General features: G+C 42.3%; 99 protein-coding genes, 1 tRNA gene, 1 other RNA gene and 1 pseudogene (1 of these 102 running past the window's edge). 61 read left to right on the plus strand and 41 right to left on the minus strand.

Annotated elements, in window-relative coordinates:
• Window position 1 precedes the first annotated feature (1 nt).
• From L884_RS0116565 to L884_RS0116580, 4 genes are all read left to right on the plus strand, one after another.
• Window positions 2-93 (plus strand) — tRNA-Ser (locus L884_RS0116565).
• Between the two features lie 1,093 nt (window positions 94-1,186).
• Window positions 1,187-1,435, plus strand: coding sequence for an OadG family protein (locus L884_RS0116570; protein WP_028768542.1), 249 nt, complete (start codon window positions 1,187-1,189; stop codon window positions 1,433-1,435).
• A 17-nt stretch (window positions 1,436-1,452) separates the two neighbouring features.
• On the plus strand, window positions 1,453-3,264 hold the full coding sequence (oadA, locus tag L884_RS0116575) for a sodium-extruding oxaloacetate decarboxylase subunit alpha (RefSeq protein WP_028768543.1): 1,812 nt from the start codon (window positions 1,453-1,455) through the stop codon (window positions 3,262-3,264).
• 8 nt (window positions 3,265-3,272) lie between these two features.
• A complete protein-coding gene (locus tag L884_RS0116580; protein WP_028768544.1) occupies window positions 3,273-4,403 on the plus strand; it encodes a sodium ion-translocating decarboxylase subunit beta in 1,131 nt (376 codons plus the stop codon).
• Between the two features lie 108 nt (window positions 4,404-4,511).
• Here the strand turns inward: L884_RS0116580 and L884_RS0116585 are convergent, their stop codons facing one another.
• Both L884_RS0116585 and L884_RS0116590 read right to left on the minus strand, forming a co-directional pair.
• Window positions 4,512-4,700, minus strand: a complete 189-nt coding sequence (locus L884_RS0116585; RefSeq protein WP_028768545.1) for a membrane protein — start codon at window positions 4,698-4,700, stop codon at window positions 4,512-4,514.
• Between the two features lie 102 nt (window positions 4,701-4,802).
• Entirely contained in the window at window positions 4,803-6,056 is a 1,254-nt protein-coding gene (locus tag L884_RS0116590) for a dicarboxylate/amino acid:cation symporter (protein WP_028768546.1), read from the minus strand.
• A 476-nt stretch (window positions 6,057-6,532) separates the two neighbouring features.
• Between L884_RS0116590 and L884_RS0116595 the strand changes: the two genes are divergently transcribed.
• The 5 genes from L884_RS0116595 (at window position 6,533) to L884_RS0116615 (ending at window position 13,623) form a co-directional block, all read left to right on the plus strand.
• Window positions 6,533-9,370 (plus strand): M16 family metallopeptidase, encoded by a 2,838-nt coding sequence (locus tag L884_RS0116595; protein WP_028768547.1) that lies wholly within the window; start codon window positions 6,533-6,535, stop codon window positions 9,368-9,370.
• A gap of 178 nt (window positions 9,371-9,548) precedes the next feature.
• Window positions 9,549-11,114, plus strand: coding sequence for a glutamate--cysteine ligase (gene gshA, locus L884_RS0116600; protein ID WP_028768548.1), 1,566 nt, complete (start codon window positions 9,549-9,551; stop codon window positions 11,112-11,114).
• A 5-nt stretch (window positions 11,115-11,119) separates the two neighbouring features.
• Window positions 11,120-11,557 carry a hypothetical protein gene (locus L884_RS0116605; protein ID WP_028768549.1) on the plus strand — a complete coding sequence of 146 codons (438 nt, stop codon included), beginning with the start codon at window positions 11,120-11,122 and terminating at the stop codon, window positions 11,555-11,557.
• Between the two features lie 111 nt (window positions 11,558-11,668).
• A complete protein-coding gene (locus tag L884_RS0116610; RefSeq protein ID WP_028768550.1) occupies window positions 11,669-12,286 on the plus strand; it encodes a transglycosylase SLT domain-containing protein in 618 nt (205 codons plus the stop codon).
• 155 nt (window positions 12,287-12,441) lie between these two features.
• A complete protein-coding gene (locus tag L884_RS0116615) occupies window positions 12,442-13,623 on the plus strand; it encodes a methyl-accepting chemotaxis protein (protein ID WP_028768551.1) in 1,182 nt (393 codons plus the stop codon).
• Window positions 13,624-13,651: 28 nt separating this feature from the next.
• Here L884_RS0116615 and L884_RS0116620 read toward each other — a convergent pair whose 3' ends face one another.
• Window positions 13,652-14,923: a sensor domain-containing diguanylate cyclase gene (locus L884_RS0116620; protein WP_028768552.1), complete on the minus strand. Its 1,272-nt coding sequence runs from the start codon at window positions 14,921-14,923 to the stop codon at window positions 13,652-13,654.
• Window positions 14,924-15,364: 441 nt separating this feature from the next.
• Between L884_RS0116620 and purE the strand changes: the two genes are divergently transcribed.
• The 3 genes from purE (at window position 15,365) to L884_RS0116635 (ending at window position 17,238) form a co-directional block, all read left to right on the plus strand.
• Window positions 15,365-15,868, plus strand: a complete 504-nt coding sequence (purE, locus tag L884_RS0116625) for a 5-(carboxyamino)imidazole ribonucleotide mutase (protein WP_028768553.1) — start codon at window positions 15,365-15,367, stop codon at window positions 15,866-15,868.
• A 253-nt stretch (window positions 15,869-16,121) separates the two neighbouring features.
• A complete protein-coding gene (locus L884_RS0116630; protein WP_051435679.1) occupies window positions 16,122-16,676 on the plus strand; it encodes a sigma-70 family RNA polymerase sigma factor in 555 nt (184 codons plus the stop codon).
• On the plus strand, window positions 16,669-17,238 hold the full coding sequence (locus L884_RS0116635; protein ID WP_028768555.1) for a hypothetical protein: 570 nt from the start codon (window positions 16,669-16,671) through the stop codon (window positions 17,236-17,238). Before L884_RS0116630 ends, L884_RS0116635 begins: the two co-directional genes overlap by 8 nt.
• Window positions 17,239-17,303: 65 nt before the next feature.
• Here the strand turns inward: L884_RS0116635 and L884_RS0116640 are convergent, their stop codons facing one another.
• Window positions 17,304-17,720, minus strand: coding sequence for a hypothetical protein (locus L884_RS0116640; protein ID WP_051435663.1), 417 nt, complete (start codon window positions 17,718-17,720; stop codon window positions 17,304-17,306).
• 385 nt (window positions 17,721-18,105) lie between these two features.
• Between L884_RS0116640 and L884_RS0116645 the strand changes: the two genes are divergently transcribed.
• From L884_RS0116645 to L884_RS0116660, 4 genes are all read left to right on the plus strand, one after another.
• On the plus strand, window positions 18,106-21,384 hold the full coding sequence (locus L884_RS0116645; RefSeq protein WP_028768557.1) for a S41 family peptidase: 3,279 nt from the start codon (window positions 18,106-18,108) through the stop codon (window positions 21,382-21,384).
• Between the two features lie 307 nt (window positions 21,385-21,691).
• Window positions 21,692-22,822 (plus strand): HlyD family secretion protein, encoded by a 1,131-nt coding sequence (locus L884_RS0116650; protein ID WP_028768558.1) that lies wholly within the window; start codon window positions 21,692-21,694, stop codon window positions 22,820-22,822.
• Entirely contained in the window at window positions 22,812-23,867 is a 1,056-nt protein-coding gene (locus L884_RS0116655) for a DUF2955 domain-containing protein (protein ID WP_084221457.1), read from the plus strand. The genes L884_RS0116650 and L884_RS0116655 overlap by 11 nt, the downstream gene beginning before the upstream one ends.
• Window positions 23,868-24,119: 252 nt before the next feature.
• A complete protein-coding gene (locus L884_RS0116660) occupies window positions 24,120-24,704 on the plus strand; it encodes a lipid-binding SYLF domain-containing protein (RefSeq protein ID WP_028768560.1) in 585 nt (194 codons plus the stop codon).
• A gap of 72 nt (window positions 24,705-24,776) precedes the next feature.
• Here the strand turns inward: L884_RS0116660 and L884_RS0116665 are convergent, their stop codons facing one another.
• The 5 genes from L884_RS0116665 to L884_RS0116685 all read right to left on the minus strand — a co-directional run bounded on the left by L884_RS0116665 (window position 24,777) and on the right by L884_RS0116685 (window position 28,466).
• Window positions 24,777-25,229, minus strand: a complete 453-nt coding sequence (locus L884_RS0116665; protein ID WP_028768561.1) for an OsmC family protein — start codon at window positions 25,227-25,229, stop codon at window positions 24,777-24,779.
• A gap of 215 nt (window positions 25,230-25,444) precedes the next feature.
• Window positions 25,445-25,939, minus strand: a complete 495-nt coding sequence (locus tag L884_RS22270; RefSeq protein ID WP_037411111.1) for a hypothetical protein — start codon at window positions 25,937-25,939, stop codon at window positions 25,445-25,447.
• Window positions 25,940-26,177: 238 nt separating this feature from the next.
• Window positions 26,178-26,519 (minus strand): DUF3325 domain-containing protein, encoded by a 342-nt coding sequence (locus L884_RS0116675; RefSeq protein ID WP_028768562.1) that lies wholly within the window; start codon window positions 26,517-26,519, stop codon window positions 26,178-26,180.
• A 3-nt stretch (window positions 26,520-26,522) separates the two neighbouring features.
• The gene (locus L884_RS0116680) at window positions 26,523-28,163 is read right to left on the minus strand and encodes a PepSY-associated TM helix domain-containing protein (protein WP_028768563.1); all 1,641 of its coding nucleotides are present in this window, start codon (window positions 28,161-28,163) and stop codon (window positions 26,523-26,525) included.
• A gap of 3 nt (window positions 28,164-28,166) precedes the next feature.
• Window positions 28,167-28,466 carry a hypothetical protein gene (locus tag L884_RS0116685; RefSeq protein ID WP_051435664.1) on the minus strand — a complete coding sequence of 100 codons (300 nt, stop codon included), beginning with the start codon at window positions 28,464-28,466 and terminating at the stop codon, window positions 28,167-28,169.
• A 573-nt stretch (window positions 28,467-29,039) separates the two neighbouring features.
• Here L884_RS0116685 and hpf point away from each other — a divergent pair.
• Window positions 29,040-29,396 carry a ribosome hibernation-promoting factor, HPF/YfiA family gene (hpf, locus tag L884_RS0116690; protein ID WP_028768565.1) on the plus strand — a complete coding sequence of 119 codons (357 nt, stop codon included), beginning with the start codon at window positions 29,040-29,042 and terminating at the stop codon, window positions 29,394-29,396.
• Between the two features lie 87 nt (window positions 29,397-29,483).
• Here the strand turns inward: hpf and L884_RS0116695 are convergent, their stop codons facing one another.
• Both L884_RS0116695 and L884_RS0116700 read right to left on the minus strand, forming a co-directional pair.
• Window positions 29,484-31,415 (minus strand): monovalent cation:proton antiporter-2 (CPA2) family protein, encoded by a 1,932-nt coding sequence (locus tag L884_RS0116695; RefSeq protein WP_028768566.1) that lies wholly within the window; start codon window positions 31,413-31,415, stop codon window positions 29,484-29,486.
• The gene (locus L884_RS0116700; RefSeq protein ID WP_028768567.1) at window positions 31,415-32,035 is read right to left on the minus strand and encodes an NAD(P)H-dependent oxidoreductase; all 621 of its coding nucleotides are present in this window, start codon (window positions 32,033-32,035) and stop codon (window positions 31,415-31,417) included. Before L884_RS0116700 ends, L884_RS0116695 begins: the two co-directional genes overlap by 1 nt.
• 386 nt (window positions 32,036-32,421) lie before the next feature.
• Here L884_RS0116700 and L884_RS0116705 point away from each other — a divergent pair, with 386 nt between their 5' ends.
• From L884_RS0116705 to L884_RS0116725, 5 genes are all read left to right on the plus strand, one after another.
• Complete coding sequence (locus L884_RS0116705) at window positions 32,422-33,633, plus strand: NnrS family protein (RefSeq protein ID WP_028768568.1); 1,212 nt, start codon at window positions 32,422-32,424, stop codon at window positions 33,631-33,633.
• Between the two features lie 71 nt (window positions 33,634-33,704).
• Window positions 33,705-35,132 (plus strand): ammonia-forming cytochrome c nitrite reductase subunit c552, encoded by a 1,428-nt coding sequence (locus L884_RS0116710; protein ID WP_028768569.1) that lies wholly within the window; start codon window positions 33,705-33,707, stop codon window positions 35,130-35,132.
• Between the two features lie 269 nt (window positions 35,133-35,401).
• Entirely contained in the window at window positions 35,402-35,887 is a 486-nt protein-coding gene (locus tag L884_RS0116715) for a hypothetical protein (RefSeq protein WP_028768570.1), read from the plus strand.
• 1 nt (window position 35,888) lies between these two features.
• Window positions 35,889-36,974: an AraC family transcriptional regulator gene (locus L884_RS0116720; protein ID WP_245603154.1), complete on the plus strand. Its 1,086-nt coding sequence runs from the start codon at window positions 35,889-35,891 to the stop codon at window positions 36,972-36,974.
• Window positions 36,975-37,065: 91 nt separating this feature from the next.
• Window positions 37,066-39,162 (plus strand): alkyl/aryl-sulfatase, encoded by a 2,097-nt coding sequence (locus L884_RS0116725; protein WP_245603155.1) that lies wholly within the window; start codon window positions 37,066-37,068, stop codon window positions 39,160-39,162.
• Between the two features lie 516 nt (window positions 39,163-39,678).
• On the opposite strand, the gene L884_RS0116730 is transcribed toward L884_RS0116725, so the two are convergent.
• The 7 genes from L884_RS0116730 to L884_RS0116760 form a co-directional block, all read right to left on the minus strand.
• Window positions 39,679-40,338, minus strand: coding sequence for a CatB-related O-acetyltransferase (locus L884_RS0116730; protein WP_028768573.1), 660 nt, complete (start codon window positions 40,336-40,338; stop codon window positions 39,679-39,681).
• A 74-nt stretch (window positions 40,339-40,412) separates the two neighbouring features.
• Window positions 40,413-40,823: a DUF6896 domain-containing protein gene (locus tag L884_RS22275; RefSeq protein WP_051435666.1), complete on the minus strand. Its 411-nt coding sequence runs from the start codon at window positions 40,821-40,823 to the stop codon at window positions 40,413-40,415.
• Window positions 40,824-41,652: 829 nt separating this feature from the next.
• Window positions 41,653-43,890, minus strand: a complete 2,238-nt coding sequence (locus L884_RS0116740) for an acyl-CoA dehydrogenase (protein ID WP_028768574.1) — start codon at window positions 43,888-43,890, stop codon at window positions 41,653-41,655.
• A 327-nt stretch (window positions 43,891-44,217) separates the two neighbouring features.
• Window positions 44,218-45,348 (minus strand): ribosome small subunit-dependent GTPase A, encoded by a 1,131-nt coding sequence (rsgA, locus tag L884_RS0116745; protein ID WP_084221458.1) that lies wholly within the window; start codon window positions 45,346-45,348, stop codon window positions 44,218-44,220.
• Window positions 45,349-45,698: 350 nt separating this feature from the next.
• Window positions 45,699-46,343, minus strand: coding sequence for an HAD family hydrolase (locus tag L884_RS0116750; RefSeq protein ID WP_084221459.1), 645 nt, complete (start codon window positions 46,341-46,343; stop codon window positions 45,699-45,701).
• Window positions 46,344-46,354: 11 nt separating this feature from the next.
• Window positions 46,355-46,981, minus strand: a complete 627-nt coding sequence (locus L884_RS0116755; RefSeq protein ID WP_051435667.1) for a CIA30 family protein — start codon at window positions 46,979-46,981, stop codon at window positions 46,355-46,357.
• Window positions 46,982-47,099: 118 nt separating this feature from the next.
• On the minus strand, window positions 47,100-47,741 hold the full coding sequence (locus tag L884_RS0116760) for a hypothetical protein (protein ID WP_028768578.1): 642 nt from the start codon (window positions 47,739-47,741) through the stop codon (window positions 47,100-47,102).
• A gap of 150 nt (window positions 47,742-47,891) precedes the next feature.
• Between L884_RS0116760 and L884_RS0116765 the strand changes: the two genes are divergently transcribed.
• From L884_RS0116765 to L884_RS23095, 4 genes are all read left to right on the plus strand, one after another.
• A complete protein-coding gene (locus L884_RS0116765; protein WP_028768579.1) occupies window positions 47,892-48,251 on the plus strand; it encodes a lipoprotein in 360 nt (119 codons plus the stop codon).
• A gap of 62 nt (window positions 48,252-48,313) precedes the next feature.
• Window positions 48,314-49,621, plus strand: coding sequence for a serine hydrolase domain-containing protein (locus tag L884_RS0116770; RefSeq protein ID WP_028768580.1), 1,308 nt, complete (start codon window positions 48,314-48,316; stop codon window positions 49,619-49,621).
• 508 nt (window positions 49,622-50,129) lie between these two features.
• On the plus strand, window positions 50,130-50,834 hold the full coding sequence (locus L884_RS0116775) for a TonB-dependent receptor (protein WP_028768581.1): 705 nt from the start codon (window positions 50,130-50,132) through the stop codon (window positions 50,832-50,834).
• A 55-nt stretch (window positions 50,835-50,889) separates the two neighbouring features.
• Window positions 50,890-51,060, plus strand: coding sequence for a hypothetical protein (locus tag L884_RS23095; protein ID WP_156925712.1), 171 nt, complete (start codon window positions 50,890-50,892; stop codon window positions 51,058-51,060).
• 478 nt (window positions 51,061-51,538) lie between these two features.
• On the opposite strand, the gene L884_RS0116795 is transcribed toward L884_RS23095, so the two are convergent.
• Window positions 51,539-52,054: a hypothetical protein gene (locus L884_RS0116795; RefSeq protein ID WP_028768582.1), complete on the minus strand. Its 516-nt coding sequence runs from the start codon at window positions 52,052-52,054 to the stop codon at window positions 51,539-51,541.
• A gap of 14 nt (window positions 52,055-52,068) precedes the next feature.
• Entirely contained in the window at window positions 52,069-54,225 is a 2,157-nt protein-coding gene (locus L884_RS0116800) for an LruC domain-containing protein (RefSeq protein WP_028768583.1), read from the minus strand.
• A gap of 359 nt (window positions 54,226-54,584) precedes the next feature.
• On the opposite strand from L884_RS0116800, the gene L884_RS0116805 reads away from it, so the two are divergent.
• A complete protein-coding gene (locus L884_RS0116805) occupies window positions 54,585-55,400 on the plus strand; it encodes a hypothetical protein (RefSeq protein ID WP_028768584.1) in 816 nt (271 codons plus the stop codon).
• 22 nt (window positions 55,401-55,422) lie between these two features.
• Here L884_RS0116805 and L884_RS0116810 read toward each other — a convergent pair whose 3' ends face one another.
• On the minus strand, window positions 55,423-56,430 hold the full coding sequence (locus L884_RS0116810) for a lipid A deacylase LpxR family protein (protein ID WP_028768585.1): 1,008 nt from the start codon (window positions 56,428-56,430) through the stop codon (window positions 55,423-55,425).
• A gap of 462 nt (window positions 56,431-56,892) precedes the next feature.
• Between L884_RS0116810 and L884_RS0116815 the strand changes: the two genes are divergently transcribed.
• Window positions 56,893-58,407 (plus strand): EAL domain-containing protein, encoded by a 1,515-nt coding sequence (locus L884_RS0116815; RefSeq protein ID WP_156925713.1) that lies wholly within the window; start codon window positions 56,893-56,895, stop codon window positions 58,405-58,407.
• A 57-nt stretch (window positions 58,408-58,464) separates the two neighbouring features.
• Here L884_RS0116815 and L884_RS0116820 read toward each other — a convergent pair whose 3' ends face one another.
• Window positions 58,465-59,025 carry a CBS domain-containing protein gene (locus L884_RS0116820; protein ID WP_028768587.1) on the minus strand — a complete coding sequence of 187 codons (561 nt, stop codon included), beginning with the start codon at window positions 59,023-59,025 and terminating at the stop codon, window positions 58,465-58,467.
• Window positions 59,026-59,336: 311 nt separating this feature from the next.
• Here L884_RS0116820 and nfsA point away from each other — a divergent pair, with 311 nt between their 5' ends.
• From nfsA to L884_RS0116845, 5 genes are all read left to right on the plus strand, one after another.
• The gene (gene nfsA / locus L884_RS0116825) at window positions 59,337-60,059 is read left to right on the plus strand and encodes an oxygen-insensitive NADPH nitroreductase (protein WP_028768588.1); all 723 of its coding nucleotides are present in this window, start codon (window positions 59,337-59,339) and stop codon (window positions 60,057-60,059) included.
• 132 nt (window positions 60,060-60,191) lie between these two features.
• Entirely contained in the window at window positions 60,192-60,719 is a 528-nt protein-coding gene (locus L884_RS0116830; RefSeq protein WP_028768589.1) for a YbhB/YbcL family Raf kinase inhibitor-like protein, read from the plus strand.
• 17 nt (window positions 60,720-60,736) lie between these two features.
• A complete protein-coding gene (locus tag L884_RS0116835) occupies window positions 60,737-61,543 on the plus strand; it encodes a helix-turn-helix transcriptional regulator (RefSeq protein ID WP_028768590.1) in 807 nt (268 codons plus the stop codon).
• A 389-nt stretch (window positions 61,544-61,932) separates the two neighbouring features.
• On the plus strand, window positions 61,933-62,274 hold the full coding sequence (locus tag L884_RS0116840; protein WP_028768591.1) for a zinc ribbon domain-containing protein YjdM: 342 nt from the start codon (window positions 61,933-61,935) through the stop codon (window positions 62,272-62,274).
• Between the two features lie 521 nt (window positions 62,275-62,795).
• Window positions 62,796-64,136 carry a sensor domain-containing diguanylate cyclase gene (locus L884_RS0116845; protein ID WP_051435668.1) on the plus strand — a complete coding sequence of 447 codons (1,341 nt, stop codon included), beginning with the start codon at window positions 62,796-62,798 and terminating at the stop codon, window positions 64,134-64,136.
• Between the two features lie 695 nt (window positions 64,137-64,831).
• On the opposite strand, the gene ssrA is transcribed toward L884_RS0116845, so the two are convergent.
• Window positions 64,832-65,187: a transfer-messenger RNA gene (ssrA, locus tag L884_RS22915) on the minus strand.
• Between the two features lie 110 nt (window positions 65,188-65,297).
• On the minus strand, window positions 65,298-65,792 hold the full coding sequence (gene smpB / locus L884_RS0116850; protein ID WP_028768593.1) for an SsrA-binding protein SmpB: 495 nt from the start codon (window positions 65,790-65,792) through the stop codon (window positions 65,298-65,300).
• A gap of 194 nt (window positions 65,793-65,986) precedes the next feature.
• On the opposite strand from smpB, the gene L884_RS0116855 reads away from it, so the two are divergent.
• Window positions 65,987-66,418, plus strand: coding sequence for an SRPBCC family protein (locus L884_RS0116855; RefSeq protein ID WP_028768594.1), 432 nt, complete (start codon window positions 65,987-65,989; stop codon window positions 66,416-66,418).
• Window positions 66,415-66,747, plus strand: a complete 333-nt coding sequence (locus L884_RS0116860; RefSeq protein WP_028768595.1) for an RnfH family protein — start codon at window positions 66,415-66,417, stop codon at window positions 66,745-66,747. The genes L884_RS0116855 and L884_RS0116860 overlap by 4 nt, the downstream gene beginning before the upstream one ends.
• Window positions 66,748-66,811: 64 nt before the next feature.
• On the opposite strand, the gene L884_RS0116865 is transcribed toward L884_RS0116860, so the two are convergent.
• Window positions 66,812-67,306 (minus strand): outer membrane protein assembly factor BamE, encoded by a 495-nt coding sequence (locus tag L884_RS0116865; RefSeq protein ID WP_028768596.1) that lies wholly within the window; start codon window positions 67,304-67,306, stop codon window positions 66,812-66,814.
• 416 nt (window positions 67,307-67,722) lie between these two features.
• Between L884_RS0116865 and L884_RS0116870 the strand changes: the two genes are divergently transcribed.
• The 6 genes and pseudogenes from L884_RS0116870 to L884_RS22290 all read left to right on the plus strand — a co-directional run bounded on the left by L884_RS0116870 (window position 67,723) and on the right by L884_RS22290 (window position 74,088).
• Window positions 67,723-68,529 carry an SAM-dependent methyltransferase gene (locus L884_RS0116870; RefSeq protein WP_028768597.1) on the plus strand — a complete coding sequence of 269 codons (807 nt, stop codon included), beginning with the start codon at window positions 67,723-67,725 and terminating at the stop codon, window positions 68,527-68,529.
• 89 nt (window positions 68,530-68,618) lie between these two features.
• Entirely contained in the window at window positions 68,619-68,834 is a 216-nt protein-coding gene (locus tag L884_RS0116875) for a hypothetical protein (RefSeq protein ID WP_028768598.1), read from the plus strand.
• Window positions 68,835-69,020: 186 nt separating this feature from the next.
• Window positions 69,021-69,446, plus strand: a pseudogene (locus tag L884_RS22280) (SAM-dependent methyltransferase); the annotation flags it as partial.
• A gap of 89 nt (window positions 69,447-69,535) precedes the next feature.
• On the plus strand, window positions 69,536-69,748 hold the full coding sequence (locus L884_RS0116885) for a hypothetical protein (protein WP_028768599.1): 213 nt from the start codon (window positions 69,536-69,538) through the stop codon (window positions 69,746-69,748).
• A 5-nt stretch (window positions 69,749-69,753) separates the two neighbouring features.
• Window positions 69,754-71,535 carry a GGDEF domain-containing protein gene (locus L884_RS22285; RefSeq protein WP_084221460.1) on the plus strand — a complete coding sequence of 594 codons (1,782 nt, stop codon included), beginning with the start codon at window positions 69,754-69,756 and terminating at the stop codon, window positions 71,533-71,535.
• Between the two features lie 1,287 nt (window positions 71,536-72,822).
• Window positions 72,823-74,088 carry an aldolase/citrate lyase/malate synthase family protein gene (locus L884_RS22290; protein WP_051435670.1) on the plus strand — a complete coding sequence of 422 codons (1,266 nt, stop codon included), beginning with the start codon at window positions 72,823-72,825 and terminating at the stop codon, window positions 74,086-74,088.
• A 207-nt stretch (window positions 74,089-74,295) separates the two neighbouring features.
• Here L884_RS22290 and L884_RS0116905 read toward each other — a convergent pair whose 3' ends face one another.
• From L884_RS0116905 to L884_RS0116920, 4 genes are all read right to left on the minus strand, one after another.
• The gene (locus tag L884_RS0116905; protein ID WP_037411116.1) at window positions 74,296-74,793 is read right to left on the minus strand and encodes a nuclear transport factor 2 family protein; all 498 of its coding nucleotides are present in this window, start codon (window positions 74,791-74,793) and stop codon (window positions 74,296-74,298) included.
• Window positions 74,794-74,854: 61 nt separating this feature from the next.
• On the minus strand, window positions 74,855-75,679 hold the full coding sequence (locus L884_RS0116910; protein WP_028768601.1) for a M90 family metallopeptidase: 825 nt from the start codon (window positions 75,677-75,679) through the stop codon (window positions 74,855-74,857).
• Between the two features lie 219 nt (window positions 75,680-75,898).
• Entirely contained in the window at window positions 75,899-76,327 is a 429-nt protein-coding gene (locus tag L884_RS0116915; RefSeq protein ID WP_028768602.1) for a hypothetical protein, read from the minus strand.
• On the minus strand, window positions 76,287-77,030 hold the full coding sequence (locus tag L884_RS0116920; RefSeq protein ID WP_028768603.1) for a division plane positioning ATPase MipZ: 744 nt from the start codon (window positions 77,028-77,030) through the stop codon (window positions 76,287-76,289). Before L884_RS0116920 ends, L884_RS0116915 begins: the two co-directional genes overlap by 41 nt.
• A 554-nt stretch (window positions 77,031-77,584) precedes the next feature.
• Here L884_RS0116920 and L884_RS0116925 point away from each other — a divergent pair.
• The 3 genes from L884_RS0116925 (at window position 77,585) to L884_RS0116935 (ending at window position 78,889) form a co-directional block, all read left to right on the plus strand.
• Window positions 77,585-77,809: a DUF3820 family protein gene (locus L884_RS0116925; RefSeq protein WP_028768604.1), complete on the plus strand. Its 225-nt coding sequence runs from the start codon at window positions 77,585-77,587 to the stop codon at window positions 77,807-77,809.
• Window positions 77,810-77,978: 169 nt separating this feature from the next.
• The gene (locus tag L884_RS0116930; protein WP_028768605.1) at window positions 77,979-78,281 is read left to right on the plus strand and encodes a hypothetical protein; all 303 of its coding nucleotides are present in this window, start codon (window positions 77,979-77,981) and stop codon (window positions 78,279-78,281) included.
• A 113-nt stretch (window positions 78,282-78,394) separates the two neighbouring features.
• On the plus strand, window positions 78,395-78,889 hold the full coding sequence (locus L884_RS0116935) for a GNAT family N-acetyltransferase (RefSeq protein ID WP_028768606.1): 495 nt from the start codon (window positions 78,395-78,397) through the stop codon (window positions 78,887-78,889).
• A 39-nt stretch (window positions 78,890-78,928) separates the two neighbouring features.
• On the opposite strand, the gene L884_RS0116940 is transcribed toward L884_RS0116935, so the two are convergent.
• Window positions 78,929-80,695, minus strand: a complete 1,767-nt coding sequence (locus L884_RS0116940) for a bifunctional metallophosphatase/5'-nucleotidase (RefSeq protein ID WP_028768607.1) — start codon at window positions 80,693-80,695, stop codon at window positions 78,929-78,931.
• A gap of 148 nt (window positions 80,696-80,843) precedes the next feature.
• Window positions 80,844-81,917, minus strand: a complete 1,074-nt coding sequence (locus tag L884_RS0116945; RefSeq protein WP_028768608.1) for a CNNM domain-containing protein — start codon at window positions 81,915-81,917, stop codon at window positions 80,844-80,846.
• Window positions 81,918-82,074: 157 nt separating this feature from the next.
• Between L884_RS0116945 and rlmN the strand changes: the two genes are divergently transcribed.
• The 8 genes from rlmN to der all read left to right on the plus strand — a co-directional run bounded on the left by rlmN (window position 82,075) and on the right by der (window position 90,976).
• Window positions 82,075-83,196 (plus strand): dual-specificity RNA methyltransferase RlmN, encoded by a 1,122-nt coding sequence (rlmN, locus tag L884_RS0116950; RefSeq protein ID WP_028768609.1) that lies wholly within the window; start codon window positions 82,075-82,077, stop codon window positions 83,194-83,196.
• A 32-nt stretch (window positions 83,197-83,228) separates the two neighbouring features.
• The gene (gene pilW, locus L884_RS0116955) at window positions 83,229-84,017 is read left to right on the plus strand and encodes a type IV pilus biogenesis/stability protein PilW (protein WP_037411119.1); all 789 of its coding nucleotides are present in this window, start codon (window positions 83,229-83,231) and stop codon (window positions 84,015-84,017) included.
• The gene (locus tag L884_RS0116960; protein ID WP_028768611.1) at window positions 84,017-85,042 is read left to right on the plus strand and encodes a RodZ domain-containing protein; all 1,026 of its coding nucleotides are present in this window, start codon (window positions 84,017-84,019) and stop codon (window positions 85,040-85,042) included. The genes pilW and L884_RS0116960 overlap by 1 nt, the downstream gene beginning before the upstream one ends.
• 14 nt (window positions 85,043-85,056) lie before the next feature.
• Window positions 85,057-86,172 (plus strand): flavodoxin-dependent (E)-4-hydroxy-3-methylbut-2-enyl-diphosphate synthase, encoded by a 1,116-nt coding sequence (ispG, locus tag L884_RS0116965; RefSeq protein ID WP_028768612.1) that lies wholly within the window; start codon window positions 85,057-85,059, stop codon window positions 86,170-86,172.
• A 136-nt stretch (window positions 86,173-86,308) separates the two neighbouring features.
• On the plus strand, window positions 86,309-87,583 hold the full coding sequence (gene hisS, locus L884_RS0116970) for a histidine--tRNA ligase (RefSeq protein WP_028768613.1): 1,275 nt from the start codon (window positions 86,309-86,311) through the stop codon (window positions 87,581-87,583).
• A gap of 15 nt (window positions 87,584-87,598) precedes the next feature.
• Window positions 87,599-88,219: a YfgM family protein gene (locus tag L884_RS0116975; RefSeq protein ID WP_028768614.1), complete on the plus strand. Its 621-nt coding sequence runs from the start codon at window positions 87,599-87,601 to the stop codon at window positions 88,217-88,219.
• A gap of 11 nt (window positions 88,220-88,230) precedes the next feature.
• Window positions 88,231-89,418 (plus strand): outer membrane protein assembly factor BamB, encoded by a 1,188-nt coding sequence (gene bamB, locus L884_RS0116980; protein WP_028768615.1) that lies wholly within the window; start codon window positions 88,231-88,233, stop codon window positions 89,416-89,418.
• A gap of 85 nt (window positions 89,419-89,503) precedes the next feature.
• On the plus strand, window positions 89,504-90,976 hold the full coding sequence (gene der, locus L884_RS0116985) for a ribosome biogenesis GTPase Der (RefSeq protein ID WP_028768616.1): 1,473 nt from the start codon (window positions 89,504-89,506) through the stop codon (window positions 90,974-90,976).
• Window positions 90,977-91,161: 185 nt separating this feature from the next.
• Here der and L884_RS0116990 read toward each other — a convergent pair whose 3' ends face one another.
• From L884_RS0116990 to xseA, 4 genes are all read right to left on the minus strand, one after another.
• Window positions 91,162-92,064: a hypothetical protein gene (locus tag L884_RS0116990; RefSeq protein ID WP_028768617.1), complete on the minus strand. Its 903-nt coding sequence runs from the start codon at window positions 92,062-92,064 to the stop codon at window positions 91,162-91,164.
• Between the two features lie 2 nt (window positions 92,065-92,066).
• Entirely contained in the window at window positions 92,067-92,675 is a 609-nt protein-coding gene (locus tag L884_RS0116995) for a DUF998 domain-containing protein (RefSeq protein ID WP_028768618.1), read from the minus strand.
• Between the two features lie 157 nt (window positions 92,676-92,832).
• Window positions 92,833-93,552, minus strand: a complete 720-nt coding sequence (locus L884_RS0117000) for a hypothetical protein (RefSeq protein WP_028768619.1) — start codon at window positions 93,550-93,552, stop codon at window positions 92,833-92,835.
• A gap of 141 nt (window positions 93,553-93,693) precedes the next feature.
• The gene (xseA, locus tag L884_RS0117005; protein WP_028768620.1) at window positions 93,694-95,031 is read right to left on the minus strand and encodes an exodeoxyribonuclease VII large subunit; all 1,338 of its coding nucleotides are present in this window, start codon (window positions 95,029-95,031) and stop codon (window positions 93,694-93,696) included.
• A gap of 119 nt (window positions 95,032-95,150) precedes the next feature.
• On the opposite strand from xseA, the gene guaB reads away from it, so the two are divergent.
• The 3 genes from guaB to tadA all read left to right on the plus strand — a co-directional run bounded on the left by guaB (window position 95,151) and on the right by tadA (window position 98,956).
• Window positions 95,151-96,623 carry an IMP dehydrogenase gene (gene guaB / locus L884_RS0117010; RefSeq protein WP_028768621.1) on the plus strand — a complete coding sequence of 491 codons (1,473 nt, stop codon included), beginning with the start codon at window positions 95,151-95,153 and terminating at the stop codon, window positions 96,621-96,623.
• A 122-nt stretch (window positions 96,624-96,745) separates the two neighbouring features.
• Complete coding sequence (gene guaA, locus L884_RS0117015) at window positions 96,746-98,323, plus strand: glutamine-hydrolyzing GMP synthase (protein WP_028768622.1); 1,578 nt, start codon at window positions 96,746-96,748, stop codon at window positions 98,321-98,323.
• Between the two features lie 84 nt (window positions 98,324-98,407).
• Complete coding sequence (tadA, locus tag L884_RS22295) at window positions 98,408-98,956, plus strand: tRNA adenosine(34) deaminase TadA (protein WP_425423500.1); 549 nt, start codon at window positions 98,408-98,410, stop codon at window positions 98,954-98,956.
• Here the strand turns inward: tadA and L884_RS23100 are convergent.
• Window positions 98,946-99,083, minus strand: coding sequence for a hypothetical protein (locus tag L884_RS23100; RefSeq protein WP_156925714.1), 138 nt, complete (start codon window positions 99,081-99,083; stop codon window positions 98,946-98,948). The genes tadA and L884_RS23100 overlap by 11 nt on opposite strands.
• A gap of 130 nt (window positions 99,084-99,213) precedes the next feature.
• A complete protein-coding gene (mltF, locus tag L884_RS0117030) occupies window positions 99,214-100,689 on the minus strand; it encodes a membrane-bound lytic murein transglycosylase MltF (protein ID WP_028768623.1) in 1,476 nt (491 codons plus the stop codon).
• A 304-nt stretch (window positions 100,690-100,993) separates the two neighbouring features.
• On the opposite strand from mltF, the gene purL reads away from it, so the two are divergent.
• The 5 genes from purL (at window position 100,994) to L884_RS0117055 (ending at window position 110,423) form a co-directional block, all read left to right on the plus strand.
• Window positions 100,994-104,875: a phosphoribosylformylglycinamidine synthase gene (gene purL / locus L884_RS0117035; protein WP_028768624.1), complete on the plus strand. Its 3,882-nt coding sequence runs from the start codon at window positions 100,994-100,996 to the stop codon at window positions 104,873-104,875.
• Between the two features lie 1,218 nt (window positions 104,876-106,093).
• The gene (locus L884_RS0117040; protein WP_028768625.1) at window positions 106,094-107,650 is read left to right on the plus strand and encodes a cytochrome ubiquinol oxidase subunit I; all 1,557 of its coding nucleotides are present in this window, start codon (window positions 106,094-106,096) and stop codon (window positions 107,648-107,650) included.
• 15 nt (window positions 107,651-107,665) lie between these two features.
• Window positions 107,666-108,805, plus strand: coding sequence for a cytochrome d ubiquinol oxidase subunit II (gene cydB, locus L884_RS0117045; RefSeq protein WP_028768626.1), 1,140 nt, complete (start codon window positions 107,666-107,668; stop codon window positions 108,803-108,805).
• A gap of 15 nt (window positions 108,806-108,820) precedes the next feature.
• Window positions 108,821-108,937, plus strand: a complete 117-nt coding sequence (gene cydX, locus L884_RS22925; protein WP_028768627.1) for a cytochrome bd-I oxidase subunit CydX — start codon at window positions 108,821-108,823, stop codon at window positions 108,935-108,937.
• 232 nt (window positions 108,938-109,169) lie between these two features.
• Window positions 109,170-110,423, plus strand: a complete 1,254-nt coding sequence (locus L884_RS0117055) for a dicarboxylate/amino acid:cation symporter (RefSeq protein WP_028768628.1) — start codon at window positions 109,170-109,172, stop codon at window positions 110,421-110,423.
• Between the two features lie 205 nt (window positions 110,424-110,628).
• Here L884_RS0117055 and L884_RS0117060 read toward each other — a convergent pair whose 3' ends face one another.
• From L884_RS0117060 to L884_RS23465, 4 genes are all read right to left on the minus strand, one after another.
• Window positions 110,629-112,632 (minus strand): methyl-accepting chemotaxis protein, encoded by a 2,004-nt coding sequence (locus L884_RS0117060; protein ID WP_028768629.1) that lies wholly within the window; start codon window positions 112,630-112,632, stop codon window positions 110,629-110,631.
• A 293-nt stretch (window positions 112,633-112,925) separates the two neighbouring features.
• Complete coding sequence (locus L884_RS0117070; RefSeq protein WP_028768630.1) at window positions 112,926-113,840, minus strand: DMT family transporter; 915 nt, start codon at window positions 113,838-113,840, stop codon at window positions 112,926-112,928.
• Between the two features lie 61 nt (window positions 113,841-113,901).
• Window positions 113,902-114,654 (minus strand): DUF3865 domain-containing protein, encoded by a 753-nt coding sequence (locus L884_RS0117075; RefSeq protein WP_028768631.1) that lies wholly within the window; start codon window positions 114,652-114,654, stop codon window positions 113,902-113,904.
• Between the two features lie 29 nt (window positions 114,655-114,683).
• Window positions 114,684-114,962: a 2Fe-2S iron-sulfur cluster-binding protein gene (locus L884_RS23465; protein ID WP_051435671.1), complete on the minus strand. Its 279-nt coding sequence runs from the start codon at window positions 114,960-114,962 to the stop codon at window positions 114,684-114,686.
• Window positions 114,963-115,215: 253 nt separating this feature from the next.
• Here L884_RS23465 and L884_RS0117085 point away from each other — a divergent pair, with 253 nt between their 5' ends.
• On the plus strand, window positions 115,216-115,343 hold the 5' portion of the coding sequence (locus L884_RS0117085) for an HP1242/YdcH family protein (RefSeq protein WP_028768632.1). 118 nt of this gene lie beyond the right edge of the window; the window shows 128 of its 246 coding nt (coding positions 1-128); it begins with the start codon at window positions 115,216-115,218; the stop codon falls past the right edge of the window.

Below are 115,343 nucleotides of genomic sequence, written 5' to 3' on the forward strand. Positions count from 1 at the left end.
CGGAGAGGTGGCCGAGTGGCCGAAGGCGCTCCCCTGCTAAGGGAGTATGGGCTTTAACTCCCATCGAGGGTTCGAATCCCTCCTTCTCCGCCATTCATTCAAACAAATAAACCGCACTAGTTGCGGTTTTTTTGTATCTAAATTTTCCCTACCTTGATGGCAAATATCACTGTTTTGCTACTCTTTGACTTCACAAAAATACCAATCGCAATAAGAATTTGCTCTACTCATAGCGGTGTTGGGTAAACTAATTCAAGGCGAATAGCTGCTTATTCCCACATTAAAATCAATACAGAAGTAAGAAACGCAGCTTGCCCCTAGCCTCACAACGCATTTTACTCTGCAAGCCGTATGGTCTTATATGTTCCGAGCAAACATCAGACACTTGTTCCTGTACTCAATAGGGATTTAAGCGTATGAAACGCTCAAGCCAATGCAGATCTGATGCGACGAATGACGATATGGTTATAAGAGGAAGAGTTACGTCCGAGGATAACCACGCCTCAAAACCGCTAAATGCTAACCGAGTGAACAAATGTCTAACATCTCGAGCTTTGCTAGTGTTTGTAAGTTATATAGGTAAGTTAAGCTAAGCTTCCTACAACTAAATGCCATTAAGTTGGGTTAAAAGCCGTGGATACTTAGTTTATTTTGCTTGAACTTGGCTCGATTAGCCGCGTAACACTTGGTTACTTATGTAGTTAAAGCGTGTTAACTGTGTATCGTTATCTAATAGTAAACTTCGAGGGAACTATTCTCTCTTTTAAGCCTATCACTGTCACTAATCACCAAAATCCGCTTCAAAACACGTTTGCATAAATATTGTGTGAGCTATGTTGGCTTTTGCTGTTCTTAATCCTGAATTCATTTTCCTGTAAAAATGTAATTAGATTATAAAGAAAATCTTAGCTATCGAAAAATATTGAATATAATCGATTTTTAACCCTACTTTATTGTTGAATTATCATCTATATAGGCTTTGTGTTGTTTTTCATGGTATGACCAATTTACAAATGGCTCGCTATTTTGTTATAGATTAGTTATTGTTTTTTACTGTTGTTCATCATTTGAGCATAATGCGATAACTAATTCGAATTACGTAAAGTGCATAATTTGTGAATTAACGGTGAATACTTATTGCTAATTTGGGTGTGTTTTACAACAGGATGCCAACGAGAGGATTTAGATGGTTTCAATATCAGAGCAGTTATTTGACGCACTAGGGATCATGGTACTAGGCATGGCATTAGTATTTATTTTCCTAAGTTTTCTTATTTTAGCAATGAACTTAGTTGCTAAGAAGTTCGCGCCAAAACCACAAGCCGTCAAGTCAACACAGGTGGCACAACAAGAGGTTGTGAATAGCTCCGTGAGCCCATTAATGACTGCGGTTATCACCGCGGCAATTCATCAACACCGTAAAAAAGTATTATAAAAGTAGGGAGTATTAGTATGAGCAAGCCATTGGCTTTAACTGATGTAGTCTTAAGAGACGCACACCAATCCATTCTCGCTACTCGTTTGCGTACCGAAGATATGTTACCTATTGCACCTTTATTGGATAAGGTTGGCCTATGGTCAATCGAGTCTTGGGGAGGAGCTACATTTGATTCTTGTATTCGCTATTTAGGTGAAGATCCTTGGGAGCGTATTCGCGAACTTAAAAAAGTCATGCCGAATACCCCACAGCAAATGCTTTTGCGTGGTCAAAATCTATTAGGCTATCGTCACTATGCTGACGACTTAGTCCACCGTTTCGTTGAACGAGCTCATACAAACGGTGTTGATGTTTTCCGTGTATTCGACGCAATGAATGACGTACGCAATCTTGAGACTGCAGTTAAGTCTGTTATCGAAGTCGGTGGTCATGCTCAAGGTACCCTGTCTTATACAACAAGTCCGGTTCATAACTTGGATACTTGGGTAGATATGGCTAAGCGAATTGAGGACATGGGTTGTCATTCGCTTTGCATTAAAGATATGGCTGGCTTGCTAAAGCCGTTTGAAGCTTATGATTTAATCAGCCAAATAAAGTCCCAGACAGATCTTGTATTGTCATTACACTGCCACGCTACAACTGGCTTAAGCACAGCGACTTATCAAAAGGCGATTGAAGCGGGCATTGATGTACTTGATACAGCTATTTCATCAATGAGCCAAACTTATGGCCATAGTGCAACTGAAACCTTAGTTGCTATGGTGGAAGGTACGGAACGGGCAACTGGCTATGACATGGCGCTACTTGAAGAGATCGCTGCTTACTTTAGAGTCGTGCGTAAAAAGTATGCGGCTTTTGAGGGGGAGCTAAAGGGGATCGACTCACGTATTTTACATGCTCAAGTACCCGGTGGCATGTTGACCAACATGGAAAGTCAGTTAAAAGAGCAAGGTGCAGGCGATAAGCTCGATTTAGTTTTAGAAGAGATCCCGCGTGTACGTGAAGATTTAGGTTATTTGCCTTTGGTGACTCCAACTTCGCAGATCGTTGGTACGCAATCTGTCATTAACGTGCTAACAGGCGAACGATACAAGTCAATGACTAAGGAAACTGAAGGCGTATTAAGAGGCGAGTATGGTGCGACTCCTGCGCCAGTGAACGCTGAATTACAGCAACGAGTATTAGCTGGAGCAGAGGCTATTTCCTGCCGTCCTGCAGACTTGCTTGAGTCTGAACTTGAAAAGTTACGAGCTGAGTTACAGCAAAAAGCACAAGCTGATGGTATTGAGCTTGCTACAGAACTTGATGATGACGTATTAACTTATGCGTTATTTCCACAAATTGGACTCAAATTCTTAAGTAACCGTAATAATCCCGATGCATTTGAGCCAAAGCCTGAGGTGGCTGCTAAAGCACTAGAAGAGGCGAAAAAAGCGGAAGCGAAGGCGGCAAGTCTACAAGGACCTGAAACTTATACCGTTACAGTGCAAGGCCAAAGTTTTGTTGTTGAAGTTGCTGAGGGTGGTGATATTAGCCAAATTACACCTACCGAGAACGTAGTGCCATTTTCCGCTCCAGCTGCCGCTGCGCCAGTTGTTGATTTATCTGCAGTTAAGCATGAACAAAGTGCCCCGCTATCAGGCAATATCTTTAAAGTGCATGTATCGCCAGGTGATACGGTAAAACAGGGTGATGTAGTGATTATTCTCGAAGCGATGAAGATGGAGACTGAAGTCAGAGCCGAGGCTGATGGCGTGATCTCTAAAGTTTGGGTGAAAGAAGGTGACGCAGTAGCTGTGGGTAGCCAATTGTTGGCATTAGCTTAGGAGTCACCATGGAAGGATTAATTGCATTTTGGGCTGAATCAGGTATTGCTAACTTTGAAGGCGGCCAGCTGTTGATGATGGCTGTTGGCTGTATATTGTTGTACTTAGCCATTGCGAAAAAATTTGAACCATTATTACTTTTACCTATTGGCTTTGGCGCCATATTGGCTAATATCCCCAATGGCGGTTTTACTGACGAGGGCGGTTTACTGTATTTTGCCTATTATGTTGGTATTGAAACAGGGATTTTTCCGCTGCTGATCTTTATGGGGGTAGGAGCATTAACCGATTTTGGGGCGCTAATTGCCAACCCTAAAATGTTACTTTTAGGCGCCGCGGCTCAGTTTGGTATTTTCGCTACTTTGCTTGGAGCGATTGCACTAAATTGGATCCCAGGATTTGATTTCTCAATGACCGATGCCGCAGCTATTGCGATTATTGGCGGAGCGGATGGGCCAACAGCTATTTTCTTGGCCTCAAAACTGGCGCCTGAGTTACTCGGTGCTATTGCGGTTGCTGCATATTCTTATATGGCACTGGTACCGTTAATTCAACCGCCTATTATGCGCTTATTAACGACCGAATCTGAACGTCAAATTAAGATGGAGCAACTGCGTGAAGTCAGTAAAACAGAGAAGATTATCTTCCCGTTAATGGTACTTGGTTTAACGATTTTGTTCCTTCCGGCAGCAACACCATTGGTGGGTATGTTTTGTCTCGGTAACTTAATGCGTGAGTCGGGTGTTGTGGATAGATTATCAAGCACTGCGCAAAACGAGCTGATTAACATAGTCACTATTTTCCTCGGCTTAGCCGTAGGTTCTAAGTTGTCTGCAGAGCAGTTTTTACAGATGGAAACCTTAGGTATTTTAGTACTTGGTGCGGTTGCGTTTTCTATTGGTACAGCATCTGGTGTACTGATGGCAAAACTGATGAGCAAACTATCAGGTGGTAAAATTAATCCACTGCTTGGGGCGGCTGGGGTCTCTGCAGTGCCAATGGCGGCGCGAGTAGTTAACAAAGTCGGTTTAGAATCGAATAACCAAAACTTCTTATTGATGCATGCTATGGGGCCAAACGTTGCCGGGGTGCTTGGTAGTGCTGTCGCTGCGGGTGTATTACTTGCCGTACTTGGTTAACTTAAAGTTAGACTAATTTGAAAAAACCTGCCTTTTGGCAGGTTTTTTTTAGGAAATAACTATTTTTAGCAAAGTCGCAAGCGGTGATTGGGCTGCTGATGTATGAGGTTAAACCGCTTTGACATTTTGCCCTGCGGTTAGCCAAAGCAAAAAGGCGAGGGCAAAAAAAATGGTCAGGCTTATGCCTATGATATAGAGAAAGCCTTTTTTGCCCTGTTTTAACGGTATGCCGTTGTAGTTTAGGAAGAGCGCCCAAGCCAGTGAAAGTAGTATTGGCAAAATGAAAAGTTTAGTCATATCTAAGCGCTCCGTTGTCATACTTATCTTTACTAGAATATTGAAAAGTATAAAGTAAAAAGGCCGCGAGTGCGGCCTTTTTTATTGAGTTGCGATGCAGTATTAGCTACGAACTTGCTCTACTTGCTCAGTCTCTTGAGTATAAAACTGCTGCTCATCAAGCTGACCTTCAGACTTGCCAATCACTACTGCTGTCATCATGTCACCGGTAACGTTAGTTGCTGTACGGATCATATCGATGATGCGATCAACTGCAGCGATAAAGGCGATACCCTCTAGTGGCAAACCAACAACACCCAAAGTTACAGTTAGCATCACCATTGCACTTCCCGGAACACCTGCCGTACCTACCGAGGCAACCGTAGCGGTTACCGCAATTAACAGGTAATCGGTCATATCCAGTGGAATGCCATAAATTTGTGCAATAAATATTGCGGCAATCGCTGGATAAATACCACCGCAGCCGTCCATGTTCATAGTTGCACCTAATGGTAAGACAAACGCACCATAACGCTTAGATACGCCCATAGATTCTGTACAGCGGGTGCTTGCAGGTAAAGTGCCAAAGCTCGACGCTGTGGTAAATGCTACTATTTGCGCAGGGATCGCTTTTCGGAAAAACTGCACAGGGCTGAGCTTTGCAGCAAATTTTACTAAGCCGCCATAGACAAAAATAATGTGGATGAGTGCTGCGATGTATATCGCTCCAATAAATTTACCCAATGGTAATAATGTTGATAATCCGTATTCACCAACAACCCAAGCCATCAATCCAAAAACACCGATAGGAGTTAGCTGTAATACCATACGAGTTAACTGGAACATAACTTCTGCACCGGCTTCGATAGTACGTTTTAGTGGCTCAGCTTTGTCGCCAACTTTATTTATTGCGATACCGATCAGCGCCGCAAAAATAATGATTTGTAGAACTTTGCCCTCAGCGAGAGAAGCGAATGGATTGACAGGGATCATATCAAGTAAAACCTGGGCAAACCCTGGAACGTTTCGCTCGCGTACTTCTGTTGCAACTAGCTCCATTGAGCCACCCATGTCAATCACGGAGCCAATCGTTAAGCCAATAATTGAGGCAATCGTACCGGTAAACATAAACATGGCTAAGGTTTTAAAGCTGAGCCTTTTGAGGCTAACTTCAGATCCGAGAGAGGTGATACTGACAACAATGGCGCAGAAAATTAACGGTGCAACCAACATTTTAATTGCACTAATAAATAGGTCGCCCAATGGCTTTAGTACGGTTGCTGATTCACCAAAAACAACACCGACACCCGCACCTAAGATAAAGGCGGCAAGGACTTTTTGCCAAAAAGGGATATTTTTAATTGTTTGCCACATTATCAAAATTCCAAATATTTTATTGTTCTGTAAATGTTTCCGAGTGGGTGAGCGCTTGCTTATTGCAAAGTCTAGTCTGCCGATAATCACCCATAAACACTATCGCGATTTACATTTAGTTACCTAATACATCTCATTCTATAGAGAGTGTTACTTGTATCACAAACCGATTTAGTTATAACTTATCGTAATATTAAAGTTTGTTTTAATAACTTTAAAAATTAACTTTGTTGCAACATAGTAAGGCTTTTGTCTGCAGTTGTGTAAAAAAATCAGTTAATTCACCGAATAATGAAATTTTGTTCGTTTTAGATTGTCGACACTGCAGTTGCATGTAGATAAAAAATGTTATCAAAAGAGATAGCTTTTTAATTGTTTAATTTAAATTTCATTGCTGGTTGTTTTTTCTGATGTGGGTAATACTAGGCGCAATATTAAGCAAAGCAGAAAACAACGAGCTGTTGCAAAGGAGAAGGTCATTGAAAAAATGGATATTAGCTGCGGCTGTGAGCGCAGCATTAATGGGCTGTGCAGGACAACAACAGAACGAGTCTAGCTTACCTGCAGGGGTTAAGTTAATTGAAAATGTTGCTTTTAATAGTGATCAAGTCGGGATCCCTTATCGCAAGTATCAATTGGCTAATGGTTTAACTGTGATTTTGCATGAAGATCACTCAGATCCATTAGTCCATGTCGATGTGACTTACCATGTAGGCTCTGGCCGCGAACTCGAAGGTCGTTCTGGCTTTGCTCACCTTTTTGAACATATGATGTTTCAAGGCTCTGAAAATGTAGCTGACGAACAGCATTTTAAACTTATCACTGAAGCTGGTGGCACATTAAACGGCACCACTAACACAGATAGAACAAACTACTTTGAGACGGTACCTAATAACCAGTTAGAGAAAATGCTATGGCTGGAAGCTGATCGCATGGGTTTTTTCTTACCGGCATTAACCGAAGAGAAGTTTGAAGTTCAACGCGAAACCGTTAAAAACGAGCGCGCGCAACGTATTGATAATCGTCCCTATGGCAGAATGGGCGAGCGATTTAATCAAGCATTTTATCCTCAAGGACATCCATACTCATGGCCCGTTATTGGCTGGCCAGAAGATTTAGAACGTGCAGATGTGGAAGATGTGAAACACTTTTTCCAACGTTGGTATGGGCCGAACAACGCCACTTTAACCATTGGCGGTGACTTCGATGAGATGCAAGCTTTAGCATGGATCAACAAGTACTTTGGTGAAATCCCAGCAGGACCAGAAGTTGCCGCGCCGGTAAAGGAACTAGTGACACTTGATGAAACTCGTTATCTGTCTATGGAAGACAGAGTACACTTGCCTTTACTTCGTATTGGTATGCCAACGGTTTATGCAAGGCATGAAGATGAAGCCGCTTTAGATCTGTTAGCAAATATTCTGGGTGGCGGTAAAACATCTCTGTTTTATAAAAACTTAGTTAAAGACGGACTTGCCGTGCAGGCAGGTGTTAGTCACCCGTGTCAGGAGCTTGCCTGTCAGTTTTCTATGTATGCGTTAGCCAACCCTGCTCGTGGTGGCAACTTGGCTGAAATAGAACAAGCAATGAATGATTCGATTGCTGAGTTTGAAAAACGGGGGGTAACCGACGAAGATCTTGAGAAGGTAAAAGTTAACTTCGAAGCGGGCACTATTTTTGGTTTGCAAAGCGTGCAGGGCAAGGTATCGAGTTTAGCATTTAATGAAACCTTCTCTAATAACCCTGACATGATAGGTTATGATTTAAAGCGCTACGCTAATGTCACTAAAGAAGACGTAATGCGGGTGTTTAACAAGTACATTAAAGACAAGCCTATGGTGGTGATGAGTGTGGTGCCGCAAGGACAACTACAGCTAATTGCTAAAGCAGATAACTTTACTCCACCTACAGAAAAAGTTGCTTCTGTTGCGGTCGAAGGGTTAGAAGTTAAGCCACAAATTGTCTCATCTTTTGATCGCAGTGTTATTCCGGCGGCAGGTCCTGCTCCTGTGTTAACAATGCCTGAGTTATGGCAAGGTAAACTGGCTAATAATATCGAGGTTATTGGTACAGAAACCAGTGAGACACCGACAGTAGAAATTGTGATTTACCTTAATGGTGGCCATAGACTGCTTAGCGTTGAACAAGCTGGTCTGGCTGGTATGACTGCAGCCATGATGAACGAGTCTAGCCAAAAGCGCAGTGCGGAGGAGTTAACTCAAGCGCTGGAAATGTTGGGCAGTAATGTCAACTTTAGCGCCAGTGGTTATCAAAGCCAGATCCACATTTCTGCGTTAACGGCAAATTTAGATAAAACCATGGCGATTGTGCAAGAAAAGCTATTTGAACCCGGTTTTAAAGCCGCTGACTTTGAGCGAGTAAAGCAGCAAAAGCTGCAACATTTACAGCGTGAACTTACTGAACCTAATTATTTAGCAACGACAGCGTTTAGCGAGCTTTTATACGGTAAAGACAGTCCGTTTGGTGTGAGTAGCGGCGGTACACTGGAAACGGTATCGGCAATGACATTAGATGATGTTAAAGCCTTTTATAAGAAACAGTACACCGCCGGTAATGCTCAAATTGTTGCTGTAGGTAATTTAAATGAAGCGCAAATGCTGACAAAGCTTGCTACGCTTTCTAACTGGAAAGGTGCTGCAACACCATTTCCTCCTTTAGCAAAATTACCAGAGGTTGCTGCAGCAAAAATTTATATTGTAGATAAACCTGAAGCGGCACAATCAGTGATAAAAATTGGTAAGCGTGGATTGAAGTACGACGCCACAGGTGAATTCTTCAAATCACACTTGATGAACTATCCTCTAGGTGGTGCATTTAATAGCCGAATTAACCTTAATCTTCGCGAAGATAAAGGCTATACCTACGGTGCGAGAAGCTACTTTACTGGTGGCCCTGAACAAGGATTCTACCAAGCCACAGCGAGTGTGCGTAGTGATGTAACTAAAGAAGCATTAGTAGAGTTTATTAACGAGATTAATGCATTTCAGAAAGAGGGCATGACTCAGAAAGAACTCGATTTTATGAAGAGTTCTATTTCACAGTCAAAAGCACTTGATTATGAAACGCCTTATCAAAAAGCAGGGTTAATGCGTAATATTCAACGCTATGATCTGGATGAGAATTACAGTGAGCAACAGACTGAAATTACCAAACAAATCAGCCGTAATGAATTGAACCAATTGGCTAAAGAGCAACTGAACTTAGATGATATGGTTATTTTGATCGTTGGTGATCGTGCGGCAATAGAGCCTGAATTATCAACACTTGGTTATCCAATTCAAAATTTACAGTTGTAAAAGCTTGATATAGGCCATATATCCGGAAGATGGTGTCGATAAGGCGGCATCATCTCACCGTTTATTATGTTGGCAGTTAAATAAACGCTAATTGAGTACGACTTGAAATTTAAGTTGTCGATGGCGGGTCTGACTGACATGCTATTTAAGTTAGAGTCACGTACTAGAGAGTAATATATTGAAATCTTTCAATGAATTAGTAGGCAAACTGTCGGACCCGGCAAGTCGTCAGGCGTTAAAGTCAATGCAGCGCGGTATTGAGCGTGAAGCGTTAAGAATAGATAAATCAGGCCACTTAGCCCAAGATAAACATCCGAAGGCGCTAGGCTCTGCTTTAACACACTCGCGGATCACCACTGATTATAGCGAATCTCTGCTTGAGTTTATTACCCCAGTTTTTGAAGATATCGATGAATTAGTCGAAGATCTGACATTAACTCACGCATACAGTGTCCGTCATTTAAATGGTCAACGCTTATGGCCTGTAAGCATGCCTTGTTATTTAGGCGATGCAGGCGATATTCCTATTGCTGATTATGGTAGCTCTAATACAGGGCAAATGAAGCGTTTATACCGAAAAGGCTTAACCTATCGATATGGCGCACAGATGCAGATTATCTCTGGCGTGCACTTTAACTTTTCAGTATCAGATCAGTTATGGGATAGGCTCTATGCGCTTTCTGATCAATCATTAAGCTTAGAAGACTTTATCTCTGAGTCTTATTTTGGTCTTATTCGTAACTATCGCCGTTTAGTGTGGGTATTACCCTACTTATTTGGCGCATCGCCGGCGCTCTGTAGTACTTTTATTCAAGATCCTAAGACCAATAACTTTCCGTTTGAAGTGATTGGCAATGGCACTTTATATCTGCCTTATGCGACCTCTTTACGCATGAGTGATTTAGGTTATACCAACCAAGAGCAAGATAACCTCAACATTAGCTATAACGGTCTAGCTTGCTACTTAGATGGTATGAAGTCGGCGATTAACATGCCGTCAGCTAACTTTGCTAAAATTGGCGTAAAAGTCGATGGTGAATATCGCCAGCTGAACGCGAATATTTTGCAAATTGAAAACGAATTTTATTCGCCAATACGTGCAAAACGTGTTGCTAAAGGCAATGAAAAACCGTCAGAGTCTCTGGCGCGTGCTGGCGTAGAATATATTGAGGTTCGCGCATTAGACGTAAACCCATATAGTTCAGTGGGGATCGAGAAATCGCAAATCCGATTCTTAGATCTATTCTTATTAAACTGTTTGTTACAGCCTTCGCCAGCGACAGATGCAGCCGAAGAAGCAGAAATTTCAGCAAACTTAAGCTCAGTAGTACTAGAGGGACGTAAGCCGGGATTAATGCTTACTCGTGGCGGTGAAGAAGTTAGCTTAAGCAGTTGGTTAGCTTCACTGTTTGCTAGTTTAAAAGAGATTGCTAAACTTCTTGATGACGAGCAAAGCGATTATCAAGTCGCGCTAGCCAAATGGCATAAAGCAGTTGATAACCCAGATGAAACCCTGTCAGGCCAAATAATTAAAGGTTTGAAGGAAGAGCAAATTGATCACAGTGATTGGGTATTACAATTAGCAGAAGAGTACCATCAACAGCTAAAGGCGTACCCATTGTCAGACGCCGTCAATCAACGCTACGAGCAAGATGCTAAAGCTTCGCTTGACAAGCAAGCTGCAATTGAAGCTGAAGTCAGTGTAAGCTTTGACGAGTTCTTAGCTGACTACTTTAAGGTATAGCACTAATGGTTGCTGGCACTAAAAGAGTTGCCCCACTTGCTGCGTTGGTTATTTTATTATCAGGTTGTGCAACGCAACCTGATCTCGCTAACCAATGCGGTATGGTATCGACCTTTTTAGAGCCAGACCATCAAGCTGATATTTACCGTGTTGTGGTAACCCACCTTGATGGTAAGCCTGTGATCTCTCAGCCCAATTACCGCCTAACACCAGGATTACATACCTTTGTTGTTGCTGAATTGATTGATGCACCCAGCTTGAAAGTAAAACTGAGCGCTCGCACACCAAAAGAGTTAACTGTCAATGTCAGCTCCAATCAACGCTATCATATCGGTGCAAAATTTAATGTTGATAAAGTATATCGCGGCAATGATAAAGGTTTTTGGCAACCTGAAGTGTGGCAACAAGAAGCCTATGAGTGTGAGTATCCTGAGCCGTTGTAATTGATTAGCTCTGTTGATTAGTAACACAATTTAACCAAACCTCAATTGCATCTGAGGCTTATCAATGTGACACTATGATTTTGCTATCACTGTCTATTGGTATCCCCTTTTATGAAATGGCCTGCATTAATTGCGACTGTTATTCTAGCTAGCTTGTTAACTGGCTGTGCAACTCCACCACCAAAAGATCCTGAGAACCTTTGCTCTATCTATACTGAAAATCGCTCATGGTATAGCGCTGCTAAAAATACCCGTGAAAAATGGGGGGTACCTGTGCATGTGCCTTTGGCGATGATGTATCAAGAAAGTTCATTCAAGCATAATGCTGCGCCGCCTATGGAGTACTTTTTGGGTTTTATTCCCATTGGCCGAGCAAGTTCAGCTTATGGTTATGCCCAAGCTAAAACCATGACATGGGATGACTATGTCAGAGAAACGGGTAACTCATGGTCAAGCCGCAGTAACTTTGATGATGCTATGGACTTTATGGGATGGTTTATCTACAAAACCCATAAGATAAATGGTGTATCTAAATGGGATGCCCGAAATCAATATTTAAATTATCACGAAGGTTGGGGCGGTTATAAGCGTAAAACATATAACCAGAAACCATGGTTGATTAAAGTGGCAGCTCGTGTTGATGAGCGCTCTAAACGCTATGCAGCTCAGTATCGCCAGTGCCAAGAAGATCTCGATTCATCTTGGTTATGGAGACTCTTCTTTGGTTAATCGTTAACTGATTAACATGAGTGACAAAAAACGCCTCTGCACTGCAGGGGCTTTTTTTTGGCATTTTTAGTTAATCTTTTTCTATTATGACCGATAGTATGTAGACGAAATGTTAACTCTGCTAACCGCAGAATCTGCAAATAGACGGAACTTATATGCAAGCGAGCTATGATAATAAACTGCAACTTAAACTGACATTACCTATGTTAGGTGTCTCTCTGGTAACGGTGCTAGTTTTAATGTTGTTTTTCCCGGGCAGTGCTAGCAAAACAGAGATATTACTCTTGTTAGTGAGCTCGGCCATTATTCAGTTTGCCGTCACTTGGTGGCAATGCCGCCAGTTAGTGAGTTTACGATTGGAAAAATTGAGACATTATTTGGCTTTAGTGGTGAGTACTGAACAAGCACCAGATGCTCGAATAATTGACAAGAGTAACGATGAATTAGCAAAGATTTCAAATAACTTATGTGATTTTATTGAGGGGCTTAAAGATGTACTTGATAAGATCCGTAACGATGCAGAAAGCTTTAGAAAAGGCTCAGAGCAACTGTCTGAGCAGATGACAACAGCAGAATTAGCCGTCGATAAGAGCGTGACAGAAAATGCAAACATTAATATTAGTCTCAACGAAATAGATAGTTCGGCACAGGAGCTCACAGGCAATGCTGCAGAGCTAAAGTCTACATCCACTCAAGCAAATGAATTGCTGCATCTAGGCGCTAATGATGCACTTAAAAACCAACAGTTTATTAAGGGGTTCACCCAAGGCATTGAGGGGTTAGTCAGCGATCTAGATGTGCTGCATCAAGATAGTCATACAATTGGTAATGTACTTGAGGTGATTAAAAGTATTGCCGAGCAGACCAATTTACTCGCACTGAATGCCGCTATTGAAGCTGCTAGAGCAGGCGAGCAAGGTCGAGGCTTTGCGGTTGTTGCCGATGAAGTTAGAGCTCTTGCTCACCGTACTCAAGAGTCGACAGTTGAAATTCAAAGTATTGTTGAGGGTTTTCAAGCGAAAACAAGCCAAGCTGTGACAGCGATTGCTGAAACCCAAAAAGAGAGTCAAGAGAGTTTATTGCAGTGCGATAGAGTGACTGCCGCATTTAGTGAAATCGATAGTAGTTTTAATCAACTGGATAACTTAGCCAGTAATATTCGTCATAGTATTGAAGAGCAGCAAAATGCGACTTCGAGTATTAAAGGCCGAGCGGCAGAAATCGCCCGCTTGAGTCAAGACGTACACGTCAGTTTAAAAAGCATATCTCAGCAAGCACTTGAGCAGAAAAAAACCTCAGCAATGTTAGAAAAAATACTGAATCGGATCTGTGTGTAGCAAAATAGGTTTATACCAATTAGCTTTGCTACTTTTCTATAGAAGACTGCTTTAAGTGTTTATTTTGGTAAAGCGCTTTGTCAGCAGCTTTAAAGGAGGCATCTAATAAGCCCTGGTAGTCGGCTATACCATAACTGAAGCTTATCAGCGGAGTGACATTTGTTTGTTGTGTTTCGGCCGCATCAGTTGCCATTTTATCTTGTAAGGTTTGTTTTATTTGCTGAATTTCAGCTTCGATTTGTGCTTGAGGCCCATGACAAAGGGCAATAAATTCATCGCCACCGTAGCGGGCAATAAGGTGTTTGCTATGCCAAGCTTGCTGTAACACCTGCGCAAATGCTTGCAAAGCTCTGTCACCAGCAAGGTGACCGTAGTGATCGTTTATTGTTTTGAGATTATCTAAGTCTAGAATCACCAAGAAGCTCCCAAAATGGGGTTTTATCTTCCATTGCTTTACACCTTGCTCAAATCGTTGCCGGTTGTATAGTTGGGTAAGGCTGTCATAGTTGGCTAGCTGATGTATCTGGCGTGTTTTTTGGTAGAGCGCAATGGCGTTAGCGGCTTCGTGCGTTAATATCGCTACTAGATTTCTGTCGTAATGGCTAAAGGCTTTTGCTTTGGCACTATCTAAGTTAAGCATGCCGTAAAGTAAACCATCGATATGTATAGGGCTTGATAGCGTTGAGCGGATAGGATGTAAAGGTGCGCTTAAAAATATATCCTGCTCAGCTTTAGATAGACTACTATGAGCGTTGATCTCAGCCATATCGTCAATCACCACGACTCTATCGCATTTGCCTTTGGTGAGCTTATATTCAAAAGATTGCGTGAGGTTCAACTGCACACTTCTGAGTTTATCGATATCAATGCCGATTGTTGATTCGAATTCTAGCTCTCCTGTTTGGCTGTCTACTTTTATAATTGATCCCATATCAGCGCCATTAATACTGCTGACCGCTTTTTTTAGTAATGCATTAAGAAACTCCCGCTCATTTTGATATTGGCTAGCGATATTGACGAGTTCAAAAGTAGTGTCATTAACATGAATGACCTGTTGAAGATGCTCCCATAAGCGGTTTAGTCGACCTTGATGGAAGTAGTAGGTTAGGCTGTAGCCCAAAAGATAAATAATTGCGACGAGTATAAGGTTAGCAATGGAGTTCGGGGATTTACTGATACTAAAAAATATTGCCCATACTATTAGCAATAACAACATAGGTACACCTAAAAGCGCAAGGTGTGTTTTTAGATCTAATGAGTCAATTTTCTTTTTCTTTAAGCTGTCTTTTATGGGCGTCATGAACATCCTTATTCGTAAACTCACCGAGAAACAAGGCCGCTTTGCTAAATCATAAGCTTAGCAGCCTAACATTGTATGACTGCTGTACTCACATAATAAGAAAAAAAAACCAATCTTACAAAGTTGCTTATCTGCTAAGTTGTTTACTTCTCAAAACCTTACAGGAATAAGGTTACTTTTTTATGATACCCAGACATTATTTACTGCTGAAAAAGGTGTTATTCAAACAATAATCATTAACCAAATAGCTTGCAAAACTGCTAATCCACTATTTTGCCGATTTGTTATACATATGTATGAATAAGTTATTTGCAGTTATGTTAAAGCTTAGGGATAATTGCCGCGCAGGCTTGGGGGAAGTCTGTTTACTAAATGCGCTAAATATCTTTATAATGCGCTCAAATATAATAATGTACCGCCCTACTCAAGGACTTACTTAAAATGAGCAAACCATTTGTTGCAGTATTAATGGGATCTGATTCAGATCTGCCTACAATGCAAGCCACCCTCGATGTACTTAAAACGTTCGAAATCGAATTTGAAGCTAAAGTAACTTCAGCGCACCGTACGCCTGCTGCTACTCACGCTTACGTGACTGATGCAGAAGCGCGTGGTTGTAAAGTCTTTATTTGTGCCGCTGGTCTTGCTGCTCACCTAGCTGGCGCAGTTGCTGGTATCACTACTCGCCCTGTAATTGGTGTACCAGTTGATTGTGGTCCATTACAAGGCCACGATGCACTTCTATCAACAGTTATGATGCCTGGTGGCGTGCCGGTAGCGACAGTTGCTATTGGTAGTGCTGGTGCTAAAAACGCAGGTTACCTAGCTGCGCAAATGCTAGCTGTTGGTGATGATGCACTAGCTGTAGCTGTAAAAGAAGAGCGCGCTAAGTCAGCTGAAGCTGTTCAAGCTAAAGACGCAGCACTTCAAGCAAAACTAGCTTAAGTTAGCCGGTCGATTCTATATTCGCCTGTTAGTGATGAAATACCGTTAAGTTAATTCTTAGCGGTATTTTTTTTGCCTTTTCCTTGGGGGCACAAGTAGCGCTTCAGCTTATCGATGCTAGACAAATCTATAGTCTCGATGCAGACTATTATCCATCTGAGCACGATAGGTATACATAGTGAAACAAGATTCTGTGGCGTCACCTTTATCCTCGGTAGCAGCCGATCCCCAAGTCGATACAGATCAAGCCTTGATGTTGCAGTATGCAGCAGGTAATGCTCGCGCCTTTGAGGTACTTTATCTCAAGCATAAAGGGCCACTATATCGTTACTTTGTCAGACAACTCAATGATCAGCAGCTCGCTGAAGATCTCTATCAAGACACTTGGAGCCGAGTGATAAAAGCGGCAAGTAGTTATGAGACTAGCGCCAAGTTTACCACTTGGCTTTATCGCATTGCCCATAACTTAATTATTGATCATTTAAGAGCGGTGAAGCCTGTTAATAGCTTCACGGAAGTGTTTGAGCCAGAACAAGATCACCAAGCACAATTGGCTAACCAAGATGACAATCTTGAATCACAGCTAATGGATAATCAAAAAGCCACTCTGCTTAAGGGCTGCGTTGCTGATTTACCTCAGGTACAGAAAGAAGCTTTTTTACTGAATGTTGAAATGGGCTTTACTGCAGCGATAATTGCAGATATTGCCGGGGCTACGTTAGAAGCGACCAAAAGCCGGATCCGTTATGCCTATAAGGGCTTAAAAGACTGTGTTGAATTAAAGTGGCAAGGAGCTAATCATGACTGATAAAGAGCATGAAGCTATCGAAGCTGAAATTACGTCTTTATATCAACAAGGAGCAACCGAGGTTCCTTCAACGGCTATAGACAAGCGTATTTTAGCGCAAGCTCGTGCGCAAGTTGAGGCACAAAGTCAGCTTAAAGTTAACACTCAAAGTCAGTCTTTCTGGCGGCGATATCGTTTGCCTTTATCTTCGGCAGCTTCAGTGATGTTGGTGGTCACGCTATTTGTTATTAACCCTTCAACGAACACTGGTGACGGTATCGAGCCAAGCGAGCCGATGCTGATGTCTGCACCAGAGGTTGAGGATGCTCAGCCACAAATGATGCGAGCGTTACCAAATAACGCACCTGCTGCTTCGAATGCCCAGAGGAGCAAGCAGGCTAGTGTATTGAGCTTAGCTGAGCAACTAGACAGAGTAGAGCAGTTGCTGGCGGACAAAGAGATCCAGCAAGCCCAAATACAATTGCAGCAAATTGCTTTGCAGTGGCCTGAGGTTAACGATGAGCAAAGCCCTGAACACGCACGTTTCGAGGCATTACAAAAAGCGCTAATGTCAAATAACTAATACTCGTCACAAATACCAAGCAGTATAAGAGTAACAGCCTGCCAATGCAGGCTGTTACTCGCCACCTACAATGATTGCCACCAATCCCAAATACCTAGTGAAGTGTCTTTGAATAGATCAATGCCCAATGCCGATTTAAGTAAGTAGAGCAATAACAATCCAAGTAGTAACGAGATTATTAAAAAGCTCAATACACACAAAATAAAAGCGGTGAGTGTTAATTTCTTTTCCTGACGACTTAGCGCTCGTCTGTTACGGCCTACCAGTAATACATAATAAAAGCGCCAACCCACAAAGGGGATAAAGAAGGTTCCCCGATTATCGACAAAGTGTTTTTGCCAGCGGTTTTGAATTAACGCGACTCGAATGGCATGCAATTGCGGCTCTGTAAAACTATCCGCACAGTCTGTTGGCATACTGTTTAGCGCGTTGCGTACCTTAGGGTCATCCTTGATTGAGGGGCGAATATAATCAGCTGTCATGTAAACCTCGTAAGGTTAATGTTATCGAAGGAATCTATAGGCACTGCAGTATGCTTAATTGCAGAGCAACTTGTGGTATTCACTTTATTTAGCTTAGTTGCATATTTGAACATTAACGCTCTTTTGAGCAAGGATTTATCCCAATAAGTATAAGAAGTTGAGCTACTCAGAGCGTTTTTGGCAAACTAATGCAAGGCGAATAACATAAAGAATGCTTGTTCCCTTGTGAAGTTATTCAACGCAGAAGTAGGTATTACATATTTGCTAATACTTAATGGTGAATAATTTGCTGATGCTTTATCAAAAGTTTGCTACCTTGTTGGCCTGAAAGATTTTGCCCGGATTAAGGCATTAACTGAATAATAACAATAGGATTGCTAGCTAGATGAAAATTCGCCATTCACTTGCATGCTGTATGCTTGCCCTCGGAACTTTGACTCTTTCCTCAACTCACGCTTCTGAATCAACTTTAAAGCCTGGCTATTTTCGTGCGCCAGCGCTAAACGAGCAGACTTTAGTGTTTACTGCTGAAGGGGATCTTTGGACGCAAGCACTATCAGACACTCAAGCTCGCCGTTTAACCAGCTTGCCGGCAGAAGAGCTTGGCGCAACCATTTCAAAAGATGGTCAGTTTGTCGCTTACGTTGCTAATTATGAAGGATCATCAGAGGTTTATGTTATCCCGATTACTGGCGGGCAGGCTAAGCGTGTTAGTTTTGAAAACAGCCGTGTGCGAGTGCAGGGGTGGACTGCTGATGGCAAAGTGCTATACGCCACTGATAATGCGTTTGGTCCAGCAAACTATTGGGTACTCAGAACCGTTGATCCACAAACCTTGCTCACAGAAGACTTGCCTTTAGCCGATGCCATTGAAGGGGCGATTGATGATAAAGGTGAATATGTTTATTTCACTCGTTTTGGCCTGCAAACAACAGGTGATAATGCCAAGGTGTATCGTGGTGGTGCCAAAGGTGAATTGTGGAAATTTAAACTTGGTAGCAAACAAGAGGCAACGCTGTTAACCGCAGAACATCAAGGCTCTGTAAGACAGCCTATGTTGTGGGGCGATCGCTTGTACTTTGTGAGTGATAGCGATGGTAATGACAACATCTGGTCGATGGCAACCGATGGTAGCGATATAAAGCAGCATACCGAGTATAAAGAGTGGCAAGTTCGAAATGCACGCTTAAATCAAGGGCGCATAGTGTTTCAGCAGGGCGCCGATATTAAGCTGTTTGATATTGCATCCGCTAAAGAGCAAACACTGGAAATTGACTTAGTGTCGGACTTTGCTCAAAAGCGTGAGCATTGGGTACAAGAGCCGATGAAATACGCCACTGCCACTAATTTATCGCCAAAAGCTGACAAAGTGGTGATTACTGCCCGTAGTCATGTTGCTATAGCAGCCACTGATGGCCAACGTCTTGTTGAAATTGCTTTACCTGGTCATAACCGTGTACGTAATGCCATTATGAGCCAAGATGGTGCTTGGGTGTATGGCATTAGCGATGCTAGTGGTGAGCAAGAGATCTGGCGTTTTGCAGCTGATGGTAGCGATAATGCAAAACAGCTGACTAAAGACGGCAAAACCTTAAGACTGGATCTGCATTTGTCACCGGATGGCCGTTACCTTGCCCATGATGATTATGACGGCAATGTATGGCTGTTGGATCTGAAAAAAGGTAGCAATAAAAAAATTATCACTCAAGGTGAAGGGCTTGGGCCATATGCTGATATCGTCTGGTCTGGTGATAGCCGCTTTATCGCATTAACCAAAGCGGAAATGGGACAAGCACGCACCCAAATCGTGTTGTACTCACTAGATGACAAACGTGCTGAGTCATTAACCAGTGACAAATATGAGTCATTCTCGCCAAGCTTTAGCGCTGATGGTGACTGGCTATACTTCTTATCAAATCGTCAATTCGTTGCGACACCGACATCACCTTGGGGGGATCGCAATTTAGGGCCAATGTTTGACAAGCGTACTCAGGTATTTGCCATTGCACTGAATGAAGATGCCCGTTTCGCGTTTCAAAAACCAAATGAGCTATTGTCTGCTCCTAAAAAAGCGGATGACGATGAAGTTGAGACTGAAGTGGAATGGGATGGCTTAGCAGCTCGTTTATGGCAAGTGCCAGTGGCCGCAGGTAACTATAGCTCACTGCAAATGGCTGATGATAAGTTTTATCTGCTTGATACCACAACCAGCGGCAAGTCGAGCTTAAAAGTGGTTAAGTTTGATCCGCTAGCAGCTAAAGTTGACACTTTTGCTAAAGATGTTGGTGAATATCAATTATCTCAAGACTCAAGCAAGTTATTTATCCGTAAACAGTCTAAGCAAGGCAGTGAAATGCTTATCGTTGATGCGGGTGATAAATTGCCAACAGAGCTGACTAATGCCAATGTTCAAACCAATTTATGGCAATTAGCGATAGACCCAGCGGCCGAGTGGCAGCAAATGTTTGAAGATGCATGGCTTATGCACCGTGACTCTTTTTATGACAAAAGCATGCGCGGTATAGACTGGCAAGCGACTAAAGCAAAATATCAGCCTTTAGTTGATAGATTAACCGATCGTCATGAGCTTAATGATCTCTTTAAACAGATGATGGGTGAGCTAGACTCACTGCATTCTCAGGTACGCGGAGGTGACGCGCCAAAAGATGCCGCCAAAGCTAAGTCAGCGAGTCTTGGTGCTCGTTTAGAGCAAACTAAGGCTGGTGTGGTGATTGAGCATATTTTTCAAGGCGATCCAGAGTTACCTGCTCAAGCAGCACCACTGGCGCAAATGGGGGTTAACGCCAAAGTCGGTGATATTATTGTGGCAATAAATGCCAAACCGTTGGGCAATATTGCAGACGTGACTAAGCTATTGCGTAATCAAGAGGGTAAGCAAGTATTGTTAACCTTAAAGCGCGGTAGTAAAACCCACCAAACTATAGTTGAGCCGGTTAGCCCTGCCAAAGACGCAAAGCTCAGATATACCGACTGGGTTCAGCATAATAGTGCTCAAGTGGCTAAAAACAGTAATGGTCAATTTGGTTATTTACACTTATACGCGATGGGTAGCGGTGATATAGCAAGTTTTGCCCGTGAGTTTTACGCCAACATTAATAAAGACGGTTTGATTATCGATGTGCGTCGTAATCGCGGTGGTAATATTGATAGCTGGATCATCGAAAAGCTACTGCGCCGAACTTGGGCATTTTGGGCGCCAACTCATGGCACACCATCAGGTAACATGCAGCAAACCTTTAATGGTCAATTAGTGGTATTAACCGATCAGTTAACTTATTCAGATGGTGAAACCTTCTCGGCTGGGGTAAAAACCTTAGGTATTGCCCCATTAATTGGTAAGCAAACGGCTGGTGCAGGAGTATGGTTATCTGGCCGTAACTCATTAACGGATAAAGGTATGGCACGTGTAGCTGAGTATCCACAATATGCGATGGATGGAAGCTGGATTATTGAAGGTCGTGGTGTTAGCCCTGACATTGAGGTCGACAACTTACCTTACGCAACCTTTACTGGTACTGACGCACAGTTAGATAAAGCGGTGAGTTATCTTAAACAGGCGCTTAAACAGCAACCTGCACCAAAGTTAGTGCCAAAGCCGATGCCAACAAAAGGTATGGCTGAGGACGCACATAAAGCATTCTAACTACCCTTAAAAAGATAGCTAAAGTGAACAATTCACTTTAGCTAAATTTAATATAAAAAGGCGTTATTAACTTAAAGTTAATAACGCCTTTTTTATTTCTCTGGGTTAAATCTAGGCAGTGTTGCAAGCAAGTATCTTGTGTAAAATTAATATGATAAAAAAGATTGAACATTATCTGTGCAAGGTACTAAACTGATTAAAAAAATAGCCTAGCTAAATAAATGTGAGCCGTTATTGAGTAAGGGGCAGTAGCTTAGATTTTTGCCACTATTTTCTGGCTGTGCTACCGGTTACTAAAGGGATGAGTATGACTGAAGAAAAAGCTGTTATCGCTAATGATGAAGCGAGCGAGAGTACACCGCAACAAAGCCCGAGTAAAAATAATAAAATTCGTAAAGCAACCAATATTATTTTAGTGGTTGTCAGTTGTTTATTTGTGTTTCATCTCATCGCCGACCGTTTTATTCCTTCCACCGATTTAGGCCGAATTCGCGGTTTTGTCGTACCGATTAGTCCACAGGTATCTGGTGAGATCATCGATATTTTAGTGGAGCCTAACGTTTTGATTAAACAAGGTGATGTGCTTGCTAAAATCAATCCTAAAGATTATGAAATTGCACTGCATCAAGCGGAGCAATCTTTAAAAAAGGCGGGGCAAAATGTTGGCGCGCAAACTGCTAATGTGGCAGCCGCCCAAGCGAAAGTGGTGAATGCCGAAGCGAATCTTAAAAATGCTCAAGTTCAATCTAAGCGAATTTTCCAAATGGTTGATCGTGCGGTGATGTCACAAGCCGATGCCGATAACGCTCGTGCAGAACTCACCAAGGCGGAAGCTGGGGTGGCAAGCGCTAAAGCTGACTTAGCTAAGGCTGAAGAGCGCTTAGGTGCAGAAGGTGAGAATAATACCAATGTTAAATCAGCGTTGTTGAGCCTTGAAAAAGCTCAGCTTGATTTTGCACGCACTTCAATTACGGCACCAACTGACGGTGTGGCCTCTAACTTCAGGTTAAAAGAGGGTATTTATGCCAGTGCTGGCCAACCTGTGATGACGTTCATTTCATCGGAAGATGTATGGATCGAAGCTTACTTTCGTGAAAACAGCCTAGGTAATATGCGTCCGGGAGATGAGGTTGAGTTTGCCCTTGATTACGCGCCAGGGCAGGTATTTAAAGCCAAAGTGGGTAGCATCGATTATGGTATTGATTGGGGGCAAAGCGAGCAGACAGGTAAGTTGGCTCAGGTCTCTGGTCAAACGGGTTGGTTACGTCAATCACAGCGTTTTCCGGTAACCATAGTATTACCAGCAGACGAAGCGGTAGGACTAAGGCGAGTCGGTGGTCAAGCTGACGTTATCGTTTATACCAGCGATAGCAGTATTATTAATCTATTTGGCAAGTTCTGGATCCGCTTAGTGAGTTGGTTCTCTTATGTCAGATAGTGATAGCAGCATAGAGCGCTCAGTTGTGGCGTCGGCTGACGCCATCTTCACAAGGCGGGTGTTACGCTTTACTTTAGGTATTGGCCTTGCCGTTGCTATTTCTGCCATTTTTGCTTGGCCGCTTGCCTTTATTGTGCCGGTTTTTGTCGCTAAGTTTTTGGTTGATAGACAAGAGCCAACGTTGCAAACAGTTTATGAATTGCTCATCTCAATGATATGTACCATTGGCTTAGCTTGGTTAGTGAGCTTTGGGCCTACTCATTACCCTATGGTGTTGTTGCCGCTACTTGCGATGATGATGCTTTGGGGCTATTACCTGTTTAGTGATCCGCGCTGGAATTTCTTTGCCACTATCTTTATTGTCGCCACACTACTGTTGCCTTATTTGAGCTTATTACAACCGGGGGCGGCCATTTTAGTTGGGGTTGGTTTGAGTTTTTCTGGGGTGGTTGCCGTGGCTATTTTTGCGCTACTACATGCGTTATTACCCGATTTATCACCAAACAAAGAGCAATTAACTCCGGCTGTACAGAGTCATGACGAGCGCACCCATGAAGCATTTAGAGCCTTGATAATTGCCTTTCCAGTTATCTGCTTCTTTTATTTTCTAGAAATATCTGGCGCACTATTAACAATGATCTTTATTGCCATATTGTCGCTGCAAGCTGCCGGAGCCAAAAGCATTAAAGTAAGCCTATTTTTACTCATTACCAATGGTATTGGCGGGGCGCTGGCAATAGTGTTCTATAACTTAATGACTATCGTACCTGAACTGCCTTTTTACATTGGTATGTCGATGCTAGCTGCGCTGCTGTTTGGACAAAAAATTTATGCCAACCCAGAAAAAGCGCCGCTTTATGCGGGGATCTTATCTGCGCTACTTGTGGTGGTCGGTTCAACGGCATCATCTACTGATAAAGATGTTGCGGTTAATTTTTACTTGCGGATCTTACAGTTGTTTTTGGTTGGAGTTTATATGATTTTTGCCTCTTTTTTCTTAGAGACTCGTGATTGGAAGTTCTTGAAAAAGCGCAATAGCCTTTAATTTTTTTGTGGGCTGATGCACGCAATCGAGTTAACAGCGGCACAGTTTTAATGTTATCCAGTAATCATTAAGGTTTTGGATGTTATACCAATTAGTATAAAGATTTGGTCGCTCTGAGTAGATCAACTTCTTATACGAATTGGTATTATACCTGATATTCAATAGTTTAATTATTGTGCTATACGTTAAATAGCTCAAATTAGTATTTACGAGTGTACTCGTTGCTAACTATCCATTTAAAAGGGTGACTTCATGTTTCAACTTAAAAACCTCAAACTTGGCCTAATTGCGTTGCCGGTTTTACTTGCAGGCTGCGCCACAGGCAGTACGCCTGAAGCCAAGAAAATGCACGCCAGAGAAGAGACGCAGACTGCATTGCAGGAGATCTACAGTGAGCATCCAGCGGCTAAAACTGCGGTGGCTAACTCTGTAGGTTACGTGGTGTGTACCGGTAGCAATAGTTACCTGTTTGCCTTATCGACAGGTGGTGGGATCTGTGTGCTACATGAAGGGAGTAAACGTTCATATTATCGTTTTGCAACTGGTGGTGTGGGTGCGGGAATTGGTTGGAAGCAGATGGCATTCGTGCAAGCCTTTACTGAGCGTTCGGCACTAACACGCTTTAAAGAGTCCGGTTACGAAGGCCAAGCTCAGGCTGAAGCCAGTGCAGAATATGAAGGCAGCGGTGAGCAGGCCTCGGCAAACCAGTCGGTTGATGTCTCTGGTGTGAAGACGTATCAAGTTAACTTGATGGGGGCTGCGGCTCAAGCTACGGTTCAAGGCTATAAGTATTGGGAAACTGACTTTACCGATGATTTTGTCGAGAATGATGGCTAGTGGTTAACCAATTCTGTTAATAAAAAGCTAGGTACACCAATTGGTATACCTAGCTTTTTTGTATCTGAACAGTTACTTATTGGTATTAATTTCAAATACGGTCTCAGGGCTTAAGCTGTTAGCGATAAAACAGTTGCTATGAGACTTATCATGGATCTTGTCTAGTACTTGTTGTTCGACCTCTGTTGCAAACTCAATCTTTGGACTTAAAACAATTTTACTGACGAAGACTTTGCCTGCCGAATTCTTGCCAAGCTCTGCATAGGCATTATCTTGATAAGAAATAATCGGTAAACGCTTTAAATGAGCAATGGTCAAAAATGTCAGCATATGGCAGCTAGAAAGTGCTGCTAGTAGGCTTTCCTCTGGGTTAATTTTATCAGCCGAGCCGTTATATTCAGGTGCTGATGAGCCTTGTGCTTGTTGACCACTGCCATAGCTGATTTGATGGTCTCGACAAAATTGTGTTGGCTCATTAGCTGGCTCATCTGATGCGCGCCAACTTAAGTTAATATGGAAACTCATAGTGCGAACTCTTATTGTTAATGAAGCTTATAATGGTCACTCTAGGCGACTCAGGCTACTCTTTTACTGATACCAATGAGTTGATATTAATCAAATAAGCGTGATTAGGGAACTGCCATTAATTCAACGCTAAACCTGTGCTGTAACAGCGCTTTTAAGCTTTATTAAAAATAATGATAGCCAACTTAGATAACTGCCAGTCCTATTAATAGAGGTTAGCTGTTATTGATAGCCTGAGTTGTTTCGGCATAGGTTTGCATGGCCGAAACCTGCTGTTGCTGGGATTTTGCATCTACTGTAGCTGCCCGAGCTTGATCATTATTACTCAGGTAATAGGCGGTTGTTGGAGAAACACTATTACCGCTGCCAGTGGCAATGTTAGCCATATCGCTGTAGATCTGATATTGCATTTTTGCTTTTCTGTACTCGACATAAGCAGTGGCTTTATCGCCATTATGAGGTAACTCAGGTTTGGTGCTTGGCGTGTTTGTATCTGTTGTTGAGGTGCTATTAGCCGACAAGCTCAGCGCTGTGGCGCTTAGGGTGACAGTATCTTGCTGTAGCTGAACACTTGCATTGGCGCTGAGGCTTGTTGTTTGAGCGGCTGATTTAACTTGAGTATTTGCTTGCTCTAATGGTTGATTTAGTACCTTTGCATTTGCTGTTGGAGTTTGGCAGTTAAGTGTAGAGTTAGCATGAGATACAAGCATAGTGCCTCTGATTTTGTTGGCAAAAATATCAATATCTTATGCTAACGTGTTTTGATGCGTTAAAGCTGTACATAAGCTGAACCGAGTGTTTATAGCAATTATTCGCCTTGAATTAGTTTGCTAAAAGCGCTCTGAGTAGCTCAACTTCTTATACTGATTGGTATTAGGTTCCGTAAACGAAAAAAGCCTTTTGCAAAAATGCAAAAGGCTTTTCCTTATACTGTGATTTTCATAAATGTTAAACGAACTGGTACTGGTTCATCGCCATTAATACTGAGCTTAACAATGTGCTGATTGCCATTGAGTAAGGCAAAAGCTTGGCACGATAACTGAGCATTAAAATCACCAGTAAGCCTGCAAAAGACAGCAGACCGAAAAACAAAATGCTGCCATAGGCTGCACCTTGAGTCGCAACACAGCCCCAGTAAGTACCGGCAATACCAATCCAGCCTGCAATATAAAGTGCTTTGGCTTGTGTTGGGTTTGGTGCTTTAGCAAATGTGTCACGGTAGTGTGAGAACATGGCTAAGGCTAATAATCCGAATGCGAGATAGCTAAATCCTAAAAGACTTAAAATCACGGCTTATGCTCCCTCTTTAGTCGCGGTTGAAGCAGGGGCGTTCCCCTTTAGATTACTGCGGGTTGATGCAGTCTTTGTAGCTCTGACAACGGGTTTAGTATTGAGTTTCCCGCGAGCAAAAAATAATGCTGCACCCAATAATACGCACATTAGATCAAAGCCTACCAGCGGCCATTGATGAGAGGCGATATTGTCAATTAAGTTACTATTAGAGGTAACTGCATTTAGCAGAGGTATAGCGCACAGGGCAACACCACCTAATGCTAGAGTGAAGCGCCACGCCGCTTTTTTGCGATTAACACAGGCTAAAACACCGACCGCAGCGAGCGTGATAAAAAAGCAGTTAACTTCCCATTGGGCTCGATTGATAACATCGGTTGGCAACAATCTGTTGGCATAGAAAAATGCAGCAGTTGCCAGCGGTAAACCGCTAATAAAAGTCAGGTTAAGCCCTTCAACTAAACGCAAACCGAAACTCGCTTTGGCGCCTTTCTTGATCTGCTTTTGTTGCTTTTGGCGGATCTTAACGGCCCATAATAAGGTGCCAGTTGTGATCATCGCACAGCCTAAAATGCCACTGATAAAGAACAGGGCACGTAGCCAATGCTCAGCGAAACGACCAGTGTGCAAAGCGATTAGCACATCATGGGTATTTTGTGCTCCTGAGTCAGGGTCAATACCGCGACTCGTTAATTCGCCAGTTACGCCGTTAAAACTGATTGCTGTACGTCTATCAGTAACCGCTTCTTGAGTATCACGATAGAAGTTAATCTTACTATTTTGATCGCCGGGGTTATTTATCACAACTTGCTTAATTGGATCGTCAGTCCAGAGCTGTTTAACTTGTGGAACTAGCGTGCTTAGAGTAACCAACTCGGCTTCAACGCCAATAGGTTTGACCTGTACTCGACTTGGATTGAGTTGTTGACGAAATGACTTTGTATCGCCATCAAATGCAGTCATAACGCCCCATGGCATATACATCATCATTAAGGTCACAAGACCTGTATAGGTGATCATTAGATGGTAAGGCAGCGCAAGCACTGAACTAACATTGTGAGCGTCTAACCATGAACGGCTGCCTTTGCCACGTCTGAAGCTAAAGAAGTCTTTAAAAATTCGTTTATGGATGACAACGCCACTAATGAGCGCAACTAGCATGAACATAGTGCAAAAACCGACAATCCAGCGGCTAATTTTAGCGGGTAGGTAGTGTAGGTCGAAATGCAAGCGATAGAAAAAATGTCCGCCTTTTGATTCACGCACATCGGTGATGAGCTGTTCGCCATCAATAGGAGCAACATGCTCAACAAACTTACCGCGGCGTTGGCCCTCTTCTGGTTGAGTTTGCCAAGCGTAGCTAACATAAGGCTTACGGTCGGTAGGAAAGTACACTCGCCAGTCACGAGCATCTGCAGCATGTTCTGCTAAATAACGCTGTGCTTTGTCAAGTTCGCTAGCGATCTTGCTGCTGTCATATTGTTGAAAGACGTTTTTGTGTAACTCAGGTTTACTCCAAAGCGTCATTTCGTAACGATAGTAGCTAAGTGTACCAGCGAAAAAAATCAACAGTAATACCCAGCATACAAGTAGGCCCACCCAAGTGTGCAACCACGTCATGCTGCGAAAAAATGAATCTTTCATTGTTTAACCTATTGCTAAAATAAGCAGATAAAAAAGTCCGCTAACACAGAGGGGATCGGTGAGTGCGCGCCATGGATTGCTCACGCTAAATGACCAAATACCTGAGCATGCATATATTGCAAACGACAGCATTGTTGCGGTTAATGTACTTTCCGCTGGTGGCAGAGGCAGTACCAAGGCCAGTAATCCTGTGGCTGTTGCAGCTAACAGGTAACCAGCAAAAATAGCTGAAAATGCACGTAAGCCAACATTGAGGCTATTTGGATCAATCCGTTGCAGTAACTTAGTTTTTATTGTTTGCACTGAGAGGCACACCTAAGGACTTCGTTTATGAGTAAGAAAATATTGGCGGCATTTTACATTAATTTTATTAAATGATAACTCTTTTCATTCGCGTTTGAGCGTAAATGTGCCAGACTTGAGAGTTAGGTCGCAGATGTAGGGCATTGGGTTTCGTTCGAGAGTTGCGATCAAGCTCAGATTATTTGTTGCTGTTTGTGAGTGTAAGTGGTTGATGTGAAAATCACATGCAAATAAATTTTAAATTTATTTAACCAAACAGTGATGAAAATCAAGCTAAAGTGGCCAACTTTGGCTAAATTAGTAGAGGAACAATAGCGCTCATATTGACGTATGCTAATTTTCAAAGTACACAATAGCAGCTAGTTTTCGCTCATGTTTTAATCACACCGACAAAATGGCTTGATTAAAATTATCAACATAAAAAAAATTGTTTTACCTGATAAACACTGGGCTGTAGCGATAAAATTTAACAAGGCTTAACAATTGCAGCATAAATTATTTTTAATAAAAGCTTGTAATTTAAAGCGAAAGACCCAAGTGTATTAGGTGAAATCATTGTAAAAAGGAAAACCTATGAAAATAAATCTTTCTGGTCACCACGTTGATTTAACTGACGTTGTAAGACAGCATGTCCAAGAGAAGTTTTCGAAGATAGAGAGCCATTTTCCAACCCTGATCGCATTAGATATCATCGTTGCTAAAGAGCATGGTGAGTTCCAGGTTGAAATTAGAACCAATTATGAGGGAAGCAGTATTTCCGCGTCTGGTACAGATCCAGTTATGTACCCAGCAATTACCAGCGCAGCTAAAAAACTCGATGCGGCACTAAAGCATCGTAAAGGGCAACTTAAGGCCGATCTGCATTCTAAGCCAGTTGTGACAACACCTGAAATTGCACATGAGAAAGTGCAAGAGATGAATTTAGTTTAAAGGCTAATAAGCCTTTATAAAGCGAATCGCTTTAACCCACAAATTAAAAGCCCCGGTAAGATTACCGGGGCTTTTTTATTGGTTATTTTAATCAGGTGTTTCTGATTGAGAGAACTCAGTCGTGTCATTTTTCGGCGGTGGTGTCCAACCACGCTCTAACTTAGAAAAGCTACGATAACGCTCATTTTTCATAGCTGCACTTAAGGTCTCTTCTAGTTGAATAAACATGTCGCGATAATGGACTAAGTACTTATCGTCTTCGGTGACCTGTTTCCACGCTTGATACAGGGTATCTTTATGAGTGACTTCCGTTTCATAGAAGGTCGCTCTTTGTTGTTCAGCTTTAAACGGGTGCACACCTAAGCGTATCAATGCATGTTTACCTAAGTTGAGCGCCGAGTGGAAAGTTTCGCTCACCATAAAATCTGCACCAGCATTACGTAAGCGGTACAGGTGGCGGCGGTCAAAAGCGCGTGCCATCACTATCACATGAGGGTGGCTATGCTTGATATACTCCACAAGACCCACTGCTCGCTCTGGGTCGTCAATGGCAACCACCAGCATTTTGGCTTTATCTATGCCAGCGGTATGGAGTAAATCAGGCTGTGTTGCGTCACCATAATAGCTTTTGGTATTAATTTTCCTTAGGTTTTCTACTTGCTGTACCTCATGGTCAAGTACCACAGTTTTAACGCCATTAGTGACTAATAGACGGTTAACAATCTGACCAAATCGTCCTACGCCAGCAATGATAACTGTGCCTTTTTCATCAATATCATCGGGCTCACGGGTATTTTCTGTTTTCTCATAGCGCGGCAAAATAACTTTATCGAATAGAATGAACAGCCCCGGGGTGAGGAACATCGACAGTGCAACCACCAGTGATAACAACTGTGCAAGATCCGTTGGGATCACATGGTTTTGTACTGTGTAGCTAAGTAGCACAAAACCGAATTCACCAGCTTGGGCTAAGCTCAAAGCAAATAACCAGCGGTCACTACCTTTAATTTTAAATATAAATGCCAGCACGAGCAGAACGACTGCTTTGATTAGCATTACTGCAATCGTCATTGCTAACACCGGCGCGATATTAGCAAATAGCACATCAAAGTTGATGCCAGCTCCCACAGTGATGAAAAATAGCCCCAATAGCAGACCTTTAAAAGGCTCGATATTAGATTCAAGTTCGTGTCTAAACTCACTGTTGGCCAATACAACTCCCGCTAAAAATGTGCCTAGCGCTGGCGATAAGCCCACCAGACTCATTAACGCGGCGATCCCGATAACGAGCATTAATGCGGTGGCAGTAAAGATCTCTCTAAGCCCAGAACTGGCTACATAACGAAATAGTGGTCGACTTAGAAAGTGACCGCCCACAACCAAACTGGCTATTGCTAGCAATACAACAATGGCGTATGCCCAGCCGGGTAGGCCGGCAACTAAGGATATCTCTTCATGATGTTCTGCTGCGCTTTGGGCCACAGCTTGCGCTTTCTCAACTAGCTCAGGAAGGGCAAGCAAAGGAATAAATGCCAACATAGGGATCACAGCGATATCTTGAAACAGCAACACAGAAAAGGCATTTTTACCGCCTTCTGTTTTAGTTAGGCTCTTTTCATTAAAGGTTTGCAACACAATGGCGGTAGAGGAAAGTGAAAATATCATCCCCACAGTGAGTGCTATGGTCCAGCCATAATCAAAACTCATCGCTATGCCCATCACGACTAAGGTCGACACGCCAACCTGCAGGCCGCCTAAGCCAATGAGTTTATTGCGCATATCCCAGAGCATTCTCGGTTCTAGTTCTAACCCCACCAAAAACAGCATCATTACCACCCCAAACTCAGCAAAATGCTGCAGAGTGTTGGTTTCAGTGCCGACCAAGCCGATGATTGGGCCAATGACTACCCCGGCAATGAGATAGCCGAGCACTGAACCTAAACCCAATCGTTTGGCGATAGGCACCGCAATAACGGCCGCGCACAAATAGATAAATGCTTGAATAAAATAGGCTGTCATTATCGCTCCCTGATGACTTGTTCTAGGTGATCGTTCAGCTTTTCAAGTGACTGGGCTAAAGCAATATCTACTCTATCTTCACTTAAGGCTGTTAAGGTTTTCAGCCAGCTATTTACATGGCTATCAACGCGATTTTCTTCAAAAGCGCTACGCGCACAAAACAGGGCAAAGGGCGCGATAAAACGCATCCCAGTTAGGTTGGCTGTTTGCTCTAACGGGCGCAATAGTTCTCTTAAGGTAAAGTGGTTAAAACCATCGTGTTTATAGGCTGCTTCACTGCCGCCTGCGCTGAGTACGCACAAAAAGGTTTTCCCCTCTAATGCATTACCTTTTGCACCATAAGCAAAGTTGTACTCCAACACTAAGTCTTGCCACTCTTTTAAAATTGATGGAGTTGAATACCAATACAGTGGAAACATAAACACAACCACATCGTGTTCGATAAGTCTTTGTTGTTCTCTATCTATGTTAATTCTGAAGGTGGGGTATTCAGCGTAAAGATCCACAGCGGTGACATTAGGGTGTTGCTTGGTAGCCTCAAATAGCGGTTTGTTTATTTCTGAGCGTTCTTGTGAGGGGTGTGCATACAATACGAGGATTTTTTTAGCCGTAGTTGCCATTTTATGTCCGCTGAGTCATCGAATTAATTGTTATTAAATCTAGCATAGACAACAAGCTAGGCTAAGTGTTTTTCAAAATGTATTACTCTTAGCAACAGTGATTTTATGAAGCAGATAAACTCAGTAACTCGTTCTACACTTAAATGATATTGCCGATGTTTTAACCTACTTGGCTTTGATTCAGCTTTATATTGATTTATCGCAGGAGCGAGTGGATTGAACTCAACTAAACTGGCGGTCTACCTATAAAGATATAAGTTAAAACAGAGAGATAGCAACCTAGTTCACAGAAGCCACAATCGTTTTTAATTTCCATTGTTATCGAAGAATAACTTAGATAATCTAAAGTTGTATTTTAAATGCAAGTTTTGTGTAAGGTTTGAACTATGCTAAATATTGATGATCCTAAAGAGACTGAAAAGATCCCGGCGATCTTTCGTCTTGGTTTTCGACCGTTCTTCTTGGGCGGTGCGGCGGTGGCTATGCTGTTTGTCCCCTTATGGTTACTCACATGGTTTTACCCGCAATATAGCTTGTTTCAAACTGATTTTTGGGTGAAGGTGGTGCCTCTGTGGTGGCATCCTCATGAAATGCTGTTTGGCTTCGCTTTAGCAATTGTGTGTGGATTTTTGCTTACCTCAGTGCAAACTTGGACTAATCAACCCGGCATGAAAGGCTGGGCATTGGCAATGACTTTTGCATGTTGGTTATTGGCAAGATTGACTTTGCTACTGCCTGTATCGATCCCACTGTGGTTACCAGCAATACTTGACTCACTGTTTTTAAGCTTCACCGCTATTAAGCTGTGGCGCTGCATTTATAAAGTAAAGCAATGGCATAATATTGGTTTCCCTATCATGCTATTTGTCGCAATGAGTATTAACCTGTTGAGTTATTATGCGCTAAGTCAGCGTGATTTCTCTTTGAGCCAACAGATCTGGCAAGCCATGCTGTGGTGGCTTGGCTTATTGATCACAATTGTTGGTGGTCGAGTTATCCCATTTTTTACTGCAATTCGCATTAAACAAACTAAACCTAACCCCATTCCTGTGCTAGATAAAAGCTTAATTGCGATTATGGTGTTATTGGTCGCGCAAGCCATTGCGCAGTTCATGCCTACATTACTCGAGCAGATTTTATTGTTTGCCGCTGCGGCGCTGCATTTTGTGCGTTGGTCACGCTGGTTCCCCCACAAAACCTTAGCCGAACCTATGTTGTGGTCTTTGCAACTGAGTTATTTATTGTTGCCTATTACTCTGTTTTTATTGGCTTGGAATATCCATGACGAGATGGCATATCGGCATTTATTGCACCTGTTTGCCATTGGTACGCTAGCGGGGATCTGCTTATCTATGATTTCAAGGGTCTCTTTAGGCCATACCAGCCGCAATATTTATCAAGGGCCAAATATGATTATTGCCTTTGCATGTTTACCAATAGCGGCAATATTACGGGCTGTGATGCCGATATGGGTGCCTGAGCTATATCAAACTTGGTTGTGGTTGGCGGGAGGTTTATGGTCATTGGCGTTTGCCATGTTTGTGATTAACTATGCCGCAATATTATCTAAGCCGCGTGTTGATGGGCGTCCCGGTTAAATAACGTAAGTAAGTCAGATTGATATAAAAGCAATGTTGGAAATAAAGATAATAAAGGTTGATAGAGAAAAATGATGCAACATAAGAGTGTGAAATTAGCCAGTGTATTTGCCATGGGCTTGTTATGGCCAGCAGCGGGCGCAGTGGCGGAGTCTGCAGAGGTTGATGACAAACCACAGTTAACTTCAGCGGCTAAAGCACAACAAAAACGCGATGCAGCGCTGCGACAAGAGTTTCCTGTGCAATATCAAAGCTGGCAACAAACTTCCGAGCAAACCGAGCGCGAAGATATGCTAGCAAGTTATCCTGCTGCGGTGATTTTATGGGCGGGCTCCTCGTTTGCTAAAGAATATAACAGCCCACGCGGGCATCATTTTGCCGTAGCGGACGTGACGCATACGCTGCGCACAGGAGTGCCGCCTAAAGAGGGTGAAAAAGGCTTATCTGCAAGCTGTTGGACCTGTAAAACACCCGATGCAACACGATTAATGAAAGAACTTGGCGTTGAAGGTTTTTCTGCTAAAAACTTCACCGAATTAGGGTCTGAAGTGAATAGCGTTGTGTATTGCACAGACTGTCATGTTGACGGAAAAGCTGAGCTAGCGATGCCGCGGCCACATGCACAAGATGCCATGGCGAAAGTGCACATTCCATTTGATAAACAAGATGCCAATATGCAGGGGGCGCAAACTTGTGGTCAGTGCCATGTAACCTATTACTTCCAGCCTGAGCGCAGCGACAAGGTCAATATTCCATGGATTTTTGGCAACACAGTTGATGATATTGAAAAGTACTACGATACCCGCCGTTTTTACGAGTGGATCCATCCCATTTCACGTACGCCAATATTAAAAGCGCGTCATCCTGAATTTGAACACTGGAGCCGCAGTAAACATGCAGAAGCGGGGGTAACCTGTATTACTTGCCACATGCCGCAAGAAACCGATGCCAAGGGCAATAGCTTTACTAGCCACAAGATAAGCAAAGCGTTAGATCATTTTGATACAGTATGTCAGGACTGCCATAAGAGTGAATTGACCATAGTTAAGTCGCTTGAGCGCAGCAAGGCACAAATTGATGCCAAAGCTCGTGAAGTAGAAGGGTTGTTGGTTAAGGCACATTACGAAGCGAAAGCGGCGTGGGATGCTGGCGCAACCTGGCCATTAATGAACGATGCGATTATGGCGATCCGTCATTCTCAGTGGCGCTGGGACTTTGCCATGGCATCGCACGGCTTGTACGCCCATAACCCAGAAGAGGGCAATGCGTTACTTGATATGGCGATTAAGCAGGTGAATTATGCACGAGCGTCATTGGCTGAGATTTTGAAGAAGTTTGAGATCAGCAAGGTAGAGTACCCGGATATCAGTACTAAGGCGGCAGCTCATAAGGCGGTTGGTATTGAACTCGATAAACTTAACCAGCAAAAGCAGCAATTTATTAAACAAGAAGTTGATAAGCAGTGGTCAGAAGTGACCCGTTATGGTTATGAGAATTAACCTCAACCAGCTGATTTATTAGCTATAAATGTAAAAGCTCAAAGTATTTCTTTGAGCTTTTTTATTTTGTGTCAGTTGCCGTTTTGTTTTGGTTCAAAATGGCTTTATATAACCAGTAAAGCATATTGATTAATGATGACAGGGTAAGCATAAAACTGCTAACCTGCATTAGTGGTTATAAGAGCAGATTTAGTTGCATAAGGTATTAGTTAGTGGGCCATCTACGCCATCATTTTGAGCCAAATTTGATAAAAGGAGTGCAGCCGCAAATGAAAACTCGCTGGATTTGGTTAGTCAAAATGGTATGGCTATTTAGTTTGTTACCCAATACGAGTTTTGCCCTCGATAGCCTAACTGATGCACAGCTAAAGCACAAAGGCCAAGCGTTTGTTGCAGCCAAAGAGGCGCGCCAACAGCCTAATAGCACGATAGAGGATGTTGAGCACTATATTGACCTTTTATCAGATAATTTTATTGATGAATATGTGCAATATCAGGTGACCTTTGCCGCAGACAAGGCCAAATTAAAAGCGCGCTTAATTGAAAAATTAAAAGATGAAGTACTAGAGCATCAAGTACAGATCTTACAAATGATGACAGGCCCGAATGTTGTCATGCTAAAAATTGCTGAAAAGGGCAAGCTAAAACCAGCAGGCCAGTATCGAGTGATTAATATCGATCGTGTAAGCGTGATTAGCTTAGAGTTTGATAAACAAGGCTTGATCAGCCATATTCGTCGCCATGGTAAACAATAGCGTGTTATCTCTAGCGCCTAAAACAAGTTCAAATATCGCTGCCAGCGCTAAAGCCCAATCGTTAATTGCTAATAATCAATACACCACCATTGCAGCTTGGACGTTGGCGATTGCCAGAGCACTGGCGGTGATGGGAATAGAGCCTAAAACTATATTTAACCAAGTAGGCTTAAATTTAGAGATGCTTGAAGCTAAGCCTGATAGCCGAGTTGAAATTGCGCAAATGACTCAGCTATGGCAATGCGCCATGCAAGCGACTGACTCGGTTGACTTTGGCCTAACGGTTGGGCGTTATGCTTACCCATTACACTTTCATTTTTTAGGTCCCTTGCTACTTAGCTGTAACACCTTAGCCGAAGCTTTTGAATTACTACCCGCTTACTCGGCACTGGTGAGTAATGGCGGCAATATTCAGTTGCAGCGCAGCCCGCAAAGACTGGGGTTTACCATCACCCCACTCAATGGCGTTGAGATCAGTGAGCTTGCCATTGATGCGTTTTTTAGTAGTTTAATGCAGCACGGCAAGCAGATGCTGGGCCATAACCAGTTTGTGTGCAAAGTTGAGCTAATGCGCACAGACCACAAGCTAAAATCCCTTTGGCAAGACTATTTTGGCTGCGAAGTGGTAATGAATGCCGCCACCAATTGCATGTGGATGGATAGAGTCATGCTAGAGCAAACCACAGTGACTAAAAATCCACAGCAAGCTAAGTATAGCGAAGCGGCGGTGCGACAATATTTACAGGGGATGCAAGCACTGACATGGCGGCAAAAAACCAGTCAAGGCATTCACGTCATGCTACTTGAGCAAGAGCCTACGGCGCAAAGCATCGCTAAAATGTACAACGTCAGTGAGCGCAGCTTAAGCCGCTATTTGCAACAGGAAGGCACCAGTTTTAGAGCGTTGCTTAAGCTTAAACGTCAAGAGTTAGCTTGCCACTATTTGCTTAATACCAATGTTGTGATCAATGAGTTAGCTAACATCTTAGGTTACAGCTGTTTGAGCAATTTCAGCCGCTCATTTACCGCTTGGCTTGGGGTGAGTCCATCACAATTTCGGCTGCAAAACTTAGCCAACAAACCATGAGTTTGCGCTAGATTGGCGAAAAATGATAACCGCGTTGTTGATTTTATGTAATAGCTTGGTGTTATCTTGTTAACTACCAAAGCGCTTCACTATGCCAACATTTCAGTTTATTCAGCGTGAGCCATGCCAGCAAAGCAAGCTTAATCATGATCACCACCATCACCAAAATCGCAATCACAATAAAATCTATAACAGTATTAAACTCGGCCTGTTTGGCACGCTAACCACAATCTTGCTAACCGGTTGTCAACCTGATCCTGATTTAAGCAAAGTAGCTACCGAGGTTAAGGCAACTGAGGTTGATGCTTTAGGCTTTACCCCAGCAAGTGAACATACTATTGCAGCCAATCAAGCGCTGCGTAGTCGGTTACCATTTGACGATGTACAAGACTTTGAAGATGCCAAGCGCGGCTTTATCGCCAGCATGCCAGAGCTTAAAGTGGTTGATGATACGGGCAAGGTGATTTGGGACAGAACCGCCTATGACTTTATTGAGGGCGAAGCGCCTGCCAGTGTTAACCCAAGTCTGTGGCGACAAGCCAGCTTAAATAATATTGATGGCTTATTTGAAGTCACTCAAGGCGTTTATCAATTGCGAGGGTTTGATTTAGCCAATATGACGGCGATTGTAGGTGACAGTGGCTGGATTATTGTTGATCCATTAACCACGGCTGAAACTGCCAAAACCGCACTTAACTTTTTAAATCAAACTTTAGGCGAACGACCTGTGTCGGCGATTGTATTTACTCACAGCCATATGGACCATTTTGGTGGGGCTTTAGGCTTATTTGAGCAAGCACCGGATGAGGGGATTGATATCATTGCGCCTGCTGGTTTTATGCATGAGGCGACCAGTGAAAATGTCATGGCTGGTACCGCCATGAGTCGTCGCGCCATGTATATGTATGGCAAGCAGCTACCGCGCAATAGTCGTGGTCATATCGATTCTGGCTTAGGCAAAGAGCCAGCCTTTGGTGAATTTGGCATTCTGAGTCCAAATGTGGTGGTCGAGCATGACTCTGCGATGGAGATAGATGGCGTCCCCTTTGAATTTCAAATCGTATCAGGCTCAGAAGCGCCCGCTGAGTTCACTTTTTACCTGCCAGAGCAGCAGGCATATTGCGGCGCTGAGCTAGTCTCTAAAAACATGCACAATTTGTATACCTTGCGCGGTGCTAAGGTGCGTGACGCATTGGTTTGGAGCAGAGCCATTGATGATGCGCTCAATGCGCAGCGAGACACCAAAGTGTACTTTGGCAGTCATCATTGGCCGATTTGGGGCCAAGCTGAGGTGAATGAGTTTTTACAAAAGCAGCGTGATACGTATAAGTATATTCATGACCAATCTGTGCGCATGCTTAATGCTGGATTGACGCCTGCTGAAATTGCCGAGCAAATTCAAATGCCGCCATCACTGTCGAACACCTTTGCAAGTCGTGGTTATTACGGCACAGTTAAGCACAATGCCAAGGCTGTTTACCAAGCTTATTTAGGCTGGTACGACGCTAATCCCGTTAATCTAGACCCATTGCCAGCAACGGCATCAGCTGTTAAATATGTTGAGTTAATGGGCGGCGCAGACAAGATCATTACAGCTGCGAATAAGGCGGTTGCAACTGGCGAGTATCGTTGGGCGGCAGAGCTGGTAAACCACCTCGTGGTGGCCGAGCCTGAGCATAAACAAGCCAAAGCTTTACTCGCTAGTATTTATGATCAGCTGGGTTATCAGGCTGAATCTGCACCGTGGCGTGATGTTTACTTAAGCGCTGCCTATGAGCTAAGACACGGCAGCCCAGAGGTGGGAATTGATTTAGCCTCAATGAAACAGATTTTGCTGCAATCACCAGTCGAAAACTTTATGCAGTCGATGGCATCAAGGGTGATAGGGCCTGAAGTGTTCGGCGAAGAGTTTATTCTTAATATCAACTTCACCGATCTTGATAAAAACTATGTGCTAGAGCTAAAAAACTCAGTATTACATCATAAGCTCGCGCCAAAATCTGCTAATGCCAACGCGACGTTAAATATTAGCCACGAGCTATTTGTCGATCTGATTATTGGTAAAGCAGGCGTCAAAGAGGTGCTGTTTTCTGACGAGCTTGAAATCGAAGGCAGTAAGCTTGATTTAGTCAGCTTCTTTTCGTCCTTAGATAAACCCAAAGGTGTGTTTAATATTGTGACACCTTAGTAAGTATGGGGCTAGTTGCTAACTCATATCAATCTTAACTAAGCACTACCAGCGACAGATGTCGCTGGCTATAGGGGATTTACGATAGAGAAAGGCTCGTTGAGTGCTGAGTTCACATGTCGCTACTTCTGTGGGACGCTGTAAAGCCATCCATGGCCGCTCTGCGGTTTAATCTGATGTGAATGGATTCACAAATGCCGCGGTGACATGGATGTCAAAGAGCGGCCCTGAAACCGAAGCCCACAGCCGCAGCGACATCTGATGATTCATCTTACCAGTTAATTCGCTCCGACCCCTTTATGTCTTTATAGTATGAGCTTTTGAAGTTGCATCTATTCCAGCTTCTAATGCCCAATCACCGTAATCCACTGAACCTTCCTATTCATATAACGCCGCATTAAGGTGTGAGCAACGCTACCACGAAACTTAACCACGCCACCGTAAACACAAAAACCAACGATGGAATGAAAAATGCCAAGCGTTGGGAATCACTCTTAAATGCTTTGTTAGCTGAATTTATACTACCAAGCCATTTTGTTTTGCAAATTCAAGTACTTTAGGAACATCACCTTTGACTAGAATAGGCATTACTTTCTCGATTAACTCAACTTCCCAGTCCCACCATGCTAGGTTTAAAAGCACATCTTGATCAGTTTCACTGAACCGAGTTTTAACGACTTTCGCAGGGTTACCTACCGCAATACTATACGGGGGAATATCTGTGGAAACTACTGATTTAGCACCAATAATTGACCCATGACCGATGTTTACTCCGGGCATGATTGTTACGTCATAACCCAGCCAGACATCATTGCCAATTACAGTGTCTTTGTATGCTTTAAATGGGTACTCTGTTAACGGCAGAGCTTCAGCCCACTTTTCACCGAAAACAGCAAATGGATACGTTGTGATACCTGAAGTTGCATGGTTTGCATCAGGCATGATGAATTGAACCCCATTAGCAAATGCACAAAATTTACCAATATGAAGTGAGTTACCCGAAATACCAAAGTTATATAGTACATTTTTAGTCAAGAACTCTGTTGGGTCGTCAAAGTCACTGTAATAGCTAAAGTCACCGGCATGAACATTAGTCACTTCGCTTTCAGCGATTAGTGGCTTCAAAAAGACAGTATTTTTGAAGTCTTTGATAGGGAAAAGGTTGTCTGATTTCATAGAGTTATTCTCGTTATACTTTGCCTCTATTATTCCACACGCTGTAGGTCAATGTATTCAGCTGAAGCACTTTGTTATGAGTTTGTGTAGTGGTTAAGGCTATCAGACTTATAGATTGAGCCAGATGATATGGCTTTAGTGATAGAATCTTGAATGGCCTCTTCGGACTTAAGATGTGTTTTGATCTTGTTGCTTTTAACAAAGTGATACAAGCGCCACGCATCAAAGCCATTTATTTCGCCAGCTGCACCAAAATCGAAGTCTATAGTTTTTCCATCGATGGTGATTTCCATTCCATATCCATGCGGTCTGATTCGATAGCCACCAGATTCATAACCCATTTTTCTTATATGTGGCGCGCACCTGGTAACGAAGTCGATATTGGAGTCAGGACGAGGGCAGCCGAACTCGGATTCTAAAATAGCAACAGCTTTTAGTTGAACTTCATTAAATTGATTGATTAATAATCTTAGTGCATCGTCCATGTGATAGCTCATAACAGTATATTAGGCTGAATTCCGAATAAGAACAGTCAGCTTAGTTAATCCTATGCGAACAAGCTAACTTTAAATGCATTTTAATTCAATGGTTTAAAGATTTGTTTACTGCAAGTTCACTGATTTTTCTGATGGTAAAAACCAGAATTTACTTATTTGTGACGTGATTTGATTTAACTATTGGGAAGAAATGTTTTTTAAACAGCCACTTAGCAGTTGTTAACTCTAAATAGCTTTCCTTCTTACACCAAAATAATGCTAAAAATTCACAATGTTTATTATAACTGTTTATATGTACAGCTAGTGTAAAGGTGGGGTGTGTCATCAAAAGATAAGGCTATGTATAAGCTTTCCATATTAGGTTTTCTATTAGTAAAGGTCACATCTGCTACTCAACACTTGTTGTAGTGAAAATGATTTTGAAAGAAAGGGGTCGGAGCGAATAAGAGGTAGATAATGAACTAGCCTTATTAGCCATTACTCCGAATCAACAGAATAATGCTTGTCTAACCAAGTGCAGATGCGGCTGAAGCCGTCGAAAACATGGATGTTTTCGTTGAGCCTACATGGACGTACTAGCGGCGTGCTTCAGCAGTGTCTGCACATATGCCCTCGGTAGGCGATTAATCACGCAGAAATGTCAATTTAGAACTCACTGCCATATACCACCGAGCAAAAACATAAATTCAATTAGCTTATTTCGAAGCTAAAAAAACCACCTTGCGGTGGTTTTTTAGTGGCTGTTTATAGCTGCTTACTGAGCCTTTTTATAAAAGACGATCGAACTCTAATCTAGCTCTTATTTAAAAGTTCGCAACTAGTTAGCGATTTTAAGCTCTGCTCGGTCGCTGATCAGGTTGAGGTCAAAATCAAACTCATCGACGCGGATGGCACGCTCACGCTTAAGGTTATAGTCTTGCAGCAATTTATGCTCAGTATCGCTAATGACTTTTGCCTCAAGTGCAGCATCTAAGGTAAGTGCAAAACGAACGCCTGGCTTAAATGTTTTGGCGCGAATCGCTTTTTTAACTTTAGCCAGTAGCGGTAAACATTCCATTTTAGCAAGGTAAGCTTGCTCGTTAATGTCGTTACCGTCGCCAGCAGTTGGCTTAACCAGATGAGTTAGATGCTGCTTAAACTCGGTATTAAGCTGCGCTTGCTCTGCTAACTCACGTACTAGATCATCGTTGATTTTCGGCATCTTCGCTGAATAAGTTACCGTAATTAAACGCATAAACTTACGTGTCGCTGAAGATGGGAAGTTATCTAAAAAGTCTAGTAACGCTTTTTCTGCTTGGCCTAACGCCCAACGCGTCGCGTAATGGAAATAAGGCGCAGCTTGTTTTTGCTCGGCAGCAGTTAGCTTTTTCTCATAATAACGAATAGATGCCATAGCAGCATACAAGTAGCTCATTACATCACCAAGACGGGCTGACAGCATCTCTGCTTGTTTTAACTTGCCGCCCAGTACCAGTAACGAGAAGTCGGCATATACCGCAAGTTTAGAAGCTAGCTTGTGTACTGATTGCTCGTAAGGTTTTACTTCGGCAAGCGTTGATGCCGCTGATGCAGTAAAAGGTAATAGACCTAGCTTAAAGGCGCGTAGGCTGTTACCCACACTGTAACCAACCGTTTTACGTAAGATGCCATTAAAGACTTTGTCAGCACTTTTTTCATTTGAGTGGATAGACTCAACCATAGACTGCAAGTATGGGTGACAACGCATTACACCTTGACCGAAAATCATTAGGTTACGGGTAAGAATGTTGGCGCCCTCAACGGTGATCGCAATAGGCTGCGCTACGTAACCTGAAGCTAAGGTATTTTGCGGACCACATTGAATCGCTTTACCGGCTTGAATGTCCATAGCAGAATCGAGTACATCACGACCAAGCTCTGTCATATGGTATTTCGCAATAGCGGTAACAACAGATGGCTTCAGCCCAAGGCCAAGACCTTCGGTGGTTAGCACGCGCATCGCTTCTTGTAGGTAGGTTTTACCGGCAATATCGGCAAGCTTTTGCTGAATACCTTCAAACTTACCAATTGATAAACCAAACTGCTCACGCACTGCGGCGTACTCTGCTGATGATTTTAGTGATGCTTGGCTGACTGACACGCCCAGCGCTGGCAGTGAAATCCCGCGACCTGCACCAAGACAAGCCACTAGCATTGCCCAACCACGGCCAATATTCTTTTGGCCACCAATGATAAAGTCCATCGGGATAAATACGTTTTCGCCGCGGGTAGTACCGTTGTAAAAACGGATCCCCATAGGATCGTGACGATTGCCAAGCTGCACACCTGGGTGCGATTTTGGAATAAGAGCACAGGTAATACCAAGTTGTTCTTTACCGCCGAGTAGACCGTTAGGATCTTCAACTTTAAAGGCTAGACCTAATACGCTGGCAATAGGAGCAAGGGTGATGTAGCGCTTGTCCCAAGTTACACTTAAACCTAATACTTGCTCACCTTGGTATTCACCCATAGTGACAGTACCAATATCGGGAATGCCGCCGGCATCTGAACCTGCCTCTGGGCTGGTTAATGCGAAACATGGGATCTCTTGCCCGTTGGCTAGACGTGGTAACCAGTAGTTTTGCTGCTCTGATGTACCGTAATGCATGAGTAGCTCACCGGGACCAAGAGAGTTTGGCACCATTACGGTAACGGCTACGGCTGAACTTTTGGCTGCGATTGTGGCAACGATGGTTGAGTTGGCATAAGGACTAAACTCAAGACCACCAAAAGATTTTGGAATAATTAATGAGAAGAATTTATGTTCTTTTAAGAAATTGAGAATGTTGTCTGGCAGATGCTTGCTGCGTTGGATCTCAAAATCATCAACCATGTCGAGTAGGGTGGCAACGGGTCCATCTAGGAAGGCTTGCTCATCGGCTGAAAGCGTTGCAACAGGAATATCACGTAGGGCTGCAAAGTCTGGCACACCTTGGTAAATCGAACCTTCTAACCACACATCACCGGCATCGAGTGCCTCTTGCTCTGTAGTAGAAATGCTTGGCAATATTTTTTTTAATTTAGTTCTAATGCTCATAGTTATTACTCGTCCGACCAGAATTTATGCTTCACATTACGTCACAAAATGAGTAATAGATCAAATTTTCAAACGATAAATTTAAACGCTTGTTTGGATTTTTAATGCGTCGGTGTTTAATTTTTGTTTTTTAAGGTAAAAATTTCATAAGCTTACGCGTGTACGCTTAAATGAAATTATTTTCAAAATAATGTTGGCAGATCTCGCAGCTTGGCTGCAAAAGTGTGTAGCAGTTGCAGGGAGAATAGGTTAAGCGGGAAAAGGGAAAGGGAATAGTCAACGACAAGGGCATTCCCCTTGTCGTTAACAGCTAAGTTAGTTAATAAGTTAACCTCGTTTATTGACTCGAGCGTTACTTTGAACCCGCTTATACATTTTGCTTAAGCTCTTATCTTTAGCGCGTTTTTCAGCAATGCTTGCACCATTTAGCGCTTGCTCACGCATCAGTTTTTGGTAACTTTGCAGGCGTCGCTCAGTTAACTGATTATTTGAGATGGCAACTTGTACCGCACAGCCCGGTTCATGTAGGTGCTGGCAGTCAGCGAATCGGCATTGTTTTGCATACTCAACGACATCGGCAAAGGTTTCGTTTAGCCCCTCTTCACAGTCAGCAAGTTGTAATTCACGCATACCCGGTGTGTCGAGTAGTAAACCTCCGCTATGGGTTAAATGCAGTGAACGGCTGGTGGTCGTGTGCCTGCCCTTGCTGTCATCTTCGCGAATGGCTGATGTGATCTGGCTTGACTCACCTAACAGCGCGTTTACTAAGGTCGATTTACCGACTCCTGATGAGCCAATAAAGGCGACGGTTTTTCCTTCGCTGCAATAGTGGCTCAACGCCTGAGTGCTTTGCTTATCTAAACCGTTGACTGTTTCAATCAGCAGCTTGGCATCAAGTTCTCGCAGCGCGGCAATAAAAGGGCTAAGGTCATCGCATAAATCGACTTTTGTTAGCACTATCACTGGCGTGACTTTTGCCTCATTGACTAGGGCTAAGTAACGCTCGATACGGTTAACATTAAAGTCATCATTAAGCGATGAAACAATAAAGACCCAATCTAGGTTTGCAGCTATGAGTTGTTGTTCCACCTTGGAGCCCGCAGCTTTACGACTAAACAGTGAATGACGCTCAAGTAAGGATACAAACTGATGCTGCTTATCGAGCAGTACCCAGTCGCCTACCGTCATTTCCGGCATATTTTGATGGATAGCTAAGCTTAACTCGCCACTTTCAGTTAATAGCTGATATTGACTGCGATGATGAGCGCTCACTCGTGCGATACCGGCATAATCTGCTGCTTCAGTTATAAGCTGTTGCTGAAAAAATCCATTCCAGCCTAATTGCTTTAAACTTGTTAATGTCGCTGCTGATTGCGGTTGTTCAGGTGTATTGATAACAGCTGATTTTTGGGTAAACGAGTTTGATTTTAAATGATTAAAACGATTGAATTTGGTCATATAAACCCCAGCGCAAAGCGCCTGAATATTGATTCTGGGGAGACTTAAAATAGGTAAGTTCCCGGTCTAGTTATCGACTACCGGGCAAAGTGCTTTATTGGTGGCACATTTTAAAAAGTAACTAAACAGGTTTTATGTTTAGTTAACATTAACCGTTAAAGCGCAGATGTTGCCCAGTAAGGGGTTAATACAATCATCAAGTTCTCCATTTTAAATTAAGTTAATAGTGCATTTTTGTTGCAACTTAATTTAGCAATTACTTAGGCATAAGACCACAATCAGTTGCATATTCGCTCAAGATTTGTGGTCATTCTCACAGATAGTATTTGCTGCTTTAGCGGGAGTGCTTGTTATTCAGTGATTTGCGTCAGTTGTTGTTTAAAGTGCTCAACTAGACTGAGATAGCAGCCACAGACGATATTAGCACTGGCAGCATATTCCGGTACTAGGCTTGGGCTGTAAAGCACACTTAGACTGCCTGCATTATTCGCCGTTTGTATATCAAACAGGTAGTCGCCAATAAACAGGATTTCAGCTGTTTTGATACGCCATTGTTGGCAAATGAGCTCAACACCTTGGGGATCGGGTTTGGCTTTGGCATCAAATCGAGTCAGTAAAGGGTCAATATCAACGCCAACCTTAATGCCTAAGTTTTCAAGTGTGATTTTGGCAGCTTGCGGCATATTACGGGTTAATATTGCTTGCGGTAATTGCTGCTGTTTAAAGAATGTCATCAGTTGCTTTGCACCTGAAATCCATTGGGCATTGTGGGAGCTTTCAAGCTCATAGCGAGTAACGACTTTTTGTGTGTGCTGGGCCAATACTGGGTCGGTTATCGATTCGATATAGGCCAAAATATCGGTTTGAGGTGCAATGCCAAGTTCCGCTCTTAAGCCCGCAAAATTTGGGTTTGAGTCGGCGAGGGTACCGTCTAAATCAAAAATTACGCCTTTAATTTGGCTAAAATCAAAAGCGTTGTTGATGGTAATACTCAATCACATTTTCCTTAATCTTGGCTGATGAACTGGATCGCTTTAAACGATAGCTCGAATTGGCCGGCTTGCTTGTCAGCCACTAAAAATCCCAGCTGTTTTACATTGTTGAAGTTAAGTTTGGGCGCCTCAACAGGGCGGCCTCGATATACGGCAGTAAAGTCACTGGGTTTGAGCTGCAGGGTTATCCAGCTGTCTTTTTTAGTACTAAAATGGCACGAGTAAGCAAAAGAGTCCCATTGATTGTCGGTTCTTAGCCTTAGTTGATAATCTCTGCCATCGCCTTTGACTTGTAAGCGTATCATTGCAACATTACTCGCAATGGGGGGTGATAGTGTTGTGCGAGTTGATGCGAAGCCGCCATTTTGCTCTAACGATAAAGTACCAGAAAACTTGGCTATACCCTCGTCGATATCCAGCTTGCTTGCTGAGATCCCTCCCATTACTGTGTCGTTAATTAGGCGCCAATCAGATGTTTGTTCAAGTGTTAAAGCATACTCTTGCGCTTTGCTTGGATTATTCATTGTCATAATCAAAAGTACCGCTATGAGCGAAAGTGAATAAGTCAGTTTTCTATTTGAATACTGTTTTTGCTGTAGCACATTAGTCTTGTTTGCTATTTGCTGTGTTATCGGTTGCATGATTTACCTTGCTAAACGCTTGGTTTGACATTGATTACGAAACAAATGCACAAAAGGTTTATAGTGCTAGGTTAAAATAAAAAGCCACACTGAGGTGTGGCTATTTTTGAGCGTCTATTTAGTTGACATAACTCATCCATTCGGCGACTTCAGCTGGGTTACCGTAGGCTTTAAGCCAGCGGATAAAACTTTGTGGGCAACGAGTGTGTAAATTGAGCTGACACCAAGCATCAAGTGCTGCTTGTGTGTTGTAGCCTTCAACATAAGCGGCATAAGCTTTATCGGCATGACGCCAAAATTTATGATCGATTCTACCGCGTTCAGCGAGGAAGGGGTGATCAGCTTTAGGCTGGATCTCTTTACATACAGCACTACTTAGGTCTGTTAGGACACGCTGTAGTACGTCTGTGCCAATTTCATTGATATCGAGTTCATCAATTTTACTTATATCATCACCAACAATTAAACTCACACGCTCGATGAGATAATCGGTATTCATTGCCACAGCCATTTCATAGGCAAACATATCTAGCCGAGCAAAAACACGATCTCTAAACTCTTCTTTGGTAAACAGCTTATCTTTTAGCGCTTTATTATATTTCTTAGTGTTAGGGTGTTTGCTACTGAGCTCTTTTTGCAGTAGTGGATAATCATTAAGATTTTCTTTAGGTAGCATTGCAAGCAGGTTAACCAGTTCAGGCGTATTGACCAGAAGGCTACCGAGTTCTGCTTGTGCTTTAGATGAAAGGTTTGTTGCCATCCCGGCTCCATATCTGCGTTCCGATGACCTAATACTACCTTGTTTCAGTTTATTGCCAAGCATTACCAACCAATACTATGAGTAAGTTAGTTTTTTAGTGATCTTGGTTTTGACAGTCTTAGTTTATTTACAAGACTAGAGATAAAACTGATGAAAAAACCATTATCACTGATATTAATTGTGGCATTGATTAGCGGTTGTTCTATGGGACATGCATATCGTGCTGCTAAAGCGATGAAAAACTACGAGGTTATCGCGACAGTTGCTCCAGAGTTTACTTATGAAGGTACACGGATGAAGTTTCCTACGCCACGCGATAGCAATAGTAGCAAGATCCTGAGTTGTTTTACCACTACCGGCCTATTTGCTGATACCAGTGAAAATACCGCAAGAGCAGTGGCCAATGCCTATTTGATCACTAAATTACCGCACCGAATTACCACCTCAGCGGAGTTCTTTGACCACAATGACAACGTATGTTTCGAATTTGAAACCGAGAGCCGTCGATAGCATTAATTGGTTTTTACTGCGTCAAAGAATTTTACTTTTTACTGTCTAAGATAAGAGGTTATATGAACAAATTACTAGGTTGTTCAATAATGGGCTTGTGTTTTTTCGGCATGAGTAGTGTTGCAAGTACGCTTGAGCTCAAACCTGAAAATACTCAGTTCATTGCAAAAGCGGCTAAATATAACGTTAGCCAAAGGAATTGGGATCAAGCTGCCAATGCTGCTGTGACGTTTCCACAGGCCTATCAATTTACGCCGCATATTGAAATTTTACCCATTCAACACTCATGGGCTCAATCGTGGCGAGGCTCGTTAGTTAATCTACTTGAATTAACCGCCAGTGATCTAGATGGCGAGCATAGCCTTGAGGTGTTATTGAGGGATAGGCTTAACAATCATTCCATGGTCGTTGTGCAAAAGGGACAGTTGTTACATCAGCACTTCTTTAATGGTTTTGATGCCAATCAAACCCATTTACAAATGTCGGTGACTAAATCTTTTGTTGCGATTCTTGCAGCAATCTCTGTAGCAGAAGGGAAGTTAGATATGAGTCAGCGCTTGATCCATTATTTGCCAGAGTTAACTCAAAGTGGTTTTGAGGATGTCACAGTTCAAGAAGTTGCCGATATGCGTTCAGGCATAGGCGTTGCTGTAGCTGATGGTAAAAGTTGGGATCCACGTATGAGCGCGGTGCAAGACTGGAATGGTCATAGTAACGATGCTGAGTTTGAAAACATATTGGACTATGCCAATGAATTAGAAAATTATCGTCCAATCGGTAAGGTGTATGACTATTTAGATATTAATACCGAGGTGTTAGCTAAGGTCGTAGAGCGGGTACAGGGTAAACCGCTAGCGGAAGTGTTTGCTAATAAGTTATGGCATAGATTAGGTGTTGAACAACCCGCACGTTGGATGGCTAACCGACAAGGTGAATTAGTGGCTTCTGGTGGGCTGAATATTAGCACTCGAGATCTCGCCCGAGTCGGACAGGTATTGGTGAATAAGGGCAAGAATTTAGCGGGAGAACAAGTTGTTCCAGCAGCCTTTATCGACTCTTTACTGCAGGGCAATGAACAAGTGCGTCACGCATGGCAGCAAGGCAAAGAAGCGAGCTTGGCAAAAGGTTGGTATCAAGATCAGTTTCGTACGCTTTATTTACCTAGCCACACAGGAGAAACCTATAAAGTACTGGCTATGGTCGGTATTCATGGACAGGTGTTGATTATGGAACCTGAGAGCCAAACTGTGATTGCGATGAACTCAGGCTTTGCTGAAATGCAGTCGATTAGAATGGCTAGGTTGATTTTTAATCAGCTTGTTCCAGCAATTTTAGACAAGGTCTTGGCCGTGGAGGTGAATGACAAATAACTGATGCTAATGGGGTAATTTGAGCTGTATTTCATGGACTCTCTAGCCAAGGATGGCCCCACAATGTGCTTTTAATTCTTCACACTCTCACTAAAAGTTACCATTCCGCTTTGCAAAGCTAATTTAAGGGCTAGCGCCACTTGCTTTGTGCCTCTTAGTGAGTGATTCACTTGCTTTAATATCAATATAAGTATCACGCAGCTTAATAAGCGGCGTTATTTGCTCCTATAGCGACCAAGTTATTATCTGTTTTGCTGCCAAGATTGTGTTGTTTTTTAGTTGGCAGGTTTTGTTATGGCATTTCTATTGTTTACCAGTTTTCTTAATGATGTTTAGTAAAACCTCTCTCTTTACCATGTGCTCATCTTAACGGCGTCGCTGACTATCAATAAGTTTTGCAGGCGTGTTGAGGATGCGAGGAGAACCTCACAAATCATTATGGCCACGTTTAAAGGATAGCGTGGTAACTCAGGCATGACGCCTTGGTTTAATTTAGAGAGAATTTGACATGAAAAAAGCATTACTTACTTGCGCATTATCTTCTGTTGTAGCTATTTCTGCGATTACTGTTTCACATAGCGCTATGGCAAGTGACTTTACGATTAACCCTATGGTTGGCGCATCAAAAAATAAAGCAATGGGCAGCAATGTTGCCGTTGGTTTAGAAGCTGGATATAAGGACTTTATTGTTGGTTATACCTATACCGGCGAAACAGATAAGCGTGGCAATAATGAGAGTTTTGGCTTTGATGATATTGATGGAGATAATGAACCCGTGTGGCGCAGTTTTGACGCATCTGTATATACGACAGAAAAATATAAAGCACACACACTTTACGTGGGCTATCAATTTGCAGTCGGTGCGGGCCATCTAGCCGTTAAAGCGGGGGCTGACTTTTCTAAATACAGTGCATCAGCCGGTTTTGATGCAAAGGAATACAACCAAGGTGGTATTTTAAATAAAGCAGGTATGGGGTTGGAAGGCACAAGTAATACTGAAGTCCACCCAATGGTTGGTGTTGGTTATTACTTAGATAATGGCCTTAACTTTAACCTGCATTATACCTTCCAAAACGGTTCAAGAGACATGAAGTATTCTGCTAGTGGCTATAACAATAATGACAAAGGTTCGGTCAACCTAGGTCGTGGCAAGAATGATATAGAAAATAAAGACTTTGGCACTTGGATGTTTACTGTTGGTTATCGTTTCTAATTGTAACGCCTAAATAAAATGCGCCTACGGGCGCTTTTTTATTGGAGGAAAATCAGTGAAAAGATATCTATTTGCGTCGCTCATTTTAGTATTGATGTTTATTTTTATATTTGGCTGCAGTAAACAGATTAGTCAAACTCAAGTGGAACTTGATGGCTATAGCAACATGAATAACCCAGCGTTTGAGTACTGTTTATCGCAGCATTTATCTGGGAGTGAGCGATGATAAGGGCTTAGCGGTCGTTCCTAAAGGGCTGAGTTTTGCTGCTAACTGTTATCTGATGTATTACGGGGCTGAATATGCAGGGGCTATGCCTAGCTATATAGTCGTTGATGATGGCTGTTAGTGTCGGGTGAATTGTTTCGTGTTCATTATGATAACGGTGACTAAAAAAGACAGCGATGACTGGAGAGGTTCACCGCTGTTAAATCTTAATCACTTACCACAGCTTGCTTATATTGCAGCTTTATCTCTTGCGAGGCGTGGTCATATGCTCAACTATGAAAATGGTTAATGGTGTAATCTCAGAGAGTTAGTTGGGTCGGTATTACCTAGCTCACTGATAGTTGTTTTTAGTGGAACTGCGTCCTCCTTTTAGCGTGACTTATTTGATTTAAGTGTTTGCAATTTAAACTGGTTTATTAGTTCTTACGGGGCTGCTAACGGCTCCAGCCCCTGAACTTATTTTGCTAGTTCTAGATAGCTAGTTCATGGTGAGAACTTGGGTTTCAGCATCTTGTTTATATTGCCACTTGGTATATTGAGGCGCTTGACCATCATAAAACCAAATCACTGCAATGAGTTGACTTTCGTGGTTGGCTACTTTGATATCTTTAGATAGTTTGCCTTCGGTTAATGGACCTCTAAACAAACAAGAGTCGAAATTAACCTTGTATCCACTGCCGTTAGCTTTAAAGTCATCACAAAGAGAGAAGTAGCCGCGCTCATTGGTTCCTTTATCTACATCCACCGTTAACATATAAGAGGATTGCAGTTTGTTGTCAGCATCAACAACTAGGTCATCTAACGATGTTGGATCTGGAGCAGGATCAGGATCCGGTGTCGTGGTTGCTGGTGGCGGCGTGGTTGCAACTGGTGCTGTTGCTGCCGGGGCATCCCCACCTTCATCACCGCCTCCGCCACAAGCGGTGACGAGTAAGCTGAAACATACTACCAATCCCATTGGATACTTGAGTAAGACGTTATGTTGAGTATTCATAATATGCTCCACTATTAGTTATTAAAGATTAGAGATTCATCGGCATTTTCATACCAAGTCGGGTTCGTGTTACCTGTGCTATCTGCGGCAAAGTCAACAAACTCGGTGTAGGCATTATCTAAACGCTCTTTCTCTTTTGGATGTTTCCAAGTCACAGGGATCTCAATCGCCCAAGCCATACCATTTTCATCTTGGAAGTACTGTGAAGCGCCAGGGTTTGAGGCATCGTCTCTCGCTCCAAAATAGTTGGTAGAGAACTTGTCTGTAGGTGCTTGGTTCTTTAAATGGATCTCTAACTGACGTCCAGGGTTTGCACCAACGACGTTTTTCGCTGCTAAACCGTGATCGGTATTAGGGGTTGCGAAAATAAACGGGTCGTATGGGAATGCTGGTACTAGACTTTCATCAACTGGGCTATCGAACGGAATATCGAATGACCAAGTGGTTCTGAATGCCGTTTCACAGCCTGTTTCCGTACGTAGGTACTCACATCCTTGTTCAAGGGTGACGTAGTCTGATAGATCTTGAGCAAATATAAATACTGCATTGGTTTGCTCAGTTTCTAATGGCGAGTCTGTTTGCTCAATGTTGTCGATTGACCAACTAATTAAAGACTCTTTGATTTTATTGCGACTGACACCGGGTAGGTGAACGGCAAAACCGTTGTGATACGCTGCGCCCATTGCAGCTAATTGCGCTTCAAATCCAATACGTCTGACCTTGTTGTTTTTGACATACTCAATGATGCGTAATTGCACCACGACATCATTCATATCAAAGTCACCTTGATCTGGATAAAGGTCTTCATAGGCTAACGTGGTAAAGGTCGATGACGATGGGTAGTAGTTAATCGTGACACCGGTTTCAGTAAGGGTTACAGGATAATCCTCGACCTCACCATCGCCTACACCACCAGTTGAAGTGATATCACGTTGGGTACTTAAGCGAAAACGTGCCCAGGTAGGTCCAGGTTTTGCCCAGCTTGGCACATCAATCGCAATGGTATTTTGGCCATCGTCAATACGCTCACCTAGAATGATCTGCTCTTCTAGCTCAAAGGTGCCGCTTTGATCCCAATCAAACCACGCATTAAGGAAACCATCACCACCGGTAGCCTCTACTAACAAGATGGCACTTTCGCCTAGCTCAAACCCTGTTGGCATCGAGATACCATCTTCGTCATCAGCGTTATCACTAGCATCATCAGACAAGGGGGAGGCGTAACCATCGGACTCGTTATCGACGCTGCTACCAAGGTACAAGTTATTACTAATCGTATGTCGTGCGCCGTTTGACGCTAATAACGTGCCGTAGGTATCGGGTGCATCACCAAAATCAACGGTATCACCAACCACTACTTCTGCTAACGCACAACGTGCGCCATCGTTGCTTGATGAAGAAGGCCCGTAGGCAAATAACACTGCACTAGGTGAAGCCGAATCAACATTTACTTTGTAGATATTGCCGTTGCTGTTATTGCTGACATACAAGTTACCATCAGGGTCAAAGAACTGTGCACCGAAAATAAAGTTACCAGATGTTGAGGTAATCACTGTGCCTAAATTGGTAGCTTCCGCTGTAGTAGGATCGATGCGAAGCAGTTTACCGGTGGAACCGTTACTAATACTGTACATGTAGCCATCAGTGGGGTGGAAGGCTAAGTCGGTAATGTTATAAGTTGCATTGTCCTTACTGCCGGGTACTAAGGTCATGTTATAGCTAGCAGGGTTATCGAGTGGAATTTTAAATAAGCCCTTACCTTTGCGGTAGCCATACCAGACATTTTCGCTAATGGCGACATCACCGACGTAAAAGTTGCCAGCAGTGGCGGCTGCGGAGTCTTTGTTAACACTGAGAGAGACAATTTGATAATCGTTACCGGCTCGGCCCAGTGAGCCTGAAGCGTAATCCCAGCCGTAGAGATAGTTGTCGTGGTAGTTAAAACCTACACCGTTATAGCCGTTACCTGTTCCCATATCACTCGACAGTACAACGTAACTACCGGTTGCTAAGTTAACACCATAGGTTTTTGGCGTGTTGGATTGTTTTTGGATCACAAAGGCTTCAGTAGGACAGGCACTAAACGGATCGGATGCACTGACATTGGCTGAAATGAGTACGCTTAAAAGCAGAGGGGAGCAGCGTAATGGAATGTTTTTAGATATTTTCATAATGCATCTCTCACTGTCACGTTAATAATATATCCAGTGAAAGCATAAGCTGTGCCAATGATTAATGTGCTTTTATTTCAGTGTGTTACCATTTTTATATTTTAGGTTTACTACTTCGATTTGCATTTTGCAAATCAAGGTTGTTTGTTTGATTTGTCTAAATTTAGTTGCTACTTGAACCTATTATGTTAACCGCCTCTTTAGTCAATATGAAGGCAATATTGAGGATGTATTTAGGCCAGATAATTAAAACAGTCTATTTAAATCAATAGGTTGGTCATTTGAGCAAAATCAATTACACTCGGTTAAATAAGCATCAGCGACCCAATATGGATGTTAATAAATTAGGAGTGTAGTCAGTGAAAAAGTTAACTGTGATATTGCTTTTAATGCTAGCTAATTCAGCGGCACAAGCTGATGATTTTTATCAGGTTGGCCCGGATTCACCCACGGATGATGAATGGAATTATTTAATTGCTTTTCCTATGGTTTGGGCACCGGATATATCTGGATCGATAACCGCCGATACAGAGCGAGTTGATATCGATGTGCCTTTCAACGATATCATTAGCAACCTTAACTTTGGGGTGATTGGTGAGTTATACGCCCAAAAAGGAGATTGGCTATACAGTTTACGGATTAACTACCTAAGGATTAAAAGTGACAGTAATACCGAAGGATTAACCGGTCCCATTACTGGCGGGATTATCTCTCCGGGTCATAATGTTGAAACTGACATGCACCTTGCTGTGAACGATTTTCTAGCGGGTTATGAGGTTGCTCCTGGGCTGCGTTTATTCACCGGCGTACGCCATGTATTTAGTAAAATCGATCTTAATATAAAACCGCTTAAAGATGAGGGGATCATCAATATTAACGCTAATGTGCCTATTGCCGATGAGCACTTGTTTGATTGGCTGGTGGGTGCAACTTATCGTTATTGGTTTACAGAGTCATGGGGCGTATCTGTCGGCGCCGATACCAAAATTTACGGTGATAATGACCGAGACTATGGTTTTAATGCATCGGCTTTATATCGTTTTGGTGATTTGCATAATGTGTGGATTGGCTATCGCTATTTGCAGATCGGCAATGATTCTGAAGTGGAAGGGGTGAAATATGAAATGGACTTCATTGAAAAAGGCCCACAAATAGGTTGGGCCTTTAGCTTTTAGTGCTTTGTTTGCGGCGACTGAGTTATAGCGTATGGCTATAACTCAAGACGCCGTAACCATGCCAGTTGTCATTGTCTGATTGATACTCTTTACTGTAAACATTAAAGCTCCAACTTACTGACCAAGTCGGAAAAGCCCAGATCACCCCGGTACTTGCTTGTGCTTGCAAATGGTTGATAGATACATATGACTCATAGGGCAAATCACCTTCAATGGTGAGATCGTTAAAGCGGTAGCCAGCTTGAGCGCGGGCAAACACAATCCAGTTACCGTGTTTATTCGCTGTCGCACTATATTGACCTAAATGTCCTGAGTGACTACTAAGCTGACCAAATGAGGAAGCTAAGTCATCTCCCCAACGCAATGTCATACCAAGGTAACTTTCAGAGCGGAAATTGCCTACGGCGCTATAGTTATGGGCGCTGACTTCCCATTGGCTGTTTTGCTGTGTCCCCCAGCGTTTAATTAGTGTGTCAATTTCGTAAGCAAATTGCGCTGTAAATTGATTTTCAATCTGGTATTTCCAGCCTTTTGGTGTTGTTGATGGAGTAATTTTATGTACTAATTCCTGCATCGTTTGTGCCCCTGAAGCAGGGCCGACGACTCCTATACTAAGCCAATTTTTTTGGGCTAAGTTTTGACTAAACTGGCCGGTAAAGCTTTCTAGCTCCAATAGTCCCGCATAGGGTCTATCGTAAGGTTGAGCATAGTCATGTTCTATTTCTAGGGGAGTCCACATTCTCTGAGAACCTGTTACTCCCCACTGTGTTTTGTCTTTGCCGGCAGTAAGAGGCAGAGTTAGTGCACTTTGCCAGTTAAATAACCAGACAGCATTATCGAAATTGGTTTGTGGTAGAGATTGCCAGCCAAGGGTAAAGCCATTGGAGTAATCACCGTCTTGGCCAATAACAACATCATTATCAAAGTTTAAATGCCATTGAGAGGCGAGAGACTGTGGCGTATAAAACACGGCTAATGTTGTAAAAGCGCAAGCGGTTTTGATAGCAAGCCGAGAGCATAAGAAGGTCAATTTTTGACTCCTCTGTGGTTAGGTTTATTTATGATTTCAGGCAATTTATCTATAAAGCTAACCCTGTCAGCATAACTGCAATGCTTTTAGTGGTGCAAATATAATCGACTTAATTATCCCTTTATCTCTTTCAAATTCATCAATTCGTCAAAATTAATGCTGATTTGTCGTATTTTCATCCAAATTATATTGACCTAACTTTTAAACAGGCGTAAATTCGCGCCCTCTTTGAATTGATGGTTTTTACGTCATATTTTTATATCAGTAATTTACCAAACTCAATATTAACAAGTGCTTATATAGTGTCTGGCGACAGCATCAATTTTGCTGATCCAGTTGAGATGATTTAATGAAGCACACTTTACGGGCCTTAGGCCTGAAGTTACACGCAAGCACTTATTTTGTGCTTGGTAGACATTAACTATTTTAACTGGCATAGGCTTAATGCTTAAATTTGACAACATGACTAGTAACAAACAGTTTCCTTGGCTCATTATCGCCATGGTGTTGTTTTGTGCTGTTGCCTCATACTATTTAGTGCACTATCGGGTATTCAGAACCTTTTCTATGAAGGTGGTTAAGTTCGATAATCTGTATGTCGAGGGCTTAACTAAAGCTAATCACAACTTAAAGGCGATCCAAAACGAGTTACGAGGATTACAAGCTAAAGCCTGTTCTGCTGAAGTTCTCCAGGTGCTTACCGACCATATTCTGACTTCTAATGAGCAAGATCTGGTTTGGGTTAAATATCTCAGCGAATCAGTTATATGTTCGGCGATCGGGACGACTCAAATTTATGGACCCAAATACGTTAAGGTCGGTGAGTCTTCAGAACGTGGTTTGTATATTTATCAGCAAACTAACAATAACAATAGCAATGCTCTGTGGCCAATATACGCAGCTCGTCTATCTGATAACTTTGAATTATTTGTCAGTGTTGATGCGGTGCAAAACATGGCTGATATTTTGCCTTATGCGACACTGTCAAATGGCTTAAGTGTGCATTTGAACAATGGTAGTGAATTGCTGCGAATTGATGACGGAGCATCTGATGCCGAGACAATGAAATTTTACTCGGCAACGACTAATCTTCGCTATTGCTTTTCGATTGATGCAATTGCTAAAAACTGGCTTTGGTTAAATTACTTTTTAATCTCCATGCTAGCTTCAGGGTTAATGCTATTTTTTGGTTATTTAATGAGTGGCCTTGCTAAACAATTGTATTTAAACAGAAGCTTTAGAATGGCTTTGAAAAGAAATGAATTCTTTTTAGTGTATCAGCCAATTATTGATATTAATAAAGCGAGCACGTTTAGTGTGGAAGTCTTGCTCAGGTGGCGAAATGCCGATGGTAGCATACGCAATACAGCGGACTTTATTGGTGACTTGGAATTATCACCAGTAATGCCAGACATAACTCGTTGGGTCATGCTCACGGCACTTAATGAGTTAACAGGTTTGTTAAAGCAGCAAACTATTGCTTGGTGCAGTATTAATATTAGCGCGAAAGAGATTGAGCAAGGAGTCATGCATCAGTTTTTGCTTGAACTTGCAGAGCAAGGCTACCCAGTTAATTATTTGAGTTTTGAATTAACGGAGCGGATCCAGATATCTGATTGGGACAAGCTTAAGCAATTTATTGATGTTTGCCAGTTACTTGGTTGTAAAATTGAATTAGATGATGCGGGAACCGGTTACGGCGGCAACTTGTGGTTACAAAACTTAGATTTTGATTACCTTAAAATCGATCAACAGTTTGTTAGCCAGCTCGGCGAGCCCGGTAATAAACTGTCGTTAGTGTTGTCTTATATGGCTATTGCAGAAGAGCTTAATATTAAGGTAATAGCTGAAGGCGTTGAAACGCAATCGCAAGCCGATATTTTAAATTCGTTAGGCGTTCATCTACAACAAGGTTGGTTGTACTCTAAAGCACTCACTGTACCAGAGTTGATCCGCTACTTAGTTGTAAATCAATAAATTAAAAGTTACTTTTCAAAGCCCCATTGATTTGTATATCGATGGGGCTGTTAATTTTTAACGGGTAGCTTTGAATATTTGCGAAAAAGACGGTGGCTGATGGATGTCAATCGGCACATTTAGCTTTCTTGCCACATCATTGGCTGCAATTAGGCCTCTAATATGGTGCAGCTCATGATCGATGACGAGCATGTGATGTAAGCCATTTTCTTGGAGGGCACGTACCACATCACTTACGTTTGCGGTAGCGACTTGATGGTAATCAAGTGCCATCAAGGCATCTCTTGGTACCATGAGTTCTGTTACTTGTAGGTCATTAATATTGCACGAGTTCTTTGTAGCCAGTTTCATCATTTTGCTATGAGATAACTCATACTGGGTAATTATTCCTAAAAAGCGATTACTTTTATCTACAACTAAACGCATAAAAGCATGGGTTTTAACCATGATGTCTGCCGTGTCTACGGCACTGGCTGAAGAGTCGATAACCATAGGCTGGTTATGATCAAAGTCGGTAAAAATCGAAAGAGCTGGCGAGTCGAGGTTAGCTGAATAATCTTTTTGTGACCACATTAAGTGATCAATGGACGCTGTGCTAAATAGTTCTAAATTTCTCATCAGAATACTCCATGAATAGTTATGGCTGACGGAGATGGCAAAATGTGATCTCTGCACCATATGCTTATTAACCTATTCCTGTAGTAGCAAGTGGTCAATAAACATGAATCACATTTAATTTTAGTTAATCATTTGCAACATTTGTTGCTTTTTTGTGCTCTTGAGGCTAGTTGACACGGCTTATAACGGCTGTGTCGATATGGGCTTAAATAGAGTGGTAAATTGGTGATTTAATATATTTGCTTGCGACGATTAGAGCTCAAAAGTAGGCTGTAACGATATAAGTTCAAGTTTAATAAAGGCCGCTTGTTATGAACCAGACGATAGAAACTATTTTACAGCACAGATCTATTAGGCAGTTCACCACTGAACCAATTGAGCCACAAAAATTACAGCTTATCTTGAGTTGTGCAAATGCGGCCTCAAGTTCTAGTTTTATCCAATGTACCAGCATTATTCGTATTACTAATCCAGAAACTCGCGCGCAAATAGCCCAGCTAGCTGGTGGTCAAGCTTATGTCGCATCCGCTGCAGAGTTCTTAGTATTTTGTGCAGATTTTTTCCGTCATAAGCAGATAAGCCCTAACGCACAGTTGGGTTTTACAGAACAAACATTAATCGGTGCAATTGATACTGGTCTAATGGGGCAGAATGCGCTTTTAGCTGCTGAATCTATGGGGCTTGGTGGGGTATACATTGGTGGGATCCGCAATAACCCTAGTAAGCTAACCGAATTGCTTAGTTTACCGAATCATGTGGTGCCTTTATTTGGCATGTGCCTTGGTTATCCGGCAAGACAGCCAGAAATAAAGCCACGGCTGCCACTAAGCATTGTGGTGCATCAGGAGCAGTATCAACAGTTAGATAGCGAAGAACTTAAGACATATGATCAGCATGTACGTGCTTATTATGCTGCAAGGAGTAGTAATAATAAGCAAGTCTCTTGGTCTGAGCAGGTAAGCGCAACTCTAGATAAAGAAGCTAGACCCTTTATGCAAGCATATTTAAAACAGCAGGGCTTTAGTACGCGTTAATTTGTTTAATACTTATCAAACCAAAACTATCATAATAAGCTTAATTGGTATTTATTATGATAGTTATTGTTAATTTTTATGTGGTTGATTAATTAAACTAGATGTTCATCCAATAACTGCTTAGGGTTTATTATGAAACACATAGGTTTATCAATTGCATTATTAGCCTTCTCTGCTCACAGCTATGCATTAGAACTAACAAGTACTGATATCAATGAAGGTCAGTTGATGTCATCGAAATTTGAATATAACGGCATGGGCTGCAGTGGGGGGAATTTATCACCACAACTCTCTTGGAAAAATGCACCTAAAGGTACTAAGAGTTTTGCCATAACCGCTTTTGACCCAGATGCACCTACTGGCAGCGGTTGGTGGCATTGGACAGTGCTTAACATTCCTGCTGACGTGACGTCGATTGCTCAAGGTGCATCAGGTAAAGTTAACATAGGCCTAGAAACAAGAACTGACTATGGTAAGCCTGGTTATGGTGGAGTTTGTCCACCGGAAGGTGATGGCATGCATCGTTATCAATTTACTGTATGGGCATTACCGCAAGCTAAGATAGATCTTCCTAGCGATATATCGCCAGCAGTAGTGGGATTTACATTAAATAAAATGGCCATAGATAAAGCGGTGTTAACCGCAACTTACGTGCGTTAGGGCGGCATTGACTACAAATGAGTTCATTGATAAAAATTGATCGTTACTTTGGCCGTAAGGCGCAACCGTTACGCAATGTGCCTGTATTAGCGCCAAGCATCATTGCGGTTACTGCTGGGGTTAAACATCTGCAGTGGCAAGGGGAGGCGCTTACCTTTAATCGCCATAACTGGTTGCTAGCGGCAGAAAATCAACCACTGACTTTTATCAATGAACCTAGGCAAGAGCAATTTCAGTCGATTCAGATTTCGTTTAAATCTTTACCCTCTGCTGTGATTCTTGAGAAGTTATCAGCAACAGATTTAGCTCCGCAACCGCTATTAACGCCACCAAGCATTGCGGTGGATGGTAAGCTTAACTTTGCCCTGTCTCAGTTGATTGCTATGGCTGAGCAGCCATTAACTAATGCGGCGCAGCAATATTATCTAGACGGTTTTTATCAACAACTTTTTGAAGCTGGAGGTTTGTCTCATCTGTTTGCTCACAGTCAATTATCTCTGCGACAAAAAGTGAGTCGTTATCTTGCTATTGATCCTGCAAGCAACCACAGCATTGAAAATACCTGTGGCCGATTTGCTATGAGTCAAGCGACTTTTATGCGTCACCTAAGTAAAGAAGGCACCTCATTTAAAGAGTTGCTCGCAGAGGTAAGAATGCTAAATGCGATTAGTATTATGCAAACAGCCCATGCCCAAAATGAAAAACCATTAACTCAGCTGGAACTGGCGGTTCGTTGTGGTTATCAATCTGAAAGTCGATTTAGTCAGCGCTTTAAAGCTCAATTCGGAATTTCTGTAAAACAGTATGGGCAAACCATTGTTTGATATTTTATTAAGTGATTAACAGCTATAAGTACACAGTCATTGTTGCCTTTAGCTTACGCAGATACTCATTTAATCGCATATAAGCGAGAGCAATATCAAGCTCTGCTGTTTGGCTGTGATCTTGGTGACCAATTGCAACTGTAAATAAGATTCAGTTCACTAAAATAGTCTATAACAGCCTAAATAATATGCTGTCTAAGCGCTATTTTGTTATCAAGATCAAATAGCAATAGGCTGAATATGATGCAGTCTCACAAGACGGATCTTTGAACCTAGCTGCTATGGCAAATTTTTATTATAATATGTCTTTAAAAGGAGGATCGTTTGATGCCCATAGAAGGGAGCATTAAGCGCTATCCAACAATTTACCCATTCAAAGAGAAAATGCCATGAGCGCTATCCCACCATGCCCAAAATGTGAGTCTATCTACGTATACGAAGACGGTACAAACTTAGTTTGTCCTGAGTGTGCTCACGAATGGAATCCAAATGAAGTTATCGTTGATCCTGATGCGATTATTCTAAAAGATGCAGTGGGTAACTTATTAGCTGAAGAAGATAAAGTTACGCTAATCAAAGATCTTAAGGTTAAGGGTACTTCAATCGTACTTAAAGTTGGTACTAAAGCAGTTATTAAGCGCTTTGTTGATGCTGACCACGATATTGACTGTAAAGTTGATGGTCACGGCCAAATGATGCTTAAGTCTAAGTTTGTTAGAAAGCAAAACTAATCAATTCGCTTTGTAAAAAGCAATATTGATATAAAGAAACCTGCTTAACGCAGGTTTTTTTATGTCTGATTATCGGTAAAGGCATTTTTAATGCAATTTTACTGGTGCGCTAAAATCTTAAAAAGCAGCGATTAAAAAGACTCTAGAAACGGGGGACTTTAAAGGTTACTACTCATCTAGTGTTAATAGAATAAGACGGAGTCGACTAATTGTTACTGTAATATTTTAGTACTTTAAGCTTATTTATATACGCTAGATGGTATTGAGAAAACGTGTTTTCCTTTACTGATTACATTTTTTATTAATTATATTTACCAAGTTGATGCATATGTAACATGTTTATTTTGTTACATTTTTAATTGGTCTTACATTGTTTAAATATATATCGACAAAAAGTATGCTGTACGTATAATGCACAGCTCCTTAAAGTCTGACTAAGATGATGTTTATATTGTCTAGCTGGAGGATAATTTTGTATAAGCTAAATTAGCTTAATTTAGTTTTTCTGATGGATAGCCGTTATGTTGAATAGATTTCTTGCTTTTATTTTTATAGTGATATTAATACTTGTGACTGAGCTTATTGTTTATTCATTAGATAAAAATAAAGATGAGAAGCGTTTACTTTTAGTGGTTGCAGAGTTAAATAAAGTAATGGGCTCCATTTTTAACGGCGCGTTGATCTCATCTGAAGTTCTAAAAGAAATGGTTGAAGTATCAGATGGTCATACCTTAACTCATAATCAACTTGATCGAATTGCAAAAAAGCTGCTGCAAGATTATGAGTTCGTCGACTCAATATTATTACTGCCGAATGGTGTGGTCTCTTATGCCTATCCTTATGCGGATAATATGAAAGCCATTGGGCATGATGTGTTAAGCGACCATAACAGAAAACTGGGTAGTCTAGAGGCCATTTTAAACCGTGAAGTGGCAATAATAGGCCCAGTACAATTAGTACAAAATGATAAGCAAGCTTTTATTGTGAGAAGAGCTATTCGAAATGGAAGCGAGCTTTGGGGGCTAACATCTTCAGTAGTCTATTTAGAATCTATACTTAACAATATTGATCGTGTATTAAAAAGCTATGACATTACCGACTATGACTTATTGGGATATAACCCAGATAGTAAAAATGATTACGACAAAATTATCACTTCTCACGGAGTGCTTGAAGGGGAAAAGTTATCTGCTAGCGTTAGTGTTTTTAACACAAAATGGGAGCTGATAATATCGAGAACTCAGTCTAGCTCGCATATTAAAGTATTTGTGTTTATTTCATTGTTAGTGTTTTTCTTATTAATTATTACTCCTTCTATAAGGTACTTTAAAAAGTATAAAGGCAGTGAAAGAGAGAAGCTAATACTAGAAAATGAAGCCTATACTGATTTTTTAACAGGTTTGTCTAATAGGCGGGGCTTTGAACACCGCATCAGTCATCTTGATAGTTCAGTCACATATGGCGCTGTTGCTATTTTTGATATTGATTTCTTTAAGAGAATTAATGATACCTATGGCCATGATGTAGGTGATGGTGTTTTAGTCGGTTTTGCTAATCTATGTAGAATGCACATTTCAGATAGCTTTGTGTTGTCAAGAAGTGGCGGTGAAGAGTTTATATTGCTCATGCCATCGATAAAAATTGCAGAAGCCAAAGCCCAATGTGAACGGTTAAGGAAAGTCATATCCAAGGAATTATTCATAGTAAACTCTTTAGAGCTAAACCTAACCATGAGTGTTGGTGTTGCTTACTTTAATCATAAAAGTGAGCTGAAAAAGGCATTAACCTTAGCCGATAAAGCACTATATCAAGCGAAACAACAAGGAAGAGATCGCGTTTGTGTTATAAAGGCTAGTATCTAATGCTTCATGTTTCAGAATAGTTTGAGTATATGCTTTTGGCTTTTGTTTGTAGAAGAAGTGACTTTTAGAAAGTTACAGATACAAAAAAGCCGCTAAATCCACCTGGTTAGGATTTAGCGGCCTTTGAAGGTTATTGCTAACCTTAGTGTTGGTGGGATGTTGTGCTGACGGGGCTCGAACCCGCGCCCGGATGTTACCACCCAGTTTTCCCACGAAAACCATTCACACAGAGAATCCGCACCACGAAATCCGCACACATCCTCCTCTCCTGCGCGCTTTTTATAAATTTTTTATGTCAGTTTTAGATTATTGCAGTTCATAGGCGCAGCCTGCGCCATTCCTAGGGCTTTTAATAGATCAAAGATCTGAAATGATCGCGGTTTATTTCACTGTGTTGCAGTTCCATACAGGAACGCTGAGAGGCTAAGCAATCTTGAAAGCCGCATGGATGCTGGGTTTTCGCTGGATTTCGTGGGGTTTTAACAAGAAAGGCTAAAAATTAGAAAGGTGATCAAACACAATAAAAACATTAAGTTAGATAAAAATAAAACTGAAATAAAAAAAAGAGGGTAAAGCTTACCAGCAACGAACTAAGGTAAAGGGCATTTGTGGGCAACTTTTGAAACTGCGTGGGCAATTTGTCGCCATTCAGATGTGACAAAGGGTTAGCCTTTCGGCTAACCCTTTGTTTTATTTGGTGGAGGCGGCGGGGCTCGAACCCGCGTCCAAAAAGCCTACATCCAAGGCGCTACATGCTTAGTCTCTCTTTTGGTTAACCAAATACACTCCGAAAGACAGGATTGTATCTGGCGAGTCCAGTACTGTTTCGCGGTTCACCCCTGAACATGGTTCCCTCGCTATCAAATGTAAAGGTGACCATCTTAATACTCTGCCCATTTGAGAAACGTGAGCAAGATGGCTAGCTAGCCTAAGCTGCTAGAGCGTAGTTATCGTCGTTTGCAACTATAACTGTGCGGCTTTTTACGAGGCCAACCGCCCCTCGGCATGCTCCCAGGGTTTCGAGAATCTTGTCGAATCCAGAATCGCCCCCAAGTACAATTTGATTGTAACGCGTGATGTCATCATTTAACAAGGATAAAAAACGCATTACTAATCGATTGTTCGTTATACCAGCATTATGAGTAAATTAATTAGTCTAATTTACTGTTGAACTGCCTTTTTCATGGTTCGAGATTTTTCAATCTGCCATTCACGGTCTTTGGTATCTTCACGCTTATCGTGATCTTTCTTACCTTTACCTAGACCTATTTGTACTTTAACCCAAGCACCTTTTTGCCAATACATTGAAATTGGTACAATTGAGTAGCCTTTACGGTCAACTAAACCTTGCAGTTTATCGAGCTCTTTACGCTTCAATAGCAGCTTACGCGAACGCATAGGATCACAAACGACGTGTGTCGATGCTGTATTGAGTGGCGCAATAGTACAACCAAATAAAAAAGCTTCGCCTTCTCTTAAGAACACGTAACTTTCAGACAGGTTGACCTTGCCCATACGAATAGACTTTACTTCCCATCCCATTAAAGATAGGCCGGCTTCTAGCTTCTCTTCAAACTTATAGTCGAAGTTAGCACGTTTATTACGTGCGATAGTCGCTGAATCGTTTTTTGAATTTTTTGCGTTTTTCTTAGCCATAGGACAGTCATTATACTCACGCCGGGTAAATATGGAATTGGCGATATCAATTTATTAGATGATTTATACTGAAATCAAGCGACTTTGTTTGCTTTTTAGTCGCTTAATGCGTGTCTATTGTATCAAAGATGCGTTTTTTTGTGTTCATGCTAAAATCGTGGTTTCGAATTTAATTTACCGAGTATCTATCGTCAATGCCGCAAATTTCTCGCAGTGTCTTAGTTCGCTTTAGCGCGATGCAGATGTATGACTTAGTTAACGATGTTGAGTCTTACAAAGAGTTCTTACCTGGTTGTGTGGGTGGCAAAGTGATTGAGTTTGACGGTAAAACCATGCTTGCGTCAGTTGATGTCGCTAAAGCGGGAATAAGTAAGACATTTACTACCCGTAATCAGGTTGTACCGGGAAAGAGTATTCAATTGCAGTTAGAAAATGGTCCGTTTAAGGAACTATTCGGTCATTGGAAGTTTATTGAGCTTGCAGATGATGCCTGTAAAGTTGAGTTTGAGTTGAGTTTTGAGTTTTCAAGCTCAATTGCTGATCTTGCTTTTGGTAAGGTGTTTAAAGAATTGATGGCGTCGATGGTGACAGCATTCACTAATCGAGCAAAGGTGATTTACAAATGAGTACAGAACAAAATGGTTTTCTAGTTGAAGTCATTTATGCCTTGCCTAAGCAGCAAAAGCTCATTCAGGTACATGTGCCGCCAGAAACAACCTGTATTGAAGCGGTAAAGCTGAGTGATATGCAGCGATACTTCCCCGAAATTGACTTAAAGACGGTTAAACTCGGTATTTTTAGTCGCTTAGTTAAACATGATGAAGTGTTACAACCGGGGCAAAGGGTAGAGATTTATCGGCCGCTCATTGCTGATCCAAAAGATGTACGTCGTAAACGTGCAGAAAAAGCTAAAGAAGATGGCCGGATTAACAAAATCACCGGTAGTAAGCTTTAATAGTCATACAAAAATGGCGAGTCACTCAGTGGCTCGCCATTTTTATATTCACAATCGTTTGCTGTTACTCAAACTTTTCTGAAAGTGTTTCTGGTTGAGTGTTTTGCTCTTCAACTAATGGTTCTGCCTGCGGGCGTTGCTCTGGAATAAGCGGATCGGCTTCAGGCGTATTCACTTCTGGTAAACGGCTCTGATCTAGCGGAGTATTAAACTCTGGGCTTAGTTCGTAATCGCCTTTAACTTCAACAAGCTTATCGCCATCGAAGTTCAAAATGAGTTCTTTGTGAGTAATACTCGCGTCGCGGCCGCTTTTATAGTGGTATACATAATACCAAGTATCATCAGAGAAACTGTCACGCAGCACTGGACGACCTAGCACGTATTCAACTTGCTCTTTGGTCATGTCGATACGTAGTTTTTCGACTTGTTGTTTTTCCATATAGTTGCCCTGAGGAATATCAGGCTTATAGATCAAATAGTCAAAAACGCCACAGCCACTGATTGATAACGAGAGCGCAGCAGCGCCCAAAAGGGTAAGACTTTTCTTTTTAATTGTCATTGAATGCGCTACTTCATCAAAATCTGTCGGTCATAATACCCAAGCTGTCCCCCTTATGACAAGGGCAATTAGTTTAAGGTGTGCTTGAGTGATAATTCTATATAGTAATTACAGGATACAAATCACTGTCGGTAAGGGTATTGAGTCTTGAAGTGCGATTTAGTTCAGGACGTATTGTAATTATTTATGGGCAGAATACAGGGAAATAAGGGGGAGGCCGGCAGTATGCTGAATCGCTTGGCTTTGGCGAATAGATAAAATGATCTAGTGATGAACTCTAATTGTGTTGATTTGTTTGTATTTTTGTATTTCAGTTGTTGCGATCCTGTGTTAGTTTCAATATCGTCACTCGTAGACTTGCTGCTTAATGCAAAGTATTAAAACTGAAAAATAATTAAAAATAGGCAATAAAAGCAATGAAGGTAAATAAGAAAGGGACTTTAGTTTGTGTTGGTACAGGGCTTAATTTGGCCGGCCAAATAAGTGTCTTGAGCAAGAGTTATATTGAACATGCAGATCTAGTATTCTCTTTGGTTCCTGATGGCTTTGCTCAACACTGGCTTGAAACGCTTAACTCAGATGTACGTAGTCTCCAGCCTTATTATGCTCAAGATGGCGAGGTGAAAAATCGTCGCGATACTTATAAGCAGATGGTTGCAGCGATTTTGGAGCAAGTACGCTTAGGTAAAAAAGTGGTCTGTGCACTTTATGGTCACCCGGGCGTGTTTGCTTGTGTATCTCACTTTGCGATTGCCCAAGCGAAAGAAGAAGGTTTCAATGCACATATGGAGCCTGGTATTTCTGCAGAGGCATGTCTATGGGCTGATGTGGGGATCGATCCTGGGGGATCAGGACATCAAAGCTTCGAGGCGAGTCAGTTTATGTTCTATAAACATACACCTGATCCCACAACACACCTATTACTATGGCAGATCGGTATTGCAGGTGAGCACACCTTAACCGAGTTCCATACCTCGTCAGATAGACTACAGGTGTTAGTTGAGCAGCTAAACGAATGGTACCCGTTGCAACATGAAGTTATTTTGTACGAGGCGCCCAATTTACCTACCCAATTGCCAAGAATCGAACGAGTTTCGCTAGCACAATTGCCATTTTCGCAGCTATCTTCGATCACGACTCTGTTAATTCCGCCAGCTAAGCAACTTGAATTTAATCATCAGATATTAGCCAAGCTTGGGATAACAGCTGATGACTTAGGTTAAGTAAACAACGAGTTGTTAACAGTAAAATATCGTCACTTTGTGGCAGAGTATAAATCACCAACCAATCCATTCAATTTAAGGGAATAAAAATGTCAAAGTTTAATGATTTTTTTGAAAAGTTAGGTTCAGATGCAAAACTGTTTGAAGAGAGTAAGCAAGATCCTCAAGGCGTGATGAAGGCAAATGGTCTGACTGACGATGAGATCCAAGTGGTAATGTCGGGTGATAACGACAAGCTTAAGTCATTGTCGGGTGACAATCTTAAAGTAAGATCTTTCATGATCGTAAGCAATCCAATGAATTAATCTTAATTTATGCTTAGGGCCGCAGCACAGTTTCTATGCTTTATTGCCATTACAGCTTTTTCTGTAATGGCAATGGCGAATAGCGTTGATTACAAACAACGCTTGCATACGTTGGAGGAGGCGCTTAAGTCAAATTCGGCGTTAGCTGATAATATTTTTCAAGAGCTGCAAATTGAAAAAGGCAATATGTCTGCAGAGGCATGTCTATGGGCTGATGTGGGGATCGATCCTGGGGGATCAGGACATCAAAGCTTCGAGGCGAGTCAGTTTATGTTCTATAAACATACACCAGATCCCACAACTCACCTATTACTCTGGCAGATCGGTATTGCTGGTGAGCACACCTTAACCGAGTTCCATACCTCGTCAGATAGACTACAGGTATTAGTTGAGCAGCTAAATGAATGGTACCCGTTGCAACATGAAGTTATTTTGTACGAGGCGCCCAATTTACCTACCCAAGCGCCAAGAATCGAACGAATCTCGCTAGCACAATTGCCATTTTCGCAGTTATCCTCGATCACCACTCTGTTAATTCCGCCAGCTAAGCAACTTGAATTTAATCACCAGATATTAGCCAAGCTTGGGATAACAGCTGACGATTTAGGTTAAGTAAACAACGAGTTGTTAACAGTAGAATATCGTCACTTTGTGGCGGAGCATAAATCACCAACCAATCCATTCAATTTAAGGGAATAAAAATGTCAAAGTTTAATGATTTTTTCGAAAAATTAGGTTCAGATGCAAAACTATTAGAGGAGTATAAGCAAGATCCTCAAGGCGTAATGAAGGCAAATGGTCTAACTGACGATGAGATCCAAGCGGTAATGTCGGGTGGTAACGACAAACTTAAGTCATTGTCGGGTGGTAAAAATGTACAGACACTACTTATCGTTCATGCGAATAAAAAGTAATTAAAATGCCAATTATCCTCTTTGTTCTTTTGTTACTATCAATATCTCCTATTGCAGTAGCAAAAGAGGATAGCAACGAGGTTAAGCTTAACCGAATATCTCAATTTTTATCTAACTCTCCTCAACAATCAGAGTCGTTAATAAACGAACTATTAGATGATTGGCAAACTCTTGAGAGAGAAGAACGTGCGAAGTTGATGATGTATCAATCAGTGCTTCATACTTACAATGGTGAGTATGAAGCTGCAATTGTTCTTTTAAAGAAATCTGAGAGTTTAAAACCAGATGAAGTGACCCAAATCCTTATTTATCAGTACCTAGCGACTAATTATATTGCACTTAAGCAATATCCTAAGGTTTTAGATTTAATGACTGCAAATTTAGAGCGGATAGAAAATGTTTTAGATATTGAAATAAAAATAGGAGCTTACATCCGCCTTTCCAATTTATCACTCGAGCTTTATGCCTATGAAGAACAACGAGAGTTTGCTTTAAAAGCGATGGAGTTGAGTCAGAATAATTATGCGCAGGAGTATTGCATTGCAATGTTGTTGAGTGCTTACGCGGATCTATCTGAAGCTAAATACTCTCGAGCTAAAAAAGGTTTACTTGCTAGCAGAATTTTTGCTGACTCAAATCAAATGCCACTTATTAGCCTAATGTCTCAAAAAGGCTTAGCATCAGTAGCTATCAACACAGAGGATTATCAGTCGGCTAAAAAATTGTTAGAGCCAGTTTTAAAGGGGTATCAAGAGTTCAATTTTCAGACTGAAATTAATCATGTAAATGCATTGCTAAGTCAAACTTATTTTGGCTTAGGTGATTATGTGCAAGCGGAATTATTTGCGACTAAGACAATGAAGCTAAATGATGAACCTAATCATATTCAAAATAAATCCATTGCATCGAAAGTATTGTCACAGCTCTATAGGGATTCAAACCAATTTAAACTTGCTTATGAATATCTTGGATTGCACCAACAATATGAAAACCAATTACTTGATGATACTAAAGCTAAAGCAAATGCCTATCAGCTCGCTAAGTTTAAACATCAAGAGCAGGCACGCGAGATAGCCTTACTTAATCAGGAGCGTCAGTTGATGGAAACTCAAAAAGAGTTGGATCAATCAGCTCAAGCCAACAACGTTATGATAGTCACTATGCTCGTTGGCAGCATATTTTTCCTATCGTTATTTTTGTTTTCTAGCCATAGGCAGAAACTGCGTTACCGTAAGCTCGCTTTAATCGATAGGCTAACTGGTGTTTATAACAGAGGTGCCGGACAAGATTTTGCAGAAAATGAGTTTGTACAAACCTGTTTGCGTGAGGCTCACTTTTCAGTGGTACTGTTCGATTTAGATCACTTTAAAAAGATCAATGATAGTTTCGGTCATGCAACCGGTGATTGGGCGCTAAAACATGTTATATCGGTTGTTAAGCCCCTCATTAGGGATGGTGATATTTTTACTCGTATGGGCGGTGAAGAGTTTGCACTGTTTTTACCTTACTCAAATGAAGAAGCTGCCATTGAAATTGCAGAACGTTGCCAAAAGGCTATTGCAGCCATTGAAACCAAATACTCAGGCCATCAGTTTAGTTTGAGTGCAAGTTTTGGGGTATCGAGTAATATGGTGGATGATTTAAGCCTAGATCCTATTTTAAAGCGGGCTGATATTGCTTTGTATGTCTCTAAAAATGCTGGTCGCAACCAAGTTACCCGATACAGTAAAGAGCTTGAAGAACAAGGCCAAAGTCAAAATGAGACTATTCAACTAGGCTTGAGTTAATTGCAGTAATTAGCTGTTTCTCTAAAAATGTCATAATGGTCAAGCTTAACTGTTTTATAGCGTACAGCCTTTTGGATGCCTATTATAGATGAGCAAAGCCTACCTCTTATATGCTTGCTAACGCCAATTACTCACTTCTTTTAGCTTTCTGTACAGCAGTTCAGATCAATATGTGTTCGCTCGCTAACAAGCCGTAACCATAATGTGTGCCTCTTGCTTGTTTATATTTCGTGGTGGGATTATACCAATCAGTATAAACATTTAGTCACTCAGCGAGAGTTTAGCGGTTTTGAGGCAAGGCAACGAGCGTGCTCTACGTTCAAGGTCGTTAACACAGCATCAGAATCGCTAAAACTCGCCATTCTGGAGCGTTTTTGGCTGCCTACTTCTGCGTTGATTAGCTTTATAAGGGAATAACCATTATTGCAGCTATTCGCCTTGAATTAGTTTGCCAAAAACCGCTCTGAGTTGATCAAATTCTTGTACTGATTGGTATTATATGTTCAAACGTACTTTTATCAGGCATTAATATAGCCGCAACAATCCTTAGTTAATTTACTAGAGTCTTAGTCGCAGAATTGCTTAGTGAACCGCAAAAAATCCCGATTTATTAATTAAATTGAAAATAAATTGCTGTTTAACCAATGTTTTTTTGAATTTTAGTCATCTATTATCACTGCCTTTTTATCTTGCTATGTACACAAGTTAACTTACTTTTACGTTAAGGTAAGATTTAAACGGTTGTTTAAATTCTGGGTTGCTTTCAATACTTTTAACTTGCTGTTTTTAATTGTTTTTAGTGGCTTACTTGTTCGTTAGTTGTAAACAAAGCTGCCAAAGCGTCATTATTGGTACTCAAATAAGTGTTGTAAACAAAATGTTGCAGCGTGTTATTTTATAACGAAAGCAAGTTCAATGCAGCATCCTTGGTCAATTTGTCAGACTAATTTTTCTCACAATGTAGCTCTTACCTTTTGCTTTTTAATTAATCTCTTATTAATCAAAGTATTGAATTGTTTATCTTGAGTTGTTTTTAACTGGTAATAGCTAGGTTTAGTGCTGCTTTTTTGGTTTTTGCTGTTTGCTGCAAACTTGCAACTCATTCTTTTAATCCGTAGTTTTTGTGGTAAATCAACATTCGCTAAAACACAAATAACCGCAGGTTGGTACCTTTAATCGTCTAAAACCAGTTTTTAGATGTATTGAGAGTAATTCATGATGATCTCGTACCGCTGCGTTATTTGATGCGTAGTTATGTTGAAGACTGTTTAGTTTTAGGAGATATAAATGACACAGTTAGCAGCAGAGTTATATGAAGCAGACACAATTACGCCACCTAAAGCTAATGCGATAAGCCGAGCTGAGCAATCAACACAAACGTCTGTGAGTAGTTTGGTCTTTAGTCGAGATGCAGGCCCTAGCCAGCAAGCGCTATTAACCGATGGCGTTAAGTGCTTGCTCAAAGGGCTTAGTAAACAGTTTGCTCCGCAAGTGAAACAGTTGCTTACGCTTCGAAAACACAAGCATCAACATGCGGCATCAGAAGCAAGTTTGGATTTCTTGGCTGAGACTACAGCCATTCGTAATGGTGATTGGCAGATCCGTTCTATTTCTGAGGAGCTGCAAGATCGACGGGTTGAATTGGGATCGCCTATTAGCATAACTAGCACCTCAGGTGCGCAAGGTAAGACTGGAGAGTTTGGCGACGGTCAAAGTTGGAATGAAATTATCCAAGCTCATACATATTTAAGAAGTTTAGTTAGTCGTAGTTTAGACAGTAACGTTGAGGAGCCATTAGGCAATAAGGTTAGTGCTTTTACATGCAAAGTGAGTCACCTAGATCTTTATCTGCAACATGTTGAATATGATGGTAACGCTATTCCTGCTGCCTTATTTGATTTCTGTGTGTATTTTTATAGCAATTATCGCCAGTTATTGAGTAATGGGTTCGCACCGCATTTTTATATTCCACGTATAGAAAATCACTTGGAAGCTCGATGGTGGGCAAGTGTGTTTGCTTTTGTAGAAGCACGGTTTTGTTTACAACCGGGAGCAATCAAGTGTACCTGTGGCATTGAAACAATAGCAGCTGCATTTGAAATGGATGAGATCTTATATGAATTACGCTCCAATATCGTGGCACTCAGCTGCGGTGATCTCGATACAAAAACTAAGGCTGCTGAACAGCAAATGTCATCACAATTGAATGACTGCCGTTTTAACTCAAGTGATAAATCCCTAACAGCATATGCTCGTTTGTTAATTAAAACATGTCATAAGCGTGGTGCGTTGGCCTTAGTTGATATGGAGTCCGGCTGGTTGGTAGAACAAGCTACTGTCGACGAACAGGCGTTGAATAAGCTGACAAGCCATCTTGAGTTAGCTGCTCGTAGCGGATTTGATGGGGTCCAGATCAGTAATATGCAACTTGCAGAGCCTGCGGTGTCTATATTTAACCGCTTTATAGGCGTTGATAATAACAACCAACTGCATATTACTCGTGATGTTGATGCGCCTATCCATGCTAAGGAGTTATTAGCGTCAATAGTTTAATTTAAAGCTTAGTTGACGGCGAGTTGCTGTTTAGCCATGGCAGTCACGATAGGCAAAAAAGTTTGGCTACTTTTTTGTAGCTTGTGTCCCCCGCACGGTAACCCTACGTGCCGTGCGGGTTTTTATTTACGATTGGTTTTCCTACCATTAACTTGCTTGTGATTAGCGACTCTTCGGAATCGCATTTTTTTATCTAAAGCAAATAGATTATTTACTCGCTTGCATAATCTGCTGCGTAATTGACTTAGCTATTTTGTTGGGAATAGGAAAACTCAGATGATATTGGGCAATCTTCCAACCCTCGGAAGTTTTTATTAATGTGCCTGTTCCACGGCTCACTCCGTAGGAGGGGCTAGATAGCACTTCATCAAACCAGATGACTTCGCCGCGCTGAGTCATTTTTCGAGTGGTTAAATCATAACGCCAACCTTTGGTTGGACGGGCATATTGCTCAAACTGCTTTTTTGTCCAATGTTCGTTTACATCTGTCCCAATAAATATGCCGTCCTCTGTGTATAACGAGAAGTAATTATCCCAATCTGCAATAGATGAGTATTGATTTAGTGCATCTAACACCTTAGCAGCCTGCTGTTGCTCTTGGGTAAGTTCATTGGCCCTTAATGTATGGCTACTTAGGGTACAGAATAGTAATAACGTGAGGGTTGTCGCTTTGCTGAATAACGGAGTTAAGTTTATTTTGAACATTAGTTTTTCCTTTGTAATTTGAGTTTGTCGAGTAACTTAATGGTTCTTATACTAATTGGTATTATTGCCAGTTTACGGGATCCAGTTGATAAAAGGAGCTTAGTTCAGCATATAGTGCAGGGTGGCTATATTTAAACTCGTGTGGTTGCTCGAAAAATACCTCGCTGATCACTGCAAAAAACTCTGCCGGGTTAGTGGCACCGTAGTAGCTAAAGAGCGAGTACTCCCCTCGTTGAGCAGCACTAACGAGAACTTGGTATTCTTGCATCAACACCGTAGACCAAGATTGGTAATCAGCGCTAGTTTTCAAGATAGGTGCGCCGTTAGCATTTCCGTCTTCTTGATCTAGTTGATGGGCAAATTCATGAATAACAACATTGCTGCCATCATTTGGGACAGCAGCGTCATGCTTGGTTGTTTGCCATGATAAAATCACTCTGCCATTTTGCCAGGATTCTCCAGCAAGCACTCGGCGTTGTTCTGAGACGACACCTGCGCCATGTTGTTGCTGATTTTCTACGATGAAGGCTGAGGGATAAATCAGGATCTCTTTTAAACTAGGGTAAAAATTTGTTTGTCGATTAAGTAAGAGTAAGCACGCTTGAGCAGCGACAGTGACTCTAATCTCATCTGTTATCTCTAATCCATCACAACCCACAAAACGCTTTTCTGCGATAAATACTTGAATGTGCTTTTTGAGTTGTAGCTGTAAATCTGCAGGCAACATTCTAAAAAAAGGGATTCGGCGTTTTAATATTTCGCGCCATTGATGGGGAAAAGGTTGTTTGCTGATGGCACGGCGTCGCTGCTTAGCACGCCAGTTAGCACTGGCGATCCAAGTAATTGCTGCGCCACTTAGCAGCAATATGAGTGCAATTGCGATCATATCTTCCCTTTTTTAATCCATGTTATTAGTTTTATATGTGGTGTGATGTGCAATTTTCAACCGTAGATGCACGTATACTCTGATAAGGCTTAGCTGAGGTGATCATAAAATAGTGTGATGTTATGGCGATAGAAGAGAGGGCGACAGTAAAAAAATGCTGACAGCGTAATACTTCAAAAAGCGTTGCAACTACTGTCAGCCAAGGTTGGGACGGGAGGGTTATTCAACGATAATACTTTGCTCCTTTTGTTTTCGTTGCTCTGCCGTTAGGTTAAAGTGATGTTCAATTAAGAAACGAATTAACTTTGATTTAGCCACATCACAATCATTTGCAAGTGTGGCTAAATGAGCGATGGCAGACTCGGTTAAGGTGAATGTTGCTTTTCTAACAGGAGCATCGCCCTTTTTTATAGTGACTACCTGGTTCTTTGGTGTTTCAGTTATTGTGGAGTCATCTATTGCTGCAGTGAACGCTAGGTCAGTCAGCCTATTTTGCTCAGAGGTTAACATTTGTTGACCAAGCGCATAGCGATTCGCGTCGTCTATAAAGTCGTCAACCAAAGCATCTAGCGTTAATTGTTGAACGCGAGAGTGACTGACCGAAGTGCTAGACTGCGTAGAGCTTTTCTTGAGATCTGCCAGACCCATAGTCACCTCTCATCTTTTTCATATGTTTTTCAGCAAGGCGATTGCGGATCTCTGTTGAATTGCTTGCCTGAAGCATTTCACAAGCTATACCTCTGATCTCATTTGCAGCCTTCCCTTTAGGTTCGATCTCTAGCACAGATAAACCAGACTCTTCACTGTCATCATAGATATTGCGGCTATAAGTAATAGCGTCTAACACATTGATGTCATAGGTTCTGCAGACTTCTTTTGCTTCAAATATTCGACTTGCTTGGTTGGGCAGGCTAGGGCACTGGGTGATAACAAAACTAGCACGCATTTTGGGGTTAATCATCATGCAGGTGGCAACGATATCATCCATATGGCTAACGGTTTTTAAATCTCTACGCTTAGGGCGAAGTGGCATCAATACATGGGATGCAACTGACATGGTTGCGCGTAACGCCAAGTTGTCTTGGCCGCCGCAATCCACAATCACATAGTCATAATGTTGTTCGAGACTTAGCAGGTCATTACGGATTTTTCCATACAGCTGGACGCAGTTGATACTTGGTAAGTCAGCATTGTTATTGCGAGCATGGATCCAGTCAGAGGTTGTGCGTTGAGGGTCGCAATCGACCATGATAACTGAAGCGTGACACTCTGCTGTGAGAAACACGGCTATGTTTTGGGCAAGGCAGCTTTTGCCGCTACCGCCTTTTTCGCCACCAACGAGTATGATCATATAGTCTTCCTTTTGCACGCGGTTATTTTTAATTTTTATCATATGAATTAAGGGCAACAGAGTGCGTACTCGTCTAGTCAGGTGGGGATAACCTATATGCCAAACTAAATCTAAACTGTCACAGTAATTTAATCTAGGTTGATAAATTAAGTTCGTCAACGGTATGATTTTTGGCGTATTTGTAGAGTATTGACTGGCGTTATTTTGTTGACGTTTAGGCTGTTTTTGTTGGTTTTTTGACGCCTTTTTGTGCAGCTTTAGTTGGTTCATTTTATTGTCAATATAATTAATGCCTTAAGCTATTTTTTCTCGATAAAAAGACGCTAATTCAGGGGGGGACATTGCAATAAGAAAGGTCACTTCAATAATTTTATTAGGTTTTGGTTATGTTAAAACGTTTACTTATAGACAAAAAATATATCTGTTTTGTGGTTTATTAAACCTTAGCTGAACCATTCTGCTTCGCTGCCGTGCTATGAAGCAGCACAATTGAGGCAAGGCTGATACAATTAGCGTTCTGCTCGAGAGCGTTTGCATACTAAGGCTTATTAATAATGGATGAACAACTTTTACTAGAAGCGATTACCCAAAAAATGCCATTTGGAAAATATGCTGGGCGACGGTTACTTGAACTGCCAGAACCTTATCTTGTTTGGTTTCATTCAAAGGGGTTTCCAGAAGGCAAGTTAGGTCAGCAATTAGCGTTAATGTATGAAGTTAAACTAAATGGTTTAGAGGGCATGTTACAGCCTATCCTTGATGAAGCTAAACGCTCGTGAGTGATGATTAACTTAACAAAAATTAAGCTGTAATTTATAAAGTTCCGTGCTAGGTGAATAAATATTTGGTTCTGAGAGTTGGATCTAATAGTTGGGACTAATTAGAGATTTATAATCAATTGCATGCTTTAATAATGACGAATTGATAACTTTTTAAAGGAAACGTCCGATGATCGCTAAATTAGTTAAATTGGCCGCTGCAGCAACGTTAGCATTAGGTATTTCAAGCGCATGGGCGCAAGGTGTTATGCATGAAGGTACCGTTATGGATACCATGAACGGTGGTGGCTACACTTACGTGCAAATTAAAGAAGCTGATAAAACATTTTGGGCTGCAGGCCCTCAAGTTGAAGTGAAAAAAGGCGACACAGTTGTTGTTCAAGAACAAATGTGGATGAGCGACTTTAACAGCAAAACGCTGAACCGTACTTTCGATAAGTTGTTATTCGTAGGCCGTATCGATAAGAAGTAGACAGTTGCGCCCCTTAGATGCCAATGACTGCGCATATAAGGGTTAATAACATCTATTAGCTTAATGTTTAATGGCGTAGACTTAGTTCTACGCCATTTTGTTTTTTAACCTTTATGTTGACCTTAATTCCCTATCATAAAACTTACGCTGCAGATGTTGCTAAGCTATGTCATCTGTCTATCCATGATATAGATCCAAGGCTGTATAGTGCGGCTGAAAAATCTGCTTGGTCGTTTGCCCCTCGCTCAGCTAATCATTGGCAGCGGCGATTATCTAATTCAAAAGCTTGGTTGATGTTAACGTCTGCCTCTGTTGATGGAGCAGAGGCAGTGTGTGGCATGATAAATGTTGAAACTCGGTTCAACAGCCGTGGTTATATCGACAGCTTATATGTTGCGCCAGAACACCAAAGGAAAGGCATTGCAAAGCAGCTGTATAGTGCGCTTGAATTTTGGGCGCGAGAACAGCAAATTGACGAACTGACAGTCGATGCTTCTAAAGTCTCTAAAGCGTTTTTTGAGGCCCAAGGCTTTAAGCTTCGGTATCGCAGTTATCAAGAAAAACGTGGTGTAGTTATTATGGGGTATTACATGTACAAGCCATTGTAAGGCTTGTACATTTTATCTAATTGCCTCGGGGTTACTTGCTTAAGCAGGGCTGAGGTGGTGGCTGGTATAATGAACTTGTGGCTCTAGTATTTCGTCTAATGTTTGCACCTTGCTGATAAAGCGGCTAAATGCTTGTGGCAAACTTAACCCCTCAATATCTTTGCACCATTTAGCTTGTAATATAGGGTGATAGCCTTCTTTTCCTGATGCTGTATAGGATGAAGATACCCCTTTATAAAAAGCATTAGGATCAACGTCTAACCAAGTATTCACACCTTTGCTTACTCGTAAGATTTCGAGTTTGATAATCCGTTGCCCAAGTTGCTGAGTGCCGTCGTAAAAATACTTTAAACCATAAGTGTATGGAAAGCTGCCAGCGCCAGTACCTATGACGCTGTTATTCGTTGCGCCATTGATCGCCGACTCTAGTAGTTGGAACAGATAAACCCCTTGGATTTCGTATGCAACTAAAGGAATATCGAATGGCAACACCCGTCCTAGCACTTCGGCTAAACTCACATCACCTTTATCAAGTGATTGACGCACACCGCCAGCATTATGTAGAGCAAAATCTATTTCAATGCCTAACTCTAATGTTTCTTGATACATACTACGGCTGACCCAAGGCGCAATTTCACTGCCATGAGGTAAAGCTTTGCTAGGCAAACGAGTATGAACTAGGTTCTTTGGCACAAAGCCTAAAATCTTATTGTTCATTGCCTCAAGGCTTGGGCGATATTTTTGTGAAATTCGCTGTTGAACATCAATGTCTTCTTCATCAAACAGAATGAAAGGGTGTGATTGCAGTTCATGGCGAACCTTTGTGTAGTCTTCAGGACTAACTTCGCTAGATGATTGCAGGATAAATTGCTGATCTAGCATAAAGTAATTGCCGCCATTTAGGGATACGACTTTGCCTTTATCATCAAATATAATGTCGGCGAGACCAAGGGTTTCTGCGTACTTACCAGCATGTAATATGGCGGTATCATTTACTCGTTCACCATAAGGCATATTGGATAAACCAAGTGCACTGAAGTCGCCTTGTAAGGTATGTGAGTGTCCGCCAACAATAACACCAATGTCAGCGACTTGCTCTGCGAGTTGCCTATCTTGCTCTAAACCTAGATGGCTCAACACAATAATGTGGTCAATACCACGGCTTTTTAATCGTTTGACGGTTCGCCGTGTGGTTTCAATGGCATTGATAAAATTAATATCTTCATCAGGGCCTGCAATTTCAGCCATTTGATCTAAGGTAATACCAATAATGGCTAACTGCTTATCGCCGAGTGGCTTTAATAGTACTTTCGCGGTTTCAGTATCAGGATCGTAATCTAAAAGATTCTTATGATCTCTAAGGCGTGCAGCTTTGTTAAGTGACTCTTGGCTAAGATCCATGTTGCCAGCAAGGAGAGGAAACTGAATGTCATTTAAAAAATCAAGCACAGGAGCATTACCAGCGTCAATTTCATGGTTGCCCAAAACCATCGCATCTGGTTTTAACATATTAAGTAAATCAGAGTTGGCTTTACCTTTAAACTCGTTGAAATACAGGGTGCCTTGAAAACTGTCTCCTGCGTGCAGAAATAAAAAAGCTTGTTGCTTGCTAAGTGCTTCAGCTTTTGCATTTTTAAGCTGCTTTGCAATTCGGGCGTAGCCGCCAGTGTGCGTATATAAGGTAAGTTCTTTTTGTTGTTGTAAAAGAGTGAACTGTACTCGATTAGCATCGAAGTGGGAGTGCGTATCGTTAATGTGGGCAAGCTTTAATTGATATTGCGCGATTGTAGAGTGTGCTGTTGTCATCTTATTCCTCTGGACCAAACGAGGAGTGTAGCACGTAGGTGTATTGACAACCAGCTCTGTTGTAGCGAATTTAACTGGTACAAAAAAGGGAGCTGATGCTCCCTTTTAATAGTGGTTTACCTTAGTGTTGCTGATGCATCAAGCTAAGTTATTTGGCTTGCTCTTGCTCAAAATCGCCATCATCAGATAGTACAATCCCTTTGTCTTTCATGCGGCGGCTCCATAATTTACGAGCAAACTGCTGCATGTCAGTAACAGGGTCGTTTGAGTCAACGATTTCAAGACCAAGTAATGACTCAACAATGTCTTCTAAGGTAACAATACCTTCGTTAGAACCGTATTCATCAACTACCATAGCAATCTTAGTATTGCGCTTAATCATAAGCTCAAAAAGCGGCAGAATTTTAGCGGTCTCAGGGATCACTAGCAGGCTCTTTTTAAGTACCGCGATAGATTCTTTCGGCGTGCTACGCTCGGCCAGCAAAATATCGTTTCTATTAACGTAACCAATAATGTTATCTGGCTCTTCATCATAGACAGGAATTCGAGTAAATGGCTTCGCCATAAATTGCTGCGTGAACTCAACTTGGGTTAAATCCGTAGGTAACCTGAACATAACCGTTCTTGGTGTCATAATCGCAGTAACCGGCATCTCTTTAACTGATAGCATTTGCGTCAAAATTTTCGACTCTTGCTCATCAAGTTCACCCGAAGCTCGGCCAATTTCAGCCATGGCGCTCATTTCTTGACGGATATATTGACCTTCATCGCCTTTACCCATTAGTTGGGTCACTTGCTTGGACATCCAAATCAGTGGCAAGGTACTACGCTCCATCCAAACAAGTGCGATAGAAACCACAGGAGCAAGCGAGCGCCAGTAGTTTGCACCTAAGGTTTTAGGAACGATCTCTGAAAAGAAGAGAATTAAGAAGGTAAGAACACCAGAAAATACGCCTAGCATCTCATCGCCAAATACCTTAGCAGCTTGCGCACCAGCAACCGCAGCACCGACAGTGTGGGCGATAGTGTTAAGTGTAAGGATCGAAACGAGAGGAGATTCAACGTTCTCTTTTTGTTTACGTAGTCTGTCAGCAGCAGCTGGGTTAGTCGCCGACAATGACGCAATGTAACTTGGTGTAACCGACAGCAGAACTGCCTCAAATACACTACAAAGAAAAGAGACGGAAATCGCGACAAATATTATAATGATAAGAGTTATCATAAAGGTGAAATTACACCTCCACATGGCAGACCAAAATTAGTCTGCGCGGATTCTAGCACAGGTTTAGATCTTTGGTGATAGCTGTGGCTAATATTTGTTAAGATCTGTATAATTCGCCGCCCACAAGCTGGTTTTAGGTTTTTTGAGGTTAGACAAAATGAGTGAAAAGAAGATCAATTTATTAGATCTTGATCGTAAAGCATTAAGAGCGCTATTTACCGAGATGGGTGAAAAGCCATTCCGTGCTGATCAATTAATGAAATGGATTTATCATTTTGGCGTTAGTGACTTTGAAAAAATGACTAACATTAACAAAGCACTAAGAGCAAAGTTACAAGCCAAGTGCGAAATCGTTGCGCCAGCTATTTCGAGTTATCAAAAGTCTGCCGATGGTACAATTAAGTTTGCTATCAATGTTGGTGACGGCCAAGAAGTTGAAACGGTTTATATTCCTGAAGATGACCGTGCAACGCTTTGTGTATCTTCTCAAGTTGGTTGTGCTCTTGAATGTACTTTTTGTTCTACTGCGCAACAAGGCTTTAACCGTAACCTTAGCGTGGCAGAGATTGTAGGCCAAATTTGGCGAGTTGCAGACTTCATCGGTTTTGTGAAAGACACAGGTGAGCGTCCGATCACGAACGTAGTGATGATGGGCATGGGTGAGCCACTGCTTAACCTTAAAAACGTCATTCCTGCGATGGATATTATGCTAGATGATTTCGGTTTTAGTTTATCTAAGCGCCGCGTTACCGTGTCGACATCGGGTGTGGTTCCAGCGTTAGATAAATTAGGCGATGCATTAGATGTGGCATTAGCGGTAAGTATTCACGCACCAAACGATGAGCTTCGTGATGTTTTAGTGCCAATTAATAAAAAGTATCCGCTTGAAGAGTTTTTAGCTGGAATTCGTCGTTATATAGCCAAATCAAACGCAAACCGTGGCCGTGTAACGCTAGAATATGTGATGCTAGATCATATTAACGACAGTACAGACCAAGCGCACGAACTGGCTAAGCTGATGAAAGATACGCCTTGTAAGGTTAACTTGATTCCGTTTAACCCATACCCAGGTTCTCCTTACGGTCGCTCATCAAACTCACGAATTGACCGATTCTCGAAAGTATTGATGGAATATGGTCTGACAGTTATTGTGCGTAAGACTCGCGGTGATGATATTGACGCAGCTTGTGGTCAATTAGCTGGTGATATTCGCGACAGAACTAAACGTTTAGCGAAAAAACAAATGCAACAGAGTCAAATTTCGGTCACAATGAACTAACTCTTTGTATCTAATGATAGATGGGCTTAGCAATGAATCAGAGAAAGGTGGTATTGCCGTTGGTATTTATTTTGTCATCTATGATGGCAACGGGGTGCGTAACCCAAGATACCTATACCGGTACTGATACTCCTGTCTCTGAGCGTAAAATTAACAAAGAAGCTGCAGCACGTCAGCGAGTGCAGCTTGGGTTAACCTATCTACAAAAAGGCAATAGTGAACAAGCAAAAGCCAATCTCGATCGAGCCGAGGCTTTTGCTCCAGATTTGGAAGAGGTTCACATTGCCTTTGCTTATTACTACCAATCGGTAGGTGAGCTGGAAAAAACAGAGCAAGCATATAGAAAAGCGATCAACACCAGCAACGTCACCGGCGATGCATATAATAATTTTGGTGCTTTTTTATGCCAGCAAGGCAAATATGCTGAGTCTGAAAAGATGTTTTTAGCAGCGGTTGATCAACCTCTGTATACCCGTTCGGCCTCAACTTACGAAAATTTGGGAATTTGTAGCCGAAAAGCAGGTCAAATTAGTCAAGCGCAGCACTATTTTGCTATGGCGCTTAAGTACGATCCTAGAAGACGCACCTCATTGATAGAGTTGACAGAAATCGATTATGAACAGGGTAGATATGCTGAAGCTAAAGCGCAGCTATCTCGTTATCATAGGGTTGCGTTAGAGTCAGCCACCAGTCTGGCATTAGGAATTAAAATAGAACAAGGTTTGAATGACGAAGAAGCCGTAAAGCGATTTGGAATTTTACTACTGGCAAAGTTTCCTCAGTCAATTCAAGCCAAAGAATATCGGGCTAGTATGCATTAATGAAAAATGAACAGAATCAAGCGCCCAATGTAGATAATGAAAGCCTAGTGGATGAACCTACGGTCACACTGGGCGTTTTGCTAAAAACAGCGCGCGAAAACAAAGGTTTGTCAATTGAGGCATTGGCGTCGCAATTACATTTACGCCCTGCAATCATTGAACAGATTGAGGCTGACAATTTGCAAGAGGTGGGTGCCTCTACTTATGTACGTGGTTACGTAAAAAACTATGCTAGAGCTGTGCAAGCCGATCCGTTTGCGGTGAAAGAATGCTTAGATAAGCAGCTTGAAGACGATGAAAAGCCGTCAATGCAGAGTTTTTCCCGCAAGACTACCCATCAAGCACGTGATGGCCGTCTAATGGCGCTGACCTATATTATTGTATTTGTGCTACTCGCACTTATGGTGTTGTGGTGGTTCCAAAAGTCATCAATGGAAACCGCAGTTGATTATTCACAACCTACCGCTGAAGAAGTTGCCGCATCCGCAGAAAGCGGTTTGCCTAATCCTGTAGCCGCTCTTTTAGATGCAGATAGCAGTGATACTACCGTAGTTAACGGGGTGGAAGGTGCAAACTTAGATTACGCCAGCGAACTGACTGGTGAGGATCCTGCACTTGCGGTTGCGCAAGATTTAACGAGTAACACTACTGGCCCAGACACAACAGATGTGGCTTCAGTGCAACAAGGTCAGACTCGCACAGAAGCTGTAAATCAAGCTGCAGCTGCAGAGCAAAATGATGTAGCGACAACTCAAGTCAGTGATACTACCGATTCAAACTTAACCCTTACTTTAACTGGCGATTGCTGGATTAAAGTGACAGATGCTAGTGGCAAGATATTGGTAAGCGATCTAAAGCGTAGTGGTAACCAGATTAATCTTACTGGCCCGGCACCTTTTGCGGTCACACTCGGTGCGCCGCAAGTGGTTAATATTCAACTTAATGGCGCTGATATCAATTTAGACGCGCAGAAGTACCCTCGCGGTAAAGTGGCTAGACTAACCTTGCCACTTGCTGAGCAATAACAGAGCACAACACCATGTATAACGAATCTCCTATTATTAGACGCAAATCAAGCCGAATTTATGTTGGCGACGTACCAATTGGTGATGGTGCACCGATTGCGGTTCAGTCAATGACTAACACGCGTACGACTGACGTTGAAGCAACTGTTGCTCAAATTCGTTCCTTAGAAAACGTTGGCGCTGACATAGTACGTGTTTCTGTGCCGACGATGGATGCTGCAGAAGCGTTTAAGTTAATTAAACAACAAACTAAAGTACCGTTAGTTGCAGATATTCATTTCGATTACCGTATAGCACTTAAAGTCGCAGAGTACGGTGCGGACTGCTTACGCATCAATCCAGGTAATATCGGCAACGAACAACGTATTCGCAGCGTGGTTGAGTGCGCACGTGACAAAAATATCCCTATCCGTATTGGTGTTAACGGCGGTTCATTAGAGAAAGATCTAATGGATAAATACAAAGAGCCAACGCCAGAAGCATTGCTTGAATCTGCAATGCGTCATGTGGATATTTTAGACCGTTTGAATTTCGACCAATTTAAAGTGAGTGTTAAAGCATCTGATGTGTTCTTAGCGGTTGAATCTTACCGTTTACTGGCTAAGCAAATTGTACAACCACTGCACTTAGGAATTACAGAGGCGGGTGGTGCACGAGCTGGTTCAGTAAAATCAGCTGTTGGTTTAGGTATGCTGCTTGCTGACGGTATTGGTGATACTTTACGTATATCACTGGCCGCTGATCCTGTAGAAGAGATCAAAGTGGGCTTTGATATTTTAAAGTCGCTACGTATTCGTTCACGCGGTATTAACTTTATTGCTTGCCCATCTTGCTCGCGCCAAGAGTTTGATGTGATTGCTACGGTTAACGAGTTAGAACAGCGCCTTGAAGATATCGTTACGCCAATGGATGTATCAATTATTGGCTGCGTGGTTAACGGTCCTGGTGAAGCACTGGTATCAGATATCGGTTTAACAGGCGGTAACCGAATGAGCGGTTATTATGATGACGGTGTGCGTCAAAAAGAGCGTTTTGACAACAACAATATTGTTGATTCACTTGAAGCTAAAATTCGTGCTAAAGCGGCAATCGTTGCTGGTCGAATTCCTGCACAAGATTTAAATAAGTAAGTACAATATCATCACAAGCCCGCTGCGCAGGCTTGTGATTTTTTATAGCTGAATCCAGCTGTTGTACGTTGAGCCTCGAAACGCCTATAATGCGAGGCGTTTTTTAATTTTATATAGCAAATTTACGAGTCGAATAGTGGCAAAACAGATCCAAGCGATTCGCGGAATGAATGACATTCTGCCAACTCAAAGTCCTTTATGGCAAAAACTTGAAACCGTATTACGTGACACTGTTGGGTCATATGGTTACAGCGAAATTCGTACTCCTATCGTTGAAAGTACAGATCTCTTTAAGCGCTCTATTGGTGAAGTGACTGATATTGTTGAAAAAGAGATGTATACCTTTGAAGATAGAAATGGTGACAGCCTAACGCTTCGTCCAGAAGGTACCGCTTCGACAGTACGCGCTGGTAACGAACATGGTTTGCTATATAACCAAGAGCAACGCCTTTGGTATATGGGCCCAATGTTCCGCCACGAACGCCCACAAAAAGGTCGCTACCGTCAATTCCATCAGTTTGGTGTTGAAGTATATGGCATTCCTAGTGCAGATATCGACGCAGAAGTATTAATGCTATCTGCCAAGCTATGGGAAAAGCTAGGCATTACTGAACATGTCACACTTGAATTAAATACCTTAGGTGATACAGAAGAGCGTGCAGCATACCGTGACGCGCTAATCGCATTCCTTGAGCAGCATAAAGACGTATTAGACGAAGATAGTCAACGTCGTATGTACACCAATCCATTACGTGTTCTGGATTCTAAGAATGCAGATGTGCAGGCGCTTTTGGCCGATGCGCCGGTATTAATGGATTACTTTGGTGAAGACACGCGTTCACATTTTTCACATTTATGTGAACTCTTAGAGGCTGTCGGCATCCAATACACAATCAATCCTCGCCTAGTGCGTGGTTTAGATTATTATAATCGCACTGTTTTTGAGTGGGTTACATCAAGCTTAGGCTCGCAAGGCACAGTATTAGCTGGCGGTCGTTACGATGGTTTAGTGGGGCAACTAGGTGGTAAGCCTACACCTGCTGTTGGTTTTGCAATGGGCCTTGAGCGTATTGTATTACTACTACAAACCCTTGAGCTTGATAAAGACATTGGTCCAAGCGTAGATGTGTATGTTACGGCTATGGGTGACAGCTGTCGTATCGAAGCGTTTAAGATCGCTCAAGAACTTAGAACAAGTTTGCCTAATGCGAAAGTGATGAGCCACTGCGGTGGTGGTAACTTTAAGAAGCAGATGAAGCGAGCAGATAAAAGTGGTGCCTCAGTTGCGCTAGTTATTGGTGAAGATGAAGTGGCTAATAACCAAGTGGCAGTTAAGCACCTTCGTGAAGATAAAGCACAAGAATTGGTTGCCCGTGATGCATTGGCGGCTTATATTGCAGAACTGATTTAAAAGGGGAAGACTGAAGTGGAAATCTATAGCACAGAAGAGCAACAAGTAGATGCTATCAAACAGTTCTGGAAAGATTATGGCACATCAGTTGTTATTGGTGCCGTTGTCGGTTTAGGTGGATTATTTGGTTGGAACTATTATTCTGACCACCAAGTGGCTCAAGCAGAAGCTGCTTCTGAGTCATTCCAAGCGTTAAGCAGTCAAAATACTGCTGATGCAGCTATGTTAAGCGCAGCAGAGAATTTTGCCAAAGAGCACGGTCAAAAAGGTTATCAGTCACTACTTGAGCTACTTGTAGCTAAGTCTGCGGTTGAGACAGGTGATCTTGCTAAAGCAGAAGCAACACTTAAAAATGTGATTGCAACTGATGTTGATGCCAGCATTAAACTGATTGCAACAATGCGTCTTGCTCGTGTTCAAGCAGAACAAGGCCAGTATGCGATCGCAATTTCGACACTTGAGCAAATCACCGAGCCAGCTTCAGCTGCACAACGTGATGAGTTAAAAGGTGATTTCTTAGTTCGCCAAGGCGAAACAGAGAAGGCAAAGGTTGCCTATCAAACAGCAGTAGACAATGGTGGCACTATGACTAGTCCAACATTACAAATGAAGCTTGATAATCTGAACAAGGCATAAGGAATCTGCCCATGAAGTCTTGGTGCAAAACGCTACTTGCATGTGGAATGAGTATAGGCATGTTGTCTGCTTGTTCTTCAAGTGACGTAGAAGAAGAACCTGTTACTCCGTTAAGTGAAATCCAAGCAACTGTGTTTCCTCAAGTGAGCTGGAGTGCAAATGTTGGTAACGGTGTCGGTGAATACTACTCACGCTTACGTCCAGCAGTTAATTACGGCAAACTGTTTGTTGCAGATCGCTACGGCAAGGTCGAAGCATTCGATGAAGTAACCGGTGAGCGCATTTGGCAAAATGATTTTAGCTCTGCATTTAGAGATAATGCATTAGCAAAAAATAAAGGTGCACGTTTAGCGGGTGGTGTTACAGCGTCACGCAACAAGGTTTTTGTGGGCGGCGAAAGTGGCTTGTTAGCGGCATTTGATGAAGCAACAGGCGAAGCAGTTTGGCATGTAATGGCAGGCGGCGAACTACTATCAGCACCAACGGTTGGTGAAGACGTGGTGGTGGTAAATACTGGCGCCGGTACCTTAGAAGCATTTGATGTGGAAGATGGTACACAACGCTGGGTATATGAAAACCAATTACCGACACTGACGCTACGTGGCACAGGTGCAGCTTCCTATGAAGCGGGTGGTTTCTTTGTGGGAACTGCCGATGGTAAAATCGCCGTTGTGATTAAAAATAATGGTCAGGCAGCTTGGGAACAAGCTATCTACACGCCAACGGGAGGCAATGAGTTCTCGCGTATGGCCGATGTGGATATGAAGCCGCTATTAGTAGGTGAAAACCTATATGCTGTTAGCTATAACGGTAACTTGGTATCAATGGAAATGCGTACTGGCCGAATCGTTTGGTCACGTAGCTACTCAAGTTTCCATGAGTTAGCCTATTCTGGTGCAAGCCTGTTTGTAGTTGATGACCACAGCCGTGTTTATGCTGTTGATAGACGAAATGGTCTAGAGTTATGGAATAACTCTGAGCTGACCAATCGTGATTTAACCGCTGCAGTATCTTTTAAAGATTACGTAGTAGTGGGTGATTTTGAAGGCTACCTTCACTTTTTAAACAAGTCTGACGGTCAAATCGTTGGCCGCGTAGAAGTGGATAGCTCAGGTTTATACAGTCAGCCATTAGTTGTGAATGACAACTTGTATGTGCAGACTCGTGGTGGAAAAGTGATTCGAGTAACACTTCCGTAAGCCTAGTCGTAAGCGATGATAAGGCCCCTGGATGTGTGTCCGGGGGCTTTTTAGTTATTAGAAAATGAGTAATAGAGGCAATTAAATGATTCCTGTTGTGGCCCTAGTTGGGCGACCAAACGTTGGTAAGTCGACCCTTTTTAACCGACTTACCCGTACCAGAGATGCGCTTGTCGCTGACTTTCCTGGGCTAACTCGGGATCGTAAATACGGCCGAGCACATCTTGCAGGTTATGAGTTCATCGTAGTTGATACTGGTGGTATCGACGGCACTGAAGAAGGGATTGAAACTCGCATGGCCGAGCAATCTCTCGCTGCGATTGAAGAAGCAGATGTCGTGCTATTTATGACAGACGCTCGCGCGGGTCTAACTGCTGCCGATCTTGCGATTGCTCAACATTTACGTAGCCGCGAAAAAACAACTTTTGTTGTGGCTAACAAAGTTGATGGCATTGACGCTGATTCTGCTTGTGCTGAATTTTGGTCACTAGGCCTAGGTGAAGTTTACCAAATGGCAGCGGCGCAAGGCCGTGGTGTAACCAACATGATCGAGTATTCTCTAGCACCATACGCAGAAGCGATGGGCATTAAAAAGCTAGAAGACGGCGATGATGATGAAGAAGAACGCGAGTTTACTGAAGAAGAAGCAGAAGCTGAGCAAAAGCGTCTGCAAGACTTGCCAATTAAGTTGGCGATTATTGGTAAGCCAAACGTGGGTAAATCAACGCTAACTAACCGTATCTTAGGTGAAGAGCGTGTAGTTGTTTACGACGAGCCAGGCACGACGCGTGACAGTATTTATATTCCAATGGAACGTCAAGGCCGTGAATACGTATTGATTGACACAGCGGGTGTCCGTCGTCGTAGTAAGGTACATGAAACTGTTGAGAAATTCTCAGTAATTAAAACCCTTAAAGCGGTTGAAGACAGTAACGTCGTGTTATTGGTTATCGATGCTCGTGAAGGTATTGCAGAACAAGATCTAGGTCTATTAGGCTTCGTGCTAAACGCTGGTCGTGCATTAGTGATTGCGGTGAACAAGTGGGATGGTATTGACCAAGGCGTTAAAGATCGTGTTAAGAGCGAGCTTGATCGTCGTTTAGGCTTTATCGATTTCGCACGTATTCACTTTATCTCTGCACTTCACGGTACAGGTGTGGGTCACTTATTTGAGTCTATTGAAGAAGCGTACGATAGTGCAACGCGCCGTGTAAGTACATCTATGCTGACGCGTATCATGCAGATGTCGCAAGACGACCATCAGCCGCCTTTGGTTAACGGTCGTCGCGTTAAGCTTAAGTATGCTCACGCAGGTGGTTACAACCCGCCAATCGTGGTTGTACACGGTAACCAAGTTAAGAAGCTTCCAGATTCTTACAAGCGTTACATGATGAACTACTTCCGTCGTTCATTAAAAGTGGTTGGTACACCAATCCAGCTGCGCTTCCAAGAGGGTGGCAACCCGTTTGACGGCATGAACAGTAAGAAACTGACTGTAAGCCAAGAGCGTCGCCGCAAGCGTATGGTTGGCCATATTCGCGATAAGAATAAAGATTAATCTTTACGCTTGATTGCAATAGTCGAATGATATTGAAAAGGAACCCTAGGGTTCCTTTTTCTTATTTAGAAGTTGAGTGATCTTTTTCTAAAACAACTGCTTTAATCGCCCGCACGCTGATAAAGATTAGTCTTTTTCACTTTATTTAACTAAAGCGTTTATAAGCCCCGTTGAGTCAAAAGCAGCTAGATAACTGCATTTTTTGAAAAATGCTTTGCAACAGCTATTAGTTGTGACTGTTGTTTGCCCGATACCCAATCAAGGTTGAATAAATAGCAAATGGACTCCGCCAAGGTAATTTGATGTAGATTCGATTCAAAGCCAGTTAATAGCTTAAAACTAGCTGATTCTAGTGTTTGTTTTGTTTCACTATTCGAAGCATGATTGCTAATTTCAGGCTTGTCTGCGTTATCTTTAAATTTCCAGTGGCACTGCTCATCTAGGTTTATTAGCAGTTGCTGGAAAGTCGCTACAGGTATTTGGCCTTCTACTCGTAAAATTGACGCGAGAGCAATCAGGTTATGCCCCCAAAATCCGGGGTGTTTCAGCGCGTTTTTCAGTACTATTTTGGCGTTAATGTATACAGGTTTGTGGTAGTCATCTGCGACAGGATATGACAGGTGGTTATTACCGTAGAATGTTGCCGTTACAAACTCACAGAAACGTTCAATAAATCTTAGCTTTTGAGTTTCTGAGTTAATAAGTGGCCAAGCTTGCTTAAAGGCAATGAGTACAGAGACGTTATGGCTGAGGTATTCATTTTGCTGACTACACTGCTCAAAGTAGAAGTTAAATATCTCGTTAGTATCGTGTTGATTAAACCAGTCTTGCATCGTGAAGTAGGCGTAGGGATAGATCGCATGGCCTAAAATCCAGTGGCGTCTGCGTGAGATGGGTTCAAAGGGCATTGAATCGGCTTTAAGGATTGCTAAGTCAAAGCTGGGTTCCTCTAATTCGATGAGCTTGTGAATTTTTTGCCAATCTTTTTCAGGCCAATCAAATTGTGCTTTTAGCGATTCAATAGCGAGATAGCATTTTAGTGCATGTTGTTGATGAATCGCTGCGACTCTAGTAAGCACGTCATCCATGATTAGACTCCTACAATGAGTGAAAATAGGCTTAACCAAGCTAGCTGTACGCCATAAGATAGGCGCTGATAGACACCTGGGTTAGTTTGCTGTTTAACGGCTCTCGCCATTGTAAATAAGTAATAAATAGCCACAATAACTGAGATAGCAGAAAAGATCCGAAAATACAAAGGGGTGCTTGCTGAAGTCGGGGCGAAAACGATTAATATCGGGGCGATGAGTAATGCAAGTAGCATAATAAACCCAGCCCAAGAATGTACCTTGCAGGAAAATGAGGGGGACTTAGTGAAAGGATCTGCATCCATGGGGAAGTAGCCTGCAATCCATGTTGTGACCCCATGTAAAATGATAAATCCGCCGCAGCTCCGCACTAACACGTCAACATTAGCAAGCTCGATTAGATACCAGCCAAACAAGCTGAACAGCAAACCAAGTGGATAGTTATTGATGATAGGGGATAGCTTTTCGGTGGGACTACCGCTTGCGCCTAACTCACTGCAAAACTGTTTTGCGTGGCGATAGCCGGGGTAATACCGCCCAGCAATATATACGCCGACTATTATCCATATTGTTGCGATTAGTCCTGAGTAAGACGCTAAACTGGTAAACATCACTGGTTCCTTGTGTGTTTCAATTTTGGTAACTTATCGAGCATTATTGCAGCCAATAATGCTCGTTTAATTAATTGCTCCTTATCTGTGTCTTTTACTTCTAATAGTGCACGATAAGAACGGGGGAAATTGAAAAAGCCTATGAATGTATGGCGACTTATTTTGTACTTTGTTCGACAACATCTATGAGTCGTTGTTTCAATGGCTCGCTTATCGGAAACGTAAAGCTGGCACCCTGCATTATTACAACGGGTTCAATAGCCTGATCTTCTTTGTAAGCAACAACATAGTCATTGTCGCTCACCATCTTTTGGTAATGTGTTATCGCATAAATTGCTGATTTTCGATCAAGGTCTTTGTAGGCGAACTCCGAAGTATGAGATAACTCATATTCAGTGTCTCTTTGTTGTTGAAAACGTCTATCTGTGCGACTGACAAAGCCGCGCATGCCACCGGTTTCAATATAAGAGTTACTGGTACCTTCAATTCGATTGACGCTAATACCGTCAGGCGTAGCGATTTGATGACCACTCCAGAAGTCAATTTGCTTATGTTTTAAATCAACTCGGATGTCGTTGAATTCTACATGCTTAAACATATCGTTATCGGTAGTGCGAGTATTATAGCGATACTGCACAATCAAGCTTTCAAAGGGGCTATCTTCACCTGAATGGTGACAAGTAATACTGACAATATCAGGCAGAGGCTCGCATAAGCGTTTTACTAACTCAGTTTTAAAGCCATGCTTTGTCGCTGCAGCAGTAAATGTGTCAGAGATGGCGACTTTACTCTCTGGTGTGGCATAGGCATTGAGATTTAGTACTGCCAGTATTAGGCCTGCTGACAACTTTACTTTGTTGCTGATGTTGATTTTCATGTAATTATTGGGCTTATTGATTATGTTAATTAAATTCAAACTGACGCCAGAATTGCGTCGCCGCCAGTTATAGTGCCATTTTGCTTAAAATGCAGATGATTATCTGCACGCGAGATGCAGCTTGCTGCATATCGCAGTGCGCTAACTGATTTTAACCACAGTTGAAGTCACGCTGCCATCGCGTAGGCGAGTAGTTAGCGTATCGCCAATGCCGGTATCTGATGGAGACTGCACAACTTTACCATCACCTGAAAGCGTAATGCTGTAACCACGGCTTAAGGTTGCTAGCGGGCTAACGGTTTCTAATTGTTGTGCGCGATGGGCAAGCCGCTGCTGACTCATTGTCAATTTATCCTCCATGGCATCGTTAAGCTTGGCGCTTAAAAAATTTAAACGTTGGGCTTCGAGAGTCAGGCGGTGCTGCGGTGACTGATTGGCCAAGCGGTTACTTAAGTTTTGCTGCTTTAATGTGTGTGCATGCAGCTTAGATTGCATAGCTTGCTGTAAGCGTAGTTGCATTTCATCAAAGGTTTGCTCATACATTTGTAAGCGGCGCTGGGGATCTTGTTTTTGCAGGCGGTGCTCGATGTTTTGCACATGGCTTTGTTTCTTTAACTGGTAGTGCTGCCAAGCTTGTTTCAGACGCGAGAGCTGAGCCAATAGTTTTTGCGCTTTATTATCGGCATCTTTCGATAATAGCTCAGCACCTGCTGATGGCGTCGGCGCCCGCAAATCTGCCACATAATCACTGATAGTCATATCCACTTCATGGCCAACGGCTGAAACCACAGGAATACCACTATTATAAATAGTATGAGCTAGCCCTTCGTCATTAAAGCTCCATAAATCTTCCAATGAGCCTCCACCACGGGTGACAAGTAATACGTCAACCTCAGCTCGCGAGTTGGCTAGGTTAATTGCGTCACAAATGCTTTTGGCAGCATCAGTGCCTTGCACTGGCGTTGGATAAATGATGACCTCTATCGATGAGTCACGGCGGGCAAGTACATGTAAAATATCGCGGATCGCTGCGCCAGTAGGTGAGGTGACGACACCTATTTTTTGAATATTAGTGGGTAGCGGCCGTTTTGTGTCGGTGGCAAATAATCCCTCTGCCGCGAGCTTCATCTTTAATGCTTCATATTGCTGCGCCAGTAGTCCGTCACCTGCCGGTAGCATAGATTCAATAATGAGTTGGTAGTCACCGCGAGGCTCATAGACGCTGATATTACCTTTAACTAACACTTGCTGGCCGTTTGCAGGGCGAAAGGTGACCGCTTGATTACGGCCTTTAAACATGGCACAGCGTATTTGTGAGAAATTATCTTTAAGGGTCAAATACCAGTGGCCTGAACCCGGTGCAGCAAAGTTTGAAATTTCAGCATTAAGCCAAATTCGTCCTAGTTGCCCCTCTAAAAGCTGTCTCACTTCACCGTTGAGGCGAGAGACGGTATAAACATCATTTTTTGGGCTTTTCATAATTTTTTATACACAAATACGATTTAATCTCTATTTTCCATTTACCAACTCAGATATGCAAGGTATAATCTCGCCGCAATATTTCACCTCTAATTCCTAATCTCTTGGGGAGATGTTGCATGTTAAGATTGAAAAAAGAAGCGCTTACCTTTGATGATGTGTTGCTGGTTCCAGCGCACTCTACCGTCCTCCCAAATACAGCTGTTTTAAAAACACGCCTGACGAATAAGATTGAGTTGAATACTCCAATCGTATCTGCCGCTATGGATACCGTTACAGAAGCCCGCTTGGCAATTGCTATTGCTCAAGAAGGTGGTCTTGGTTTTATCCATAAAAACATGACGATTGAGCAACAAGCTGAAGAAGTTCGCAAAGTAAAAATCTATGAAGCGGGTATTGTTCAGCAGCCGGTAACAGTAACGCCAACAACCACGTTAGCCGATGTTAAACTATTAACAGAAAGAAACGGTTTTGCGGGTTACCCTGTGGTAAACGAAGCTAACGAACTTGTGGGTATTATTACAGGTCGTGACGTACGCTTTATTACTGATTGGTCACGTACTGTTGATCAAGTGATGACACCGAAAGAGCGTCTAGTCACAGTACTAGAAGGCACTAAGCTAGATGAAGTGCAAAAGCTAATGCACTCTAACCGCGTAGAGAAAGTGTTAGTTGTTGATAACAACTTCAAACTTAAAGGTCTTATCACAGTAAAAGATTTCCAAAAAGCTGAGCGTAAGCCAAATGCATGTAAAGACGAGTTAGGTCGTTTACGTGTTGGTGCAGCTGTTGGTGCAGGCGCAGGTAACGAAGAACGTGTAGATGCGCTAGTAAAAGCGGGTGTAGACGTACTGCTTATCGACTCTTCACACGGTCATTCAGAAGGTGTATTACAACGTATTCGTGATACTCGTGCTAAATACCCAGATCTACAAATCGTTGGTGGTAACGTGGCAACGGCTGAAGGTGCACTAGCACTTGTTGAAGCGGGCGTTAACGCAGTTAAAGTCGGTATTGGTCCTGGCTCAATTTGTACTACCCGTATCGTTACTGGTGTAGGTGTACCGCAAATTACAGCCGTTTCTGATGCTGCCGCTGCGGTTAAACATTTAGACATTCCAGTTATTGCTGACGGTGGTATCCGTTTCTCTGGTGATCTTGCTAAAGCACTAGCCGCTGGCGCATCGTGTATCATGGCAGGCTCTATGTTTGCAGGTACAGATGAAGCACCAGGTGAAACTGAGCTTTATAATGGTCGTGCTTATAAATCATACCGTGGTATGGGTTCACTAGGTGCTATGACTCAAACTCAAGGATCTTCAGATCGTTACTTCCAAAGCGATAATGCTGCAGACAAGTTAGTACCTGAAGGTATCGAAGGTCGTGTTGCTTACAAAGGTAAGTTAAAAGAGATCATTCACCAGCACATGGGCGGTTTACGTTCATGCATGGGTCTAACCGGTTGTGCAACGATTAAAGAACTAAATGAGAAAGCTGAGTTTGTGAAAATCACCGCAGCTGGCATGGGCGAGTCTCATGTACACGATGTGACGATTAGTAAAGAAGCACCTAACTATAGCACTCGTTCTTAATAAGTATTTTAAATCTTAAAGGCGACATATAATGTCGCCTTTAAATTAAACCAAATAGACAACTCAAAGAGTGTTGCTGTTTGGTTAGTTAACAATGTTGAAATATAGAGATAAGGTACCCCATGAGCAACATTCATGAGCATAAGATCCTCATTTTAGATTTTGGATCGCAATACACCCAACTGATCGCCCGTCGTATCCGTGAAATCGGCGTGTATTGTGAACTTTGGGCTTGGGATGTTTCTGAAGAGCAGATCCGTGAATTTGCTCCAAACGGCATTATCTTAGCAGGTGGCCCTGAAAGTGTTACCGCTGAGAACTCACCACGTGCACCAGAATATGTGTTTGACGCTGGCGTACCTGTACTAGGTATCTGTTACGGCATGCAAACTATGTCTGAGCAGCTTGGTGGTAAAGTAATTCAAGGTGTGGGTGAAGGCGAGTTTGGTTATGCGCAAGTAGAACTGCAAGCTGAATCTGCACTATTTAAAGCAATTGAAGATGCAGTAAGTGAAACCGGCAAGCCACTACTTGATGTGTGGATGAGCCACGGTGACAAAGTATCTGAAATTCCAGAAGGTTTCGTAGCTGTCGCTAAAACTGAAACCTGCCCATTTGCTGCTATGGCAAATGAAGACAAGCAATTCTACGGTGTACAGTTCCACCCAGAAGTGACTCACACTCGCCAAGGTAAGCGTATGCTTGAGCATTTCGCGCTTGAGATTTGTGCGTGTGAAGCAAATTGGAAGCCAGCATCAATCATTGAAGATGCCGTTGCTCGAATTAAAGAGCAAGTGGGTGATGACGAAGTTATTTTAGGTCTATCTGGTGGTGTTGATTCATCGGTCGTGGCTATGCTTATTCACCGCGCAATTGGTGACAAGCTAACTTGTGTATTCGTTGATAACGGTTTACTACGCCTAAACGAAGCGCAGCAAGTAATGGAAATGTTTGGTGATCATTTTGGTTTGAACATTGTTCATGTTGATGCTGAAAACCGTTTCCTAGACGCAATGGCAGGTGAAGCAGAACCTGAAGCTAAACGTAAGATCATTGGCCGCGTATTCGTAGAGATCTTCGATGAAGAATCTAAGAAATGCGTTAACGCTAAATGGCTTGCTCAAGGCACTATCTACCCAGACGTTATTGAGTCTGCAGGTAGCGCAACAGGTAAAGCACACTGCATTAAGTCACATCATAACGTTGGCGGTTTGCCAGATGATATGGAAATGGGTCTGGTTGAGCCATTACGTGAATTGTTTAAAGATGAAGTACGTAAGATTGGTCTAGAACTAGGTCTTCCATACGACATGCTTTACCGTCATCCGTTCCCAGGACCAGGTCTTGGTGTACGTGTACTTGGTGAAGTGAAAAAAGAATACTGTGACTTGCTACGTTTAGCTGATGCTATTTTCATCGAAGAGCTACGTAAAGCTGATCTTTACAATAAAGTAAGCCAGGCATTTACGGTATTCCTACCAGTTCGTTCTGTAGGCGTAATGGGCGATGGTCGTAAGTACGACTGGGTTGTTTCATTACGTGCTGTAGAAACTATCGACTTTATGACAGCGCATTGGGCACACCTACCTTATGATTTCCTAGGTCGTGTATCTAACCGTATCATCAACGAAGTTGATGGTATTTCGCGCGTAGTTTACGATATTTCTGGTAAGCCACCTGCAACGATTGAGTGGGAATAATCTTCGGATTATAATAACGCTTAAATAAAAGGTGCTTCGGCACCTTTTTTATTGCTATTAATCACATTATCTCTGGAGTTTGCTTTGCCGCAATTTGACTCAATACAGCAACAAGATCTTCATTTTATGAGGATGGCAATGGATATGGCTACGAAAGCCGAAGCCAAGGGCGAAGTGCCTGTTGGCGCTGTACTGGTTAAAGATGGTGAAGTCGTCAGCGCGGGTTTTAATTACTGCATTGGGCTACATGATCCCAGTGCCCATGCTGAAATGCAGTGCTTACGTCAGGCCGGGCAGATCTTACAAAACTATCGCTTATTAGGTACCACGTTATATGTCACCTTAGAACCCTGTGCAATGTGCGCCGGTGCGATAGTGCACTCACGTGTAGGGCGCTTAGTGTTTGGTGCTAAAGATCAGAAAACAGGCGCTGCGGGTACGGTCATTGATATTGTGCGCCACAGTGCCTTTAATCATCTAGTTGAAGTCGAATCTGGCGTGCTTGAACAGGAATGTGCAGAGCAACTTAGTGCTTTTTTTAGACGCCGCCGAAAAGAGATTAAGGCTGCTAAAGCGTTGGCTAAACAGCAGGCATTGGACAATGGTAACCTAGACGGATTGACTAAGGGTTAGAAAAACTCTCTGCTGCAGGTTTAATAAAAACAAAATATTGCTTTTGACGCCCTAGTACTTTTTGGTGACGGGTTTTTAACTGGCTACGACGACGTGCAGCAACGTTGTTGATTGCTTTCTTTCTCATATTAAGCCCCTCTATTATTGTATTGTTCAGCTTCATTATGTAGCAAACTTCATTATCAAAAGTCTATGTGACAATCATTAATCTTTGATGAATTTATTATATATATCACTTGTGTGATATTAGTTTAAAGTTAGTTAGCATCAGGCTGCTGTAATACAGGCTTTACTGGTGACTCAAGTACAGGCTCTGTTAACGGTTGCATATTAGGCACAGGCTCTTGGATCTCAGCTGTTTGCAGCGGTTTATTTCTTAGCTCTAGCAGCATGTTTTGATTATCTATCCATACTAATGTGTCGTAATAGCGGCGAATGCTATCGACATAATGCACAGCTTCATTACCGCGAGCATAACCATAGCGAGTCTTTTTGTAGTATTTGCGTTTTTGCAAAAGTGGCAAAACCGACTTTACATCACGCCAGGCACTTGGGTTAAGTCCCTGTGCTTGCGCTAATTTACGCGCATCTTCAACATGGCCAAGGCCAATATTGTATGAGGCGAGGGCGAACCACATCCGCTGGCTTTGCGGAATCGAATCAGGGAGACGATCCAGCATACTATTGAGGTACTTAGCGCCACCTTGAATACTTTGGTACGGATCGAGACGGTTTTTAATTCCCATCTGTTTGGCAGTAGGTAAGGTTAACATCATCAATCCACGCACACCGGTTGGTGAACGGGCGTTGGGGTTCCAATGTGATTCTTGATAGGCTGTTGCGGCAAGTTTGCGCCAGTCAATGTCGCCTGCGTACTTTTCAAAGGTTGCTTGGTATTTTGGTAATTTATTGTCTATTGCGCGAATAAAGGCACGGGTGTCAACGTAATCAAAGCGTTTCACATGGGCAAAATACTTTTCATTTAAATGTGCCAACGTGCCACTGCGTTTTTCAATATGCCAAAAAGCCAGCAATTGACTCATTAGCTGATCGCTATTTTTAGCAGGTAGCAACCAAACCACGGGTTGCTTACGTTTTAATACCAAGCCTTCACGTAGTTCAGGCATAAATCGGCGATTAATATCTAAACTGGTTGAGTCTGCAATCGTGTAGGGGATATCACCCGCAGCAATCATCGCAAGCAGCTCTTCAGCGTCTTTGTCTTTTTCCTGATTCCACACTAAATCCGGGTTGGATTTTTGTAGCTCAGTTAATGTATCGACAAAAGAGGAATCGGTGATGACGGTGATCTCACCGTCAAGTTTATTGATATCTTTAGGAATTGGCGTGCCTTGGCGATAAACCAATACTTGATTTACTCGGTATAGCGGCGGGCCGACTCTAAACTGTTCGCGTCTTGCTGGCGTATCACCTAATCCAGCAGCAATGATGTCAATCTCACCTTTTTTTAGCGCAGCATAGAGCTCGCTGATATTGGCATAGGGCTGCATTTTTAACTCGAGTTCGAGGAAGTCGGCAAAACGCTGCGCCATTTCAAAATCGTAACCAGAGTCGCCTTGGCCTGAAGTAAAGTAGATTTGAGGGCCGTACAAAGTGCCAACGTTGAGGTGAGTCGGTTTTGGCGGCGTAACGGGTTTTGCTTGCTCCACGACAACTTTCTGGCAGCCAGCCAGCAAAGCGATACAGCATAGAGTGAGCAAGATTTTTTTCATGATTAAATCTAATTTACAACATAAGTTTAAAAGAAACAGCAGGCGATTATATCACAATATAAGTCACGGTAAAAAAACGCCTTTTCCCTTGATGTATATTGCTTTTATTATGAGCCTAAAATTAAATTATGCGTAGAATTGTCAATAAGAGTTGGCTTTTGCACATCATAAAAAACAATCGACTTTTTTCTATATAGGAAACACTGTTTTGTACAGCGACTGCTGATGATTTGTGCTGAACATTTCCCTATAATAGCGCCCAGATCTGACCCTGCAATTATAATATATAAGGTGAAAAGACGTGATGGAGATCATCCGCGGAGCCCCTGCACTTTCGGCGTTTAGAGTACAGAAGCTGATGCAAGCTTGTGAATCGGCAGCACTGCCAGTGCGCCAAATCTATGCCGAGTTTATCCATTTAGCCGATTTGAACGAATCGCTAAATGATACCGAAACCCAACAGCTTGAAAAAATCCTCACCTACGGCCCCGCTATTGAAGCGCATACGCCAGAAGGTCATCTCCACTTCGTTACACCCCGTCCCGGCACCATCTCTCCTTGGTCATCAAAAGCAACAGATATCGCCCACAACTGTGGACTTAATAAGGTAAAACGCCTTGAGCGCGGTATTGCCTATTATGTTGTTAGTGATGAACTAACTGCTGAGCAAACTAAAACCCTAAACGCATTATTACATGACCGTATGGTTGAAGTGATTTTGCCAAGCTTTGATGAAGCAAACGTATTGTTTGCACGTACTGAGCCTGCAAAATTCACCAGTGTTGATGTGTTAAGTAAAGGCCGTTTAGCGTTAGAGCAAGCCAATACCGAGCTTGGTTTGGCGCTGGCCGACGATGAAATCGACTATTTAGTTGAGAATTTTACTCGCTTAGGTCGTAATCCAAACGACATCGAATTAATGATGTTTGCTCAAGCAAACTCAGAGCATTGTCGTCATAAGATCTTCAATGCAGATTGGACAATCGATGGTGAAGTGCAACCAAAGTCATTGTTCAAGATGATCAAAAATACGTTCGAGAAGACGCCTGACAATGTGCTATCTGCCTATAAAGATAACGCTGCGGTAATGACCGGCGCTACAGCAGGGCGTTTCTTCCCGAAACAGGATGGTGTTTATGGCTACCACACAGAGCCAATGCATATCTTGATGAAAGTTGAAACGCATAACCACCCAACAGCAATCAGTCCTTATCCGGGCGCAGCCACTGGTAGTGGTGGTGAGATCCGTGATGAAGGTGCAACAGGTCGTGGTTCTAAGCCAAAAGCGGGCTTAACAGGGTTTAGTGTTTCTAACCTTAAGATCCCTGGTTTTGTTCAGCCATGGGAAGCGGATTACGGCAAACCAGATCGCATTGTGAGTGCGCTGGATATTATGACCGAAGGCCCATTGGGCGGTGCAGCATTTAATAATGAGTTTGGTCGTCCTGCACTAGTCGGTTACTTCCGTACGTACGAGCAACAAGTTAATAGCCACAATGGTGTGGAAGTGCGCGGTTACCATAAGCCAATCATGCTTGCGGGTGGTTTAGGTAATATCCGTGAAGAGCACGTACAAAAAGGCGAGATCACTGTTGGTGCCAAATTAGTGGTGCTAGGTGGTCCTGCAATGAACATCGGTTTAGGTGGCGGTGCAGCGTCTTCAATGGCTTCAGGTCAATCGAGCGAAGATTTAGATTTTGCTTCAGTACAGCGTGAAAACCCAGAAATGGAACGTCGCTGCCAAGAGGTCATCGACCGCTGTTGGCAGATGGGGGAAGCGAACCCAATTCAGTTTATTCATGATGTAGGTGCGGGTGGTTTGTCTAACGCATTTCCTGAGCTGGTAAACGATGGCGAACGTGGCGGCAAGTTTGAGCTACGTAAAGTACCATCAGATGAGCCAGGCATGAGCCCATTAGAGATTTGGTGTAATGAGTCGCAAGAGCGTTACGTGATGTCTATTGCGCCAGAAAATATTGAGCTGTTTACACAGATTTGTCAGCGTGAGCGTGCGCCATTTGCCATTGTAGGTGTAGCGACTGAAGAGAAAGAGCTTGTCTTAAGTGACGAACACTTTGAAAACCACCCAATTGATTTACCACTCGAAGTCTTGCTTGGCAAAGCACCTAAGATGAGCCGTGATGTAGTGAGCGCAAAAGCTGACTCGCCAGCACTTGAGCAATCAACAATTGAAGTTAAAGAAGCGGCGCATCGTTTGCTGCGTTTACCAACGATTGCTGAAAAGACATTCCTGATCACCATTGGTGATAGAACGGTTACCGGCCTGGTTAACCGCGACCAAATGGTTGGACCGTGGCAGGTTCCTGTCGCCGATTGCGCGGTTACCGCATCAAGCTATGACTCATACACAGGTGAAGCCATGTCTATGGGTGAGCGCACACCGCTAGCCTTACTAGACTTTGGTGCATCAGCGCGTATGGCCGTAGCAGAATCAATTATGAATATTGCGGGTACCGATATTGGTTCATTCAAGCACATTAAGCTATCTGCTAACTGGATGTCTCCAGCGGGTCACCCTGGTGAAGATGCGGGCTTGTATGAAGCGGTTAAAGCTATTGGTGAAGAGCTATGTCCTGATCTGTCATTGACTATCCCTGTTGGTAAAGACTCTATGTCGATGAAAACCGCTTGGGAAGAAAACGGCGAACAGAAAGCTGTGACTTCACCTATGTCATTGGTGATTACGGCATTTGGTGCTGTGCAAGATATTCGTAACACTGTTACGCCAGAGCTGCGTAGTGATAAAGGCGACACAGATCTGTTACTGCTTGATCTTGGTCTTGGTCAAAATCGCTTAGGCGGCTCTTGTCTGGCTCAGGTTTACAGTGAACTAGGTGATATCGCACCGGATCTTGATAATTCAGCGACCTTGAAAGGCTTCTTTGAAACCATTCAGCCAATGATTGCTGATAAGTCGATTATTGCTTATCACGACAGAAGTGATGGTGGCCTTTACACTACGTTAGTTGAGATGGCATTTGCAGGGCATACAGGTCTTAATGTTGATTTAAGTGCGCTAACAGGTACTGATGTAGAGCGCTTATTTAACGAAGAGCTAGGTGCAGTCATTCAAGTTCGTCGTCAAGATGTAGCGATTATTACTGAAAAGTTTGCTGCAGCAGGTGTGCCTTGCCACAAAGTTGCTGAGCTAACAGATACTGATAGCATTGCCATCTTTGACGGTGCACGTGAAGTATTAACCGAAACACGTACTGATTTACGTACAATTTGGGCCGAAACCACGTACCGCATGCAAGCATTACGTGATAACCCTGAGTGTGCTAAAGAGGAGTTCGAGCTTAAGCAAGATTCAAGTGACTTAGGTTTAACCGTTGACTTAAGCTTTGACCCAAGTGAAGACATTGCTGCGCCGTTTATCTTAAAAGGCGTTGCACCTAAGATGGCTATCTTGCGTGAGCAGGGCGTTAACTCGCATATCGAAATGGCTGCGGCATTTGATCGTGCAGGATTCGAGGCCATGGATGTGCACATGAGTGACATCTTAAGTGGCCGCATTAGCCTTGAGCAGTTCCAAGGTCTAGTGGCCTGTGGTGGCTTCTCTTATGGTGACGTACTCGGCGCAGGTGAAGGCTGGGCTAAGTCGATTCTGTTTAACCAGCGTGCTCGAGAGCAGTTTAGTCAATTTTTCGAGCGTAACGATAGCTTCTCGCTAGGTGTATGTAATGGTTGTCAGATGTTGTCTAACCTTAAGGACATCATTCCGGGAACTGAATTATGGCCACACTTTGTTCGTAACCGCTCTGAGCGTTTTGAAGCACGTTTCAGCTTAGTTGAAGTGCAAAAGAGTCCGTCACTATTCTTCCAAGGCATGGAAGGCTCACGTATGCCGATTGCGGTATCACATGGTGAAGGTCGCGCAGAGTTTGCTTCAGCACAAGCGTTAGCTGCTGCAGAAGCATCAGGTACGGTTGCATTGCGTTATGTTGATGGTAATGGGCAGATCGCAACGAAATACCCGCAAAACCCGAACGGCTCACCGAATGCGATTACTGCATTGAGTTCAACTGACGGTCGTGTGACTATCATGATGCCGCATCCTGAGCGAGTGTTTAGAACGGTTGCTAACTCATGGCATCCTGAGTCTTGGGGAGAAGATAGCCCTTGGATGAGAATGTTCCGTAATGTGAGAAAGTCAGTCGGCTAATACTTTGCTTAGTTGAGCTGAATGAGTGAATAAAAAGCCCCTAGAAATAGGGGCTTTTTTTTGTCAAAAATGACTGGCTGGGGATTATCTATCCAAAGAAGTACCGTGAAACAACAGATTACAGCGCTTTTATTGCTATATGGATTGCTAATAAACGCTTTTTAGCGTGCTGTAACTAAGATTTTGGATAAGCAGAAGTTATCCATAATATTCATTATTGATTGTTTAGCGGATACTGGAATGATTAATTGCGGAGCGGATATAAAAAAGCCCTTCTTATTGATAAGAAGGGCCGCTTTGCGCTAACAAAACTTCAAGAATAATCTTGCATTAAACTGTGTTACTTATAGCTCTCTAGCTTTATAAAGTTCAACGAAAACACGCTGATAGCTAACAACTAGACGCTCGAATAATTTTGTCATAATGGTATCTCCACATAGATTGATGATTTAAGCGGAGTGAGTCTTTACCGGGCTACTTCACCGGGTTAGTCAGACCGTCTCCTTAACTTGGTGAGCATTTTAGGTGACGAATAAATTTTGATCAAACGAGAAAAACTGCATCTTATCATTAGTTTTTCTTATCTATTTTTGGTTTTGTGTTTTCTCTTTTTATAATTGTTCTCACCTATCTTTATGTATTTTATCAATTTTGTATGGGTTATTGATTTCTTGGTTTTTGGTTTAGGGATACGATAACTGTTGCTTTAATTGTTAATAATTGGTGTTTTGTCTGTTTAGCGTTAAATAAATTGTGTATTGGGTGAAAATAATTGTTTTGCTTATTTTTCACTCGCTCCTAGCATGAGTATTTTATGTTGTCAACTAGCTCTAGGGTGGAACTGTGTGCTTCACCTCAAAACCCAATGAAACCGAATGCTTTGATTGATTTGAATCAATTTTGAATGTTATAAAATCACTGCGGATAGCCTTATTTCGTCTTGCAAGTGACTGATATTAACTAATTTGTTTATTCTTTATTTGCGTATTCGAGAGGGATGTCACAACAGCTATTGAAAATGTGATTGCAAGCACTGTCTTGCTAGTGTTTTTGGCTTTATTTTACAAAATTTATGAATTAAACAACGAATCGCGGTTAAGTTGGTTTTTTGTTATAAAACCTGACTGTTTTACTGCATTAATATTCCTATATAGGCAATCATTATCGTGAATGGGGATTTAACGTTAATGATTGGACGCACCACCTAAGGAGTCACAAATGATTTTAGAAGAGGTTGTTGAGCTGTCGCGTTTTCAATTTGCGATGACAGCCATGTATCACTTCCTATTTGTTCCCTTGACCTTGGGGTTAGCATTCTTGCTAGCCATTATGGAATCACTTTATGTGATGACCAATAAACAGATCTATAAAGATATGACCAAGTTCTGGGGTAAGTTATTCGGTATCAACTTTGCACTAGGCGTAGCTACCGGTTTGGCGATGGAGTTCCAATTCGGAACTAACTGGTCATACTATTCGCATTACGTAGGTGACATCTTTGGTGCACCGCTTGCAATTGAAGGCCTAATGGCATTCTTCCTTGAATCTACGCTAGTTGGTATGTTCTTCTTCGGTTGGGATCGCTTCAGCAAGCGTCAGCATTTAGCTGTGACTTGGTTAGTGGCAATTGGTTCTAACATGTCTGCGCTATGGATTTTGGTGGCAAACGGCTGGATGCAAAACCCAGTGGGTAGTGTGTTTAACTACGAAACCATGCGTATGGAAATGACTAGCTTCGGTGAAGTGTTATTTAACCCTGTTGCGCAAGTGAAGTTTGTTCACACTGTTGCATCTGGTTACGTCGCTGGCGCAATGTTCGTTTTGGCAATCAGTGCTTACTACATCCTTAAAAAGCGTGATTTACCATTTGCACGTCGCTCTTTCGCTATTGCGGCAAGCTTTGGTATGGCGTCAATCCTTTCTGTAATCGTACTTGGTGACGAGTCTGGTTATAAAGTGGGTGAAGTTCAACGCGTTAAGCTAGCTGCAATTGAAGCTGAGTGGCACACAGAGCCTGCTCCAGCAGCATTTACTGCAGTTGGTTTCCCGAACCAAGAAACCCAAGAAACTGATTTTGCGGTTAAAATTCCTTACGCAATGGGGATTATCGCAACCCGTTCACTTGATGAACAAGTTACTGGTATTAAAGATCTAATCGATGAGCATGAAGTGCGCATTCGTAACGGTATGGTGGCTTACGGCTTACTTGAAAAACTACGTGCTGGTGAAGAAACACCAGAGATCCGCGCAGCATTTGAAGAAGCTAAAGTTGACCTTGGTTACGGCCTACTACTGAAGCGTTACACTGAAAACGTGGTAGATGCGACAGAAGAGCAGATCAGAGCTGCTGCTAACGACTCTATTCCAAATGTGGCTCCTATGTTCTGGACTTTCCGTGTGATGGTTGGTTTAGGCGTTGTGATGCTATTTGTATTTGCTGCTGCATTCTGGCAGAGCACGCGTCATCAAATCGATGAGAAGCCTTGGGTACTTAAAGCGGCGCTTTACAGCTTACCTCTACCTTGGATCGCGATTGAGTGTGGTTGGTTTGTGGCTGAGTATGGCCGTCAACCATGGACGATCTCTGAAGTGTTACCGACATTTATGTCAGCCTCTAGCCTTACGGTAAGCGACTTAATGTTCAGTATCGTTTCTATCACGCTGTTCTACACCATCTTGCTAGTGATTGAACTGTTCTTAATGATCAAGTTCGCTCGAATTGGCCCTAGCTGTTTGAAGACGGGTCGTTATCACTTTGAAAAGCTTGATGCCTAAGCAGGAGATCTGATTATGTTTGATTACGAAATATTAAGATTTATCTGGTGGGCACTAATTGGTGTGCTGTTCATCGGATTCGCTGTCACCGACGGCTTCGATATGGGGGTTGGTGCCTTACTACCTATTATAGGTAAGGACGATACTGACCGTCGTATCATGATTAACTCAATTGCTCCGCACTGGGATGGTAACCAAGTTTGGTTAATCACTGCTGGTGGTGCACTGTTTGCTGCTTGGCCTATGGTCTACGGCGTGTCTTTCTCAGGTTTCTACGTAGCGATGATGCTAACCTTGTTAGCTTTATTTATGCGTCCTGTAGGTTTTGACTACCGCTCGAAGATTGAAGATCCAAGATGGCGTAAGTCTTGGGACTGGGCACTGTTTGCCGGTGGTTTTGTTCCGCCGCTAATTATCGGTGTTGCGTTTGGTAACTTGCTTCAAGGTGTACCATTCGACTTTGATGAGTACCTACGTGCAACTTACCACGGTGGCTTCTTCGGACTGCTTAACGGTTTTGGTATTCTTGCAGGCCTAGTGAGCGTGAGCATGTTTATGCTTCAAGGTTCTACTTGGTTACAAATGAAGACTGAAGGTGAGCTACGTGTTCGTGCGGCTAAGATGTCACAGCTATTATCAATTGCCTTATTCGTACTGTTCGGTGCGGCAGGTGTATGGTTGGTAAATGGTATTGACGGTTACCTAGTAACATCTGCAATCGACACCAACGGTTTATCTGACCCAACCCTTAAAACAGTTTCTGTTGAAGCGGGTGCTTGGTTAGTTAACTATGATAAGTACCCTGTGACTATGTTGTTCCCAGTACTTGGTTTACTTATGCCAATCCTAGTATTGCTATGTAGCCGCTTGAACCGTTCAGGTTTTGCGTTCTTCTTTAGCTCAGTTGGTATTGCAGCGGTAATTTTAACTTGTGGTGCAGCTATGTTCCCATTCGTTATGCCATCTTCACTGGATCCAAACGTAAGTTTGACAATGTGGGATTCAACCGCAAGCCAAATGTCATTGACGGTAATGACATGGGCTGCAATTATCTTCGTACCAATTGTACTTAGTTACACGGTTTGGACTTACTTGAAGATGTTTGGTCGTTTATCTCGCGACTTCATCGAAAAGAACAAGACCTCACTTTACTAATAAGGAGCCTAGATTATGTGGTATTTCGCTTGGATTTTAGGCGTATTGTTAGCCTGTTCTTTTGGTATCATCAATGCTCTTTGGCTTGAGAATACTGAGAACATGGACCGTGATGCTGAAAAAGAAGATTAATCTTCTAAGCAGTTAAACGCTAAAAAGCCCCGCAATTGCGGGGCTTTTTGCTGGTTATACCAATGCTATTATTACTATTCAGTAATAGTGAATTGTCGATAGCACTAATTATTAAGCTATGTTTTTTCACTATAATTGATGTTTTGCTACCTATACTGATTGGTATCGGCTCACTATAACTTCAGCGATAAGCCTTGCTGTATCAGCTAAATTCATCACTTTTGGACTTTTCATGTGGAATAAAATTCGTGGCTCTCTGCCTTTGCAGCTAATGTTAGCGGCGTTAGCTGCTTGGTTACTAGCTACTGGGATCAGCCAGTTTTCTGCGGCGGATACGCTAGCGAATATTCATCAGCAAAGCTGGTTTCAATTTTTGATGTTAGGTAAAACCGTTTATATCGGTTTACTGAAAATGGTTGTTGGCATTATGGTTATGCTCTCTTTGATAGAGGGGATAAGCAATATTGGTGCGATAACCAAATTAAAAACCCTTGGTAAACGCACTTTAGGCTTTTATGTCTTCACTACAACCATTGCGGTGAGCCTTGGCTTAGGCGCATCTTTGATGTTACCTGCGTGGCAGCCGTTGACTCAAGCTGTACCCCTAGCTGATGGTACTAGTTTAATTGAATCGGAAGCTGCAAGTGGCGGTGCAATTGCCGCTAAGATGTTGCAGATGGCGCTGGTTAACCCTGTTGCTGCGATTGCGAATGGCAATCTACTCGCCATAGTCGTGTTTTCCTTTATGATTGGTATTTCATTATTAATAGCATTGCCGCAGCAGCATGTGTTATTTGAAGTGATCCGCGGCCTCAATAAAGGCATCAATACGCTTGTTAGCGGCATTATCCGTCTGTCGCCATTAGCTATTTTTGCGATTATCTTAGAGTTCTCTATAGGTGGTAGTGAAACTTTATTTAGCCAATTAGCTTTATTCGCCCTGTTAGTTTTTGGCTTAACTATGTTACACGGGCTAGTGGTGTTACCTAGTTTGGCTAAACTGATCACCGGGATCAGCATTCGCACTTTGTTTAAGGGGATTACAGCGCCACTTGCAATGGCGTTCGCCACTTCATCAAGTGCTGCCACGCTGCCTTTATCAATGAAAAGCGCTGAAGAGCTAGGAGTTACACCTGCGACAAGTAGTGTGGTGTTGCCGCTTGGTTCTGTGATGAATATGGACGGTACTGCGTTATTTGAAGGTGTGGCGGCTATTTTCTTAGCTCAGCTCTTTGGTGTCGACTTAACGACAACCGGCTTAATCATGATCTTTGTGATGGCTATGGTATCGTCAATCGGTGCCCCCGGGATGCCATCAGGTTCAATGTCTGGGATGCAGTTAGTGTTACTTGCAGCAGGCATTCCATTAGAGGCGATTGCGATATTGCTGATTATCGAACGGCCTTTAGATACCTTCCGCACGGCGGTAAATGTTGAAGGCGATATTATTGCAGCATTGGTTATCGATAAATGGCAACGTAGTTAATTATACCTTTGTGTATAAACATCTAAGTCACCATTTTGGAGCGTTTTTGGCTGCCTACATCTGCGTTGATTAGCTTTATCAGATATCGCTATTCCTTTGAAGTCATTTGCCAAAAACCGCTCTGAGTCGATAAGCTTTTTATATTTGTCGGTACAATAAAGCAACAGCGAACTGTTGCTTTATTTGCATGTGCGGTGATGCAAACTTATGCCTTAAACACGCTGATCTTACTGTTAATCTCATTAGCGATAGTTGCTAAACTTTCGGCTGAATCAACACTTTCACCTGCACGTTGCTCACCATCTCTGGCAAGCTCGGTAATTTGATGCAAGTTACGGGTGATCTCTTCGGCAACCGCACTTTGTTGCTCGGTTGCGCTGGCAATACTGCTTGCTGTAGTGGCAAGCTCCGCAATACTGGAATTAATTTCTATCAGTTGTGTGATAGCTTCATTACCTTGGGCGGCAGAGGCGTCGCCCAGTTCGTAGCTGTGATTCATTTGCCCAGCCGTGAGTTTGACTTGAGATTGGAGCTGAGTAATGGTCGCAGCAATTTCAGCAATTGAGGTTTGAGTACGCTGTGCAAGGGTACGCACTTCATCTGCAACAACAGCAAAACCGCGCCCTTGTTCGCCTGCTCTAGCTGCTTCAATGGCGGCATTGAGTGCTAGTAGGTTAGTTTGTTCGGCAATACTATTAATCACCTCAGTAACTTGACTGATAGCTTGGCTATTTTGATTTACCACCTCAACGCTACTGTGGCTTTCTGATAACTGAGTACTTAAATCTTGCAGACCGTTGACTAAGTTACTTAAGTTAGCTTGACCGCCTTTAGCTGCATCATCTACCCGCTGACTCATCGAAGCGCCTTCATTGGCATGGTTAGCCACATCGCGCACGGAGGCTGACATCTCTTCAATCGCGGTAGCAATTTGGTCTGTTTGTGCCATTAATGATTGTGCTTGCTCACCGTTTAAGTGCGCGGTTTGTTGAGTTTGATCTGAATGGGCCTGCAGTGCTGTAACTGATTGCTGTAGCGCAATGATGAGATCTCGTAAATTTGTCGCCATCTTAGCGGTGCTGTTTGTAATGAGATCAACTTCATTATTGCTGTTGAGATCCGTTGCGGTAAATTGCTGTGATAAGTCGCCTTCACCAAGCTTTTCAAGTTGTGTTTGTAATTGACCTAACGGTCTTAATGCCCTGACCAGTACTTGTGACAGTAATATCGTAATCACTATCATGCCAATGATGGACACTGCCATATTGATTTTAAGCAAGGAGAGACTCTCTTCGTTGAGTTCTTTGGCATCGACCTGACCGATTAGCGCCCAGTTCCAGCCTGGGATATCAATACTGTATGCGTAGGCTTTAACCCCTTGATTGTTAGTATACTCCCATGAGCCTTGATGGGTGAGGGCTTGCTCTATTGTTAATCCATTTAAGTTATCTGCGTTAAGCTTACTCCCTACTGCGTGTTGAGCGTGGGCGACGATTGAGGAGTCTAATTTACGCACCAATAAGTATGAGCCTGACTCTTCTAGTTGCAGTTTGTTGATGGATTCTCTTAGCTGTACTAGCGAACCACTAATATCAAAGCCAGTGTAGAGAATGCCAATTACTTCCCCTGTTGCATTTTTGATTGGACGGTAAATGGTCATATAGTCTTTACCAAAAAGCTGGGCGTAGCCTTCAAAATCTTTGCCTTCTAGCATGACTTTGTATGCAGGGTGATCTTTATCTAGATGCGAGCCTAATGCGCGCTTACCATCGGCATTTTTTAACGAAGTTGAAATACGGATAAACTCATCGCCATCACGTACAAATACCGTTGCCGCTCCACCAGTAAGTTTCGAATAGCGGTCAACTTTACTTTTAGAGGCATTGATTTGTTCGCGTTCATGCCTAAGGGCGGGCGTTGTTATCCCCATTACTTTGACCGTTTTATCAGGCTTATAAAAATTTCCTGGGTACATTGCGCGAAACACATCGGCGTTGCGCTCAGCCAAAGCGACTAAACTTTCATACTGTAGCTCGATTAAATCTGCGGTGCCTCTGGTTTGTGCTTGCATGGCGCTTATGCCTTTGTCACGCAATACATCGGATGCCGTTAAGTAAGAGACACAACCGAGAAAGCCAAAAATGAGTACGGTGAGGAGTAGGGCGAGCATGCCAATTTGCTTTGCAATTGGCCAGTTTTTATAGTTCATATTGAGTTCAACTCTTTTTTTGGGTAAGTCCAATCTAATTGATTTACTAACCAAAAGAATTGATTTAGGTCTATAAGTGCCCGCTTTTTTTGGAAATCTTCATCTTGACGTATTGCTTAAATATTGAACTGTGATAGATAAGGAGTATGAGAATTGCGATAATGGTACGAAAACAAAAAGGAGAAGGCATATGTTGGGCGAAAACCACTTATTGACTCATGAGTTGCCAGAGTATTTGTCTGCCATTATCGAGCTTAAATCTACCAATAAGACATTTTATCTATAAGAGCATTCTATTTGTAATCGCTGTTATTGTTTTGAGAAGTACCCCGAACTTTTATATTTTTACTACCTGTTTGCATTGAAAGAAAGATACCTATAACGGTAATAAACATGGCACATAGAGAGAAAATATCTTGTTTTTCATCTAAAAATATCCATCCTAATAAACTAGCAGAAATAGGAGTAGACATACCTATAATGTTATGAATAGTAGGATTTAACTTCATGGATGACATAGTATTTAGCTGGTTAGGTATAAAAGTAGCTACAACCCCTAAGCCTAATAAGTAGTAAGAATTATTTAAGGATAATTCAAATGATGATTCAGTAAATATTAAATATAAACCTAGAAATAAGACACCAAGAGTAAGAGTGTTTATATTTATGAAACTTGAATCGACAGCATCACCTTTTAATACTTTTTTACGTAAAAAATAAGAGAAAGTAGCCTTTAAAAATGCAGCACCTACTGCAAATGAAGCACCTATATAGATATGCTGAAGTGAATAATCAGAGGATATATAATCCTTGCTTGAGAAATAAAGGCTAAGCCCCAAAAATGCAATGATAAAGCCAATCACTTCGTAATAACTGAATACTCTTTCAATAACTAGCCTGAAGGAAAAAGTGAATAAAGGTGATAGTGCAATAATAAGCGCAGCCATTGCTACGGGACAGTATATAAATGCGAAGGTCGCAAAAAAATAATACCCTGTCATCATACATGAAAGTAAGTGTTCAGTAAGTGGGTGTTTATGAAGAATAAATTGCTTTGCCCTTAGACCGGACTTTATTAAAATAAGGCAGAGAATAAGTGCAATAAAAAATCTACCCCATATTATCTGTGTAACATCTAATCCATCTATAAATTTCACAAAAATGCCAGTAGATGCCCATAAAGTTGCACAAAGAAAACTATAAATCATATACTCATCCTTATTTTAACTCTATTGAATATAGCGTCACTTTGTGACGCTATCATGCACGTTAAACATGCTGAGCTGAAACAGCAATATTAAGCTTACTCCAATAGTTATTCAGTAAAAATAAAAGTTCTTGGCTTCCTTTCCTAAACTCATTCATTCTTTCTTCATTATCAATTATTTTCCAGATTGTTTTATTTAAGTCTTCGGCGTGTCTAGCCTCTGTGCCATCGAGGTGAATATCATAAAATTCTGTAGCTTTAAACCACTCATTGTCGTTGAACTGATTGCGAATTTTACAAAGTCCAGCATATAAGTTTTCTAATTGTGGCAATGCGTGAGTTTCTTGAGCAACTGATGCTCCTAACATTCTATATGTATTGCTATTGAAAAGATAAATAGAATGTTTGTGTAAGTTTATTGTTTCAATATTGAGTTGTGATTTTGATAGTTGCAACGATTTACCGTATAGAACTTGAGAAATAGTTTCGCAAGAATCAATAAAAAGTTTAGCATGAGAACGCTCAATATCTCCATCACCAGATTCATCGTCAATATTATGTTCAAAAGCATCAACTATAGATGAAAACTCAGGAATAGATTCATTTTTAAGAAGATTAAGACCTAAAGTTAATCTGTATGCGGTCGGAGTTAGCCATTGCTGTAGGTTGTTCACAAAAATGCAGAATGATTCATAATTCATCTGGAGTGGATAAGCCTTCCAGTTAACAAGAAGAACATTATTGGCTATCACGGATGCATTTTCTTTTATAGAAGAAAATAGCTTCGTATTTTTATCATTAATTACAGTAAACATATTCATTCCTTTGATGTTGTTAACGTATATTAGATTGATAACACGAGCTCTAAGTCAGACTTAGGTAATGCAGCACATATCAGAATCTCATTATCATCAATTTGCTCTTTCACAGTATTAGTAAGATTATATTCTATCTTCCCTTTATTAATGGTCATCTTACATTGTCCGCAACGACCAGAACCGCAAGAAAACGTTGGAAAAATGTTTGCGTTAAGTAATGATTTGAGAACGGTTTCATTACTTTTAGCAGTACAAACAAACTTTCCAGTGTGAGAATATATCTTATGTGTACTTATCATATTCATGGTATTTGCTTCCAATTATGAATGATTTAAAGTTTCACTCGAACACTTTACAGTATTACGCTTTGTCAAAGTGAATAAACTTTATATTTAGTTCAAATTTTTTTTAGATAATTCCAATTTCATTGATTTACTGGTAAAAAATAATTTATATAGTTCTATAAGCGTTTGCTTTTGTGGAAACCTTTATCTCTACATATTGCTTGAATATTGAACTGTGGTAGATAATGGTACGAAAACAAAAAGGAGAAGGCATATGTTGGGCGAAAACCATTTATTGACTCATGAGTTTCCAGAGTATTTGTCTGCCATTATCGAGCTTAAATCTACCAATAAGACATTTTGCATGTTAGCCAAGCGTTATCATGAACTCGATCATCAAAT

Origin of the sequence: Shewanella fidelis ATCC BAA-318 (assembly GCF_000518605.1) — a bacterium.
In the GTDB taxonomy this organism is placed as follows: Bacteria; Pseudomonadota; Gammaproteobacteria; order Enterobacterales; family Shewanellaceae; genus Shewanella; species Shewanella fidelis.

Coding starts and splice junctions, on each gene's coding strand:
- L884_RS0117070 (WP_028768630.1), bottom strand. CDS start 113,840: ATGATTTATAGTTTTCTTTGTGCAACTTTATGGGCATCTACTGGCATT.
- L884_RS0116585 (WP_028768545.1), bottom strand. CDS start 4,700: ATGACTAAACTTTTCATTTTGCCAATACTACTTTCACTGGCTTGGGCG.
- L884_RS0116710 (WP_028768569.1), top strand. CDS start 33,705: ATGATGCAACATAAGAGTGTGAAATTAGCCAGTGTATTTGCCATGGGC.
- oadA (WP_028768543.1), top strand. CDS start 1,453: ATGAGCAAGCCATTGGCTTTAACTGATGTAGTCTTAAGAGACGCACAC.
- L884_RS0116830 (WP_028768589.1), top strand. CDS start 60,192: ATGAAACACATAGGTTTATCAATTGCATTATTAGCCTTCTCTGCTCAC.
- L884_RS0116885 (WP_028768599.1), top strand. CDS start 69,536: ATGTCAAAGTTTAATGATTTTTTCGAAAAATTAGGTTCAGATGCAAAA.
- L884_RS0117075 (WP_028768631.1), bottom strand. CDS start 114,654: ATGTTTACTGTAATTAATGATAAAAATACGAAGCTATTTTCTTCTATA.
- L884_RS0116615 (WP_028768551.1), top strand. CDS start 12,442: ATGCAAGCGAGCTATGATAATAAACTGCAACTTAAACTGACATTACCT.
- der (WP_028768616.1), top strand. CDS start 89,504: ATGATTCCTGTTGTGGCCCTAGTTGGGCGACCAAACGTTGGTAAGTCG.
- L884_RS0116645 (WP_028768557.1), top strand. CDS start 18,106: ATGAAAATTCGCCATTCACTTGCATGCTGTATGCTTGCCCTCGGAACT.
- L884_RS0117000 (WP_028768619.1), bottom strand. CDS start 93,552: ATGAAAATCAACATCAGCAACAAAGTAAAGTTGTCAGCAGGCCTAATA.
- L884_RS0116865 (WP_028768596.1), bottom strand. CDS start 67,306: ATGACAATTAAAAAGAAAAGTCTTACCCTTTTGGGCGCTGCTGCGCTC.
- L884_RS0116815 (WP_156925713.1), top strand. CDS start 56,893: ATGACTAGTAACAAACAGTTTCCTTGGCTCATTATCGCCATGGTGTTG.
- L884_RS22285 (WP_084221460.1), top strand. CDS start 69,754: ATGCCAATTATCCTCTTTGTTCTTTTGTTACTATCAATATCTCCTATT.
- L884_RS22275 (WP_051435666.1), bottom strand. CDS start 40,823: ATGGACGATGCACTAAGATTATTAATCAATCAATTTAATGAAGTTCAA.
- L884_RS0116945 (WP_028768608.1), bottom strand. CDS start 81,917: ATGATAACTCTTATCATTATAATATTTGTCGCGATTTCCGTCTCTTTT.
- L884_RS0116840 (WP_028768591.1), top strand. CDS start 61,933: ATGAGCGCTATCCCACCATGCCCAAAATGTGAGTCTATCTACGTATAC.
- L884_RS0116705 (WP_028768568.1), top strand. CDS start 32,422: ATGCTAAATATTGATGATCCTAAAGAGACTGAAAAGATCCCGGCGATC.
- L884_RS0116660 (WP_028768560.1), top strand. CDS start 24,120: ATGTTTCAACTTAAAAACCTCAAACTTGGCCTAATTGCGTTGCCGGTT.
- guaB (WP_028768621.1), top strand. CDS start 95,151: ATGTTAAGATTGAAAAAAGAAGCGCTTACCTTTGATGATGTGTTGCTG.
- L884_RS0116650 (WP_028768558.1), top strand. CDS start 21,692: ATGACTGAAGAAAAAGCTGTTATCGCTAATGATGAAGCGAGCGAGAGT.
- cydX (WP_028768627.1), top strand. CDS start 108,821: ATGTGGTATTTCGCTTGGATTTTAGGCGTATTGTTAGCCTGTTCTTTT.
- hpf (WP_028768565.1), top strand. CDS start 29,040: ATGAAAATAAATCTTTCTGGTCACCACGTTGATTTAACTGACGTTGTA.
- L884_RS22270 (WP_037411111.1), bottom strand. CDS start 25,939: ATGCTTGTATCTCATGCTAACTCTACACTTAACTGCCAAACTCCAACA.
- L884_RS0116915 (WP_028768602.1), bottom strand. CDS start 76,327: ATGGGTCTGGCAGATCTCAAGAAAAGCTCTACGCAGTCTAGCACTTCG.
- L884_RS0117040 (WP_028768625.1), top strand. CDS start 106,094: ATGATTTTAGAAGAGGTTGTTGAGCTGTCGCGTTTTCAATTTGCGATG.
- smpB (WP_028768593.1), bottom strand. CDS start 65,792: ATGGCTAAGAAAAACGCAAAAAATTCAAAAAACGATTCAGCGACTATC.
- L884_RS0116655 (WP_084221457.1), top strand. CDS start 22,812: ATGTCAGATAGTGATAGCAGCATAGAGCGCTCAGTTGTGGCGTCGGCT.
- L884_RS0116860 (WP_028768595.1), top strand. CDS start 66,415: ATGAGTACAGAACAAAATGGTTTTCTAGTTGAAGTCATTTATGCCTTG.
- purE (WP_028768553.1), top strand. CDS start 15,365: ATGAGCAAACCATTTGTTGCAGTATTAATGGGATCTGATTCAGATCTG.
- L884_RS0116930 (WP_028768605.1), top strand. CDS start 77,979: ATGATCGCTAAATTAGTTAAATTGGCCGCTGCAGCAACGTTAGCATTA.
- L884_RS0116775 (WP_028768581.1), top strand. CDS start 50,130: ATGAAAAAAGCATTACTTACTTGCGCATTATCTTCTGTTGTAGCTATT.
- xseA (WP_028768620.1), bottom strand. CDS start 95,031: ATGAAAAGCCCAAAAAATGATGTTTATACCGTCTCTCGCCTCAACGGT.
- L884_RS0116920 (WP_028768603.1), bottom strand. CDS start 77,030: ATGATCATACTCGTTGGTGGCGAAAAAGGCGGTAGCGGCAAAAGCTGC.
- L884_RS0116870 (WP_028768597.1), top strand. CDS start 67,723: ATGAAGGTAAATAAGAAAGGGACTTTAGTTTGTGTTGGTACAGGGCTT.
- ispG (WP_028768612.1), top strand. CDS start 85,057: ATGTATAACGAATCTCCTATTATTAGACGCAAATCAAGCCGAATTTAT.
- L884_RS0116730 (WP_028768573.1), bottom strand. CDS start 40,338: ATGAAATCAGACAACCTTTTCCCTATCAAAGACTTCAAAAATACTGTC.
- L884_RS0116795 (WP_028768582.1), bottom strand. CDS start 52,054: ATGAATACTCAACATAACGTCTTACTCAAGTATCCAATGGGATTGGTA.
- rlmN (WP_028768609.1), top strand. CDS start 82,075: ATGAGTGAAAAGAAGATCAATTTATTAGATCTTGATCGTAAAGCATTA.
- L884_RS0116995 (WP_028768618.1), bottom strand. CDS start 92,675: ATGTTTACCAGTTTAGCGTCTTACTCAGGACTAATCGCAACAATATGG.
- L884_RS0116715 (WP_028768570.1), top strand. CDS start 35,402: ATGAAAACTCGCTGGATTTGGTTAGTCAAAATGGTATGGCTATTTAGT.
- L884_RS0116855 (WP_028768594.1), top strand. CDS start 65,987: ATGCCGCAAATTTCTCGCAGTGTCTTAGTTCGCTTTAGCGCGATGCAG.
- purL (WP_028768624.1), top strand. CDS start 100,994: ATGGAGATCATCCGCGGAGCCCCTGCACTTTCGGCGTTTAGAGTACAG.
- rsgA (WP_084221458.1), bottom strand. CDS start 45,348: ATGACCAAATTCAATCGTTTTAATCATTTAAAATCAAACTCGTTTACC.
- nfsA (WP_028768588.1), top strand. CDS start 59,337: ATGAACCAGACGATAGAAACTATTTTACAGCACAGATCTATTAGGCAG.
- L884_RS0116620 (WP_028768552.1), bottom strand. CDS start 14,923: ATGACGCCCATAAAAGACAGCTTAAAGAAAAAGAAAATTGACTCATTA.
- L884_RS0116935 (WP_028768606.1), top strand. CDS start 78,395: ATGTTGACCTTAATTCCCTATCATAAAACTTACGCTGCAGATGTTGCT.
- L884_RS23100 (WP_156925714.1), bottom strand. CDS start 99,083: ATGAGAAAGAAAGCAATCAACAACGTTGCTGCACGTCGTCGTAGCCAG.
- cydB (WP_028768626.1), top strand. CDS start 107,666: ATGTTTGATTACGAAATATTAAGATTTATCTGGTGGGCACTAATTGGT.
- L884_RS0117060 (WP_028768629.1), bottom strand. CDS start 112,632: ATGAACTATAAAAACTGGCCAATTGCAAAGCAAATTGGCATGCTCGCC.
- L884_RS0117055 (WP_028768628.1), top strand. CDS start 109,170: ATGTGGAATAAAATTCGTGGCTCTCTGCCTTTGCAGCTAATGTTAGCG.
- L884_RS0116765 (WP_028768579.1), top strand. CDS start 47,892: ATGAAAAAACCATTATCACTGATATTAATTGTGGCATTGATTAGCGGT.
- L884_RS0116760 (WP_028768578.1), bottom strand. CDS start 47,741: ATGGCAACAAACCTTTCATCTAAAGCACAAGCAGAACTCGGTAGCCTT.
- L884_RS23465 (WP_051435671.1), bottom strand. CDS start 114,962: ATGAATATGATAAGTACACATAAGATATATTCTCACACTGGAAAGTTT.
- L884_RS0116960 (WP_028768611.1), top strand. CDS start 84,017: ATGAAAAATGAACAGAATCAAGCGCCCAATGTAGATAATGAAAGCCTA.
- L884_RS0116680 (WP_028768563.1), bottom strand. CDS start 28,163: ATGAAAGATTCATTTTTTCGCAGCATGACGTGGTTGCACACTTGGGTG.
- L884_RS22290 (WP_051435670.1), top strand. CDS start 72,823: ATGACACAGTTAGCAGCAGAGTTATATGAAGCAGACACAATTACGCCA.
- L884_RS0116845 (WP_051435668.1), top strand. CDS start 62,796: ATGTTGAATAGATTTCTTGCTTTTATTTTTATAGTGATATTAATACTT.
- L884_RS0116630 (WP_051435679.1), top strand. CDS start 16,122: ATGTTGCAGTATGCAGCAGGTAATGCTCGCGCCTTTGAGGTACTTTAT.
- L884_RS0116570 (WP_028768542.1), top strand. CDS start 1,187: ATGGTTTCAATATCAGAGCAGTTATTTGACGCACTAGGGATCATGGTA.
- L884_RS0116800 (WP_028768583.1), bottom strand. CDS start 54,225: ATGAAAATATCTAAAAACATTCCATTACGCTGCTCCCCTCTGCTTTTA.
- L884_RS0116875 (WP_028768598.1), top strand. CDS start 68,619: ATGTCAAAGTTTAATGATTTTTTTGAAAAGTTAGGTTCAGATGCAAAA.
- L884_RS0116725 (WP_245603155.1), top strand. CDS start 37,066: ATGCCAACATTTCAGTTTATTCAGCGTGAGCCATGCCAGCAAAGCAAG.
- pilW (WP_037411119.1), top strand. CDS start 83,229: ATGAATCAGAGAAAGGTGGTATTGCCGTTGGTATTTATTTTGTCATCT.
- L884_RS0116940 (WP_028768607.1), bottom strand. CDS start 80,695: ATGACAACAGCACACTCTACAATCGCGCAATATCAATTAAAGCTTGCC.
- L884_RS0116740 (WP_028768574.1), bottom strand. CDS start 43,890: ATGAGCATTAGAACTAAATTAAAAAAAATATTGCCAAGCATTTCTACT.
- L884_RS0116610 (WP_028768550.1), top strand. CDS start 11,669: ATGAAATGGCCTGCATTAATTGCGACTGTTATTCTAGCTAGCTTGTTA.
- L884_RS0116770 (WP_028768580.1), top strand. CDS start 48,314: ATGAACAAATTACTAGGTTGTTCAATAATGGGCTTGTGTTTTTTCGGC.
- L884_RS0116925 (WP_028768604.1), top strand. CDS start 77,585: ATGGATGAACAACTTTTACTAGAAGCGATTACCCAAAAAATGCCATTT.
- L884_RS0116665 (WP_028768561.1), bottom strand. CDS start 25,229: ATGAGTTTCCATATTAACTTAAGTTGGCGCGCATCAGATGAGCCAGCT.
- L884_RS0116910 (WP_028768601.1), bottom strand. CDS start 75,679: ATGATCGCAATTGCACTCATATTGCTGCTAAGTGGCGCAGCAATTACT.
- L884_RS0116835 (WP_028768590.1), top strand. CDS start 60,737: ATGAGTTCATTGATAAAAATTGATCGTTACTTTGGCCGTAAGGCGCAA.
- mltF (WP_028768623.1), bottom strand. CDS start 100,689: ATGAAAAAAATCTTGCTCACTCTATGCTGTATCGCTTTGCTGGCTGGC.
- guaA (WP_028768622.1), top strand. CDS start 96,746: ATGAGCAACATTCATGAGCATAAGATCCTCATTTTAGATTTTGGATCG.
- L884_RS0116990 (WP_028768617.1), bottom strand. CDS start 92,064: ATGGATGACGTGCTTACTAGAGTCGCAGCGATTCATCAACAACATGCA.
- L884_RS0116580 (WP_028768544.1), top strand. CDS start 3,273: ATGGAAGGATTAATTGCATTTTGGGCTGAATCAGGTATTGCTAACTTT.
- L884_RS0116640 (WP_051435663.1), bottom strand. CDS start 17,720: ATGACAGCTGATTATATTCGCCCCTCAATCAAGGATGACCCTAAGGTA.
- L884_RS0116905 (WP_037411116.1), bottom strand. CDS start 74,793: ATGTTCAAAATAAACTTAACTCCGTTATTCAGCAAAGCGACAACCCTC.
- bamB (WP_028768615.1), top strand. CDS start 88,231: ATGAAGTCTTGGTGCAAAACGCTACTTGCATGTGGAATGAGTATAGGC.
- L884_RS0116695 (WP_028768566.1), bottom strand. CDS start 31,415: ATGACAGCCTATTTTATTCAAGCATTTATCTATTTGTGCGCGGCCGTT.
- L884_RS0116820 (WP_028768587.1), bottom strand. CDS start 59,025: ATGAGAAATTTAGAACTATTTAGCACAGCGTCCATTGATCACTTAATG.
- L884_RS0116700 (WP_028768567.1), bottom strand. CDS start 32,035: ATGGCAACTACGGCTAAAAAAATCCTCGTATTGTATGCACACCCCTCA.
- L884_RS0116605 (WP_028768549.1), top strand. CDS start 11,120: ATGGTTGCTGGCACTAAAAGAGTTGCCCCACTTGCTGCGTTGGTTATT.
- L884_RS0116635 (WP_028768555.1), top strand. CDS start 16,669: ATGACTGATAAAGAGCATGAAGCTATCGAAGCTGAAATTACGTCTTTA.
- L884_RS0116755 (WP_051435667.1), bottom strand. CDS start 46,981: ATGCAACCGATAACACAGCAAATAGCAAACAAGACTAATGTGCTACAG.